Raw genomic sequence first — 115,343 nt, forward strand, 5'->3', positions numbered from 1 at the left:
CGAGGCCAGCAGCCTGTCGACCACCGTCTCGAAGGCGCGAGGACTCGTGTCGGCGAGGAAGGCCTCGATCTCGTCGAGCGTGGGCGGCAGACCCGTGAGATCCATCGAGACGCGCCGCAGCAGCGTCTCGCGCGAGGCTTCTGCAGACGGGGACAGACCCGTGTTGCGCAGGCCCGCACGGACGAACCTGTCGATCGGATTGGACAGCGCGGACACATCCTCGCCGTCAGGCAATGAAGGCTTCGTGGGCGCGACGAAGGCCCAGTGCGGCGTCCACGTCGCACCCTGTTCGATCCAGCGGACGAGGATCGCCTTCTCGACCTCACTGAGTACGAGGTGCGAGGCGGGGAGGGGCATCAGCACCGCGGGGTCGGTGCTGAGGATGCGCCGCACCAGTTCGCTCTTGCCCGTCCTGCCGGGCACCACCGCGCGATGACCGCTCGGGAGCATCGCGAACGCGCCTTCCTTCGTGTGCAGGCTCAGGCCGCCCTTGCGGGCGCGGTCGTCAGGCCCGTGGCAGGAGAAGCACTTGTCCGAGAGGATTGGGCGGACGTGGAAATTGAAGTCCACCTTCTCCGGGACTCCGGCGATGGTCGGCGCGGAGGGGCCGCACGCGGCCGCCCCGGCGAGCAGGACGACGAGCAGGATGGAGGGTGTGGAGATGTCGACTCCCGGAAACGGGTTCAGCGTACTACACTCCCCGGCACGACCATGTCTCTCACTCGACGTGCCTTCATCTCGGCTTCGGCCACGGCGGCCGTGGCCTCGACCCTCCCATCGACCTCGGTGTCGGCGGCGCCCATCACGCGGTCCGGGAAGAGCCAACTGCGTGTGGGGCTTGCGGCGTACTCGATGCGGCAGTACCTGACGGCAAAGCCCGGCACCAAAGGGGCGATGGATCTCCTCGGGTTCATCGACTGGGCGGCCACGCTCGGCGTGGATGCCGTGGAGCTCACGTCGTACTTCTTCCCGGCGACGTTCGACCGCGCGTATCTCAACGAGGTCAAGCGCCGGTGCCACATCAACGGGCTCGACATCTCGGGCGGCGCGATCCGGAACAACTACACGCTGCCCGACGGCGATCCGGAACTGGAGAAGTGGCTGGCCCACACAGACACGTGGCTCGGCCACTACGCGGTGCTCGGCGCGCCCGTGGTGCGCGTGTTCAGCGGCGTCCCGCCTAAGGGGATGAGCGAGGAACAGGGCATCGCCAACGGGATCAAGAACCTGCGCAAGGCGCTCGTCTTCGCCGAGAAACACGGCGTGATCCTCGGCCTCGAGAACCACGACTACCTGACGAAGATCGATCGCATGCTGCCCGCCCTGGCGCAGATCGACTCGCCGTGGTTCGGCGTGAACCTCGACTCGGGCAACGTGGACGACACCGACGTCTATCCGCAGCTGGCCAAGATCGTCCCGTACGCCGTGAACGTGCAGCTCAAGGTGGATACGGGCCCCGTGAAGCAGAAGGTGCCGACCGACGTGCCGCGCTTCGTGAAGCTGCTGAAGGACGCCAACTACCGGGGCTACGTCGTGCTCGAGTACGAGAGCGCGCCGGATCCCTACGAGGCGATCCCCGGACATCTCGCCGCGCTGCGCGACGCCATCGCGAAGGCCTGAGCCATGGATTTCATCACCGCGCTGTTCGTGTTCATGCTGGCGACGTTCATCGGCATGGACGTCATCAGGCGCGTGTCGCGCCTGTTGCACACGCCACTGATGTCGCTCACCAACGCGATCTCCGCGATCGCGATCGTCGGAGCCATCATCCTCGCCGGGCCGCAGCACGACACGATGAGCACCGTGCTCGGCGCCGTCGCCGTGTTCGCCTCCACGACCAACATCATCAGCGGCTTCCTCATCACCGATCGCATGCTGAAGATGTTCAAGAAGAAGGAGCCGTCGCGGTGAGTCCGCAGACGATCGACCTCGTCTATCTCGTCTCGGCCGCGCTGTTCATCTTCTCGCTCAAGTGGATGAGCGACCCGAAGACGGCCCGCAACGGCGTCTTCGCGGGCGTCGCCGCGATGGTGCTCGCGGTGGTCGGCACGCTGCTGCGGCCCGACATCTCGGGCTATACCTGGATCTTCATCGCCATCGTGCTCGGCACGATCGTCGGCGTGCCGCTCTCGTGGGTGCCGCTGACGGCGGTCCCGCAGCGCACCGCGCTCTCGCACGCCTTCGGCGGCCTGGCCGCGGGCCTGGTGGGCATCGGCAAGTACTACCTGTTCCTGCACGAAGGCGATCTCACGGCGTTCCGCACCGGCGCGATCGTGTTCGAGGTGGCGCTCGGCCTGATGACGTGTACGGGCAGCCTCGTGGCAGCGGGCAAGCTGCAGGAGATTCTGCCCACGCGTCCGGTCACCTACCCGGGCCAGAACATCGTCAATTTCGCGCTGATCGGCGCGGGCGTCCTGATCGGCGTGGCGCTGGTGGTGAACCCGCACCTGACGTTCCTGTTCCCCGTGCTCGTGGTGCTGGCGCTCATCTTCGGCGTGATGCTCGTGATGCCGATCGGCGGCGCCGACATGCCGACGGTGATCTCGCTGCTCAACTCGTACGCCGGCCTCGCGGCCGTCGCCATGGGCTTCGTGCTCGAGAACAAACTGCTCATCGTGGCCGGTGCGCTCGACGGATCGTCGGGCCTGATCCTGTCGATCATCATGTGCCGCGCGATGAACCGATCGTTCACCAACGTGCTGTTCGGTGCGTTCGGGCAGGTGAGCGCCGCGGCGACGCAGACAGAGCAACGGACGGTGAAGTCCGCGACGATCGAGGACGCTGCGCAGATCCTGGAGAACGCCGATCGCGTGGTGATCGTACCCGGCTACGGGATGGCCGTGGCGCAGGCGCAGCATCGCGTGCGCGACGTGTTCGAGCAGCTCACGAAGAAGGGCATCGACGTGCGCTTCGCGATCCATCCGGTGGCCGGACGCATGCCCGGCCACATGAACGTCCTGCTCGCCGAGGCCGAGATCCCGTACGACAGACTCGTCGAGATGGACGACATCAACCCCGAGATGGGGCAGGTGGACGTCTGCATCATCCTCGGCGCCAACGACGTGGTGAACCCCGCCGCGCGGCACGACAAGGGCAGCCCGATCTACGGCATGCCGATCATCGACGCCGACAAGGCGCGCACCGTGATCGCCAACAAGCGCTCGATGAACCCGGGCTTTGCCGGCATCGAGAACGAGCTGTACTACGGCGCCAACACGCTGATGCTGTTCGGCGACTCGAAGGCCGTGATGGGCGACCTCGCCAAGGAACTCAGCGGCGAGACGGGCATGCATTGAGGGTCGTTGTAACAGGGGCCGGCGCATTCGGCGGCTGGACGGCGCTCATGCTGCGCCGGGCCGGCGCGACGGTCACGCTCGTGGATGCCTGGGGACCGGGCCACGCACGGGCGAGTTCCAGCGGCGAGACACGCGTCATCCGCGGCACGTACGGCGCGCGCACCATCTACACGGCGATGGCGGCGCGGGCGATGCAGTTGTGGCGCGAGCACGACGCGCGGTCGCAACGGACGTTCTTCGTTCGCTCCGGTGCCATCTGGATCTTCAGCGGCGACGAGTCTTTCGGCCAGGCATCGCTGGAGCCGATGAAAGCGGCCGGACTGCCTGCCGAGTGGCTCGATCCCGCGCAGGCGAAAGCCCGCTGGCCGCACGTCTCCTTCGAAGGCGTTACGAACGTCCTGTGGGAGCCGGAGGCCGGCTACGCCCTCGCACGCCGCGCGTGTGAGCACGTGGTCGAGACGTTGGTGGCCGAGGGCGGGCAGTACGTGGTCGGTCAGGTAACCGACGTGCCGGTGGACGGTGGTCCCATGCGCGCGCTCACGCTCGACGATGGGCGCACGCTCGATGCCGATCGGTTCGTGTTTGCGTGTGGCCCCTGGCTGGGCACCCTGTTCCCTGACGTGATTGGCCCGCTGATCCGTCCGTCGCGGCAGGAGTCGTTCTATTTCGGCACGCCCGCCGGCGACGCGCGCTGGCTGCACATGCCGGTGTGGCTCGACTACCGCGCCTCCATGTACTACGGCATTCCCGGCAACGCCAACCGCGGCTTCAAGGTTGCCGACGACACGTACGGGCCGACGTTCGATCCGACGAAAGGCGACCGTACGCCGACGAGGGAGAAGCTGGCCGAGGCACGGGCCTTCCTGCGCCTGCGGTTCCCGGCCATCGCCGACGCGCCGCTGCTCGGGTCCGAGGTTTGCCAGTACGAGCTCACGCCCGACTCGCATTTCCTCATCGATCGCCATCCCGGCACACCGAATGCGTGGCTGGTCGGCGGCGGTTCGGGACACGGCTTCAAGATGGGGCCCGCCCTCGGCGAGTACGTCGCGCGGCGCGTACTCGACCAAAGCGAGGCCGACGACACTTTCGGGCTGGGGCATCGCTGAGGATGTGTCGATTCCTGTTCAGATGCCTGTAGCCACCACGCGAGCCGTCGTGCGGCCCCTGACGGCCGTCGTGCGTCTGCTGGCGCGTCCGGCTGCGGCGCGGGTCGCGCTGGGGGTGGCGCTCGGCATCAATGTCCTGCTCCTCGCATCGGCGATGGGGCTGTGGCGACGGGATCTGGCGTCTCCTCCGGTACCGACAGGGCTGGCGTTGGCCGGCGTCATCGCGGTGGTCGCGGCACTGCTGCTGGTGTGGTTCCACAGGCGTCTGAGCTGGGCGGCCGGCTGGCGTGGCGCGCAGCCGGGCACGCGCCCGGGGCGAGACGACGCCTTCCTCGCCGTTGCCGAAGCGGCCCGCGTGGCAATCGTCACCACGGATGCCGAAGGGCGTTTCACCTACCTCAACGCGGCTGCCGAACAGATGCTCGGCGTCTCGCGCGCCCATGTGAAAGGCGTGAGCTGCGCGCAGTACGTGTCGCCGTCGGAGCAGCAGCGGTTCCTGGAAGGACTCGGCAAGTTCCTCGCTGGTCAGGGGCGCCTCGCCGCAGGCGTGCCGGTGCCGTTGGTCGGCCGTCGTCACAACGGCGAGGAGTTCCAGGCGGAAGTGCTGCTCTCGTGGTACGAGAGCCCGCGCGGACGCTACGTCGCCGGCGTCATCGTCGACCTCTCCGAGCGCCTGCGCGCCGAAGCGGCGGCGCGGGCGGTGGAGGAACGCTGGAAGGCTGCCGTCGAGGGATCTGACGACGGTATCTGGGACTGGGACGTCACGGCTGACACGCTACACGGCTCGCGCCGGCTCTTCGCGATGCTGGGACACGACCAGATCACGGCCGTGCGCAGCGCCGAGTGGGACGCCTTCGTCCACGAAGAGGATCGCGGGCGCTTCCGCGACGACATCAAGGCGCACCTGGCTGGCGAGTCCGAGCAGTACGTCTCCGAGTACCGGGTGCGCTGCAGCGATGGGAGCTATCGCTGGGTTCTCGCCCGCGGTCGCGTTGTCGCGCGTGACGCGCAGGGTGTGGCCACGCGTGTGGTCGGCACCGTGAGCGATGTGACGGAACGGCGCGCGGCCGTCGAGACGCTGCAACTCGCACGCGAGCACGCGGAACGGGCTGCACGCAGCAAGAGCGACTTCCTGGCCGTGATGAGCCACGAGTTGCGCACGCCGCTCAACGGCGTGCTCGGGATGGCGACACTGCTGGGCGACACGCCGCTCACCGGTGAGCAGCGCGACTACCTCGATCTCATCACCAGGTCCGGACAGTCTCTGCTGCACCTCATCGACGATGTGCTCGACTTCTCGAAGATCGAGGCTGGCCGCGTGGTGCTGGAGCAGATCCCCACGGATGTCGGCGGGCTGGCTCGTGAAGTCGCGGCGATGCTGCGCGTGCCCGCGGCGGAGAAGGGCCTGAGTTTCGACATCGACGTGAGTGCTGGCACGCCATCCCCCGTCATCACCGATCCGGGCCGCGTGCGACAGGTGCTGTTCAACCTCGTGGGCAACGCCGTCAAGTTCACCGAGACGGGATCGGTGTGCGTGGCCGTCTCGTGTGACGGTGTCGACGCCGGACGGGCAACGTTGCGCCTCACCGTCACCGACACGGGTATCGGGATCCCGGAGGACAAGCAGCCGCTGCTGTTCGAGAAGTTCATGCAGGCCGATGCGTCCACCACGCGTCGCTTCGGCGGTACGGGACTCGGTCTGGCCATCTCGAAGGGGCTGGTCGACGGGCTCGGCGGAACCATTGGGGTGACGAGCGCCGTGGGCGAGGGCTCGTGCTTCTGGTTCACGATCGTCGCGCCCATCGCCGTTGCTCCGGCAGCGTCGCGCGACGTGTCGTGGTCGCTGGCGTCGTTGGCGATGCCGGCGCCTGCCGGACGGCCTGATGTCGCTGCGGTCGAGCCGTCGCGCCGCGTGCTCGTGGCCGAGGACAACCCGGTCAACCAGCGCGTGGCCGTGGCGATGCTGGAGAAACTCGGATACGCGGCCGACGTGGCGGGAGACGGCCACGAGGCCGTGAGGATGGCGCGGGCGACGCGCTACGCCGTCATCCTGATGGACTGCCACATGCCGGGCCTCGACGGTTACGAGGCCACACGACAGCTCGAACGCCTGCTGCCGGCCGGGAATCGGCCACCGGTCGTGGCCATGACGGCCGCCGGGATCGAGGGCGCCCGTGAGCGCTGCCTGTCCGCGGGGATGGCCGACTACCTGCTCAAGCCCGTCGAACTGCCGAAGCTCCGCGCGATGCTCGAGCGCTGGGTCGAGCAACCCGCCCTGCGCTGACGGCATCGGCCTGTCAACCTCTTGCCGCCGTTCGCGTAATACCCGGCATGATGACCCGGGCTTTCCTGCTCTCCTCGCGCCTGCGCCACGTCGTATTCGCGGCGGTGTGCCTGTCTGCGGCCCCCGCGCCTGTCTGCGCGCAGCGCGCGGCCGCCCAGCCGGCGACGCTGCCCCCGCAGCTTTTCGAGCGTGGCGCCGAACAGGCGCCGCTTCCTGCCTCCGATCAGCGCGCCGACGACACGCGCAACCAGCTCAGGGAGTTGCTCCAGCAGCACCCGCCCGCCGTGCGCGAGGTGCTCCAGCGCCAGCCCACGCTGCTGACCAACGCCGACTACCTTGCGCCGTATCCGCGGCTGGGCGCGTTCATCGCCGCGCACCCCGAGATCGTGCGGTCGCCGGGGTATTTCCTGGGCGAACCGCAGGGCGAGATGCCCGACGACAGCGGGCGTTGGATGTGGCGGGAGTTGTTGAGTGCGCTGTCGGCCGGCACCGTCATGCTCGGCGTCTGCCTCGCCTTCGGTTGGCTCGTACGGACGGCGCTCGATCACAGGCGTTGGCAGCGCGTGGCGAAAGTGCAGGTCGAGACGCATACCAAGCTGCTCGACAGGATGACGACGTCCGAGGATCTGCGCAGCTATATGGAGTCTGATGCCGGACGACAGTTCCTCGAATCGGCACCGATCAGGCTCGACGGCCGCCCCACGCCGCTTGCGGCTCCCGTCAGCCGTATCCTGTGGTCGGTGCAGGTAGGCGTCGTGGCGGTGTGCGCCGGTGTGGCGCTCCAGTTCGTGACGCGCAGCGCGATCGACGATGTGGCGCAGCCGCTCCGTGTGCTGGGCGTGCTCGTCACGGCCATCGGATGCGGGTTCGTGCTGTCGGCGGGGATTGCCTACGCCCTGTCGCGCAAGCTCGGATTGCTGCGCGAGACGGAGACGCCGGCCAGTGCGCCGTGGCCGCAGGCCTGACATGACCGACGCCCGCATCGACGCCCTCGCGCTCACTGCCGCAGCCACCAGCGACGACACGTTCGTGCTGCGCGAAGACGAGTTCAGGCTGCTGTACGACAGGACCTCTCGGCCGCTCTGGGTGTATCTGCACAGGCTGACGCGGGACGCGCACGCGGCTGACGACCTGCTCCAGGAGACGTACTTCCGCTTCCTGAGGACGCCGGGACGCTACCAGGACGATCGGCACGAGCGCAACGCGCTGTATCGCATCGCCACCAACCTCGCGCACGACAGTCGCCGCCGGTTCCGTCCGGCGACGGTGTCGATCGAAGAGCCCGCGGGCAGCGCGCTGCAGGGCCCGCCCGATGCCGTCCACAGCAGCGACGCTCGCGCCGACGTCCGCCGCGCGCTCGCGCGCCTGGCCGATCGCGATCAGCAGTTGCTCTGGCTCGCGTACGCGGAGGGCTCGTCCCACGAGGAGATCGCGGCGTCGCTCGGCCTGCGCACCAACAGCGTGAAGACGATGCTGTTCCGCGCGCGTCAGCGCCTCGCGGCATTGCTGCCGGGAGGCATGGCGCGGGGAGGAGGCCGGTGATGACGCACCCATGCACCAACGAAGAGGCAGTGCTGGCCGCGGCGCTGGCGCCACCTGATGTGCCCATCGCCGACGAGGCGACGGCACACATGGCGGAGTGTGATTCGTGTCGCGAGTTGTTCCTCCTCGCCACGACGCTGCGCGACGACAGGAGCGCGGCCATCGCCGACGCGCACGTGCCGTCGGCGGGGCAGACGTGGTGGCGTGCGGGGATTCGCGCACGTCAGGAGGCCGCCGCGGCCGCAGGCCGCCCCATCACCGTTGCGACGGGCCTGGCCGCGGCCTGTGTCGTCGGCCTGCTGTTGTCGGTGACGGGCGCGCTCGCGTGGTGGCTGCGCGCGGCGCTGGCGCCTGCCGCGCGTGTCCTGCTCGACGCGAATCCGTCGGCATGGGCGATGCCGACGGGCATGTGGCTGGTGGTCTGTGTGGTCGCGCTCGTCGCGATGCTGGCCGCTCCGGTGGTGCTCTACGTGGCCACCCGCGAGGACTGATCGAGCCGGACCGAGACGTGCGTGATTGAGGCAGGCTGGCCTTCGATGGCGATGGCCCCGAACACACGGGGGTGCTCCGGCGGTCTGATGTCGCGCACGAAGAGCGCTTCAGGATGCCCGTTCAGCGTGACGGCGCGCCAGCCGTCGCTGTCGGGCGGCGCGTCGACGCGCACGTCGAGTCCGCCGCGCAACCCCGTTCCCGTTGCCTTGAGCACGGCTTCCTTGCGCGTCCACCACTGGTGGAAGAGCGACATCCGTTCGTCGGCCCCGCATCGCGCCAGGGCCTCGTATTCCTCGGGCGCATAGAACCGCTTCGCGATCGCGAGGAGGTTCCGTCGCGCATCCACGCGCTCCACGTCGATGCCGATTGGACCGGCATCGCAGACCGCCACGGCTGCCAGGCCGCCGCCATGCGCGACGCTCATGTGGAGTGGCTGCGGTCGTCCGTCTCGATACGTCAGCGCTGGCTTTCCTGATGGCAGCGTGACCCATGCGAACTCCGACGGCTCCGATCCCGGCGTGGGTGTGTCAGTGGCCGGGATGATCCGTTGCGTGGCGAGCATCCGCACGCCGACGTGCGCGGCCAGGAACAGCGGTCGTCCGATGGCGTGGAGCGCGTGCCAGCGCGCCAGTTCGCCGGCATCCAGGACTTCCGGCACCCAGTCGGGTTCGCCTTCGATGCCTCGGACGAACGCGATGTCGATTCGAGGCGGCAGCGCGTGCACGGGGACAGGGTACTATGCGGGCGCGATGTCCACGCTGCATCTGCCGTGGGACGACAAGGTCCCGGCAGAGGAGCCCGCTGTCGCCGGGGGCCGCCCTGTCCTGACGGCCATACACGGTGCGAGTCATGTGCGCCTGGCCGCGGTACGGCGCCATGTGCTCGCGCATCTCGGCACCGGCTGCCGCGTGCTCGCCCCCACGCACGAGCAGGCGCACGACGTGGTGCGTCACGTGCTGGCCGGTGAGCCCGCCACGATCGGCGTCGAGCGGGCAGGGTGGGTCGGCTACACCGTGCGTCTGGCCACGCCGTCCCTCATCGCGAGCGGCCTCACGCCCGTCTCTTCTCTCGGCTTCGACGCGATCGTCGCCCGCGTCGTCGGGCGCGCATGCGAACGTGACGCGCTCGCGCACTTCGATCGGGCCAGCCGCCATCCGGGCTTCATCGCGGCGCTCGCCAAGACGATGAGCGACGCGCGCCTGGCCGCGCTCGTTCCCGCCAGCCTCGACGACGGGACGGCGAGGGGGAAGGATCTCGCGTGGCTGCTCGCCGCGATCGAGGACGCGCTGGCGGAGCTGGGACACGCGGACAGGGCAGGCGTGCTGACGCGCGCCGCCGCGGCGGTGCATCGCGGAGACGCTCCCGATCTCGACATCCCGCTCGCGCTCGTCGACATCGGGCTGGCGAGTCGTCTCGACGTGGCGCTGGCGTCGGCGCTCGTCGCGCGCAGTTCCGCCGCGTGCATCGCTGGACCCGATGGCGACACGTGGCTCGCGCGACTGCTGGCGGATCTGCCGGACGTGCGCGATGCGGTGCAGCCTGCCGACCACAGGGACACGCCGGACGCCCTGCGGCGCGTCCATCTCGGTCTGTTCGAGCCGTCGGATCCCGCGAGTGTGGAGCGCGCTGGTGACGCCTCGGTCGACTTCCTGTCCGCACCGGGGGAAGGGCGCGAGTGCGTCGAGGCCGTACGCATGGTTCTCGCGCACGCGGAGCAGGGGACGCCGTTCGACCGCATGGCGGTGGTCATGCGCGCACCGGAGCTCTACGCGAGTCATCTCGAAACGGCCCTGCGTCGCGCGGACATCCCCGCCGTCTTCGGACGTGGCACTCGTCGCCCCGATCCGGCGGGACGCGCGATGCTCGCGGTGCTCGCGTGCGCGTCCGAGGATCTGTCGGCGCGTCGTTTCGCGGAATACCTGTCGCTCGGGCAGGTACCAGTGGTGACAAGGGCGCCGACAGAGCCCGTGCCTGACGAGACGGAGACCTTGGGCATGCGCGAGATGGCCGGAGCGCCGGAGATCGACGCTGTCGAGCCGCTCGACGCGCCAGAGATGGGTGCGCGGCGTCGTCTCTCACCTTGGCGTTGGGAAGCCATCCTGAACGATGCGCAGGTGATCGGCGGTGCCGATCGCTGGCGTCGTCGGTTGGAGGGCCATCGCGAGCAGCTGAAGGTGCGCGCCGATGCCGCGTTGAAGGACGATCCGAGTTCGTCGCGCCACGCGTCGCTCATGCGACAAGTGGCGTGGACGGACGAACTGCTCGCGTTTGCCGGCTCGGTGATGGGCGAGATGGCCGCATGGCCGGACGTGGACGACTGGGGCGGCTGGATCGCGCGGTTGTCCGCGCTCGCGCCCCGCGTCGTTGCGCGGCCCGATCGCGTGCTGGCGGTGCTCGCAGAGCTCCAGCCGCTCGCCGGTGTCGCCGACGTGAGCCTCGACGAGGTGCGGGACGTGTTGCGCGACCGCCTGACGCAGCTTGCCGTGCCGCCGCCTGCGCCCAGGTACGGCAGTCTCTTCGTCGGCACACCCGATCAGGTACGCGGCCGGACGTTCGATGTCGTGTGCGTACTCGGCCTGTCCGAGCGTGTGTTCCCGCAGCGCAGCCGCCAGGATCCCCTGCTGCTCGATCGCGAGCGCGCGCAGGTGTCGCCCGACCTGCCGACAGACGATGCGCGCGTGGCAGCGGAACGTCTTCAGCTGCGTCTGGCGGCGGGAGCAGCGGCCCGCGCGCTGGTCGTGTCGTACGCGTCGATGGAGACAGCGCAGGCCCGTCCGCGTGTGCCGTCGTTCTACGCCATCGACGTGCAACGTGCCGTCACGGGGCGCGTGCCGGGCTACGAGTCGCTGATGCGTGAAGCGCAACAGCGGAGTGGTGCGCGGTTGTCGTGGCCCGCGCCGCAGGATCCCACATCGGCCATCGACGCGGCCGAGCATGACCTCAGCATGCTCCAGCGCTATCTGCACGGGCCGGGCACCGACATCGCCGGACGCGCCCGCTACCTCTTCGAGCTGAATCCGGCGCTGCGCCGATCGCTGCTCGCGCGACATCAGCGACTCGCGCGCGCGTGGTCGCCGCACGACGGACTCGTCGCGGCGCCCGAGGCGCTCGCGGCGCATCGGCTGCAGGCGCGCGCGTACTCGGCGTCTGCGTTGCAGCGCTTCGCGTCATGTCCGTATCAGTTCTATCTGTCGACGATCCTGCGGCTGCAGCCGCGTGAAGAGGCTGCGCCGCTCGTCACGCTCGATCCACTCACGCGCGGCTCGATGGTGCACGAGATGCTGGCCGAGATCATGCGCGAGCTGATCGCGCGTGACTGGGCGCCGCTTCCCGACGCGCATGTGATGGAGGCGCAGGCCGTTGCCGATCGGTTCGTCACGCGCATCGCCGGCGAGTATCAGGATCGCCTCAGTCCACCGATCGTGCGCGTGTGGGAAGACGCCGTTGCGGCAATTCGGCGCGACATCCACGAGTGGATTCGCCGCCTGCCGGCAGACGGTGCGCGATGGACACCCGCGCGCGTGGAGATTGGCGTCGGGTTCAGCGGTGGATTCGGTCGCGACGAGGCCAGCCATCGCGAGGACGTGATCCTGCCCGACGGCACTCGCCTGCACGGCGTGGTCGACCTGCTCGAACGCGGCGGCGACGCGGAGTGGCGCATCACCGACTACAAGACGGGGCGGCATCGGCTACCGGATTCCGCTGTGGTCAACGGTGGTCGCACGCTGCAGCCGATCCTCTACGCGATGGCTGTCGAAGCCGCGTTCGGCGGACACGTTGTGGCATCCCGTCTCTACTACTGCACCGAAGACGGCGGGTTCGAGGACCATCCGTGGGCGGTTGCCGGTGTCGTGGGTGAGCAGACGCGCCAGCAGGGGCTCGAGGTGCTGGCCATCATCGATCACGCCATCCAGGACGGCCGGCTGCCTGCGGCACCGGCCGACGAGGCGTGTACGTGGTGCGACTTCGCGACGGTCTGCGGCCCCGGGGCGCAGGGCGTGCCCGCACGCAAGGACGCGCGCGCGCTGACGGAGCTGCGACTCCTGCGGAGAATGAAGTGACGCGCGATCGACGCACGCTCGTCGACGATCCCGATCGGCAGCGTATTCGCAACGACCTCGACACGACGCTCGTCGTCGAAGCGGCTGCGGGCACCGGCAAGACAACGGAGCTCGTGGCGCGCATGGTGAACACGCTCGCGGAAGGCCGCGCGCGCATCGGCGAGATCGTGGCCGTGACGTTCACCGAGAAAGCCGCGGGCGAATTGAAGCTGCGCCTGCGTGAGGAGATCGAACTGGCACGCGAGCGCCGCGAGGGCGATGCGCGCACACGCCTCGAAGACGCGCTTGCGCACCTGGAGGACGCGCACGTCAGCACCATCCACGGATTCTGCGCCGATCTCCTTCGCGAGCGGCCCGTCGAGGCAGACGTCGATCCGCGCTTCGAAGTCCTGCTGGAGCCCGTGGCGGTGCAGCTGCTCGATGCCGTGGTCGACGAGTGGTTGCGCGAGAACCTCGAAGCGCCGACCGAAGGCGTGCGGCGCGTGCTCCGCCGTGCGCACCGCGACGAGGAGGGCGAAGCCGGTCCGCGAGCGGCCCTGCGAAAGGCCGCGCACGCGCTCGCCGAGTGGCGGGACTTCGACGCCGCGTGGCGGCGCGATCCGATAGATCGCCGCGCGCTCATCGTCTCGGCGCTCGACGCGATTCACGCATTCGCGGCCGTCACCGAGAAGGGCCCCAGAGGCGACAACTTCCGCATCGACACCGCACCCATTCGTCGATTCAGTCGACGGCACGCCGCGTCGATTCCCGAGGGGCCACCCGGCGAGGATGCGCTCGATGCCATCGAGGCGCTGCTCGATCCGCTGCTGCGCGACAAGGCGTTCACGCGTTGTCGAACGGGGTTCGGCAGCACGTTCGCCGAGGGCATGCCGCGCGCCGACGTGAAGGCGGCTCACGCGCAGTTGAAGGTGCTCCTCCAGGAGACGACGATGGCGCTCGGTGCCGACCTGGCGGCGTGTCTCCAGCGTGAGCTGCAGCCGTGCCTGCTGCGATACGAAGCAGCCAAGCAGGCGCGCGGCGCGCTCGACTTCACGGACCTGCTGACGCGCGCCCGCGACCTGCTGCGCGACAACGCCGGCGTGCGCGTCGATTTCCAGCAGCGCCACCGCCGCTTGTTCGTCGACGAGTTCCAGGACACCGACCCGATCCAGGCCGAGATCCTCCTGCTGCTCGCGGCAGACGATGTCGGCCAGTCCGACTGGACGCGTGTCACGCCCGTCCCCGGCAAGCTCTTCATCGTCGGCGACCCGAAGCAGGCGATCTACCGCTTCCGCCGCGCAGATGTCGATACGTACTGGCGCGTGAAGACGCAGTTGCTGGCCACGGGCGGGCACGCATGTCAGTTGCGCACGTGCTTCCGCAGCGTGCCGGCGCTGCAGCGAGCCGTGAATCACGTGTTCGCGCAGGTGATGCAGGGAGGTGTCGACGCCTCGCAGGCCGACTACGTGGCGCTCGAACCCGTTCGCGATGATGCCGTCGGGCAGCCGGCTCTCGTGGCGCTGCCGGTGCCGCGACCGTATGGCTCGAAGTACATCAGTCACGACGCGATCGAGGCATCACTGCCTGACGCGACGGGCGCGTTCATCGAGTGGCTGATCCAGGAGAGCGGTTGGACGGTGTCCGAACGCGCACCGGGCGGTGGAGAGCGGCGCGTACCGATTCAGGCGCGGCACATCGCGATCCTCTTCCGCCGCTTCACGAGTTGGGGCGTCGACGTCACGCGTCCGTACGTCGAGGCGCTGGAGTCGCGGCAGGTGCCGCACCTGCTCGTGGGCGGCCGCAGCTTCCACGAACGCGAAGAGGTGGACGCGCTGCAGGCGGCGCTCTGCGCGATCGAGTGGCCGGATGATGAGTTGTCGGTGTACGCGACGTTGCGCGGCGGCTTCTTCGCGTTCCCCGACCACGAACTGCTCGCCTATCGCGACGCGCATCACGGTCGCCTCGACCCGATGGCCCCGGCGACCGCTCTGCCTTCTGATTCCGATCCGTCCGAGTCCGGTAGGGGCGACGCATGCGTGGCCCCTGCGACGGGAGGAGACTCTGCTCGTTCGACGGAGGGCATCGATGATGCCCTGCGACTGCTGCGATCGCTGAACCGCGAGCGCAATCGCGTTCCCGTGCAGGACACGCTGCAGACGCTGCTGCGCGCGACGCGGGCGCAGGCAGGACTCGCGCTGAGACCGGGAGGAGAACAGGCGCTGGCGAACGTGCTGCACGTGGTCGAGCTCGCGCGGCAGTATGAAGCGAGGGAAGGCGCGTCGTTCCGCGGCTTCGTGCAGCAGTTGCTCGACAGGTCGTATACCGAGGCGGCCGAGACGCCGATCCTCGAAGAGGGCAGCGACGGCGTGCGGGTGATGACGGTGCACAAGGCCAAGGGCCTCGAATTCCCCGTCGTGATCCTGGCCGATATCACGTGCCGGCTGGCGTCCGATCGACCCACGCGCGCACTCGTGCCGTCGCGTGGAGCGTGCGTGCAGACCATCGCGGGCTGCACGCCCATCGAACTCGTGGAATTGCGCGACGTGGAAGTGGCGCGCGATCGCGCCGAAGGGCACAGGCTTGCGTACGTCGCGGCGACGCGCGCGCGCGACCTGCTGGTGATCCCCGGCGTGGGCGACCAACCGTACCCGAATCCGCGACAGGGCGAGAAGTGGATCGACGTGATGAATCGCGCGATCTATCCCGACATGCCCTGGCCGGCGCCGCAGGACGCGATCGGCTGTCCGCCGTTCGGGCGCGACACCGCGCTCGAACGATCCGACGATCCCATCGCGGCGCACGCCACGCCCATCAGGCCAGGCCGCTACACGCTCGGCGAGCCAGGCGCCACCTTCGACGTCACCTGGTGGGATCCGTCGCGTCTGCACCTCGACGCGGTGATGGCCTTCGGTGAGCGGCAGCGCACGCTCATCGACAAGGCCGCTCCGGACGAGCGCGTTCGGGAGGGGCTCGAGGCGGTGGACTACTGGACGCAATTGCACGAGCGTCGGCTCGAACACGGCCGGCAGCCGTCGATGCGCGTCGCACGCGTGACGCAGGCAGCGAAAGAGAGCGAGCCGTCCGACGTGGACGTCGACGTCGTGTCAGTGGGATCGACGGCCCCTCGCAGCGGCGGACGCCTGTTCGGCGCCCTCGTTCACGAAGTGCTCGCCATCGTCGCGCTCGATGCGTCGGAGGCGGACATCGGGGCGGCCGTCGCGTTCAAGGCCCGAGTGCTTGGTGCGCATGGCGTCAATCACGCCACCGTCGCCGCCGTGGTCCGCGACACGCTGCGTCATCCGCTCGTCGACGCCGCTGCTCGCGCGCACCGCGCCGGACGCTGCCGCCGCGAGTCGGCCGTCACGCTGCGGCTCGACGATGGGACGTGGGTGGAGGGGCAGTTCGACCTGGCGTTCGAAGACGAGACGGGCTGGACGGTGGTGGACTTCAAGACCGATGCAGACCTCGACGCGTCGTTCGATGTGTACCGTCGGCAGGTAGGTCTCTACGCGCGCGCGATTGCCACGGCCACGGGCCGCCCGGCCCGCGCCGTCCTGATGCGTGTGTGAGGGGGCCGGCTCGCCGAGCCCGGCCCACCCGGAGGTCACGGCCGGTCGCCGCGCAGTTCTTCGTCGATCAACGTGACGAACGCCTCGATCGGCTGCGCTCCGCGAATTTCTCGTCCGTTCACGAAGAACCCGGGCGTGCTGTTGAGGCCCAGCGCCTCACCCTGAGCGATGTCCGTCTGGATCGCCACGCGGGCTTCGGAGCCCGCAAGGCATGCCGCGAACGCCTGCGCGTCGAGGCGGGCGGCCGACGCGAAGCGGGTCAGCGCCGCTTCGCTCGAATCGTTGCTCGTGTCGGCGTACACCGCGTCGTGGAACTCCCAGAACTTGCCCTGCCGCGCGGCGCACCACGACGCTTCCGACACGCGCCGCGCCTGCGGGTGAAGGCCATCGAGCGGGAGGTGCTTGTAGATCAGGCGCACCTTCCCCGGGTACTTGTCGAGCAGCGCCATCAGCGTCGGCTGCACACGACGGCAGAACGGGCAGTGGAAGTCCGAGTACTCGACGATGGTGACGGGGGCGGTTGCGGTGCCGCGGATGGGCGCGTCGGTGACGTCCACGTCGACGCGATGGACGGGTGGGGGCGTGAGGTGTACTTCGACCTTCGCGCTCGTCCGCAGACCGTCCACGACGGCCGCGCGCTGGGTGCTGACCTTCTGTTCCTGGAGGAACTCGCGAATCTGCGGGCGAAGCTGCGTCACGTCGCCGCGAATGCGCGCGCGGTTGGCCTCGATGAACGCGTCGATTTCCGCGTCGGTGACGGCCGTCACCTTGCTGCGGATCTCCGTCTGTTCGAAGACCTCGAACGCCTGTCCGCGACGTGTGGCTTCCGCTTCGAGCAGCCGCCGCTCGATGAGCGCCTCCACCTGTTGCTTGCGCAGCTCGTAGACCTGCTCCTCGAGTCGCGAGATCTCGAGGCCGGCCGCCTTGCGGACGTCGTCCTCCGTGATCGGGGTGCCGTTGACGGTGGCCAGGACCGTCGGTGAGCCGGGGGTCGTGCGTGAGGTCGCAGGTTGCGCCTCCGACGAGGGCGCGGCGGTACAGCCGCCGAGCAGGAACACCGCCATCAACATCCACGTGGAACGCATGCGAGCTTTCTTCCTGTGTGCCGGACGGTCAGGGCCGTGCGCGGCGCGAATCGTATCCGCGGGCCTGCAGGAGCTGCGGAAGGTTGTCGGGGCCGACCAGGTGCAGGGCCCCGACGGCAACGAAGATGATCTCATGCGGCGACGCGGTGTGCAGCGCGTCGATCCGGTCGGCCATGCGCCTGTTGCGCTTGATCAGGATTTCCTGCTCGACCTTGCGCGAGAGCGCCGGATCGCCAACGCCCTGGCTCATCGCCGTCGCCAGCTTCTCGTCATCTCCGGCAAGGTACCACTCCACCAGCGTGGCTCCGGGGATGGCAAGACCGCTCGCGCCGCCTTCGCGCAGCGCGTCGTCCATGAGCGTGGTCTGCTCCTCGAGCGTGAAGGCCTCGAAGGCGCCTACCTGCTCCGCCACGGTCTCGAGACCGCCGGCCTTCTTGCCCGCGGCCACGGCGTCGGCGTAGAGCTGGGCGTCGAGCGCCAGCCGTCCGGCCATCAGGTCGGGCAGGTAGTCGAGCGTGGCGAGCTGTGCAAGCGCGGCCCACGGCTTGAGGCGGTCGAGCAAGCCGGCGACCAGCGGGGCGACCTGCGGGGCCACGGGCGTGAGCGCGGAGCGCACGCGCGCATCGAGCCGCGCGAACCGTTCCTCGCCGAGGATGGTGCGCAGCCGCTGGCCCTCGGGCAGCATGAGCGCGGCTGCGAGTTCGGCCTGCTGCACTGTGTCGAACGCCACTTCGGTGACCACGCGATCGGACGCGTCGAACGCCTCGCGTACGGCCGGTGGCAGGGCGAGGACGCGCGCGTCAGGGACGTGGATGGTGCCGAAGAGCCAGAGTTGCTGGCCGTCGATGCGGACGTCCCACAGCAGCGGCGCGCGCACCGGGGCCGTGCTGGCCGCGGGACTCTCGCCCCACACAAGCAGCGCCATGAGCGCCACCGCCAGCGCCGCACTCATCGTCTGTCGTCCGCGCATCGAGGTTCTCATCCTGACACAGGTGCCTGTGCGGCCTCGACCGCCAGTCTGGCCGCCGCTCGTCCGGCACACGTGCCACTCGCCCATGACCATTGGAAGTTGAAACCGCCGATCCGGCCGTCCACGTCGCAGAGCTCGCCGCAGACGAACACGCCGGCGTGGGTCCGTGCTTCGAGGTTCGCCGTAAGGGCCGACAAGGGGACGCCGCCTGCCGTGACTTCGGCGACCTCGAATCCGCGCGTGCCGGTAATCGGCAGGCGACTGGCAGTGGCCACGGTCACGAGCCGGCGACGCGCTTCGCGCGTCAGGGTCGCGCCCGACTGCTCGGGATCGACATCAGCCATCCCGCACAACGCCGCAGCCAGTCGATCGGGCAGCGCCGGCGCGAACACACGCCTCACCGGTCGATTCCCGTGCGCCTGCAGCCGCCTGTCGAAATCCTCCGGCGTGCTCGCCTTCCGTCCTTCGTCCTGGCCCGGCCCTTCAATCCCTCCCACCCAATCCACCAACAACCCTGCGTCCGGATCGTCCTCGAGCGCGGCCTGCCACACGCGGCTGACGTCGAGCACGGCCGGCCCCGAGATGCCCTGATGCGTGCAGAGCAGGGCGCCGCTCACGGTATGGAGGCGCCGGCCCGTCCCCGACACGACGGTGAGGCGCACGTCCGTCGCAAGCCCCGACAACGCGCGCAGCGGGTGGCCGTCTGGCAGCGTCAGCGGCACGAGCGCGGGGAAGGTCCGCGGCGTCAGCGGCAGGCCGAGGCTCCTGGCCAGCGCATACCCCGCGCCATCGGAGCCCGTCTTCGGCACGCTCCTGCCCCCCGTCGCCAGCACCACGGTGCGCACGGCGAGCGTGTCGTCGCCGTCGCGCGTGCGCGTCACCACATGGAAGCCACCAGCCCCATCGTTCCTGACGGCCGTCACGCGAGCCGGATGCCGGAGTTCCACGCCGGCCCGACGCGCGGCGCCCGTGAGCGCGTCGAGGACGTCGCTGGCCCGGTTCGATGCGGGAAACAGCTTGCCTGTCGATTCCCTGACGAGCGTGACGCCTTCGGCCTCGAAGAACGTGCGCGTGGCTTCGACGTCGAACGCGCGGAGGACGCGGCGGATGGCCGCCGGCGACGACCCATGGAAGTCGCGCTCGTTCACGGCGTGATGCGTGACGTTGCAGCGCCCGCCGCCGGCAATCAGGATTTTCGCGCCGAGACGGACGGCACCATCGAGCGCGATGACGCGAATACCGGGCGACTGACGGGCGGCGGCGATGGACGCCATGAGCCCCGCGGCACCGGCACCGACCACCGCGACAGCGGCATTTTTCATCCTTAACAATCTTTTTACCGGCACTTGACCACTGCCGGGCCTCGAGGATCGTCCAATGGTTTCGAGCCCAAGGGAAGGGGCGTTCGTGAAGGGACAGGGCAGACAGATGCAGAACACGATGATGCGGACCGCGGCGCTTGCCGCGTTGATGGGCGTGATGGGAGCGGGCAGCGTGCTGGCACAGGCGCCGGCAGCCGACCCCGCGGCGCAGCAGGCCGTGGCCACCAAGGGCGATCCGGAGAAGGCGCAGGCGGTGCTTGCCGCGGTCGCCAAGGCGATGGGCGGCGACAAGGTCACCAACCTCAAGTCGTTCACTGCCGAAGGCGAGTACCGCCGCGTGATGGGTGAGCGCGAGATGACGGGTGGTCTCGAGCTCGCGGGTCTCAACCCCGATGCGTTCCAGGTTGCCACCGACATCACGCTGCCCAACGGCATGGCCGGGCCGCGGATCACGCAGACCATCAAGGGTGCCGATGCGTTCCGCGAGTCCACGGGGGGCGGCGGGTTCATGATGCGCATGGGACCGGGTGGTCCAGGCGGTCCTGGCGGCGGTCCGGGTGGCCGGGGCAGACGTGGTGGCCCTGGCATGGGCATCGAGATGGGCGGACCGCGTCAGCAGGACCCGTCGGTGGGCATCAAGGCGGACCTGTATCGGACGCTGCTGGGGATCCTGCCGACCTCGCCGGTACTGTCGGAACTCACGTTCGCGCACGTGGCCGAAGCCGAGGCACCGAGCGGCGTGGCCGACGTCATCGACATCACCGGGCCCGACAACTTCCGCGCCCGGCTTTTCGTGGATCAGGCCGAGCATCGTCCGCTGATGCTCAGCTACATGATGCGGCAGCCCCGCATCCGCCAGATGGCGCCGCCCCCGCAGTTCAAGACCGACGAGGAGCGCCGCGCGTACTTCGAGGACATGCGGAAGAAGTTCGAGGCCGAGCCTCCGCCGCCGCTGGTCGAGGCCAACGTGTTCTTCAGCGACTACCGCAAGGTCGATGGCGTGCTGCTGCCCCACAAGATCACCCGTCAGGTCGAGGGCAAGGTGCAGGAGGAGTGGACCATCGAGAAGTACAAGCTCAACACAGCCGTGAAGGCCGATCGGTTCCAGAAGAAGGCGAGCAACTGAGATGAAGTTTCTTCGAGTTCTCCTGGCGGCCCTCGTGGTTGCCGGGAGTGCCGTGACGGCGTCCGCACAGGAGCGTCCCGGCACGCTGAGCATCACCGTGTACGACACGACGGGCGCGGCCATCGCCGCCGCCAGCGTCACCCTGACCCGGCCTGACGGCACGGTGACCGAACAGCTCGCCGACGAGAAGGGCGTGGCGACGTTCGCCGCGCTCGTGCCCGGTCGCTACGCTGTCGTTGCCGAGTTCCCCGGCTTCGATCCGTCCGCGGCGTCGGACCTCCAGGTGCGCGCCGGCCGCACGACGCGCCAGGACGTGACCCTGGAGATTGCCGGCTTCGTGGAGCAGGTGGACGTGGAGCAGGACACGACCGATCGCGTCCTGACCGAAGCGTTCTCCACGTCGTTGAGCGCGTCGCAGATCGAGGCGCTCGCCGACGATCCCGACGAGATGGCGCAGCAGCTCGAACAGCTCGCCGGGCCAGGCGCGCGCATCCGCGTCAACGGCTTCGAGGGTGGGCAGCTCCCGCCGAAGTCGCAGATCCGCGAGATCCGCTTCAGGTTCGATCCGTTCGCGGCCGAGAACCACGATGCCGGCTTCCCGCGCGTGGACATCGTCACGCGTCCGGGCAACGGCCCGATTCGCAACAACATGAACGTCGCGTTCCGCGACAACCAGCTCGATGCGCGCAACGCGCTCGCCGACGCCAAGGGCGAGGGTCGGACGTACAGGTACGGCTGGTCGATCGATGGACCCATCGTGAAGGGGCGCACGGGCTTCTCGCTGAACGTCCGAGGCAACAACGTGTACGACGTGCAGAACCGCGTCGCCACGACGCCCACGGGCCTCTTCAACGGACTCGTCACGCAGCCGTCAGACCGTTACAGCTTCGACTTCAACATCGAGCACGTCCTCACGAAGACCCACACGCTGCGCTTCTCGTTCGACCGCGACACCAACAGCGCGACGAACCTGGGTATCGGCGAGTACGACCTCGATTCGAGGGCCTACAGCCGTGACGGCTTCACGAACAGACTGCGCGTCTCCGACTCGGGGACGTTTGCCAACAAGTACCTGAACGAGATCCGCGTGCAGTATTCGTGGCAGGAGAGCTCGTCCACCTCGGTCAGCGACGCTGTCACGGTTCGCGTGCAGGATGCGTTCACCGATGGTGGTGCGCAGGTGCAGGGCGGCAGGCGGTTCTGGGAACTGCGCGTGGCCGACAACCTCGATATCCCCGTGGGCAAGAAGCACAGCATGCGCACGGGCTTCGAGCTCGAGACGGGCAACTACATCGGCGACGAACTGCGCAACTTCGCGGGCACGTTCACGTTCCCGTCGATGGACGCCTACTACGCGAATCAGCCCAACAACTACACGGTGCGCCTTGGTGACCCGTACGTCGAGTACCGCAACACGCAACTCGGGCTGTTCGTGCAGGACGACTATCGATTCCGCAAGAACCTCCTGCTGTCGTTCGGCGCGCGCTACGAAGTGCAGTCGCTCGTGGCAGACAAGCTCAACGTCGCGCCGCGCGCGGGCATGACGTGGTCGCCGTTCAAGAGCAACAAGACCACGATCCGCGCGGGGGCAGGGCTGTTCTACGACTGGTACGAGACGAGCGTGTACGAGAGCGCGCTGCGTCAGGACGGCACGCATCAGTACGACGAGATCGTGCGCAACCCGGGGTTCCCGAATCCGTACGACGGCGGAACGGCAGTGCCGGTGAACGCGAGCATCGTGCGGATGGCGCCGGACCTCGACATGCCGACGGTGCGCCGCTACTCCCTGGGCGTGGACCAGCAGCTCACGGGATGGCTGCGGCTGCGCGCCAACTACTTCAACCAGCACGGCTGGAACCAGTTCCGATCGCGCAACCTGAACGCGCCGGTTGACGGCGTGCGTCCGGACCCGACGCTCGGCAACATCACGTATCTCGAGTCGACGGGCGCCGCAGACAGCCAGGGCCTCGACCTGAACGTGAACTTCAACTATCAGCCGCGCCGGCTGTTCGGCAACATCGGCTACATGATTGGCGAGCGGAAGAACTACACCAACGGCGCGCTCACGCTGCCGGTGGACAGCAACAACCTCGAAGCCGAGTGGGGGCCTGCCGGCGACGACATCCGGCATCGAATCTTCGCGTTCGTCAACACGGACCTGTTCCTGGGCCTGCGGGCGACGATCAACTATCGGGCGATGTCAGGGCGTCCGTACACCATCACGACGGGCCTTGATACCAACCAGGATGGCGTGATCAACGAACGGCCCGAAGGCGTGGGACGCAACAGCGAACGCCTGCCGTGGCAGAGCAACACCGACCTGCGTCTCAGCTGGACGCGTGGCTTCGGCGCACGTCGCGGTGGAACCGGTGGAACCGGCGGCCCAGTGGTGATTGCGGGCGGACCGGGCGGCGGTGGACCTGGCGGCGGTCGTGGCGGCGGCGGGTTCGGTCCGATGGGCGGCAACGACCGTGCGATGCAGCTCGAGGTCTACCTGCAGGCGTTCAACGTGTTCAACCAGGTGAACTACGTCAACTACGTGTCCGTGCTCTCGTCGAACCGCTTCGGCGTCCCCACGGCCGCCATGGCGGCCCGCCGGTTCGAGACGGGCATGCGCATCAGGTTCTGACCGATCTCTCGACGAACACCTTCCCCTTCCCTTGTTCGTCGGAGTGCTGCGGGCGGGACCGGCTCACACCGGTCCCGCCTGTTGCGTCACTGCCCGCACATGACAGGTCAGCTCGGCGGGAGCGTTTCGAGCACGATCTCCACGGTCTTGGCGGCGTAGATCTTCCGCTTCACGTAGCGGAACATCACCACGATCTCGCCCTCCTCGCCCGGGTCGAGATCGCCGAGGTGATTGCTCTCGCTCGCGGCGATCACCGCACCCCTCTCGTCGTAGAGGACGATGGCGATGCCGAAGTCCAGAGCCTTGGTACCCGCGTTCTTCACGGCGAGGAAGGCCTGCGGGCCTTTGCCAGACTTGAACGGATTGAACTTGATCCCGCCTTCGAGGCTGAAGCGGATCGTGCTCACCTCCACACCCTGGACGACGAGCTTGACGGGCACCGTGTCGCTGCCGTCGAAGCGCACCTTCTTCGAGTCCGTCTCGGCATGAGCGCCGGGGACGGCGAGCACCAGCGTGAAAGCGGCGACGCACGCGCCAAGGGCAGCGCGAGCGGAAGCGAACGAAGCAGACGTGGACATGGTCATGGTGGATTCAGGCAGGACGTCGCCCGCATGGCCGACAGTACCAGACAACGCCGCCATCCGAACTCATCTGCGGCTGAACGCTTCGTACTGATCGGTGGCGATGAAGTCCACGCGGGCTTCGCGCGCGGCCTGCCACCGCAGCCTCGCGTTCGCCTCGCTGCCGAAGTTGTACGTCCGCGACCAGCCCTGGCGTGACGCCTCGTCGGCGGGGTGTCCGTTGAGCGTGTAGAAGCGGATGAACAGCCCCTGCCCGTGGGCACGCGTCACGAGCGCGTCGAGCCGCGTGCGATCGGCGGCCGTCCAGTCGCCGGCCTTCGTCGGGCCGCCTGACTCGACGACCAGCCACGGGAAGTTGACCCAGCGGCGATAGTTGGTGGCGCGCGCCGGCATCAGGACCTCCGGTGCCGTCGTGCCGAGCGCGAGCGTGCGCTGCTCGCTGGTGAGTTCGGGCGTGGCGGGCGCTTCATACGCGCCGAACAGCCTGATGCGATCGCCCGGAGCGATGGCATCGTGGAAGCTTCGCTGCTGGCCGTCGTTGCTGCCGGTGAGCACCAGCAACGGACCGACGGTGAACGGCTCGGGACGTTCGGGTGTGGCGGTGCGCGGCGCCGTCGTGAGCCACGCGTCGTGCGCGGTCAGGAGCTCGAGCACGCGGGCGTGGTGCGCGGGCTCGTTCGTCTTGAAATCGAGGTTCAGCACGATGAGCGGCCACGTCTCGCGCCGGTTCTCCTCGAGCGCCCACCGCATCAGCGGCGCGATGGTTTTGAAGAAGTACGCCTCGAACGTGGCCGCGTCGGCCACCTTGTCCTCGTCGTGGCCCACCACCGACTCGCCCTTGCCGTCGGACCCCACGCGCCAGATCAGGTCCTGTTCGATGGCCACCGGCAGCCCCGTGGCCAGGCCTCGCGTGATGCGGTCCGCGAACCGACCTTCATACGGATACGCGTTGTGCGCGTCGAGCAGGACGCGCGCGCCGGGTACCAGCGTGGGCGTCTGCGCGTGCGGCACTGCCAGCATCAGGCATCCGAGGGCGAGAACGATGCCGCGGGTGAGGCCGTGGAGGCGAGGTTGCATGGCGGAAAGTGTAGACCCGGACATGCCGCGATGCCGCGGATGCCGACAGCCATGCCCTCCAGTCCCGCCGCGTCGTGCCGATTGGGGACGTGAGATGGCTTCCGTTGCTCCCGCGCCCACGCCGATCGTCCAGGAACCCCCGATCAACCGCCTGTTCCGCCTGATGGTGCAGACAGGGGCCTCGGACCTGCACCTGAGTGTCAGCGTGCCGCCGATGGTGCGCAAGGACGGCAGGATGGCGCCCGTCGAGGAAAGCGCGCCGCGATTGACGGCCGACGACATCCGGCGTCTGCTCGGGCCCATCACGCCCGAGAAGAACCGCACCGAGTTCGAGCGGCGCCACGACACCGACTTCGCCTACGAGATCCAGGGGCTGGCGCGCTTCCGCGCCAACATCTTCATGGATCGCAAGGGCATGGGCGCGGTGTTCCGCGTCATCCCGAGCCAGATCCTCACCGCGGAGCAGCTCGGACTGTCGTCGCATCTGCTGCAGTTGTGCCACTTGAGCAAGGGGCTCGTCCTCGTGACGGGACCGACAGGTTCGGGCAAGTCGACCACGCTCTGCGCGATGGTCGACTACATCAACAGGACGCGCCAGGATCACGTCATCACGATCGAGGATCCGATCGAGTTCGTTCACGAGAACAAGCAGTGCCTCATCAACCAGCGTGAGGTCCACACGCACACGGACGGCTTCAAGGACGCGCTGCGCGCGGCGCTGCGCGAGGATCCCGACATCGTGCTCGTCGGCGAGATGCGCGACCTCGAGACGGTGGCTATCGCCATCGAGACGGCGGAGACCGGGCACCTCGTGTTCGGCACGCTGCATACGAGCACCGCGGCGTCGACGGTGGACCGCATCATCGACCAGTTCCCAGCCGACAGGCAGAGCCAGATCCGCGTGATGCTCAGCGAGTCGCTGAAGGGCGTCGTGGCGCAGACGCTCTGTCGCAAGGTCGGCGGCGGCCGGATCGCGGCCCTCGAGACGCTGATCGTCAACACCGCGATCAGCAACCTGATTCGCGAAGGCAAGACCTTCCAGATCCCGTCCATGATGCAGGTGGGCAAGGCCGTCGGCATGCAGACGCTGAACGACGCGCTCGCCGACCTCGTGAAGAACAAGCTCGTGGCGCCGGAAGAGGCCTACGTGAAGGCGGTCGACAAGACAGGCTTCGAGGCCATGCTGAAGCGCCTGGCGGTGGACACCAAGTTCATCACTCCGCAGGCACCCGCCGCGAAGTAGTCGCCGATCGGCCCGCGGCCGGGCCTGGATGGCTGGCCCTGCCGACGGATTCAGATGCAAGCCGCGGTTCGGCCGACATCTGTACACTCGTGGGCGTGATCCGCGTCACAGATCTCCATCACGCGTACGGTGGGACGCCCGCCGTGCAGGGGCTCACCTTCGAAGCGCACGGCGGCGAGGTGCTCGGACTGCTCGGCCCGAACGGCGCGGGAAAGTCGACCACCGTCAAGATCCTCACCGGCCTGCTCCCGCTGCAGCGCGGACGCGTGGAGGTGGCGGGCTTCGACATCGCCACGCACCCGATCGAGGTGAAGCGGCGCGTGGGGTACGTGCCCGAGACGGGCGCGCTCTACGACGCGCTCACGCCTGACGAATACTTCCGCTTCATCTCGCTGCTGTACGGCCTCGATGCCGGCGTGGTGGGATCGCGCATCGAGGAACTCCTGCGCATGTTCGACATGCAGGACGTTCGCGGATCCCGCATGGTGACGTTTTCCAAGGGCATGCGGCAGAAGGTGCTCATCGCGTCGGCGTTGCTGCACGCGCCTGACGTCATCATCTTCGACGAGCCCCTCAACGGCCTCGACGCCAACGCGATGCTCGTGTTCAAGGAGCTGCTGCGCGGGCTGGCGGCGCAGGGCCGTACCATCCTCTTCTGCTCGCATTTGCTCGATATCGTCGAACGGCTTTGTCCCCGCATCGTCATCGTCGACAAGGGGCGCGCGATCGCCGCGGGAACGCCGGAAGACATCGCGCGCGAGACGGGGAGTGAGTCGCTCGAGCACGCGTTCGCCGCGCTGACCGGAGCACGGAGTGCCGAGGACGCCACGGCTGGCGTGCTGTCGGCGCTCGAGGCGCGACGGTGACAGCCATCCTGGCGCGCGCGCTCGGCGTCGACCCCGTGCAATGGCGGGCGCTGGTGTGGGTGTCGGTGCTCAGCGACATCAGGCAGATGACGGGCACCGGGCTCCGTCTGTCGCGCGCGGCCATCGGCAGCTTCGGCGGCGCGCTGCTGTCGCAGTTCGTGTACGGCGGCTTCTGCGCGGCGCTCATCGTGGCACTGCCCAACGTCTTCGCCACGAGCACCATCTACTACTCGCTCCTGCTCGCGACGCTGGGTCTCGCGCTGCTCGTGGACTTCACCAGCATCGTGCTGTCGCCAGACGACCACGTGCAACTCGCGCCGCGTCCCGTCGACGGCCGGACGTTCTTCGTCGCGCGCCTCACGTCGGTGGTCGGATTCTCGCTGATGCTCACGGCGCCGTTCGCGCTCCTGCCGACGGTGGCCTACGTCTATCGTGACTTCGGCGGATCGATCGCCGCCGCACTCACGAGCCTCGCCGCCGCGATCCTGTGCGCGATCCTCGTGCCGCTGGCCGTGATCCTGCTGTTCCTGACGCTCGTGCAGGTCATTCCCGCTGGCCGGCTGCACCGCGCGCTGGGCTATCTGCAGTTCGCCCTCTCGTTCGTGTTCATCGGCGGCTTCTTCGTCCTGTCACGGTCCACGCGCGGACTCGACGCCCTGACGTTCGACAAGTCGTCGTGGGCGTACGTGAATCCGGCGGCCTGGTTCGCGGCATGGATCGAACTGGTCGAGGGACGCGGGACCGGGCTCGACGTCATCGCGGCCGTTGCGCCACTCGTGGCACTCGTCGGTGCCACGCTGCTGGTGCGCAGTCGGCTCACGCTCACGTACGCGGACCGCCTGTCGACGATGTTCGTGGACCGGCCGCGACGGGGCACGCTGCCGGCGTCGCGATGGTCGCCGTTCGGGCGCGCGCACCAGGCGATCGGACTGCTCGCCGCCGCCCAGTTCCGCACCGACCAGAAGTTCAGGCTCGGCGTGCTCGGCATCCTGCCGCTGACGGTCATCTACCTGTTTGCCGGGTTCAGCGATTCGGAGGGGCCCGAGGTGATGCAGCGGGAGCCGCTGCTGGTCTACTACGCGGTCCTGTTCTTCCCGGTGATGCTGCGGCAGTTCCTCGTCTACAGCGAATCGTGGCGGGCGGGCTGGGTGTTCCATGCGGCGCCAACGTCCCGGGAATCCATCGTCGTCGCGTTGAAGAACACCGTCGTCACGCGGTTCCTGCTGCCGTATCTGGTGCTCGTCCTGGCGATCCTCGGATGGCTGTATCCGCGCCCGCCGCTCGAACTGCTCGCGCACGGCGTTGTCGTCGGCCTCCTGTCGCACGCCCTGTTGACCGCCGATCTGCTGCTGAATCCGGCGCTCCCGTTCTCGCAGCCCACACGACAGGGCACGCGCTCGTTTGCCCTGCTGCTCCTCATGGCGCCGACGATGGTGATCATTTCGACGATTCCGTTCTGGCGGCCGTATCTCTACGCCAACGTCGTGCGTACACTTGTGGGCGTGGCCGGGTTGGCGGCGATCGACCTCCTCCTGCACCGATGCCTGCTCGCGCGCGTCCGCCGGCTGTCGCGCCACTGGGAATGCCCGAACTGAGAACGACATGTGGACCGGATCGCACGCTTCATCGCTGACGCCGTTCATCCCGCTCATCCAGCACCTGCCCGAGGCCGCGTGTCTCGAGGCGGTGGAAGGCGGCGCATGCGTCGTCAACGCGGCGTGGGTCGCGCTGTTCGGCGACACGGGGACCGCGCCGCTGAAGGAAGGTCCGTTACAGTCGGTGTGGGCGGCCGCGTCGGCCTCGTTCGACCAGAGCGTCGGGCTCGACGCGCGGCTGGCGGCGAGTCGCGAGCCGCATGCCGGGCCGGCGCAGGAGACGCTCACCGCGACAGACGGCCGCACGCTGGAATGGTCGTATTCGCCCATCGATCAGCGCGGCAGGACCATCGTCCACTTCTGGCGGTTCCGCGACGCGACGCATCAGCGCAAGCTCGAAGAGTCCGTACGGCAGGCCCAGCGCCTCAACACGGTGGGCCGCCTCGCCGGCGGCATCGCGCACGACTTCAACAACCTGCTGACGGCCGTGGTCGGGTACTGCGATCTGCTCGACACGCAGTTCGAGATCGGCGATCCCCGGCGCTTCGACCTGCACGAGATCCGCAACGCCGCGATTCGTGCGTCATCGCTGACGCGTCAGTTGCTGGCATTCAGCCGGCGTCAGCTCATGCAGCCCGAGATCGTCGACATCGGCGTGATGCTCGGCGACATGTCGAAGATGCTGTCGCGGCTCATGGGCGAGCAGGTCAGGGTCGAGATCCGTGTCCCCGACGAGCCCGTCGAAGTGTTCGCCGATCCGGGACAGATCGAGCAGACGATCTTCAGTCTCGCCGCCAACGCCAGGGACGCCATGCCCGATGGCGGGACCTTCTCGATCGAGATCTCGCTCGGCGTGCTGGACGATGAGCGGGCGCGGACGCTGGAGGTGCGCCGTGGGCCGGCGGTCACGCTGACGGTGGCCGACACCGGTTCGGGCATGTCGGAAGCGACGCGTGCCAGCGCTTTCGAACCCTTCTTCACCACGAGGCCGCTCGCGCAGGGACTCGGACTGCCGACCGTGTACGGCATCGTGCGCCAGACGGGTGGCGCGGTGGCGCTGGATAGCACGCCAGGCGTCGGCACCCGCGTCGAAATCGTGCTGCCGCGGTACTACGAAGAGCAGAAGGGGGCCGCGGTGCAGGCGCCCGTGGTGCCGCCACCCGTCGCGCGCATCGGGCCGCCCGTGGTGCTGGTGGTGGAGGACGAGGCGTCGGTGTTGCGCCTCGTGCGGCGCGTGCTCGAAGGAGAAGGACTCGTGGTGCTCTCGGCGCAGGACGCCGAGGAAGCGCTGCTGCTGTCGTCGCAGCACGCCGGTGCGATCGATCTGCTCCTGACCGACGTGGTGATGCCGGGCCTCAACGGCGTGGAACTGGCAAAGCGCGTGGGGGCCGAGCGCCCCCACGTCCATGTGCTGTTCATGTCCGGCTACGCCGATCACGCGCTCGTGCAGCGCGACATCATCGACGCAGGACGTCCGTTCCTGCAGAAGCCCTTCGCGCCCGATCGCCTCCTCGCGCGCGTGAGGGCCGTGGTGGCGTGAGGGCTACGCGTCGACGCGCTCGATCTTGATCGACTCGATGACCACGTCCTTCACGGGACGATCGCCGCGGCCGGTCGGCACATGGCCGATGCGAGAGACCACGTCCATTCCCGAGATCACTTCGCCGAACACCGAGTGCCGATCGTCGAGGTGCGGCGTGGGGCCGAGCGTGACGAAGAACTGACTGCCGTTGGTGCCGGGGCCGGCGTTGGCCATCGACAGGATGCCGGACTTGCCGTGACGACGCGACGGATGGAACTCGTCGCCGAACTTGTATCCCGGACCACCCATGCCGTTGCCCATCGGGCAGCCGCCCTGGATGACGAACCCATCGATCACGCGGTGGAAGATCAACCCGTCGTAGAACGGCCGCGTGATGGGCTGGCGCGTGACAGGGTCCTGCCACTCGATGGTGCCCTCGGCGAGGCCGGCGAAGTTGGCCACCGTCTTGGGCGCCTCGTCCTCGAACAGCCGGACGGTGAATGCGCCTTCGCTGGTGGTGAAGTGGGCATAGAGCCCCGCTGGTAAGGTCATGGCCCCACACCTTATCACCCGCGCCGTGTCGCCATCCCTTCGCCGGTTCATAATCCCGGCATGGACGGCGTTGCTCGGCGAGCCCTGACCGGCAGTGCGCTGCTGGCCGTGGCGCTGAGCGGTGCCTTCGTGCCTGTTCGCGGAAATGCCAGGTTTTTCGGCGGAAATCAGGGGCGCGCGGTGCTCTCCGGTTGTCCAACTCCGACTGTCGAGCCGCGACTGCTGCCAACGGTCCTGCTGCCTGACGCGCAGCTCACGCTGGCGCGCTGCGTGCAGCGCGACCTCGACGAGGGGCGCTGGCGCGACGCCGACGCGCGACTGACGGCAGCCCGCCGTGCCGGCCTTGTCCTCGATCCGGGCGATCGTGACGCATGGGACGCGCTCATCCTGCGCGGTGACGCCACGCGTCTGGTCGACGGGGCGCAGTGGTCCACGCTCGCGTCGGTGTCGCTGCCAGGAGAGCTGGCGATTCCCTGGGTCGGGCCGCTCGTGCGCGGCGTCGCGTCGGCACGTGCCTCCTGGGCCACGCAGGACGCCGGCCTGCAGGCGCAGGCGCGCGCCGAACTGGATCGGCTCACGCACATGGCTCGCACCGCAGGTCCGGTGAGCGAAGCGGAACGCGCGCGTCTCATCGTGCAGGGGACGATGGCCGGCGCGCAGTACGAACGTGACGAGATGCAGATGCTGCTCGACGCCGCACACGATCTCGAACGGCGATTGAACGCCGGCGAGGAACTGCTGGCGCCGGTGGTCCTGGCCCGGGAGGTCGAAGCGGATCTGCTGCTGACAACGGATCGCTACGCTGCGGCTGTCGAACGCTACAGGGACGTGATCGCCGAATGGCCCCGGCGCGTGCAACCCCGTCGCGGTCTTGCGGCGGCGTACCGGCACCTCGGGCACGCCCGCGAGGCGGAGGAGACGATCGCGCAGGCGCGCGCGTTGTGGGCCGATGCCGACCCTGACGCCGCGAGCACGCTTCAGCCGCGCCCATGAATGGCAGGCGCGAACGCGCCTCGACCGGCGCATACTAGGGCACCAACGACGTCACCCTCCGGCGCCATCACTCCGAGGATCGACACACATGGCTCTGACACGACGCGGATTCGTCCGCCGCATGGGACAGGTCACCGCGACGGTGAGCGGTGCAGCCCTCTCGGCCCGGGGCTTCGAGGCGATGACCGCCGCGCACGCCGCAGGACAGGACCGTCCGCAGATTCCGCCGGGCATGATTCGCCTCGGCAGCAATGAGAGTCCGTACGGTCCTGGCCCGCGCGTGGTCGCCGCCGTCGAACGCGCGCTGCTGGATGACGGGAACCGTTACTCGCGATCGCCGAGCCTCCTCACGGGACGCGTGGCGGCGATGCAGGGCATCTCCGCCGCGTCGGTACTCGTGGCGGCAGGATCGGGCGATCTCCTGAGGGCGTCGGTGTTCGCGTGGGTCACGGCCGAACGTCCGCTCGTGGCTGCGACGCCGACGTTCGAGACGCCCGTGCGTACGGCAGGCGCGCTGCGCATGCCCGTGCGCATGGTGCCGCTGACGCCGGCGCTCACGATCGATCTCGACCGCATGGCGGAACAGGGCCACGGTGCCGGGCTCGTCTACGTCTGCAACCCGGACAACCCCACGGGCACCTTTCATCCGAAGACCGCCATCGTCTCGTTCATCGAACGCATCGCGGCGGCATCGCCCGAGACGGTGGTGATGATCGATGAGGCGTACTTCGACTGCGCCGACGATCCGACGTACGGCTCGGTGGCGTCGCTCGCCGCCGAGCGACGCAACCTCGTCGTGCTGCGAACGTTCTCGAAGATCCACGGTCTGGCCGGCATGCGCATCGGGTACGCCATCGGTCATCCGGACACGCTCGAACGCCTTCGCCTGTGCGCCGGCAGCGGCACGCTCGCCTGCGCGTCCGTCGCGGCCGCCATCGCGTCGCTCGACGACACGGTGTACTTCGCGCGGCAGCAGGCGCTCAATCGCGAAGCGCGTGCGCGCCTCGTGAAGGCGTTCACGGAGATCGGCTACCCGCCCGTGCCGTCGCAGGCCAACTTCGTGATGGTCGACGTGCGCCGCGACGTCCGCGACTTCGGCGCCGCCTGCCGCGAGCGCGGCGTCCTCATCGGCCGCCCGTTCCCGCCACTGGCCACGCAGGCCCGCATCTCCTTCGGTACGCCCGACGAGATGACCACCGCCATCGCCGCCTTCAGAGCCATCCTGGTTTCCTGAGGTGTAGCCGCCGGATTTCATCCGGCTGACGGTGTCGCGCACCAGACGCGCATGACACGCTCGGCTGTTGAGGCGATCAGCGCCGACAGCTAGAGTGCCAGGAGACATCCCGAGTGGCCCGTGGACGACACGGGTCCGGCAACCTGCGACGACCACGCAAGGTGCCCGCGCGCTCACGCGCGGATGTGGCCGGTGGAGCCCGGCAACCAAATGGTTACCATTCGCGCACACGCGCGGCTGGCGGCGCTCGGCGTGTACGGGTTCGACACGTGCGAGCCCGTCATCATGGCCGCGCTCGTCACCGGGGATCCGCTCCTGCTCATCGGGCGATCCGGCACAGGCAAGACGTATCTCCTCAACACGCTCAGCGAGGCCCTCGGGCTCGAGCACCGCCACTACAACGCCAGCCTGATCGCGTTCGACGATCTCGTCGGGTTCCCGTATCCGGACGACGACCGTGCGGGCATCACGTTCCTGCAGACGCCCGCCACCGTGTGGGGCGCCGAGTCCGTCCTGATCGACGAGATCAGCCGGTGCAGGCCCGAACACCAGAACCGGCTCTTCTCGCTCATCCACGAGCGCCGCCTGCAGGGGATCGCCCTCCCGACGCTGCGCTATCGGTGGGCGGCGATGAATCCGTGCCCGAGCGATCGCGACACCCACGAGGACTACACGGGTTCCGAGCCGCTCGACCCCGCGCTTGCAGATCGCTTCGCGCTCTTCGTGCGCGCGGCGGAGTGGAGCGAACTGAACCCCGACGAACGCCTGCGCCTGGCCGATGCCGGTGGCGAAGGGCGCATCGCGCCGGCAGACGACGATCTGCGCGATCGAGTGACGGCATGGCGCGCGACGTTCGAACACACGCTTGCGCACGGCTCGTCGTTCGCGCAGGCGTACGCGTCGGCGGCGGCGACGGCGCTGAACGCGGGTCGTATCCGCGTCTCGCCGCGGCGCGTGCGGTTGCTCGCGCGAAGCCTCGTCGCCGCGTCCATCGTCGCCGGCGGGGGGACGAGTGACCTGTTCAAGCTGGTGCTCGGGTGCAGCCTGCCCCACGCGACGTGGGGAGAGGACCCGGATGGCGCGCGAGTGGCGGCCGCGCACCAGAGTGCGTGGGACGTCGCCCGGCAGTCGCGGCCCGCCTGGGTCCACGAGTTCATGGCGGCGGGCTCGATCGCCGAGAAGCTGCGCCTGCTGCTCGCGCATTGCACCGATCCCGACGAAGGGACGCAGGTGGTCTCCGAGTGGCTGGCCAACGCGACGACGCACCGCGCGGCGGCATTCGCCTTCGCTGTCTATCCGGCAGCCGTGGCCGGCCGCCTGCCGATCGGCGCGGACGCCGTCGAGGATCTCGGCCGGATCGCCGGGCGGATCCTCGCCGTCGACGCCGAACTGCACTGGCAGGAGCGTCTGTCGCAGTCGGGCACCACGCATCCGCAACTCGCGCGCCTCGGGAAGGTCCTCGCGACCCTGAAGGGCGCCCGCAGGGAGCGAGCGCACCAGTTCTTTTCCTGGTGCACCACGTCCGACACTGCAGTCGGATCGCCAGCGGCGCTGGAGGCCGACATCGACGCCTGCGTGCGCCAACTCGAAGGGATCCGCACGTCATGACGGTGTGGGCCAACACGGGCGGCCCGTGCAGCCGGACGCGCGTGGAGCACATTCGACGGACGCTGCTCAATCGCACCGACGGTCCGATCCGCATGCCGCGTGTGCTGCGCGTGGGCCTGGACCATCGAGCAAGCGACGATGTCGCCGACATCGTGTGGCGAACGCTTGCCGCTGCCGGCTTCGCGACGCCTGACCATCTGCGCGCGGCGTTCACCGTACCAGCGAAGCGACTCTTGTGCAGGCGGTTCGTGCCTCGCGCGCGGGAGTTGCCGTGCCTCGACGATGCCCCGCTGGCCGTGCTGGAGCAGGCGTTGCTGCTCGGCCTGTGTACCGCGCACCTCTTCGATCCGTCGCGTCCCGTCGTCTGGACGACGGCCAGCCTCTCGAGACAGCTCGAGCTCTTCGAGCCGGAAGGGTTCTACGTGTCATGACCGACGCACGCATTCGCGCCATCCTCCAGGAGCTCATCGACGAGAACCCGCTGGCGTGCCGCGCGATCCTGCGCGTGCTCCACGTCGAGTTCACGCGCGACGTGCCGACGCTTGCCGTGACGTGCGAGACGCTGCCGCGCCTGCGCATCAACGCCGCGTTCGTCGCCGCGCACTGCCGCACCGACGCGCACGTGAAAGCCGTGATCCTGCACGAGCTGCTGCACGTGCTGCTGCGGCACACGCAAACGCGGCTCGGTGTCACGCCCGCGCGGCATCTCGCGTGTGATGCCGTGATCAACGCCATCATCGCTCGGCAGTGCGGCGAGGCGTACTCGTCCATGATGTCGCGCTACTACGCGACTGAAACGGGGCTGGCGAGGCTGCTGCGCAGGAGGCGCGCGCGCGAGGTCCTGCGCACCGAGCGGCACGGAACACGCATCGACCTCACATCGCTGTGGGACGGGCTCTACGCGGGAACACTGGTGGCCGACGACATCGAGGCCCTGGCGCACGACATCGAGCCGCACGTGCCCGCCGTTGCGAGACGGCTGATTGGCAACCACGCGGAACTCGACGAGGCGCTGCCGTCGGTACTCGAGACAGCCGTGGACGCCGCATTCCGGCAGATGAACGGCGCGGGGATCTGGCGATCGCCGCGGGGGCGAGGCTCGTCGGCGATCGTCTTCGAGCAGGTGTTCGCGTCGAGCGACGCGCCGATCGAGCAGTGGCGGCGCGCCACGCTCGCCGTGTTCAGGCGGCACATCCAGCCGGACGCGCGCGGTGCCGGACGGGAGGCACGCGAGGCGGCGTACACGCTGCCCGTGCTGAGTCCGTCAGACAGGCGCGCCTTCCTGCGTGCACGGTGGTCGCCGTTGCTGCCCGACGCGTGCTGGGCGACCGAGCGCCCGCATCGCACCGGCAGCACGCAGGTGTACCTCGACGTCAGCGGGTCGATGTGGGCGGAGATGCCGGAGATCGTGGCGCTCATCGCGCGGCTGCGGCGATACGTGCGCCAGCCGCTGTGGGCGTTCAGCGACATCGTCGCACCCGCGATCGTCGAGCACGGACACCTGAAGGCCGAGACGTCGGGTGGCACGAGCCTGACGTGCGTGTTGCGGCACGTAGCGGACACGCGTCCAGCGGCTGCCGTGATTGTCACGGACGGGTACGTCGAGCCCCTCAACTCGAAGCTGGTGGCCGCCGCGAGTCGCTCGCGGCTCCACGTCATCGTGACGAGAGACGGCGATCCCGCTCTGGTGCGACGGGCCGGCCTGCCCTGGTCGCAACTCGATCGGATGCCGTCGTGATTCGCGTCTGCGAGGCCGTACTGCCCGGACATCCCGACAAGTTCTGCGATCAGATCGCCGATGCGATCGTCGCGGCCGCGTCGGCGGTCGAGCCCGATGCCTATTGCCAGACCGAGGTGTGTGCGTGGTCCAACGAAGTGTTCCTGACCGGTGGCATCGCCACGCGCGCACCATTCACTGCCGACCTCGGCGCGCTCGTGCGACGCGTCGCGCGCGAGGTGGGGTATTGCGGCGGCAACTGGATCGACGGCGACCGCTATCGTGTGACAGACACGATCTGCCGCGTCGTGGCCGATCCCACGCGCTGGACGCGGCACGTGAACGACCAGTCGATCGTCGTCGGGCATGCGTGGGGCGATGCGCGGACGCACTACCTGCCGCCGGAAACGTTTCTCGCGCACGCGTTCCGTCGCGCGCTCACCGACGCGTGTCGCGATGGCGAACTGCGGGGCGAGGGACCGGATGGCAAGCTCCTGGTGCGCATGCGTCTCGAGGGCGGGGATTCGCGCGCGCGATCCGCCGTTCGACTTCGTCTCGAACACGTGCTCGTCACCCTCCAGCATCGGGAAGAGACGGAGGTGCTCGACCTGGCGGAGCGCGTGGCGGCTTGCCTCGGTCTGGCGTACGCGCAACTGGCTGATGGCGACGGCCGCTGGTGCGAACCGTGGTCGACGGTGGACCTGGACGTGAACCCGAACGGCCCGCTGCTCAACGGCGGGAGCGACGGAGACAACGGCCAGACGGGACGAAAGCTGGTGATGGACTACTACGGCCCGCACGTCCCGATCGGCGGCGGGGCGCTGTCGGGCAAGCACCTCACGCACATCGACCGCCTGGGCGCCTGTGCGGCACGTCACGCCGCCGTGCGCGCGGTTGCCGGCGGGGCAGGCGAGTGCACCATCCGCGTCGCGTACGCACCGAACGTCGCGGTGCCGCTGGAGGTCACATGCGAAATGTCGCCGCGCGGCCCACGCGCTCCTCGCGAGTTCTTCGACTTCGACGCGATGGCGGATCGTTACGCATCGGCAGAGATCGACTCATCACTGGCCCGCGGCGACCACTTTTTCGACCTGTCGCGCCCCTGGAACCGTGACGAGCCGCAGCGTCTCGTCGTCACGCGGTCGCACTGCTCCGGTCAGTGAGCTACTTCTGGCTCGACGAATGCGTGAGGCGCGCTACCTCGTGCGCCTCGCTGCCACGCTCCCCCGACGCGGTAGATGTGCCACGACCCCGACAGCCGCCGATGGGCCCGCTGATGGGGCGCGCCGCTGCAGGCCTTGCGATGTCGCGGTGAAGCCTGCCGCCTCGAGATGCGGACGCACCTGGGAGTCGAGCGCCGGGCCGCCGTTGATCTCCGCGAGCACCACGGCCGCGGATCGTTCATCGGGATCCGTACCCGTCATGAGGAGGGCACTCGTCAGCGCCGTCGCGTGCCTGGTGCGATCGGGATCGTGCTCGGGCAGCCACACCAGCAACGACCGGAGACCGCGCGCGAGCCACGCGGCGAGATGGCCGTCCACGAGCACGACGCGCGCGCCGACACTGCGCGTGGGGCCGCGTCCACTCGCGCCGGGCGGCGGTTCGGGCCATTTCACGAGGGCACCGTACGGATTGGCGGGATCGGTCGCCGACAGCACCGCGACCTCCGGTTCCTCCGGCGGTGTCCTGAGCGCCCGCAGGGCGTCCACGGCCGCCGGCATCGCGAACTGCATGGCGCCCACGCCGTTCACGAAGTACCCGCGCCTGATACGCCCGCTCTCCTCCAGCGTGCGGAAGACGTCGTGGATCGCCGTGAATCCACCCGGCAGGCTCTCTGCCGATGCCGCCTCGCGCGTGACGATACCGTAACGGGTGAGGAGTTGCTGACCTGTCGCCGCGCTCCACGTCGTGGGTGTTGTCATCAGGTCGCGGCGTTCCGCCACCAGCGCCCATCGGCCCTCGGCGGCGGGCGGCGCGGACCGTCGCGAGCGGAACGTCCGCGGCGCTCGACTGCGGCGTTCCCTGACGGCAGCACCGACGTGCGCGCGCAGCGACTGCAGCGTGTCGTTGGTGATGAACCCGCGCCAGACCAGCGACCAGATCGCGTCGACGGTCTCCTGCGGGAATCCGCCGCCTGCCGCGTCGTGGAGTGCGCCGAAGAACTGCGCGCCGCGCGTACCGAGTGTCTCGAGAATCGCGTCCTCGCGCGGCGACAGGTCGGTGCGATCGGGCGGCTGGATGGCCCCGCGCCAGAGCGCCCCCATGTGATCGGCGAGGAACAGCGCGACGCGGCCGTCGCGCTCACCGAGCGGTTCGACGCCCGTCCACACGACCTCCCCCGCCGCGATCAGGGCGTCGAGGTCGGAGGGCTGGTAGCGCTGCAACCGCGCGGGCAGGATCTCGCGCTCGAGGATCGACGCCGCCAACGGCAGTCCCTGCAGCGATTCGACGATGTCGAGGAGGGCGTCGAGACCGCGTCGCCGATGCGTGACGCCCTGCCACTGTGCGAGCAGGCGACCGAGCACGGGCAGTTCGACGGGCTCGACGTCGGATCGCAGCTTCGCGAGCGACCGTCGTCGCAGCGACGTCAGTACGCCGCTGTCGCACCATTCGCGATGCTGCCCGCCGGGACGGAACGCGCCTTCGAGGAGGCGCCCTTCCGCGTGCAGAGACGAGAGCGCGAGTTCGGCGGTGGAGCGGCCCAGCCCGAATCGCGCCGCCACCTCGTCGGTGGTGAACGGCCCGTGCGTGCGCGCGAAGCGCGACACGAGATCGCGGAGCGCGTGCGGCTGTGGAGTCAGCAGCGACTCTGGGACGCCCGGTGGCAGTGGCACGCCGAGCGCGTCGCGATAGCGAGCCGCGTCCTCGATGGCCACGTAGCGCTGCTCGCCGGCGATCGACAGCACGAGCGCCCGTCGCGCCCGCACGAGCCGGTCCCCCGCCGACGTCGGATGCGCTCCTTCCGATGCCGTATGGAGCGAACGGGCTTCAGCCCGTTCGTCAGCGTTGCGCGCGTGCAGTTCGTCGGCGCTCAGATCGCCGATGCGCAGCAGCAGATCGTGCACGCCATCCAGCGATCGCGCGCGATAGTCGGGCGCCAGGCACTGCAACTGCGCTTCGAGCGCGGCAAGTGCGTCGGTGTCGAGCAGATCGCGCAGTTCCGCCGATCCCAGCAACGTCTGGAGCTGGACCTGATCGATCGTGAGCGCCTGCGCGCGACGCTCGGCCAGCGGCGCGTCGCCCTCGTAGAGGTAGTTCGCGACGTAACCGAACAGGAGCGACGCGGCGAACGGCGAGGGCGTCGGCGTGTCTGCGGTGGCCACGCGGATGCGCCGTGCCTGCACGGCCTGCAGCGTTTCGACGAGCGCCGGCATGTCGAACACGTCGCGCAGGCACTCGCGATACGCCTCGAGGATGATGGGGAAGGATCCGTAACGCGCGGCAACGGCCAGCAGATCCTGCGCGCGCTTGCGCTGTTGCCAGAGTGGGGCGCGACGGCCAGGACGCCTGCGCGGCAGGAGCAACGCACGCCCGGCGCACTCGCGGAAGCGCGCGGCGAAGAGCGACGTCGAGCCAAGCTGCCTCACGACGACGTCCTCGATCTCGTCTGGCGCAGGGATCAGCCACATCGGATCCGGAGGGTCGTCGGTCTCCGGAAAGCGCACAGCGAACCCATCGTCTGCCCACCACGTCTCGACGTCGAGCCCGAGCCTCTCGCGCAAGCGGGCGGTGACGGCCATCGCCCATGGCGCGAGCACGCGCGCGCCGAGTGGCGACAGCAGACAGAGCCGCCATTCGCCCATCTCGTCGCGGACGCGCTCGATCACGATCGTGCGATCGTCGGGCACCGCGCCCGTGGCCTCTTCCTGCTCCGCGAGGTATTGCAGCAGGTTGGCCGCCGCGAGCGCGTCGAGGTCGTGCCGCTCTTCGAGTCGCGTGCGCGCCGCGTCAGGCGTGTCGTGCCGCAACTGCCGGACGAGCGCACCGATCTCGCGGCCGAATTCGAGCGGCCGCCCGGGCGCATCGCCCTTCCAGAACGGCATCTTGCCGGGCTGTCCTGGCGCCGGCGACACCATGACGCGGTCGTGCGAGATGTCCTCGATGCGCCACGACGAGGCGCCGAGCAGGAACGTCTCGCCCACGCGGCTTTCGAACACCATCTCCTCGTCGAGTTCACCGACGCGAGCCGTGCCGGCCGCCGCGCCGGCGAGGAAGACGCCGTACAGGCCGCGGTCGGGAATCGTGCCGGCGTTGGCGATGGCGACGTGTTTGGCGCCCTGCCGTGTCGTGAGTTGATTGACCACGCGATCCCACGTGAGACGCGGACGAAGCTCCGCGAACTCGTCGGACGGGTAGCGTCCTGACAACATGTCGAGCACGCCGTCGAAGATCTGCCGAGGGAGCGACGCGAACGGCGCGGCGTGCATCACGCGCGCGTACAGGTCGTCGGCGTGCCAGTCGTCCATGGCCACCATCGCGACGATCTGCTGCGCGAGCACGTCGAGCGGGTTGCGCGGCATGAACGAGGCCTCGACGCGTCCGTCGTGCATCGCGCGCACGGCGGCGGCGCACGCCACGAGATCGCCGCGATACTTCGGGAAGATCAGCCCCGCGCTCGTCGCGCCCACCTGATGGCCGGCCCTCCCGATGCGCTGCAGGCCGCTCGCGACAGACGGCGGCGCTTCGATCTGCACCACGAGATCGACGGCCCCCATGTCGATGCCGAGCTCGAGCGACGATGTGCAGGCGAGTCCGCGGAGCCGCCCGGCCTTGAGGGCGTCCTCGATCTCGACGCGCTGCTCGCGCGCGAGCGATCCGTGATGCGCGCGGACCAGCGTTTCGCCAGCCAGCTCATTGATCGCGCCCGCAATCCGCTCGGCGAGACGACGGCTGTTGACGAACAGCAGCGTGGAGGTGTGCGCGCGGATCACGTCGAGGAGACGTGGATGGATGGCCGCCCAGATCGACGGTGCGAGTGGACCGGCTGCCGCGGGCCCGCTCGTGATCGCCTCCACCTGCGTCAGGCGCGCCATGTCTTCGACGGGCACTTCGATGTGCAGCGACAGGTGTCGCTTGCGTCCCGCGTCGACGATCTGCACCGGCCGCCACGCAGGATCTTCCTGCGGGGCCGGGTTCGGAAAACCGGCCCTACCAGAAGCGTTGGCGCTACCAGAAGCGTCGGCCCTACCCGGAATGTCGGCCTCACCTGGTATGGTCGGCTCTCCGAGCCCGACCGCACCGCTCCTGCGTGGCGCGCCGCCGAGGAAGCGTGCGACTTCGTCGAGAGGGCGCTGCGTGGCGGAGAGGCCGATGCGCTGCACCGGACCGCGTGCGCGTGCCTCGAGCCGTTCGAGCGTGAGCGCGAGATGCGCGCCGCGCTTGGTGGCGACCATCGCATGGATCTCGTCGACGATCACCGTATGGACGTCGCGCAGCACGTCGCGCGCGTTCGACGTCATCAGCAGGTACAGCGATTCGGGCGTGGTGATGAGGATGTCCGCCGGATGCCGCGTGAAGCGTGCGCGCTCGCCGGCGGGCGTGTCGCCCGTGCGAACCGCAACCTCCGGCATGTGGTGCGGCACGCCCTGCTCCAGCGCGAGGCGGCTGATGCCGGCCAGCGGCGCACGCAGGTTGCGCTCGACGTCAACGGCCAGCGCCTTCAGCGGCGAGATGTAGAGCACGCGGCAGCGTTCGCGTGCCGTCGCCGGCGGCTCGAACATCACCCGGTTGATGCACCAGAGAAAGCCCGTGAGGGTCTTGCCGCTGCCCGTGGGCGCGAGGAGCAGCGTGTGCGCGCCGCTCGCGATGACGGGCCAGCCCTGCACCTGCGGCGGGGTGGGTCTGGCGAACGCCGCCGAGAACCACTGCGCCACCACCGGGTGGAAGAGTTTGGGCACGTCCACGGTTTTTCGGTATCCTCTCATGTTGGACCGTGGGCAGGAGCCGCCACGGGGAGGACTGACCTGAATGAGTGATGCCGGAGAAGGGCTCGTCGACGCCGAAGCCCGATTGCAGGAACAACTTGACGCGCGGGAACACGAGAAGCGTCGCCGCGGCCTGGCCGCCGGCGTCGATCCCGAGAAGCTGCGTGCCCGCGAATCGCTTCGGCTAGCGAGGGCGGAACTGACGCGTCAGCTCGAGAACACCACCCACCCGGTCCGCAAGGTGCAGATCGAGGCGGCCGTGGCCGAACTCGATCGCCGTCTCGCCGCCGTTCAGTAGCGGGGCAGTGCCGAACCGGTTCGCGGCCTTCGGCGTACACGCCTTCACGGCGTCTGGGGCGCTGCTCGGCTGGCTCGCCCTGCGAAGCGCCTGGGGCCACGACATCCGCACCGCGTTCCTCTGGCTCGCGGTGGCCGTCGCCGTGGATGCCGTCGATGGCGTCATCGCACGGGCCGTCGACGTCAAGCGCCACGCGCCGTCGATCGACGGCGCGCGTCTCGACGACATCGTCGATTACTTCACGTACGTCATCGTCCCGCTGGCGATCCTGTGGGAAGGCCGGTGGCTGGGCGGCGCATCGGGGACGTGCGCCGTGGCCGCCGTGCTCATCGCGAGTGGCCTCGGGTTCTCCAACCTCTCGGCCAAGACCGCCGACCACTTCTTCACGGGCTGGCCGTCCTACTGGAACATCGTGGCGCTGTACATCGCGGCGTGGGGATGGTCGCAGACCACCGCCACCGTGCTGCTGGTGGTGCTGGCCGCGCTCGTGTTCGTCCCGATCAAGTACGTCTATCCCTCGCGCACGCCGATCCTCATGGGACTGACGGTGGCCCTCGGCATCATCTGGGCCGTGCAGATGCTGCTGACCATCTGGTGGCTGCCCGACGTGCCTGCCTGGCTGCGCTGGAGCGGACTGGTCTACCCCGCGTACTACACGGCGCTGTCGTTGTGGCTCAGTGGCTCGTCGCGAGCCATGCGGCCCGTGACGTGAGCTGTTCCGGCGTCGCTCCCGGGCGCGGGATCAGGCGCCATGCGTTGCCGGGTTCCTGCGCGAACGTCACGTCGAGTCGCACCAGCTGATCGCGGCGCGCCACGAGGAGCGAGGCGCGCGTCGTCGGCGGGTACTGGTCCATCCGCCGTTCCCACTGGTCGGCCCGTACGCGGATGTCGTCGATGGCGAGGATCTCATCGTCGACGTTGACACCGGCGGCCGCGGCAGGTGAGTCGCGCTGCACTTCGCTCACCACCAGACGTCCGCCGTCGATCCTCGTTCGCACGCCGAGCCAGCCCCGTGTCGCACGGCTGTCTGGCGGCAGGAACTGCAGGCCGTATGCGTCGAGCAGGGGCTCGTAGTCCAGCGGCTGCGTCGTGTCGAGCATGCGCGTCAGCATGTCGGCGATGCCGGCGCCGCCCAGCTCTACGACCACTGCGCGGAACTGCGCCTCCGTGTAGCCTTTCGCCCCGGAGTACCGTGCGTACGCGAGCCGCATCACATCGTCCAGTGACTTCTGCCCCTGCGTGGCAAGGCGGATGCGCGCGTCAAGCAGCGCGGCGATGACGAGCCCCTTCGTGTAGTAGCTGATCGTCGTGTTCGGCGAGTTCTCGTCAGGACGGTAGTACTTGATCCACGCATCGAACGACGCCTGCGTCACGGGCGTCACCAGTCGCCCAGCGGTGCGCTCGACGCCGCTGATGTCGCCCGACAAGCCGACGAAGTAGTCCGCGTCGGACGCGAGACCGGCGCGCCGCACCAGCAGATCGCCGTAGTACGACGTGAAGCCTTCGGCAACCCAGAGACTCGGCGTGTAGTTCTCCTGCTCGTAGTCGAACGGTCCGAGGGTGACAGGACGCAGGCGCTTGATGTTCCACACGTGGAAGAACTCGTGACCCACGAGGTTGAGCCAGCCCACGTACGCTTCGCGCGTGCCCATCGCCCAGCGCGACGCCATCAGCACCGACGAATTGGCGTGCTCGAGCCCGCCACCGGCCTCGGTGATCATGTTGATGAACACGTACTTGTCGTACGGCAGGCCGCCCCAGAACGCCTCATGCTCGGCGACGATGCGCTGGACGTCGGCAACGGCACGTTCCCCATTCCAGGAGCCGTTCTCGTTGACGTTGACCAGGGCGTGCGGCTTGCCGCCCTGCGTGAACGTGTAGACCTTCATGTCGCCGGCCACGATCGGGCTGTCCACGAGCGTGTCGTAGTCGGCGGCCACGAACGCGTTCGTCCGGCCGCTGGCCTCCGCGAGTCCGCTCATCGCGTTCAACCAGCCGTCGGGCAGCGTGAGCGCGACGTGATGCGGCCGCTGCAACCCGCCGACGAGCGTCAGGTACGTCGATGCGCCCTGCAGCAGCGCGAATCGCGACTCGATCCAGTTGGTGCGCACGCTCATCTCGCGACCGTAGACGCGATAGCGGATCGTGACGTGCGAGGCGCCACCCGTCTCGACGCTCCAGCGGTTCTTCCGCGTCTTGACCGGCGCCGAGACGCCAGCGGGTGCCACCACCTGGACGCCTTCGACGTGGCGTGCGTACTCGCGCACGAGGTACGAACCCGGCGTCCAGACCGCCATCATCAGCTCGATGCGCGGCTGCCCACTCGTCGGATAGGTGGCTTCGACGTCCACGTAGTGCCGCGTCGCGTCGGCGAAACTCAGCGCGTAGGTGATCGGGGCGTCGGCCTGCGCCCGCGAGGGCACCCTGGCGGCGGTCTGGGCGTCGGAAGTCATGGGCGACAGGCAGGCGAGTACAGCGAGAACGGTGAGGGTGTGGCGAATCATGGGTCTGGTACGCGCGGTCAGCGCAGCCGGGAGGCACACGCCGGACAAATCATAGGAGATTCCGTTCGCGCGCTCACGTTCGTCATACCATGACGCCATGCCCCGTCGTACCATCGGTGTCGCCCTCGGGCTCTGCCTCGCTGCGGCGGTGCCCAGCCAGGCTCAGCCACGCACCTCCGCACCGCCTGCGCACGCCGTCCCCGGGCTCGAACGACCGGTCACGGTCTCGATCGATGGGAGCGGCATCCCGCACATCCGTGCCGAGCGCCTGTACGACGTCTTCGTGGCCCAGGGCTACATGGCCGCCCGCGATCGCCTCTGGCAGATCGACATGTGGCGCAAGCGCGGGCTCGGGCAGATGGCGAAGGACTTCGGACCCGAGTACGTCGAGAGCGATCGCATGGCGCGCGCCGTGCTGTTCCGCGGCAACCTGTATCGCGAGTGGTTGGCGTACGCCTCGGATGCCAAGCGCATCGCCGAGGCGTTCGTCACCGGTGTCAATGCCTACGTGGCGCTCACCGAGCGTCAGCCGGAGCTGCTTCCGGAGGAGTTCCGGCTGCTCGGCTACACCCCCGCTCGCTGGGACGCCTCGGACATCGTCCGTATCCGTCACCACGGACTTACGCTCAACCTGACGGGCGAGATCGACAGGGCGGAGGTGTACTGCAAGGACGGGCAGGATGCCGCGAAGGCAGACTGGCTGCGGCGCGCACTCGTGCCGGAGATCGCGCCGACGCTCGCTGACGGTGTCGATCCGTGTGCGCTGCCGTTCGCGCGTTTGCGTGAGGTCTACGCGCTCGCGACGGCGCGACCTGTCTTTCGCGCGCCGACGGCGGCAGCCGGTGGTGTTGCCGGGCCATCGCTCGCGCTGCTGCCGGTGGCGGCCGACGATGCGGCGGCGCAGGGATCGAACAACTGGGCGGTGGCTCCGGCCAGGACGGCGACCCGGCGGCCGATTCTCGCCAGCGACCCGCATCGCGCGCATTCGGTGCCGAGTCTCCGCTACATCAGCCACCTCGTCGCACCGGGCCTCGACGCGATCGGCGCGGGCGAGCCGTTCCTGCCTGGCATCTCGATCGGTCACAACGACGCGATCGCATTCGGCCTCACGCGCTTCTACATGGATCAGGAGGATCTCTACGTCTACGAGACCAACCCCGATCGCCCCGACGAGTACAGGTACCAGGGCCGCTGGGAGCCGATGACCATCGTGACGGAGCGCATCGAAGTGCGGGGCGAGGCGCCGCGCGACGTGACGCTGGCGTTCACGCGGCACGGCCCGATCCTCGTGCGTGATGCGGCATCGCGTCGTGCGTTCGCGCTGCGTGCGGCGTGGCTTGACGAGGGGATGGCCCCGTACTTCGGATCGATCGAGTACATGCGCGCGCGCAACTGGGATCAGTTCACTGCCGCGATGAACCGATGGGGCGCGCCGGGCGAGAACCAGGTGTACGCGGACACGCAGGGAAACATCGGCTGGGTGCCAGGCGGCCTGACGGTGATCAGGCCGAACTGGGACGGTCTCACGCCCGTGCCCGGCGACGGTCGCTACGAGTGGGCCGGCTATCGCGACATGGACGAACTGCCGCGTGCGTTCAATCCGACGGCGGGCTACGTCATGACGGCGAACGAGGCCAACATTCCGCCGGATCATCCGGCGGCGGCCAAGGGCGTCGGCTACGAATGGAGCGACGCGTTCAGGGCCACGCGTCTGCACGAACTCCTCGGCGCGTCCGATCCGCATCGTCTCGACGACTCGCGTGCGTATCAACTCGACACGCTGTCGATCCCCGCGCGGCGCGTGACGGCCATGCTCGCGGGTCTCACCGACGATCGTCCTGGCGTGGCGCGCGCGCTCGACCTGCTGCGTGGATGGGATCACCACATGCGGCCGGACAGCACCGCGGCCGCGATCTTCGAGGTGTGGTACTCCGCGCACCTGCGGAAAGCCGTGGTGCAGGCGGTGCTGCCGGCAGGAGCGGCAGCGCGCGTGGGGAATGGCGATTCGACGCGCGTGCTGCAGGTGCTCGACGGGCACGAAGGATGGTTGACGCCGGAGCGTCGTGCGCGTGTGCTGGTCGACTCGTTGGCCGCCGCGCTGCACGACCTCTCGCGCACGCTGGGTTCCGACGAGTCGACGTGGCGATGGGGCGCGCTGCACCAGGCGATCTTCGAGCACCCGCTCGGCGCACGTGTGGATACGGAGGCGCGGCGCCGGCTCACCGTCGACGCGGGACCGATCGGCGGATCCGCCGTGACGCCGATGGCGACGAGCTACCGCGCGAGCGACTATCACCTGACGGCGGGCGCGTCCTTCCGCATGGTGGCCGACGTCGGCCGCTGGGATGCGTCGGTCGCGATCAACACGCCGGGCCAGTCAGGCGATCCCGCGAGCCCGCACTACCGCGATCTCGCACCCCTGTGGGCGCAGGGACAGTACATCCCGCTCCCGTATTCGAAGGCCGCCGTCGACAAGGCCACGCGCACGCGCCTCACGCTCGTCCCGGAATGAACGCCCTTTCCGGTTGCCGGCGTGCCCGTATGCCCCTTCCGGTTGCCCGTTGCCGATTGCCGGTTGCCGTTCAACCCGTCAAGCCCAGCGCTTTCTGCATCTGCTGGCGCACCAGCGTGAGACGCTCGAGTCCGCCGCCCTCGACTTCCGCCGACGCCCAGCCCGCGAAGCCGATGTCGGCGAGCGCGCGCCGCACCTGGTCCCACGGCACGTCGTCCTGCGCGTGCGTGATGTCCACCATCGTGCCTGCCGCGCGGCTGCGGCCCTTGATGTCGAGCTTCACACAGCGGTGGCCGAGCGTTCGGATCCACTCGCCTGGCCGCGCGAAGCGCCAGTGGTTCCCGATGTCGTAGTACATGCCGATCCACGGACTGGTGAAGCTGTCGATGAAGCGGATGAAGCGCTGCGGTCCCTGGTCGGCTCCGCCCTCGATGTCGTACATCATCCGGTTGCCGACGTTCTCGATGAGGATCATCTGTCCGAGCGACGCGGCGAGCGGCAGCACCTTCTTGATCTCCTGTCGCGCGCGCTCCTCGATCACCTCCGTCGGTCCGTCACTCGCCTGACCGACCACCAGCAGCACGCCGTTGCCTCCGGCCGCGTGCGACAGGCGCACGCAGTGTTCCAGGTTTGCCCGGCCCTGATTGCGCTCCGCCTCGTCTGCGCTCGTGAGCCGCAGCTTCCAGTGCGCGTGATTGATCGCGCCATGGACGAAGACGCCGGTTTCCTGCACCGCGGCGCGCGCCTGCTCCACGGTGAAGCTGCCAGCCTCGTCGAAGTCCACGCCGTCGAATCCTGCGGCGGTCGCCATCTTCAGTCGCTCGGCCAGCGACAGCACGCGCCCGCCGTCCTCTTTGGCAATCATGCTCAGCTTCGTCGCGATCAGCAGCGGCTTGCCCGCCGGCGGCACGACGATGGCGCCCGCGTCGCGCGGCTGTGTGCCCTGCGCATGCGCAGGCACCGTCGCAACGGTGGCACCGCCAGCCAGCGCCGCGGCGTGCGTGAGGAAGTGACGACGAGTGGGCGACGTGTGTTGGTGAGCCATGACAGTGGCCGAGTATATGCGCCCTCCCGCCGTTCCCTAGAACCGGTGCGGATCGAAGCCCTTCGTGTTCAGGATGCGCACGAGGCCCGTGCCGAGGCCGAACATCAGCAGGCCCTTGCGTTCGCCGGCGGTGATGAGGCTCGGGTCGATACGGAAACTCGCCAGCGCTCCCACCACGTCGCGCCCGTTGGCCTGAGGCAGATACTCGCGAATCTCCGCCAGGCCCTGCATGAAGTTGGGGATATCGTCCGGCCGCAGCGTGCTTTTCGTCTCGCACACGAGCACGAGATCGCTCGCGATGACGATGGAGTCGAACTCCCGCGTGCGCCCCGGATCGCGTCGATCCGCAACGGTCAGCCGCTCCAGCGTCAGCTCGATGCGCCGCCTGCCGAACATGCGCCGGAACACCCGACTGATGCCCGGCGACATGATGTCCTCGACCAGCCGTCCCTGCTTGTTGGCCAATGCCCCGAGTTGTCTGTCCAGTCGCTTCGACGACCGCTCGAGTTGCTCGTTCTCCGTCTGTATGCGCTCGTGGCGCGCCTCCATCCGCTCGTTGGCCGCGTTCAGCCGTACAAGGCTGGCCGCGACGTCCGCCAGGTGATCCTCGACCGTCGACATCCGCTCGATCATCGTGTGCATCTCGCTTCCTCCGGTGCAATTGACGACCGGAAACAGCGCACGGCGCGTGCCAAGTCGAAATCCGTGGAATTCGGCATTTCTGACGCGGATTGTGGCAGGACCTGCCAACCGGAGGTCCCCGATCCATTGCGGAATCTGCGCTGTCAGAGTGGCTCTCGACGACGATACCATCGTCTGGCCGCGGCGTACATGAGCGCGCCGGACGGCGATCCGAGTTCAGCGCAGCAGCTTCCAGGAGCGCAGCCAGTCGCCGAGCGCGTAGAGGTGGTCGACGTGGTCGGGCGCCGAGTTGCCGGCGAAGCCGAACACGCGGAAATCGCCTCGTTGTGCCTCGCTCAATTGCTGCATGCCGAGCGGACCCTGCTTCAGGACGGGACGTCGCGTGAGCGCCAGCGACGCGAGCAGGGCGTTCGCCGTCTCGGTGGTGCTGGCGTACGTGCCTGGATAGACCTCGGAGTGCGTCACCACGAAGCGCTTGCGCCCGGCTGCCGCATCAGCGGCGAATCGCGTGAAGACGTCGATGTCGGCGATCTTCACGTCCGGATCCTTCGTGCGCGCGGCGCGTACGTCACCGTCGAGAACGTACGACGCGTGCAGGCTGTCGAGCAGCACGATGGCGTCGACACGTGCGTAACCGCCTGATTGCGCGAGTGCGGCCCTGACGGCGCCGTAGCCGGCGCTGAAGGACGTGAGCACGACGCGTGACCAGGTCACGGGTCGCCCGAGCGCACGTGAGGTTTCGTCGGCGGCATGCTCGAGGAGTTGCGCGAAAGCGGCGGGATCGGCAAAGGGCGCCGCGTACCTGGCCGATCCGGCGCCGAGATTGATGGTCACGAGTGCCGCATGCGGTGCGCTCCGCGCCACGTGCTGTTCGATGAGCCACGACGCACCGTGGAAGTGCACGATGAGCGGCATAGATGCCCGCCGCGCATCGAGGGCCGCGCGAGACACGAACAGTTCGCCCATCGGGAGCGTCGCACGCGTACCCGCGGGACGCGCTTCGGTCAGACGCGGGTGCGGTCGCGTCGTATCCGACATCGGCGACGCGTTCTGGGCCGTCTGCGCGCGTGCGGGTGCCGACACGACACTCATGGCGATCGCGAGCGACGCGAACGCCGCACCGCATCGCCAGTGGACTGCCGGACGTGTCACCGCCGCCTGTCGCCGCTGAGGATACCGATCGCCGTCGCGATGCGGCGCGCCCGTGTCTCGGGCTTCTTCGCATCCTCGATCGCGCGCACGTGCTCCTTGCGGTGCGTATACGACAGCGCGTCGAAGGCGGCCCGTGTACCGGGGGCCTTCCGCATCGCCGCAGCGAAGTCCTTCGGCACTTCCACGGTGCGGTCGGCCGTGTCGAGCTCCAGCGTCACCCGCACGCGGTCGCCGCCGGCCACGCCGGCCTTCTCGCGATGCGCCGCCGCGAGCGCGATGAGGTACCGGCCGCCCATCACCGCGACAGTGCTGCGATAGCTGTAGCCGCGGATCGTGACGACCACCTTGGGTCGCTTGCCGCTGGACAGCTGCTCCACCACGTCGGCAGGCACCTCGATGCCCGTCGCACGCATGTCGTCGGCCTTCAGAATCGTCGTCGTGAATGTCTTGCGAGCCACGTCCGCATCATTGGCCCCCGCCCCGCGCCTGTCAACGCCCGCGGTTACGACGTCGCGCCAGAGCTGGTGAGGATCGCGTACAGGCGCGTGTTGATGTAGTAGTTCGATCGCCTGATCCTCCGCTTCTCGAGGATCCCGTCCGCCACGAGCGCGTCGAGATACTTCGCGGCAGTGAGGCGCGACACGCCCAGGTCCCGTTCGACGAATCCGATCTTCGTGTACGGGTGCAGGAACAGGTTGTTGATCAGATCCTGACTGTAGAACCTGTGCTTTGCACGGATACGGTGTTTGGTGTCGAGCAGGGCGTCCTTGATCGCCTGAATCGTGGCGATGCCTTCTTTCGCCGTGACCTCGACGGCGGTGAGCATGTACAGCACCCACTCCTCCCATGCGTCGGCGACGCGGACGGCCTGGAGCAGACGGTAGTACTCGGGCTTCGTCTTCACGATGTGACGACTCAGGTAGAGGACCGGCAGCGACAGCAGGCCCTGCTTCACGAGGTAGAGCACGGAGATGATGCGTCCCGTGCGGCCGTTGGCGTCGTAGAAGGGATGGATGCTCTCGAACTGGTGGTGGATGAGCGCCATCTTGATGAGCGGGTCGGCGTCGTAGGGCACATCCTCGTTGATGAAGCGTTCGAGGTGCGCCATCAAGGCGACGATCTCGTCAGGATCCTGCGGCGGTGTGTAGACGACGGCTCCCGTGCCGGACATGAGGACCGTGCCCGGCAGCTTGCGGAAGCCCGCGCGATTCTGCTCGAGCTGCGCCTGGATGGTGAGGATGTGCCGGTTGGTCAGCAGCCCCGAGTCGAGCACCTGGTCGAGACCGGTGACCAGCGCCTCCCGGTAGCGAGCCACCTCCTTGGCCGCGCCGGACACCGGGCCAGCTGAAGTGTCCTGGAAGAGCTCGTCGTGGGTCGTGACGATGTTCTCGATGGCCGAGCTGTCCTTGGCTTCCTGAAGCGCCAGCGTGTTGACGAGGATCGACTCGTTCGGGATCGACGATACAACCCCTTTCAATTCAGCAAGTTGCCTGCTCGAAGCATTGAGGCGAGCCATGATGGCTGGCGTGGTGAATCGTCCTGGAGGCAGCTCATCGAGGCGTGTCAGCACCGGGGCAGTCTAGCATTGCAGCACCAGACGTGTATAGAAAAGACGAAAATTTATACATATCTGGCGCGACATGTATAGAGAATCTGCGCTTCTGATCCATCACATCCCGAACACCGCGCCAGCGTGCGAGGATGGCGGGCATGTCGCGCATGCTGTCGCTTGCCTCGCTCCTGTCCGGCGCCGCCATCGCCGCGGTGCTCGTCGCTCTGCCGTTGCCTCTCCGTGCGCAGGCGGCTGTCTCCTGGCCTGGCGGGGCGCGCATGGCGCTCAGCCTCAGCTTCGACGATGGGCGGGGGAGCCAGGTGACCGAAGGACTGCCTGTCTTCGCGCGGCATGGCGCGAAGGCCACGTTCTACGTCGTGCCGTCTGCCGTCGAGCGCGACGTGGAGGGCTGGAAGCGAGTCGCGGCCGCCGGTCATGAGATCGGCAACCATTCGCTCACGCATTCGTGTACCGGCAACTTCCCGTTCTCGCGATCGAAGGCGCTCGAGGATCACTCGCTCGAACGGATGGCGCGGGAACTCGCGGAGGCCAACGCGCGTGTCACGACGCTGCTCGGCGTGACGCCGCGGACCTTCGCGTATCCGTGCGGTCAGAAGTTCGTCGGGCGTGGCCGTGACGCACGCAGCTACGTACCTGTCGTTGCGGAGCAGTTCCTGGCGGGGCGCGGCTGGCGCGACGAGGCCGCCAACGATCCGGCGTTCGTCGATTTCGCGCAGACGCTCGGCGTCGAGATGGACGGCATGGACTTCGACCAGATCCTGCCGCTGCTCGACGATGCCAGAACCCGTGGTGCGTGGCTCGTACTCGCGGGACATGAGATCGGCGCCGGCGGCCGGCAAACCACACGCGTGGCGATGCTCGACGCGCTGCTCGCGTACGTGAAGGACCCTGCCAACGGGATCTGGCTGGCTACCGTCGCCGAGGCGGCGGAACGGATCGCGGCGACCCGCTGACGCGCGCTGACGAACGGGTTGAAACCCGTTCGCTCCTTATGGGTGGATGGAGGGTCGGGCGTGGGTGGCGCCGCGCCGGGCGCATATAATCCGCGCGATGACGCCAGCCGATCTGACGCGTCGCCAGTTCCTTGCCTCGAGTGGCGTTCTCGTCGCCAGTGCGGCCGTGCCCGCATGGGGCGAGATCTTCCAGACGGGTCCCACCGCCGACGCGCAGCGGGCCGAAGCCGCGGACGAGGCGCTGGCCGCAGCGGCCAGGCTCGGTGCGTCCTACGCCGACATCCGTGTCAACCGCTATCGCCGCGAGTCGATCGCCACTCGCGAGAAGCAGGTGCAGAACGTCTCGCGTTCGGCCAGCTACGGCATGGGCCTGCGCGTGCTCGTCGACGGCGCCTGGGGTTTCGCGGCCAGCAACAGGGTCGACGCCGCGACGGCGCGAACGATCGCGACGCAGGCTGTGGCCATCGCGCGGGCGCACGCCGCGCTCGGCACGCGAAAAGTCGAGCTCGCGCCCGTGGAGGTCGTGAAGACGTCGTGGACGAGCGCGTTCAGGCGCGATCCCTTCGAGGTGCCGATCGACACCAAACTGTCGTTCCTCATGAAGCTGAACGAGACGGCGCTCGCGGTTCCCGGCGTGTCGTTCGTCAGTTCGCAGTTGCTGTTCGTTGACGAGCAGAAGTACTTCGCGTCGAGCGAGGGTTCGCGCATCACGCAGCGGCTCGTGCGCACGTATCCGCAGTTCACCACCACGGCTGCCGACCGCACGAAGGGCGACTTCCAGTCGCGCCCCGTCGTCGATCGTGCGCAACTGGTGGGTTACGAATACGTGGATGACTACCCCTGGCTGCGTGATGCCGAGAAGGCCGGCCACGACGTGGTCGAGAAGCTGAAGGCGCAGACCGTCAGTCCCGGCCGCTACGACATCGTTGTCGATCCGTCGCAGTTGTTCCTGTGCATCCACGAGTCCGTCGGCCACTCGACCGAACTCGATCGCGCGCTCGGCTACGAAGCCAACATGGCGGGCACGAGCTTCCTGAAGCCGGCAAACGCGGGTTCGCTGCGCTTCGGCGCGTCGATCGTCAATCTGGTCGCCGATCGCACGCAGCCGGCGGGCCTCGCAACGACGGGATTCGATGATGAGGGTGTGCCGTCGGAGCGCTGGCACATCGTGCGCGACGGCGTGTTCGTGGACTGGCAGACCACGCGTGAGCTCGCGCCGCTGGTGGGGCAGCGCCGGTCGCACGGGTGCCTGCACAGCGACAGCTGGGCGAGCGTGCCGTTCCCGCGGATGCCGAACGTGTCGCTCCAGCCCGCCGCGACGGAGGTCACGCTCGACGACCTGTTCAGCGGCATCAAACACGGATTGTTCATCGAGGGCCGTGGCGTGTCGTCGATCGATCAGCAGCGCTACAACTTCCAGTTCGGCGGTGGCGTGATTCGCGAGATCCGCAACGGCAGGCTCGGCGCGATGGTCAAGGACGCCGCGTACCAGTCGCGTACGCCCGACTTCTGGGGTGCGTGTGACGGCGTGGGCGGCCCCGCGTCGTATCGCCTGTGGGGCACGTCGGCAGACGGCAAGGGCGAACCGGGCCAGATCAACGCCGTGAGCCACGGTTGTCCACCAGCGCGATTCCGCGACATCACGGTGCTCAACACGGCGGCCTCGTCATGACAGGAGACGCGCAGTGCTGAGTCGTTCGGAATCGCTGTTGCTCTGCGAGACCGTGCTGGCGCACGCGAAGGCCGCTGGTGCGGAAGACGTCGTCGTGTCCGTCGAGAGCACGATCGCGGCGCACGCGAGGCTTGCCGACAGCCGTTTCACGACGAGCGGACGTGCCGAGGACCTGTCAATCACCGTAACCGTGTGGATCGAGCGCCGGCGTGGCGCGGCAAGCGGCAACGACGCGAGCGCACCGGCCCTGGAGCAGCTCGCGCGCGAGGCCGTGCAGATCGCGCGGATCTCGCCGGTGCATCGCGAGTACGTGCCGACGCTCGGACCACTCGAGTATCAGGAGTCGAAAGGCTTCTCCGACGCGACGGCCGACGTGGACGTCGCCGCGCGTGCGAAGGCGCTGCGCGCCGTGCTCGACGCATGCGGCACTGCCGGCGTGAGCGGTGCGGGCGTCCACACGGCCAACGCGTCGGCGATCGCGGTGGCGACGGCCAACGGCAATCGCCGCTATTTCCGTTCGAGCGAAGGGACGTTCAGCCTCACGGCGCGCAGCGCGGACGGGACGGGCTCCGGCTACTGCGCGGGCGATCACTTCGACGTGCGCCGCGTCGATCCCGCGCGCATCGCGACGGTTGCCGTCGACAAGGCCGTGACCTCGCAGGCCGCGCGCCCGATCGAGCCCGGTACGTACGCGGTCGTGCTCGAAGCGCAAGCCGTGGCGGACCTGATGGGATTTGTCGTCGGCGCGCTCGACGCGCGCACGGCCGACGAGGGCCGCAGCGCCTTCTCCGCCGCCGACGGCAAGACACGCGTGGGCGAGGCGCTGTTCCATCCGTCGCTGAGCATCCACAGCGATCCCATGCACCCGGAGATGCCGGCGGTACCGGCAGCGGACGAGGGCATTCCCGCGGAGCGCATCACGCTCGTGAAGGACGGCGTTCTCGAACGTCTGGCCTACAACAGGTACTGGGCTACAGAACGTAAGCAGACACCAACGCCTGGTCCCGTCAACTTCATCGTCGAATCGGCAAAGCCGACGCCGATGGAAGGCCTGATCGGCGGTCTCGAGCGCGGTCTCCTCATCTCGCGCTTCTGGTACGTCAGGCTCGTGGACCCTCGCACGATCGTGCTCACCGGTCTCACGCGCGACGGCGTGTGGTGGGTGGAGGACGGTCGCGTGAAGCACCCGGTCCGCAATCTCCGATTCAATCAGGGCATGCTCGCGATGCTCGCACCGTGGAATGTGCAGGCGATCGGCGCGTCGGTCCGCCGGTCGCCGTTCATGGTGCCGCCGCTGCGGCTCGCGGGTTTCACCTTCACCTCGATCTCCGACGCGATCTGATCGATGAACACCTTCACACGTCTCACACGCCTGTTGTCCGGTCGCGCGTCACGTCGTCAGATGCTGCAGGGCGGCGGCGCGCTCGCGGCCACGATGCTCACCTCGTCCGCCGGCAACGCCACGGCGGTTGTCGCCGACGCTGCCGCGCGGCGCGCGACGGCTTCCGGTGCGCAGGCCGCAACGCCATCGATCTACGCGAGCGTGGGCGTGCGGCCGCTCGTCAACGCGCGAGGCACCGTGACGATCGTCGGCGCGTCGCGCACGCTGCCGGAAGTGAAGCGCGCGATGGACGCCGCGGCGCGCGACTACGTGCAGATCGACGAGCTCATGGACGGCGTGGGCCAGCGCCTTGCCACGCTCACCGGCGCGGAGTGGGGCATCGTGACGTCCGGCGCGTCGGCGGCGCTCACCGTGGCGACAGCCGCGTGCATCACCGGCGGCGACCCCGATCGCATGGTGCAGTTGCCGAACCTCGCGGGGCTGCCTGACGAGATCGTGACGCCGCGTTACTCGCGCTCGGCGTACGACCATGCGCTGAAGGCCGTTGGCGCGAAGGTCGTCGAGGTGGCGACGTTCGAGGAGTTCGTCGCGGCACTCGGGCCTCGCACGGCCATGGTGATGCTGCTGGCCGGGCGTGGATCCGAAGAAGGACCGCTATCGCTGCGACGGATCGCCGATGTTGCGGGGCCTCGACGCATTCCGATCCTCGTCGACGCGGCGGCCGAGACGCTCGACGTCCCCAACCCGCACCTGGCAGAGGGCGCCGATCTCGTCGCCTACAGCGGTGGCAAGTGTCTGCGTGGACCGCAGTGCGCAGGCCTGTTGCTCGGGCGCAAGGCGCTGGTGCAGGCGGCGTGGATCAACAGCGCACCGCATCACGGTCTCGGTCGCGGCCTGAAGGTTGGTCGCGAGGAGATCATGGGCATGCTCGCGGCGGTCGAGGCGTGGAAGACGCGCGATCACGACGCCGAGGCGCGGCAGTGGACGACCTGGCTCGAGACGATCGCCGCGCGCGTGGCGCAGGTGCCAGGTGTGACGACGGAGATCAGGCAGCCGAGGGGCCGATCGAATCGCACGCCGTCGCTCGCCGTGACGTGGGACGAGGCGCGCATCGCGCTCACGGGACACGAGGTCGAGATGCGGCTGTACGACGGCGAGCCGCGCATTGCCGTCAGCGGTGCGGGATCGTTCCTCCCGTTCCCGCCGAACCTGCGGCCGAGCATCGACATCACGCCGTATCAGCTCGAAGCGGGTGAGGAGCAGATCATCGCCGAGCGCGTGTACGCCGTGCTCGCCGGCGCACCGGCGACGCGGTCGGCACCACCGTCAGCGGCGTTCGATCTTGCCGGCCGCTGGGACGTCGACGTGGACTTCGCGGCCCGGCGGTCGCCGCACGTCTTCGTGCTCGCGCAGGATGGATCGGCGCTGAGCGGCACGCTCCACGCGAGCTTCGCGCCGCGTCCGATCGCCGGCACGATCCACGGCCGCGACGTCGTCCTCCGCGCGTCGTACACGTCGAACGGCGTGAGGCTGAACTTCACCTACACGGGTACGGCAACCGACGCGCGCACGATGAGTGGCGACGTGAGCCTGGGAGAATACGGCACCGCCAGGTGGACCGCCCGCCGCGCGTGAGTCGCGCTTCGAAGACAGCGACACGACCACGGGCTGACAGGTGCGTGTCTGCGTCCTGCCGCGTCTACCAGCCCGGATAGCGGTCCGACAATCGTTCGGCCAACCCATCGTCATCGGCCCCATTCACGATCGCTGTGAGGTCACGCGAGAGGGTTTCGATCACGTCGCGCAGCTCCACCTGCTCGGTCCCCTCCGTGGGGAGGGAATGCACGCCGCCGATCGCGCCGACGATGTTCCCGGTGATGGCTCCGGTGGAGTCCGAATCGCCGCTGTGGTTGACCGCCGCGATGATGGCCTCGCGCGCGTCTTCGGCGGCCAGCGCGCAGAGCACCGAGATGGCAAGAGCTTCCTCCGCGACCCAGCCCTGGCCAAGTTCCGGTAGACGCCTGCGCCAGTCCGGCACGCGACTCAGTTCGACTGCCCGCCGGAGAGCATCGCGAACCTCGCCGGCCTCGGCGCGATCCTGCAACGTCGCCAGTGCATGGCCGGCGGCATCAGCCAGCGACTCGCCCCGCACGATGTGCGCGATGATCACCGCCAGCGCACCGGACGAGAACCACGCCGACGGATGCCCGTGCGTGGTCTGCGCGGTCTCGACCGCCCACTCGAACGCGATTGAGGGGTCGTCGAACCGGAACAGCCCGATCGGCGCATCCCGCATGACCGTGCCGCACCCCTTGCTGTTGTTGGTGGCCTTGCCGCCGAACTCGCGCGACCCTCGAGCCGCGCGAAGCGCGGACAAGCAAGTCCTCCCTGGCGCTCGAGCCGCCCACAGCCGCTTGTCACGGATCAACCACCCATCGATCTGCCCGGCGATCCGTTCATTCGCAGCGAACGCTTCGAACCGCTCGTCCTGAGTGACCAGCCATCGCAGGTACGCGTGATGGACGATGGTCGGAGGGTGGCAGCTGCCCTCGAGTGTGCTGCGCACGTAGGCACGGATCAGCCCTTCGACGGTGAACAGCGTCATCTGCGTGTCGTCGGTGACGAGACCGAACCCGCCGTACGCCTTGTCGAACCGCGTGATGCCTGCCGCGCCATAGCGCGCCACGATCGCCTCGTGAGACACGAACTCCACCGGCGCACCCAGCGCGTCGCCGCAGGCGCCACCGAGGAGGCAGCCGTGGATCTTGTCGTAGAGGGTCAGTTCAGTCATCGATCACCTGTAGGATGCACATCATGACCGACACGAAGCGCGAGCATCATGAACCAACCCCAGTTCCTGAACGCGAGGTGCCGGTGAATGCACCTCCCGTGCCGCCGTCACCAACGTCTGTCGACCCGCCGCCGATCAACATCGACGCCGGGCGCAACGGAAACTGGCTGGCCGAGCTCCGCCGCCGAATCCGCGACGGTGAAGACATCTAGGGACCCGACCGGTCCTTCCAGGGTTCCGCCGCGTCGACCCGTGCTCTGTTGATCACCGTCGTCTCGTCAACCGGCCATCCCATCGTCCAGTACTTGAACTCGTCCACGACCCAGTAGAGGTGGCGAATCCGGTAGTAGAAGTCGGCGTGGCCGAATCGACGAATGAGAGCAACGAACTGCTCGAAGTCGACGTTACCGGCCTCGTCGGGCACCCACTTGCGAACCGTGTACTCGTGCGGAGCCGTGTCGCGATAGGTGACGGCCTCCTGCCACCGACGATGCCGAATGAAGTCCCGGGTCCACGCCCAGTCGTCGCCGGATGGCATTTCGAGCAACTCGGGCAGATCGAGTTTGCCGTCCTTCAGATAGTCGCCGTGAATGCCGTAACGGTGAGCCATGAGGTGCCAGGAAAGGAAGACGCACGGCTTCCGGGCGACCTGACACTTGGGCGGGCCGGCGGGGGCCTGGTGTGTCGCAGGATGAGAGGGTCGTGGCTACCGCAACGCGGTCAACGGCGGCTTGGATCCGAGGAGATGAGCTGCTCTGCCGTCAGCCCGATGTCCTTCGCGATCTTGCGCAGCAGCGTCGGTGAGATGTCGCGCCCCGCGTGGAACGGAACGGTCGTCCCGCGGCCGTCCGCGTGCCGAAGCTGCTTGTGGGAGCCCTTCTGCCGGACTTCGCTGAAGCCCAGTCCTTCCAGGAAGGCGACGACCTCACGTGGCTTGAGGGTGGGCAGGTTGCCCACTACGCCACCTTGATGGTCTGGACCGCGACGAACTCGGACTCGAGCTTCGGCTCGCCGTCCTCGAGGAGCATGCTCACGACTTCCTGCAGGTTGACCTGCAGTTCGTCGAGCGTGTCGCCCTGGCTATGTGCGCCTGGCCACCCCGGGACATGACCGACGAAGAGGCCGGTGTCAGGGTCACGTTCGATGACGACGTTGAACGTACGCATGCTTCAGAATACTCCTCCGTCCTGCTGTCCTGCACGTCCTTCGCAGATGGTCGACACAGCGCTACCGTGGTGGCGACGGGGCGACGAGGACAGGTGGGAACGAGGCGGCGCCGAATGCACCTGGCGAGCGGAGGCGTTGTACTTGATCGCGATCGGCGTTGAGCGGGATCGAGAGGCCACCCGTGTCAGCGAGGATCGCGAACATCCTGTCGCTCATCTCGGCGGCGCGCGCGGCGTGCTCGGGTTTGTCGATGAGGTTCTCCATCTCCAGCGGGTCGTGCTCGAGATCGAAGAGTTCGTCGACGTCCCAGATGCCGTGGTAGCGGATGAACTTGTATGTGTCGCCACGCAGCGCGAATACCGTGGGTGTCTGCGGGAAGTTGCGCTCCCAGTAGTACTCGTAGAGCAGTTCGCTGCGCCACGGTACTGACTCGCCCCGCGCGATCGGCAGCAGGCTGGCGCCCACCATGTCCGCCGGCTGACGCAGGCCTGCGGCCGCAAGAATCGTCGGCGCGATGTCGAGGTTCGCCGCCATCGCCTCGATCGTGCGTCCGCCGCCGAAGAGTGCCGGGCATTGCATGACCATCGGCACGCGCATCGACTCCTCGTACGCCGTGCGCTTGTCGATGAGGCCGTGCTCGCCGAACGCGAAGCCGTTGTCGCCCATGTAGATGACGAGCGTCGACTCGGCCAGGCCTTCGGATTCGAGGAGGTCGAGCACGCGGCCGAGGCTGTCGTCCACGCCGAGCAGCGTCTCGGCATAGCGCTTGAAGTACTCGCCGACGTCGAGTGTGCCGTGGTACGGATACTCCACGCCGTGCCAGCTGTTGCGCTGATCGCGAACCCAGCGCGGTCGACGCTCCTCCAGTTCCGCCGGGAACGACTGACTGCGCGGCGGCGTGAACGTGCGCGAGGCGAGTCGTCCGGCGTGGCGTTCGGCGGGAGTGAAGTTGGCGTGGACGCCCTTGTGTGAGAGATACAGGAAGAACGGCCGGTTCTTGTCGCGCGCGCGCAGCCAGTCGATCGCGTAGTCGGTCAGCTCGTCGCTGATGTAGCCCTTCTGCGGCACGCGCGTGCCGTCCACGTTCAGGCCGTTCTTCGACGGCAGGTACGAGCCTTGACCGCGGAAGCTCACCCAGCGATCGAAGCCGGGCTGCGGGTCGTCGCCCTCGCCGCCCATATGCCACTTGCCGATGAACGCCGTCTGGTAACCAGCACGTTGCAGATACTGCGGGAAGAAGGTCGTGCCGGGCGGCACCGGGTTGTTGTTGTCGACGACGCGGTGCTGGTGCGCGTAGCGTCCGGTGAGGAGGGTGGCCCGGCTCGGCGAGCAGAGGGCCGTCGTCACGAACGCGTTCTTCATGTGGACGCCGTTGCGCGCCACGCGGTCCATGTTGGGCGTTTCGACGATCGGATGGCCCATGAAGCTCATCGCGTCGTAGCGATGATCGTCGGCCAGGACGAACACCACGTTGCGGGGCTGCGCGCCGGCGATGCGCTCGAGCGCGGGAAGGGCGGCGTCCTGCCGCGCGTCAGGCGAGGGTGTCTCGCCGCGTAGCGTTCCGGTACATGCCGCGTTCGACGCCGCGGCGATGACGGCCACGGCTGCGATCGCGATCAGCCGCGTCAGTGCGAGCCTGCGCATCCTTCGTTCTCCTGTCGCGCCGGTGTGACCCGCCGCGGTATTCGTTCAGTCCGACGTACGATACGCCGCTTCGTCATCGCGTCGCCAGGGGTTGAAACCCCTGGCCCCGTTCGTCTGTGGTACTAACAGACGCATGGAATGGCGTGGGCGTGCTGCAGGGATGTGCCTGGCGGTCGTGTGTGTCACGCTGGCGGGTGTTGCGGCGGCACCCGACGCGCGCAGACAGGAGCAGAGGATGACCACGGCGAGAGGGGAGTTCGACGTCAAACTGAGCCCGCAGGAGGACGAGGCTCGGTTCGCGTCTGGCCGGATGACGATCGACAAGACGTTTCGGGGCGATCTGACAGGGACCAGCACAGGGCAGATGCTGTCGTTCCTGAACGCGGCGCGCGACTCCGGCGGTTATGTGGCCATCGAGCGCGTGACGGGCACGCTGCACGGTAAGGCGGGCTCGTTCGCGTTCCAGCACGGCAGCACCATGGCGCGCGGCGCCCAGCACCAGTCGGTCATCGTCGTGCCCGGATCGGGTGAGGGGGAACTGGCGGGCCTGACGGGTACCCTGACCATCGAGATCAAGGACAAGCAGCACTTCTACGTGTTCGAGTACCACCTCGAGCCGTAGCCCGTGGCGAAGCGCTCTTCCAGGAGATACGCATGAACGTGTGGATGTGCCGTGCGACGGTGATGCTTGCGGGACTCGTGTTGGCGTCGGCCACGCAGGCCCAGCCGGCACGCGTGGAGTATCGCGTGCTGGCCACCAACAAGACGTCGACCATGCAGAAGGAGCTGAGCGAAGCGGCAGCCGCCGGTTTCCGCTTCGGCGCCGTGATGGGCGGCGAAACGTCGTTCGGCGGGGCGGAGGCGGTGGTCGTCATGCAGCGCGTGCCGGGTGCGACGCGCGCGGAGTACAGGCTGCTGGCGACGAGCAAGACGTCGACGATGCAGAAGGAGTTGCAGGAGGCGAGCGACGCGGGCTTCGAGTATGTCGGCCAGACGGTGTTCAGGTCGACCTTCGGCGGCGCTGAAGTGGCGTGCATCCTCGAGCGCGCTGTCGGTGACGCACCGGCCCAGCGATACCAGTACCGCCTGCTGGCAACCAAGCGCACGTCGACGCTCGAGAAGGAACTCCAGGACGCCGGCGGCGAGGGGTTCGAGATCGTCGGCATGACCGTGGGACAAACGGCGATGGGCGGCAACGAGCTCGTGGCGATCACGAGGCGCAAGGTGTCCACGTCGAGGTGACCCATGCCTCTCACACCAGACGACGTCACCGCTCACCTGCGTACCCGCCCGGGCTGGCAGCTGCAGGGTGATGCGCTCACGAAGACGTTCGCCCTTCCGTCGTTCGCCGACGCCATCGCCTTCGTGACGCGCCTGGCGTTCGACGCCGAGGCGAACGACCACCACCCCGATCTGCAGATCAGCTATCGAAAGGTGCGTGTCTCGTGGTCGACGCACAGCGAGGGTGGCGTGACGGCGAAGGACATCGCCGGCATCGATCAGACGGAACACGCGGCGTCGCGCCTGCAGTAGGCGACAATGCCCCCATGTCTACTCCTCGTGCCCCTCGTGCCCCTCGTGTCGCGGTTCGGTCGCGGCGTGCGGCGATGACGGCCGGACTCGCCGCGCTCGCGGGTTCGGCGACCGCCGCATCCGCCGCGCCATCGTCGTCGGCAGCAACCCAGGCATCCGTCGGTGTGTGGACGCCGAAGAAGGTCGCCATCAACAGGCGCGACAGGCAGGCACCGAATCCGCTGCTGTCGCATTGCATCAGGTCCGGCCATCTCCTGTTCCTCGCGGGCATCGGCGGCTGGTACGCGGAGGACAGGAAGGAACCCGGTGACGCGAAGGTGCAGACAGACAGCGCGCTGAAGGCGATGCGCATGCTCCTGGAGCAGGCGGGGTCGTCGATGGCCAACGTGCTCAAGGTGCACATGACGGTCGCCGAGCCGAACCGGAACCTCACGCTCGTCAACGCGGGCTACGCGGGCCACTTCCCGGACCCGCCGCCGGCGCGGTCGTTCAGCGGCTGCGGCGTGGACCAGATGGGCCGCGACGGCGTGCTCGTCCAGATCGACTGCATCGCGTACGTCGACTGATCCACCATCGTGCTGGGCGGGCCGGACAAGTCCGGCCCCTACACCGTGGGCGAAGTCAGCGCGAGACGACAGCCGCCAGATCGACGGCGGTGACGATGTCTTCGTCACTCGCCTCGTTGCCGGCATCGCCGCGAAGGTAGTCGCCCGGACGACACGTGAAGACGATTACCTGATGGTCGTGCGCCCGCACCGATGCGCGCACGCGATCGTTGAACCACGCGAGGCGCGCGCTGTCGCTGTGCACCAGCTGATCGTCCAGGACCACGGCGGTGCGCAGGTAACCGGCGATGGCCAGCCGGAGCAGCGTGGCGAGCTGTTCGCGAGCGCCAACCGAAAGACGCTCCAGCGAACGATCACCACCCTGGGCCTCGACGTGTTCCGTGCGCAGCCCCGGCGTCACGCGAATCGCGCTGTAGCGTCCGCCCGTCAGTTCGTGGAAGGCCTCCGTGACGGGACCAGCCATCGCGCGTCCGAGGTGCGCGGCGCGCTCGGCCTCGACAGCCTCGAGCTCGCGCAGCAGCCGCAGCGCGGCGCGCTCGGATCGCTCGCGTTCGCGGACTTCGTCGCGCGCCACGCGCACCACGTCCTCCTGTTGTGCGAGCCGCTCGGAACCGACGTGTCCGGCCACGAGGTGGAGTTGTCCCTTCGCGTGGTTCAGGTCGTTCGTACACCGCTCCAGCCGTGCCTGCACGGCTTCGAGCGCTTCGCGCGCCTCGGTCAGATCGAACGGCAGCGTGTCTGGGACCTGGTCCCGATGTTCGTCCGGTGTCGACAGCGGCGTCTCGTGCGCATCTCGCAGCATCTGCTCGGCGACTGCGATGTTCCGCGCGCACTCGTCGTACGCCCGCCGGGCTCGGTCTCGTGCGTGCGCGGCAGCTTCGCGCGCCTCGACCGCTTCCGCTCGATCGCGAGTGCGCGCGACGCGCGCGGCCACGGTGTGCGGGTCGACTCCTGGTGCCTCACGTTCGAGACGCGCAAGTGCGTCCCGACACGACGCCAGTCGCGCGGCGTCGCGCGCCGCTTCACTCGCGTTCCGATCCGCAAGGTCCGCCTCATCGCGCAGGCGTCGTACGTCACTCCTTCTGCGTTCGACGTCGGCTACGGCACGCTCGTAGTCGGCCAGCGTGGTCAGGCTCGCGGCGCGCAGTGACGGCTCTACCTCCTGCGTCCATCTGTCACGTCGTCTGACTCGCAAGTCGTAGTCCGCCAGCCGCGCGCGCACCGCACGTTCGCTCACGGCCCACGCCACACCGCCTGCCACACCACCGACGATGACGCCGGCGAGTGCTGCGGCAACCGGTGTCAGCACGCCGGAGAGGTACGCGATGGCTGCCGAGATGATGAACGTGCCAATGAATATGAGGACGGCTGGCAGTATGGCTGACGCGGGCGCGGATGCCGGCACGGGATGCGCTCTCAGGTCCGCGTCGAGTGCCCGCCATGCATCGACGCGCTCACGCGTCGGCAGTGTGCGATCCGTTACCTGTCGTTCGATCGCCGACGCCTCGGTGCGCATCGCTTCGGCACGCGCACGAAGATCCCGCGCACGATCGGCATCCTCTTCCAGCGCTCGCACCATGGCGCGCTGTTCCTCGATCGCGAGATGGGAATCCACTGCCTGAAGGAGGAGAAGCTCCGCGTCCGCCGCGTCGAGCGTGTCGCGCTCTGCCTGCTGTCGCTGGCGGGCGTCATCGAGCTGCGCAGTTGCCTTGGCGATGTTCTGCGCTCTCAGTCGATCGACCTCGGCGTCAAGTGCCGCCCTGGCTCGCACGCGTTCGGCGTGCGCCGCGGCCGCATCGGCCACGGACTTCGCGGCGTCGACGTCGGCACGCAGACGCTGCTGCTCGTCCTGAAGCCGCACGACCGTCTGGCGGATCGTCGCTCCCGCCTCCTCGTCGCTCCGCAACGTCTGGAGCAGGCGTTCCTGCGCTCGTAGGTGCTGTTGCAGCTTGACGAGCGGCGAATCGGCGGCGGTCTTGAACTCGCCCTGAGACGTGAAGATGCTCTCGACACGCGTGGTGAGCCGATCGATAATGCGCCGCACCAATGGATCCCCGTCGAGCGCGCCCATCGCGCGCGTGACCAGCGACTTACCCGTCTCGTCGCGGTCATCGTCCAGGCTGGCGTCGAGAATCGCCTGGACCTCGCCCTGTTTACCGAGCAGCGCCGTGAGCAGGAAGCTCTCGGCCTTCGGCGAGGCCCCCCTCGCAGCCGGCGCCGCGATACCCCACGCAAGCAGTTCGCGCAGCCGGCCTTCCACGCCCCTGCCCGCGACAACCTCCCTGAACCGCGGTGGCTCGACATCCTCGCTCGACTCGAGTGCCGCTGCCGCCCTCGGCCCGAATCGCTTCGACACGCGCCACAGCACGCCTTCATGCTCGAACGTCAGCGTGACGCACGCCGGCTTCGCGCCGCCCCACGTCACGAAGTCGTGTCCCGCCTGAGACGAGTACTGCACGAACAACGCTGCGCGAATCGCCTCGACGAGCGTGGACTTGCCGAGCTCGTTCGGTCCATGGAGCACGGTGAGTCCGCGTCCGAAGATGACGGACGCCTGGCGAATCCCGCGGAAGTCCGCGACGTCGAGGTGCCGCAGCCTCACGCCCGCTCCTCGCTCACGAGACGATGCAGCTCCTGGAGCGCGCGTCTCGCGTCATCGTCTGTCTCTGCCGCGGCCGCGAGCCTCCTGGCAACGACAGACAGCGTCTCCGGCACATCGTCCATGACGTTGTCGGCAACGCCGACGTCGATGCGAAGCCCGCTCCTGTCGATGAGCAGCGCGCCCGCGCGGCCCGTGTTGGCGTCGTCGCCATGCAGTTGCCGCGTCAGACGATCGACGATGGTCTCGTCGGCTGTGGGGACCGTCATGTCGAGCCGCACGCGAAGGGCCGTGGTCGAGAGATCCTCGCTCGCCAGGCGATGCAATGCTTCGAGGCTGGTGATGGTCTCCTGACGCCACGCCCATCGGCCTACCTTGTGCGCTGTCACCATCGGCTTCGCACCGGCGCGCATCAGCGTGACGAGTGCCACATGACCGGCGTCCGACTCGCCGAAACGGGTCTGCTCGGGAGCACCCGGGTACACGATGGGCGCGACGCCGCCGTCCGTCAGGATGCGGAAGCCGTGCGTGTCGCCCACGGCCAGGTAGTCGAGGCCACGCCGCGCAGGCGCATCGCGCGCGACGGGGAAGTTGGTCTGATGTCCTTCGATGTCGAACGTGGAGCCATGGACCATCCCGATGCGGATGCGCGTATCGCCCTCGGCGCGCGCTGGAAGCGACAGCGCGAGGTCCTCGGCGCCGGCCGTCGATCGGCATGGCGCGGCCAACAGCACGGCGTCCGGTGTGAGCGGCAGCGCGAAGGCGTCCGAATCCACCACGTGTACCCACGGTGGCAGGAGTGCGCGAAACGGGTGCGTCGCGTGGTAGACGGAGCCAGGCTTGAGTGGGTCGTGATTGCCTGGCAGCAGCACGACGGGCCGGCTCCAGCCGTCGCGGCTCGTGAGCACGTTCGCGAATCCGCGCCACCAGTCCTCGCCGGGCTCGGGCGTGTCGAAGATGTCGCCGGCCCAGAGCACGGCATCGACGGCGTACTGCTCGGCCACCGACAGGATCGTGCGCGCCACGTCGAGCCGCGCCCGCGCGAGCCGGCGACGAGCGTCGGCGTCGAACTGTGCCGATTCCAGCCCCAGGTGCAGATCGGCGGTGTGCAGCAGCTTCAGCATGCGCCGTCCACCACGTCGAACCGTACGTCGAGCACGCGCGTCACGTCGGGCCTGGCGTATCGCCGCGCGAACAGCCGATCGCGCCACTCGCGATACTCGTCGTCGCCGCCGTCTTCGAGGTGTGCGATCTGTCGCGCCACGAGATCGCGTTCCTTCGAGACCTGCGCGGCGCGCGTGTCCGTTGCATCGCCCGCGTCGACGCCGAGCGTGCGCTGGCGTCGCTCGCGCAGTTCGGCGATCTGCGCGGTCAGCCGCGACTCCCGGCGGCGCATCACGAGCACCTGATCGGCCAGGTAGTGATCGAGCTGGCGGAGCATCTGGTCGAAGCGCGCCTCGTCGCGTGCCGCCGTCGCCGCCTGATCGCTGAAGAGCGCCGCGTCGATCGCATCCTGCAATGGCTGGTTCGCGGTGTGGTCGCCGATGGCCTGGCACTTGCGCACCGGCAGCGCGAGCAGGCCCTCGACGACAGTCGCCGCGAGCGGGTCGTCATCGCCATCAACGACCGCAGTGAACATCAGGTTGTCAACGCGCTCGATGCCCCTGTACGCCGCGCGCGTGACCACCAGCCTGCCGCGGCGTCCCACGAGCGCGCGCACATCGTCTGCCGGGCCAGTATCTGCTTCGAACACCACGTGCAGCGGTGAGTCAGTGGCACGCCGCGCGGCGTCGATCGCCGCCTGCACGACGGGATGCCCGACGTGCAGCGCTTCGCCCTCGCTGATGGCGCGCGCGTCGCCGACGATCGCGACGAAGCCATCGCGATAGCCGTCGGGCAGTGCAGCGTGGGACTGCACACGGTAGCCGACGCGACCGGGTTGTTCGTCGCGCTCGTATGCCACACCCTCATCGTCCAGCCAGGTGCGTACGACCAGATCGACGTCTCGATCGAGGCCTTCGAGTTCGGCCGGCAGCGCGCCCTGATAGCGCGCAAGCACCTGCCGTACCGCCTCGTCGAGCCGGGTCTCGATGAGATCCGACGCGCGATCCTGCACCTCGTCGAATGCGCGCTTCCGGCTCTCCATCGTGTCGCGCAGATGGCGCAGGTCTGCCGCCACATCGTCGATCGAACGCGCGCGGCCGTAGATCGTGCGCAGTTCCGCTTCGAAGTCCACGCTCACGCTGGCCACGAGCGACTCGGGCGCCGTGCGCGACGGCTCGTAGAGCACCGCGTCCGATGCGTCGAGCACCTTGCCGAACAAATCGAGCTTCTGCGTGAGGATGTCGAGCGTGAGCCGCTGCGCCACGTTGCCCGCCGCCAGGAAGCTGATGACCGTGACGCCGCGTTGCTGACCGTAGCGGTGCACGCGCCCGATGCGCTGCTCGATGCGCTGCGGATTCCACGGCAGGTCGTAGTTGACGATCGTGTCGCAGAACTGGAGATTCAGCCCCTTGGCCCCCGCCTCTGTCGAGATGAAGACCTTCGAGCGATGCCTGAACTCGTGGACGAGCGCGAGACGGATGGCCACGTCGCGGCTCGGACGATGGGCAGGAGCGATGGCGTGTCCCTCGTCGGCCTCCCACCGCTCGAGTGCGCGCTCTGCCTCCGGTCCTTCGTTGTCGCCACGGAACACCGTGATGTCGCCTGGCTCGTGGCCATGCTCCAAGAGCAACGCGCGCAAGTAGTCCTGCGTCGTCAGAGACTCGGTGAAGATGACGGCCTTGCCGGAGCCGGTGCCTTCGACGCCACGCGTACGGACGAGCGCGAGCGCGTCGAGCAGGCGATGAGCCTTGCTGTCGTGGCCGAGAGTTCGCGCGCGCACGGCGAACGCCGCCACGGTTTCGAGTTCCTCGCGGAGGCTTTCATCGAGTTCGGAGATGGCATCCCGCGCATCGAGGGCCTCGTCTGCCTCGTCGCCATCCGGACCGCCTTGCGCCGAGAGGCTCTCGTCGTCTTCGAGATCCGCTGCCATCTCGCGCAGGAACTGCGTCCCATCGTCAGAGACCGCGTGGCCGCGCCGCGCAAGTCGATCGCGGAGGCGCTGCGCCACGCGCTGGAGACTCTCGGCCAACGCCGCCAGTGACGATCCCATGCGCCGATGGAAGCCGATGAGCAGCAGGTGACGCTGCGTGCCCCGGAATGCGTGCAGGCGTTCGCGCATCAGCCACGCGGTGACGTCCGTGTACAGCGCCTGCTCCTCCGGGCTCATCGCGTACTCGAACACGCGTGAGTGCCGCTCGACGAACGGCACCTGCAGGAACTCCTGCGCCTGACGCCTGAGCGTGCGCTGCAGCACCGTCTGCAGTCGACGTCTGAGCTCGCGCGCCTGATCGGGCAGCACCGTCCGATCGCCCGCCTCGCAGAATCGCTCCCGGAACGTGGGCAGCCGTCCGAGGAGCGTGCCCGTCGGCTCGACGTACTGCACGAGCCCCCACAATTCTGCGAGCGAGTTCTGGATCGGCGTGGCCGTGAGCAGCACGACGGGCGTGCGTCCACGCCTGATCACTTCGCGCAGGCGTCCCGCCGTCTGCGCGTGCGTGGAGTCCTGGTCGTACGCGCCGTCCTTGCCGTAGCGCTTGTAGATCCCGGAGAAGATCTCGTGCGCTTCGTCCACCACCACGAGATCGAAGGGGTCGACGGCCTTGAGCACCGAGGCTCCCTTCGGACCACCCGCGAGCTCGCGATGCGCGAGGAAGACGCCCGTGCCGCCGAACGACTCCGGGTCGAGACGGCCTTCGCGCGCCTCGATGCCGAAGAGCGCGTACAACTCCGTCTGCCATTGGCCGAGCAGGGCCTTGGGCACCACGAGCAACACGCGACGCATGCCCTCGGCCATCAACTGCGAGATGATCAGACCCGCTTCGATGGTCTTGCCGAGGCCGACCTCGTCGGCGAGGATGCAGCCGCCTTCGGGGATGCGGCGCAGGGCGAACACGACGGCGTCGATCTGGTGCGGGTTCGGATCGACACGACCCTGACGCTGACACGTGGCGTATCGCCGCTGCTCGTCAGGCCGCCGGATGCGGACGAGGTCTTCGGCCAGCAGTCGGCGCTGGATGGGGCTGAGTCTGCGTGTCATGAAGGTAGGGTCGGCCCTCCCGGCCCGACCGCCGAACGAAGTCCTGCGATTCTAGCGCTGTCGCCATTCGGATTCGGACATCGTTGACCTGATGTCCGTTGTCGGCCGAAGATCCGCGTCATGCGAGTTGGCGTAGGGACCTGCCTCCTGTGTGCCGCGCTGGCGTTCGGCCTGCCGGTGCGTGCGGCGTATTCACAGACCGAGACGAAGCGCCCGATGGAGCCCGTCGACATCCTCGACTGGAAGACCATCGGATCCGCGGAGCTCTCGCCCGACGGCAAGTGGCTGGCCTACAGGTACAGTCCCGTCCAGGGCGACAGCGAGGTCATCGTGCGCGCGACGTCGGGCGACACGGAACGCCGCTACGCCATCGGCGAGATTCCTCCCGCGCAGCCGCCGCGTCCCGGGGGGCCGCCAACGCCGCCACCCGGCGCCGGCCCCTCTGGGTTTGCGTTCTCCGAGGACGGCAAGTGGTTCGCGTACACCACGTACCCGAAGCGCGCCGAAGCCGAGAAGCTGCGCGCCCAGCGCAAGGCGATCCAGACGGGTGCCACGCTCGTGAACCTGGAAACAGGCACCAGCACCGACTACCCGAAGGTGCGCCAGTACGCCTTCTCCGGCGATTCGAGCCTCGCGATCGCGTTGCATCGGTATGGTCCGGAGGGCGGCGGACGCGACAAGCCGCGCGGCGCCGACCTCATCGTGAGAGACCTTGCGGCCGGCACGGATCTGACAGTGGGTGGCGTGGCCGAGTACGCCTTCGACAAGACGGGCACGCGCCTGGCCTGGGCCGTCGACGCCGAGGGCCAGATCGGCAATGGTCTCATCGTCCGTCACTTGCGCACGGGTGCCGTGACGACAGCCGACAGCGGAAAGGCCAGCTACGAGAAACCGGCCTGGAACGACGCCGGTACGCATCTCGCGTTCCTGAAAGGCGTCGAGGACAAGGCGTACGAGGAGAAGCGATACACGGTGATCGGCGTGGATTGGTCATCGGACACGCCCGCGACGGTGCGCTTCGATCCCGCCGGCGATGCGTCATTCCCCGCTGACATGTTCATCAGCGCCAACCGCACGCCTGCATGGACCTCCGACGGCAAGGCGCTGCTCTTCGGTCTCGCGCCAGCCACGAAGAAGAAGGATGGCGAGGCCGCGAAGGGGGAGTCGACTGACGCGCCGCCCGCGCGCGGCGACACGCCGGACCTGATCCTGTGGCACTGGAAGGACGGACGCCTGCAGTCGCAGCAGCAGGTGCAGGAGCAGCGCGACAAGCGCTTCACGTACCTTGCGACGTGGCGCGTGGCGGACAAGCGGTTCATCCGCCTCGCCGACGACACGCTGCGCGACGTCGCGCCGCCGAAGGACGGACGATGGGCCGTTGGCGTGCAGCGCGAACCGTACGAACTGACGGCGTCGCTGGAGGGGCGTGTCTACCAGGACGTGACGCTCGTGGACATGGAGACCGGCACGCGCGGCGCCACGGCGACGAAGGTGCGCTGGGTGTACGGCCAGTCGCCAGACAGCACGAAGATCCTGTACTTCGAGGGCGGGCACTACCACGTGCTCGACGCGGCTGCCGGAACGTCTAGGCCGATCACGCGCGGACTGCCTGTGTCATTCGTCAACGTGGAGGACGATCACAACGTGGTGCAGCCGCCGGTGCCACCCGAGGGCTGGTCGGCAGACAGCCGCAGCGTGTTGCTCACCGATCGCTGGGATCTCTGGCAGGTGCCTGTCGATGGGGGTGCCGCCGTGAACCTCACCGTCAACGGCGTCCGCGACAGGATTCGCTACGACCGTCTCGTGCTCGATCCGGAAGAGAAGGGCATCGACTTCACGAAGCCACAGTACGCGGCGATGCTCGGTGAGTGGACCAAGAAGACGGGCGTCGCGCGGATCGCACCTGGCACCTCCGGCGTGGACGTCCTCGCGTTCGACGCGGCGGGCTACTCCCGCCTCATGAAGGCGACGCACGCCGAGACGTATGCGTACGCGTACGACACGCCGTCGACGTACCCAGACCTGCACGTGGCCGACGCGTCGCTGAAGGGCGCGCGGAAGGTGACCGACGGTCAGGCGCAACTGTCAGCGTACGCATGGTCGGCGGGGGCCAGGCTCGTCGACTACACGAGCGACGCGCCGAAGGGGCGCAAGGGCAAGAAGCTGCAGGGCAGCCTGTTCCTGCCCGCCGGGTATGAACCGGGCAGGCGGTATCCGACCATCGTGTACATCTACGAGCGGTTGTCCGACGCGACCAACAGGTTCGTCCATCCGACGGCGTACGGCTTCAACAGGTCGGTCTACACCAGTCAGGGATACGCGGTGCTGATGCCCGACATCACCTACACGGTGAACGATCCAGGCATGTCGGCGGTGTGGAGCGTGCTGCCGGCACTGAAGGCGGCGATCGCGACGGGCGTCGTGGATGCGGCGCGGGTCGGTCTGCAGGGGCACTCGTGGGGCGGGTACCAGACATCGTTCCTCATCACGCAGACCAACGCGTTCAAGGCGGCGATTGCCGGCGCGCCGCTGACCAACATGGTCAGCATGTACAGCCTCGTCTACAGGAACAGCGGCGGCGGCAACATGGCGATCTTCGAGAGCAGCCAGGGCCGCTTCACGGGCGGGTACTGGGACAACTGGGACGCCTACGTGCGCAACTCGCCGATCGCGCACGCCACGAGAGTGCGCACGCCGCTCGTGCTGATGCACAACGACCAGGACGGCGCCGTCGACTTCACGCAGGGCGTCGAGTACTACAACACGCTCCGCCGGCTCGGCAAGCCCGTGGTGATGCTGGAGTACGTCGGCGAGAACCACAACCTCGTGCGCGCGCCGAACCGCTTGGACTACACCGTGCGCATGCGGGAGTTCTTCGACCACTTCCTGCGCGATGCGCCGGCGCCCGCGTGGTGGACCGACGGCGTGCCGTTGCTCCGCATGGACAAGCACCTCGACGAGCGGAAGATCGCGCCGAAGAAGGCAGCGCCTGCATCGCCCGCTCCCACGCAAACGTCGGCCACGAGGCCCGCGGCATGATCGGCCTGCGGTTCTGACGCGGCACGCCGGCTCCTTTCGTGCCGAAGTCTCCATCCACCCGTCCCGGGCAGGCGCGCACGGATCATGCCCTCGCACGCGGCGGCGACTGGACGATGGTTGCTGGCCTGGTGGCAGCGCTGGTGCTCCAACTGGCGCTCGCGCTGACGCTGGCCGATCATCCGCTGCTGCAGCCCGTCGGCGATCTCGACGCGGGCGAGTACTGGCGCCTCGCGCAGCGTGTCGCAGCCGGCGACGTGCTGCTGCGCGGCACGCCGTTCTACGTGTCGCCGCTGTACATCTACTGGCTCGCGTTCGCGCAGGTGGTGACGGACGCGAGCGTGACGGGCGTGCTCGTCCTGCAGGCGGTGCTCGGGACGATCGCCGTCTGGCTCGTCGCACTCACCGCACGCGACTGGGTGCCTTCGGCTCGACGTCGTGTTGCGGGCCTCGCGGCCGGTGGCGCGCTCGCGCTCACAGGCATCGTCTCGCTGCAGAACGCGCTGATCCTGCAGTCGGCGCTCGACGCCGTGCTCATGGCGGCGTTCGCGTACGCGTTCACGCGGGCCGTGCAGGTGACGTCGCCGCCCGCGTGGCTGGCGTGCGGCGCGGCGCTGGCGCTGCTGGCCACCAACAGGCCGAACGCGTGGGTGATGGGCGTCGCGCTTGTCGCGGCGGTCTGGTCTGATGCTGACGCGTCACAGCGCGACGAGACCCACGTCCGCGCTGGCGCGCCACGGCGCGGCAAGTCGTGGCGTGGCGCCATCGCCCGGGCTGGCGTACTGGCCGCGGGGGCGCTGATCGTCCTCGCCCCGTTCACGCTGCGTACGGTCGTCGCGACAGGTGAGTGGCAGCTGCTCCCCGGGCACGGCGGTCTGAATCTCTACATCGGCAATCACGCGGGCGCCACGGGCACGTACTCGGTGATCGATGGCATCAGGCCGTCGATGGAAGGCCAGCGTGAGGATGCCAGGCGTGTGGCCGAAGGTGGCGTGGGACACGCGCTGACCGACAGCGGCGTGTCGTCGCACTTCGCGGGGCGCGCGCTGGCGTGGTGGCGCGACGCTCCCGTCGACGCCCTGCGACTCTTCGCGTACAAGGCATGGCTCTCGACGCACGCGTGGGAACTGCCCGTCAACGTGAGCTACGCGTGGTTCCGCGCGCACGTCACGCTGCTCGGACTGTTGCCCATCGGGGCATGGGTACTCGTGCCGCTCGGACTGGCTGTCGTCGTCTGCGGGCATCGCCTCGTTTCTGACGACATGCAGCATGCATGGTCGTCGTTCCGTCTGCTGCTGCCGGCGTACCTGCTGAGTGTCGCGGTGTTCTTCGTGGTGGATCGGTACCGTGCGCCGGCACTCGTGCTCGCCGCGATCGGTGTCGGCGTGCTCGCGTCGGCACGTCGCGCAACGTGGACAGGTATCGTGCGTTCGCCCTCGGTCATTGCCGCCGCGCTCGTCGCGATCGTGACAATGAGCGCCGGTTTCGTGCGACTGCCGTTCCACCTCGGAGAGGCCGACGCAGACACCAACATGGCGCTGCACGCGATCGAAGCGGGACGAGACGATGAGGCGCGCGGATGGTTGTCGCGCGCGGCGGCGCACCATCCGACGCCGGGAGTCGCGTGGCTGCGCGCGGGGCTGGCGTGGCAGTCGTCCAACAGGATGATCGACGCCGAGCGCGCGCTGCGCGAGGCGTACCGGCTCGATCCCGATGTCGGCGACGTCGCGTTCGCGCTGGGCGAGGTGCTTCTCGCGCAAGGCAAGGGGGGCGAGGCCGTGCCGTTGCTGGAGCAGGCGGAAGCCGCCGGCGTACGTCGCGATCGTGCGCGGCTTGATCTGGCACTGGCGCTTTGGCAGGCGGGTCAGCAGGACCGCGCGCGTGCGGCGCTCGACGAGCGTGTGCCTGTCGAGGGCTTGCCATTGCTGCGCGCGCGAGCGCTGGCGTCCGTCGAAGCGAGACAGACGGACCTTGCGGAGTGGTTGCTCGCCGAGTATCGACGAGCGGCGCCGGAAGACGCGGAGGTGGCCGAGAAGCTGGGCCTGATGCACGCGCGGCGCGGAGATCTCGCAGGTGCGGCGCTGTTGCTGGAGAATGCCGCGCGCCTCGAACCGTCCCGCGCCACAGCGCGCTTCAATCTCGCGGTCGTGAGGGTGCGACAGCAGCGTCGCGATGAGGCCATCGCCCTCCTGCGCGACGCCCTGCGCATCGATCCGTCATACGCCCAGGCGGCTGGCGCGCTACAGGAACTCGGAGTGCACTGACCGCCGGATGAAATCCGGCGATCAGCGCATTCCAACGTGAATCAGAAGTCGATCCTTGCCGTCAGCAGCAGCCGGCGCGGCGGCGCGTAGCTGGTTGGCGTACCGAAGCGCGAATTCGGCTGGTTGGTGTTGATCACCAGCGCGCGCGTGTAGCTCGCGGGATCACCGGGCACCTGCGTGCCGTTGAGTACGCGGGTGCGCGGATCGAGGAACGCGCGGTTGTCGCGGCTCAGCGCGGTCTGCGTGTCGAACAGGTTCAGCACGCGGGCTTCGAGCCTCGTCGTCACGCGCCCGCCCATGCGGAAGTTGTAAGCGACGAGGAAGTCGGCGTTGGTCCACGTGTCGTTGCGCGACGTGCCCAGCGGCTCGATCAGCAGACGATAGCCGCCGTACCAGTCCTGCACGCGACGCTCGTACGGCGTGCCGCTCTGCACGCGCAGATAGCCGCCGAGCGAGAGCGCGTCGGTGACCATGTACGTGCCGAACACCTTCAGCACGTGCGGGCGATCCTCGCCGAGCGGCCCGTACCTGTAGTCGTCCTCGACGAACACGCCGGGGCCATCCTGCAGGATCGACGACGTGTTGAACACGGCACCGGCCGCGTAGTCGAGGTCGAAGTTGCCCTTCAACTGGCTCCACGCGTAGCTGATCGTCGTGCTCCACCGATCCGCCATGCGCCTGTTGATCTCGAGGGTGAACGCCTTGTAGTCGCGGCGCGCGTTGGCCAGGTTGTCCACGACGAACGTGGAGGCCGGAAGGACGCTCGGCTGGTCTTCGATGAAGTCCTTTGCCGTGCGATCCATGTAGAAGGCGTCGAGGCCCCAGTTGCCGCCGAGCGGCGTCGCGTACCCGACCAGCCATTCGTCCGTGTACGTGGGCTGCAGCCCTGGCCTGATGACGCGGTTCGTCGTGTTCGCGCTCGTCGTGTCGCTTATGAGCGCACCCGTCGTCGCGTTGAAGAACGGCGTGTTCTGCACCAGACGCAGGGGCGCGTGCGCGCGCGCGCTGCTCTTCTGGTCGCTGCCGTAGTAGCGGCCGTAGTTGGCGTAGACCTTGTCTCCGGCGCCCTTACGAAGCTGGTAGTTCACGCCGAGGCGCGGCTGTACCTGATCGCCGTAGTCGAACGTGAGGAACGTGTTGCGCGCGTCGCCGATCTGCTGCGCGAACTCGTCCTTGTTGACGAGCACGCCGGCATTGAGCACCAGACGGGACCCGATCTGGATGTTGTCCTGCACGAAGAAGCTGTACGTGCGCGACTTGGAGAGCTGCGGATTCTGCGTGGGGTAGTACTGCCCCTGCCACCGCGTGCCGGACTCGACCAGCGTGATGGTGCCCCACCCGTTCGCGATGCGCGTGAGGTCTTCGAGCGTGTCTTCGTACATGAAGCCCGCGCGGAGATCGTGCGACGACTTGCCGATGTTGAACACGGTGCCCGAGTTGACGCGGAATTCGTTGCGCGCGTAGTTCTGCCGGTTGAGGAGCAGGGCCGCACCGCCATACCTGAAGCCCGTGGTCGGATCGACCCAGTAGCCCATCCGGCGCAGGTTGTTCAGGTCGAATGTCGGGCGGTAGCCGAGGTCGGTACGCGCGACCGCCTCGCCTTCTTCATCGAGGCGGAGGTACTTGGCCTCGACGTAGTTGCGCTGCCCGAAGAACATGTTCCAGTTCGCCGTGGCCACGCGGTTGGTGCCCTCACTGTCTGTGGCGACCTCTGGCGAATCGTTCACGCCGACACCCGCGTACGCCGACGTGGATGGACGCACGCGATAGCCGGCGTTGATGAACTGCGACGCCGCGGGGGCGTACGTCACCTTCCCGAAGAACTCCTTCGTCGTCGTCTCGCTGTCGGGCACCGGACCGAGGTTGTTCACGCGACCCGACGTGTCGGAGCGCAGCAGCATGCCCGACGTGTAGAAGAACAGTCTGTCGCGCAGGATCGGGCCGCCGATCGCGTACGACGGGATCCACCTGTCGGTCGTGTTCCTGATGTTGGTGGCCTTGTTCTTCGCGTTCCACGCGGCAGGGATTGCCTCGAAGCGCACGCCGCCCTTGAACTGGTTGGTGCCCGAGCGCGTGACGGCGTTGGCCACGAAGCCGGACGACCGCCCGAACTCCGCCGTGATGGCGCCGCGCTTGACGTTGAACTCGGCGATGTCGAACTCGTTGACCTCGGTGCTCAGGTAGCCGAAGCCCGGGTTGGTGATGTTCACGCCGTCGAGCATGAACGTGTTGTCCTGCCGGCTGCCGCCGCCGGCCACCATGCCCTGGATCGGCGGGTTGTTGTCGGCCACGCCCGGCACCAGCTGGATCAGGCCCGCGTACGTGCGCTGCAGCGGCAGTTCCTTGATGAGTTGCTCACCGTAGTTGAAGTTGACCTCGGTGCTCTTGAGGTCCACCACGGGGGCCGCGGCACTCACCTCGATCGTCTCGTCGAGGTTCAGGCCGAGCACGATGTCGACCTGCGTGTCCATGTCGACAGACACGGTGACGGCGCGCTTCGCGTCGCCCCCGCCGGCCTTGGTGACCTCGAGCGTGTAGGCGCCGGGCAGGAGCAGGGGGAACCGATAGGACCCGTTGGCATCGCTCGTCGCGACGCGCTCGCCGGGAAGCGGCGTGCCGGTGAGGCGAATGCTCGCACCGTCGACGAGTTGGCCGCCCTGGTCGAACACGACACCGGAGATCGAACCCGTGGTCTGTGCGCGGACAACGGCGGGAACCGCCAGCGCGAACAGGGTGAGGACGCACGCAACCGAGCGCGTGATGGACATGACGACGACTCCTGCAAGGCGACGAGAGTGGAGGTGCCGGCGGCACACCGGTCTGTCGTCGCAGATGGGTGAACCGCTGTGATGCTACAGACGGACGGGCGGACGCGCAACAACGGCCGGCAACCGGCAATCGGCAACGGGCAACCGGAACGCGCTCCCGCGTGTAGCGGCCGGATTCATCCGGCGCCCGACGTGGCCAAACCGGTTGCCTGTTGCCGATTGCCGGTTGCCGTTCTTCTTCACCCTGCCAGCGTCGCCGCGTAGACCGCCGCGCCGAGGAGGCCCGTCTGTCGATTGAGGACGAGCGAGACGGGCATGCGTTCGACGAGCGGGGTCATCGGGGGCTTGTTGCGGAACGCGTCGAGGAAGTAGGGCTGCTCGAACGCGCGCAGGATGCGTGTGGGAATGCCGCCGCCGAGATAGACGCCGCCCGTTGCCACGCATTGCAGGCCGAGATCCGCCGCGGCGCTGCCGTAGATCGAGACGAAGAGCTGCAGCGCTTCGACGCACTGCGGATCGGATCGGTCGAGGCCGCGACTGCTGATCGCGGCGGGCAGCGCCTCGTCGGCAACGCTGCCGAACAGGGGCGAGCGATTGTCGCTGGTGAAGCGCAGGAGATTGACGAGTCCTGGACCCGAGATGATGTGCTCGTACGTGGCTCGACCGTAGCGCGCGGTGAGGAATTCGAGCAGCGCCACTTCGCGCGGACCGTGTGGACCGAAGTTGCCGTGACCACCCTCCGACGGCGAGGGCACGAGTCGTCCGTGCTGGCGGACGAGGATGGCCTGGCCGAGTCCGGTGCCCGCCGCCATGAGACACGCGTTGCCGTCGGCGTCGAACTCACCGGCCTGCAGCACGAACAGTTCGTCCTGTCGCAGCGCCGGCACGCCGTACGCCATGGCTACCAGATCGTTCAGGAGCCAGACGTGCGCGATGCCCGTCGCGGCCATCACCTCGCGTCCGTCGATGGCCCATGGCACGTTGGTGAGGCGCGCGACCTGTTTGATGATCGGCCCCGCCACGCCGACGCACGCGACCTCCACTTCCTGCGGGCGCACGCCGACACTCTCGAGAAACGTCGTGACCATCGCGGGCAGGCCCGGGAAGTCGAGCGTCACGTATTCGCGGACGTCGAGCAGTTCCGGCCGTCCCTTCGTGGCGCGAAACAGGCCGAGTTGCGTCTTGGTCCCGCCGAGATCCCCCGCCAGCAGCATGCGGGGGAGGATAGCGGAAGAATCGGAAACGGCGGGAGTGCTACGCTCGGGCGATGAGTGACGCGCGGGTGCCGTCGCGGGTGGTGCGGGCGCGGTTTCCGGCGCTGCGGGACGACCATCTGCGGTCGCTGGCGCAATGGCGGCTCGTGCAGCCGTCGCGCGAGCAGGGCGAGACGTCGTACTCGTTTGCCGACCTCGCCGTGCTGCGCGACGTCAACGAGGCGATCGCCAACGGCTCGCCACTCAAGGCCATCGTCAGGCAGTTGCTGGCCGAGAGACAGGGGCAGTTGGCGCTGTTCGATGGCGGTTCGTCGTCCGACGACTCGCCCCGCACGCGCGTGGTGACCCTGGCGCCGCGTCAGTCACGCGCCGACGAGTCGGTGCCGAGCGCGGGCGTCGACACCACGCGGGCCGAAGCCGCGTTCGAGGTCGCCACGGCACTCGAGACCGCCGGCGGACATCCGCGCGGCGTGGTGATGCGTGCGTATCGCGAGGCGCTCGCTTTCGACCCCACGCTGGTCCCGGCCCTCATCAACCTCGGGAACCTGCACTACGCCGACGGCCACCTGCCCGAAGCGGCGGCGCTCTATCACCAGGCGCTGCTGCACGCGCCCGATGCGTTCGAAGGCTGGTTCAACATGGGCCACACGCACCACGACGCGGCGCGCTTCGCCGAGGCGGTGCGCTGCTACACGCGGGCGCTCGACCTCGACGGCGAGTCGGCCGAGGCGTGCTTCTACCTCGCCGTGGCCTACGAGAAGCTCGGTCGATCCCAGGACGCGCGACCGCTGTGGCAGCGGTACCAGCGCGTGGCGCCCGATGGGGAGTGGATCGCGCTCGCGCGCGAATTCGGCGAGTAAGGGACTAGCGGACGCGGAAGGTGATGATGCCGCGGACCGGGTCGTAGGGCGAGACGCCAACGGTGACACGGTCGCCGGGGACCACCTTGATGCGGAACCGGCGCATGCGACCGCTGAGCTGCGCGAGCACTTCCTGGCCCGAATCGCATTGCACGCGGTACAGTCCGCCGCTGTGGACGGCAGTCACGGTCCCCTGGACGTCAATCAGATCATCTTTGCTCAATCAGTTCGTCTCCAACACGGCATTGTCCCACACTTCACTCCAGCGCCCTGACGGCCGCTTCCACCTGCCGGGCCAGCGCCGGATAGTCGTCGCCCTCGAGGCGGAGCGGTGCCCCGAAGCGGACGATGACGCGGCCGGGTGTGGGAAAACGGGCTTTCTGGTGCAGCACGCGGTCGACGCCGACCAGCCGCACGGGGACGACAGGCACGCCCAGCCTCGCTCCGATCATCCCGATGCCCGCCCGGAACTCGTTGATCTCGCCACCCATCGTCCGTTTGCCCTCCGGGAAGATGAGTAGTGACTGCCCTTCTTCGAGGAGCTGCCCGATGTAGCGCAGCGTGTGACGGGTTCCGGCCTCGCGCTGCGGGATCGGGAAAGCGTTGAAGAACAGCGACGCCAGGCAGTAGTTGAGCCCGTTGGTGACGCGCTGCGAGAGCGGCCGCCCCGCCGGATGGAAGTGCGCGTCGAAGAACTCCTTGGCCATCGCCACGGCCGTGGCGTACCGCCATCGACGAGGCAGCGCCATCAGGACGACGGGGGTGTCCATGTGGCTCTGATGCGTCGAGGCGAACACCACGGGACCCTCGAGTCCCGACAGGTGTTCCAGTCCTTCCACACGCACGCGCGCGAACACGCGTCCGAGCGGCAGGATCCACGTCGGCAGGCTCAGGCGGCGCAGCCAGCGGGCCGGCCATGTCCGGTTCCAGCGAGGGAAGTCGAACGGCGTGCGGTCGTCGGCGCGAGTGGTGTCGATCCCATGTGGTGATGGCGTTGGCACGCGCGATGCGATGTCGCGCGGTTCCGTGTCGCCAGGCTCCGTCGTGTCGGTCCGAGGGACAGGGTGTTGGCCGACGAGCGCACGCAGATCGCCGACGGTCACTGCCGCCGCGAACGCCCCCTCGTCGACGATGGTCTGGAACTGCTGCTCGAGCGCCATCAACAACTCGACGCGTTCGAGCGAGCTGAGGGCCAGCGCGCCGAGCGCCGTGTCGTCGTCGATCTCGCGTCCTCTCGCGAAGCGCGAGACGGCGTGCAGCAGCCGATCCCCTCCCGTTGCGAGCATGGCGGCAGGCTGTTCGCCCGACTCCACCCACGCGCGCAACGCCGTGCGTTTCAGCTTGCGCGTCCCCTCCGTACGCGGCAGTTCGCTCGACGTCCAGATCGATGCGCCACGGACCTTCTGATGCGCGTCGAGACGCGTGTTGGCCTCGTCAACGACCCGCGACATCTGCGCCGGATCGTCGAGCACGAGCACGGCGTGCACGCGTTCCTCACCCTCCTCGCGCCGCCCGACCACCGCCACGTCGCGCACGCCGGGCACTGCCGCCAGCACGCGCTCGATATCGTCAGGAAAGACGTTCAGCCCGTCGGCCGTGACGATCATCTCCTTCTTGCGCCCGAGGATGTAGAGCCGCCCCTGCTCGTCGAGCCCACCGATGTCGCCGGTATGGAGCCAACCGTCCTCGGTGGGCCTTGGGCCCTCCAGCTGGCCGGTTGCCGGTTGCCGGTTGCCGGTTGCCGGCGTGGCGCTCTGTCCGGTGCCCGGTGCCGTCACATACCCCCGCGACACGTTGTCGCCCCGCACAAGGATCTCGCCATCGTCGGCGATGCGGACTTCGACGCCGTGGATCGGCTTGCCCACGCTGCCCTTGCGTGCGTTCAGCGGGTGGTTGAGCGTGACGATCGGGGCGGTTTCCGTGAGCCCGTATCCCTGCACCACGAGGAAGCCGAGGCCGCCCCAGAACTCCTCGAGCGCCGGATCGAGCGGCGCGGCACCAACCACCGCCGCCCAGAACTTGTAGCCGAACGCTCGATGGACCCGGCGGAAGCGCCACCAGCGCCGATACCACTTCTCCTTCGGCAGCGGCGTGATGCCGCTGTCGGGCGCCGGCTGCACCGCCTGCGTATCGGGAAAGCGATGCCTGACGTGTTCGCGCAGCACGTCGAGGATCTTCGGCACCGACACGAGCACGGAGACCCGCCGCGCGCGGATCTGGCGCACGATGTCGCCCGGCGCGAGGCTGCGCATGAACACGACGGTGCCGCCGAGCATCGGCGGCACGAACGTCGCCATCGCCTGCCCGAACATGTGACTGAGCGGCAGCAGGTTCAGGAAGCGGATCGGCGAGAACGGACGGATGTAGCGCCGATACTTCGCCATCTCCCGCTCGATCGGGACGATGTTGGCGAGCACGTTTCGGTGCGTGATGATGACGCCCTTCGGCTCGGCTGTCGCACCTGACGTGAAGATGATCTCCGCCGTGTCGTCTGCGGTGATCGACACGGGCGGCGCGTCCGCGGGCGCCGTGTCGTCCTCGCGCAGGCACGAGGCCAGCGTCCATTGCGGGAAGGCGTCCGACACCGCCTGCTGTTCGACATCGTCGCCGACGATCAACAGGCGGGCGGACACGACGGCACCGATGCGATCCACCAGGGCCGGCGCGGACCGGTAGTCGATCGGGACGACGATGATGCCGCGCAACAGGCAGGCCCAGAGCGCGACGATCCACTCCGGACGATTCTCGCCCCAGAGCAGTACGGCCTCGCCCTTGCCGATACCCGCTGCGTGGAGCCGCGCGGCGAGGCGCCCCGCCGCCGCGCCGATCTCGTCGTAGCGAAACGTCCGCGTGCGATAGCCATCGTCGTGCACGAGGAACGGGTCCGTGCGTCGTGTGGCGTCGACGAAGAAGTCGATCAGCGTGGCGCGGGCCGGAGGCTGGCCCGATCCGGCCTGAGACGTCCCGCGGGAACCGGAGACCATGGGCCGCATATCATAGTGGACGCTCATGTCGGTTCCGCCGGTCTTCGCGGCAAGCGCGCTCTACGACAGCCTGCTTCAGAGCGCGCTCCAGCGCTTCCTGGCGCGTGCGACGCTCGAACTCGAGGCCTCGCTCACCGAGTCGTTCGCTGGTGCGCTGTCGATGGAGCCCACCGACGATCCGTGCGAGGTGGTGCTGCGATGGTTCGGCACGCGGCACATCCTCCACGTGCCGCGGTCGCAGCCGTTCACGGCGCACGAGGTGCGCGTGGCGCGCGCGATCGGCGAGGTGCTTTCGGCGCGCTATACGGCGCTGTTCGACCCGGCGGTGCTGGCCGCGCGCGCGGACCTGTTCCAGGGACTGATCGAGGACCGCTACGTGGCCGCGTTCCTGGACCGGCGGCCGTACAAGGCGGGCGCCGAGCGCAACCGCGCCGATCGTCTCGCACACTGTATCGAGGTGCTGCGCGTGGCGGCGCTCTCCAGCTACGAGAGCGCGGCGATCTCCTCGGGCCTGCTGGCCCTCGGCGACGCGGAGCCGCATGGCAGGCAGCCGTCCGCGCGCGTGTACGGGCAGTCGCTGACGGCCATCAAGAGTTTCTATCGCCTGTGCGACGGCGTGCGCACCGTCTTCCTCGTCGGCGAAGACGGGCTGCTGCTCGACATCATCGACATCACGCAACGGGCCCGGCAGATCCACCCGATGCTGGCCATCACCGCGCCCTGCCCATCCGCGTATCGCCAGCACGCCGCGGCCACGCTCGGCACGCGCGACACCTGCATCGTGTTGAGCCCCACCCACGAGATCAAGGTCTTCGCCGAAGGCGCGCTCGTGTTCACGTTCCGCAACGCGGACTGGCACCTGCTCGACATCGAGGCGAAGTACGTGCAGTGGCTGCAAGCCGTCGGGTCGCGGCCGATTGCCGAGAAGCTGTTCCAGTGCGCGCTCGACATGGCCGACGCGCGGCAGGGCGCGCTGCTCGTGGTGCTGCGCGACGCCGAGGCGGCCGGCATGCTCGTGGCACCGATCGATCGCCTCGACAGACCAGAGCTGCCGTCGACAGACGGCCTGAGTCAGCGCCGTCCGCTGCACTACCTCCTGCGCGGCAGGACGCTCGACGATGTGGAAGACAGCGTGCTCATGGCGCTGGCGAGCCTCGACGGGGCCACGGTGGTGGACACGCAGGGACGACTGATCGCCGCAGGTGCGATCCTGATGCATCCGCATGACGAAGGGGGAGACGCCTGGGTGTCGGAGGGCGCGCGGACGACGGCGGCGCAGACAGCGGGGCGGTTCGGGCCGGTATTGAAGGTGAGTACCGACGGGATGATCACGTGTTACGACGGCGGGCGCTTGTGGGAAATCTGACCGCCTCGCTCACGAACGGGCTCCGGGCTAGAATGGCCTCCCCGGCGGGCATGGCCGGCCGGGGACGAGGAAGGCGACAGCACTGATGCGAGTGTTCGTGACCGGGGCTACCGGCTACATCGGGTCGGCGGTGGTCGATGCCCTGCAGCGCGCGTCCCACGAGGTCGTCGCGCTGGTACGGCACCAGGCAAAGGCTCGGCGTCTGGCCGACCGCGGCGTGGAGTCGGCCGTCGGCACGCTGGGCAACCCGTCCACGTGGCGTCAGCAGGCGTCCACGTGCACGGGTTTCGTGCACGCGGCGTTCGAGCAGTCGCCCAAGGGCGTCGAGATCGATCGGATTGCGCTCGACACGCTCGTCGACCTGGCCCGCGCGGCGGGAGAGCGTGGACCGGCGTCCTTCATCTATACGTCGGGCATCTGGGTGCTCGGATCCTCGCCGGAACCCGTCGACGAGACGGCCCCCCTGCATCCGACTGACCTGGTCGCGTGGCGACCGGCTCACGAGCAACTCGTCCTCGATACGGCGTCAGACACATTGCGCGCGGCGGTCATCCGTCCCGGCATCGTGTACGGCGGCGCGCACGGTATCGTCTCCGACCTGCTGGCGTCTGCCGAGAACGGCCTCATGCGTATCGTCGGCTCCGGCGAGAACCACTGGCCGCTCGTGTACGACCGCGACCTGGCGGATCTCTACGCACGGGTGCTCGTGAGTGACGAGGGGCGTGGCGTCTTCCACGCCACTGACGGTGCGGACGAGCAGGTGCGCACGATTGCCGAGGCGATCGTCGAACATCGGCCGCATCCGCCCGACATCAGGTTCGTGCCGCTGGCCGAAGCGCGCGCGAAGATGGGACCGTACGCCGACGCGCTGGCGCTCGATCAGCGCATTCGCAGCCCTCGTGCGCATGCGCTCGGATGGAATCCGTCGCTCCGTTCCGTATCGGGGAACATCCCGCGCCTGTTCGAGGAATTGCGCCGGGGACGGGCGAGACAACAACAGGAACAGCAGGATTCGTAGGCAGGGGCGCCCCTGGTGGGTGCCCGTAAGGAGCCGTGGCCATGAAACTGACAGCCGGTGTCGGGCTGCTCACCGCAGCCCTCGTTTTTCCCGCGCAGGATGCGTCGGCGCAGACCGCATTCTCGGCCACGCATGCCGCCGCCACGGATCCGCACGCGGAGCACGCCATGGAGGCCGCGAGCCACGCAGGGCATCAGGCCGCGCCTGCGGCCGCGAACCTGCCGCCGGGCGAGGACGGCGCGAAGGCGCGCCTGAATTCGTCCCCGCGCCACGGAGAGTACGCCGACATCGCCCTCGCCGGCGGCAGTCCGCTGCGTGCGTGGGTGTCGTATCCGGAGCGCAAGGACAAGGCGCCCGTCGTCATTGTGATCCACGAGATTTTCGGGTTGTCCGACTGGATCCGATCGGTGGCCGATCAGCTCGCGGCAGACGGCTACATCGCGATCGCGCCGGATCTCCTCACGGGCAAGGGGCCCAACGGCGGTGGCACCGAGGCCTTCGCGTCGCGCGACGACGTGGTGGCGGGCGTGCGTGGGCTGACGCCAGACGAGGTCGTGGCCAGGCTGAATGCGGTGCGTGACTACGGCGTGAAGCTGCCTGCCGCGAATGGGAAGTCGGCGACGGTCGGCTACTGCTGGGGCGGGTCCACCAGCTTCATGTACGCCACCAGGCAGCCCGGCCTCGACGCTGCCGTCGTGTTCTACGGCGGGTCGCCGTCGGACCTCGGCACGCTCGCGTCAACGAAAGCTGCCGTGCTCGGCCTCTACGGCGAGAACGACGCGCGCGTGAATGCGACGATCGATCCGGCGAAGGCCGAGATGGGGCGCCTGAAGAAGGTGTTCGACACGCACATCTACGCGGGCGCCGGCCACGGCTTCCTGCGCGCGCAGTCGGGCCAGAATGGCGCCAACCTGAAGGCCACGCAGGAGGCGTGGCCGACGATGCTGGCGTTCTTCAAGAAGTATCTGTAACGGTGGCTACTTGAAGCTGAGGCCGGCGCTGAGGACGAACATCGTCACGACGGGGTTGCCGATGTAGTCGCCTTCGAGCGGCTGGGCACCGATGCGGTAATAGCGGCCGTCGAACGTGAAGGCGACGTGCTCGCCGATGAACCAGCGGGCACCACCGCCGACGTTGAGCGTCAGCGTCTGCGGGCCGTACGTCAGCGCGGATTCGGCGCGCCCTGCCCTGATCTGCGAGAGCCCCACGCCGCCGCCAAGGTAGCTCCATCCGCGGCTGCTGCCGAAGTTCAGCGATACCTGCGGCACGATGCCGCGCACGCGGTATTCGCCTTCCGTTGTCGTGACGACGGTCGACGCGTCGGCGCCAGGCGCCTGCGTGCCACCGATCATCAGCAGCGATGCGCCCACCCCCAGCGTCACCTTCCCGCGCACGGGATAGACGTGCGCGCCGGCGTCGAAGCCGAGCACGCGCTTGGGAAGCTCCTCCGCGAGGAGGCCGCGCGGTGCCGCCAGTTCCTCCGAGCGGCCGACGCTGGTGAACGCCCCGCGCACGTCGATTGCGAACGGCCCCGGCGGTTCGGGCGCCTGGGCCCACGCCCCGACGGGCGAAGCCAGTAAGCAGACGCTGACGAGTAACAGCGAGCGGGTCACGGAGCGCATCGCAAGCAGTATAGGCGGGAGAGGCGGGGAGTGGCCGTGCGCCCGGGTACAATCTGCCGCATGTCCAGTTCCCAGCGTGCGTTCGCGTCGCGCTCCGCTCGTGCCCTGCTCGTCACCGCCGCCGTGTCGATGGCCGCGTGCTCGACGCCGACGTCGCACGTGGCACCGCCGGGGCCCGACCTCGAATCGATCGACGCCGCGCGTCTCGAAGCACACGCCGCGTTCCTCGCCGACGATCTGCTGGAAGGGCGCGCGCCGGGTGCGCGCGGCGGCGATCTCGCGGCGCGCTACGTGGCCACGCAGTTCGCGCTGCTCGGTCTCGAGCCAGGCGCGGCCGACGGCACGTTCTACCAACCCGTCCCCATCGTCGAGGCGACAGTTTCGCGCGAGCGTACGACGATGAGCGCGCGTGGTTCGAAGGGACGGCGCGCGTTCACGATGGGCAGGGACCTGTCGCTCATCGCGTCCGTCGACGCGCCATCGGTCGCGCTCGATGCGGAGGTGGTCTTCGTGGGCCACGGCATCGTCGCGCCCGAGTACGACTGGAACGACTACGACGGTGCGGACGTGACGGGGAAGGTCGTCATGGCGATGGTCAACGATCCGCCCGCGACCAACGCGGAACCAGACCTGTTCGCCGGCAAGGCGCTCACGTACTACGGGCGCTGGACGTACAAGTTCGAGGAAGCGCTGCGGCAGGGCGCGGCCGGCGTGATCCTCATCCACACGGAGGCCTCGGCCACGTATCCCTTCGGCGTGGTGCTCTCGACGACGATCGGCGAGCAGGTGTTCCTGCCCACTGCCGACGGCGAGCCCGTGCTGCGGCTGAAGTCATGGCTCACCAACGACGCGGCCGTCGATCTGGCCGCGCTCGGTGGACAGGACCTCGATGCGCTGCGGGAGCGCGCACTCACGCGCGGCGCGAAGGCCACGCCGCTTGGCGTCACCGTCTCCTTGCGCGTGACGCAGGCCACCACGCGCAAGACGTCGCCCAACGTCGTTGCGAAGCTGCCGGGGCGCAACGCCGAGGAGGCCATCGTGTTCTCGTCGCACTACGACCACATGGGCCGGCGCGAGACCACCGATGGGTCGGACGGCATCTGGAACGGCGCGCGCGACAACGCGTCTGGCGTCGGCGCGCTGCTCGAACTCGCGCGCGCGTACGCCACGTCGCCGTACGCACCGGGCCGCACCGTCTATTTCCTCGCCACGACGGCAGAGGAGCGTGGCCTGCTCGGATCCGAGTACTTCGTGCAGCACTCGCCGTTTCCCGTGGATCGCATCGCCGCCAACCTGAACATGGACAGCATGAACGTGTACGGGTCGTCGGCCTCGTTCGTGATGCTCGGCGCGGACAGGACGGACGCCGCGGAACTGGTGGAGGAAGTGGCGCGCGCGCAGAACCGCACGCCCGGCACCGACGAGCATCCCGAGCGCGGCTACTTCTTCAGGTCCGATCACTTCCCGTTCGTGAAGGCGGGCGTGCCGGCGTTCTCGCTGACGCTTGGCGATGCGTCGGGCTTCCGTGGCCCGCGCGCCGAGCAGGCGCGCGCCATGTCCGACGCGTACAACGCGACGCACTACCACCAGCCCTCCGACGAAATCTCGCCGGACTGGGACTGGACCGGTGCCGTCGAAGACACGCGTCTGATGGCGGAGCTCGGGTGGCGCATCGCCGCACTGCCCGTGATGCCGGCGTACAAGAGCGGCGACCAGTTCGCACGCATCCGCGCGAAGGACGGGAAGTAGCCCATGCTCGCCACACTCGCGGGGATTCGCGCCGCCGCGGTACGCATCGACCGCATCGCGCGACGGACGCCTGTCGTCGATCTCGCGCCGATCGTCGAGGGCCTGCACGTGAAGTGCGAACAGATGCAGCCCATCGGCGCATTCAAGATTCGCGGCGCATACAACTATCTCGCGCAGCTCGACGCTGACGCGCGCGCGGCCGGCGTCATCACGTACTCGTCGGGCAATCACGGCCAGGCCGTGGCGTACGCGGCGCAGCGATTCGGCATCCCGGCGGTGATCGTGATGCCCGAGACGGCACCGGCCGTGAAGGTGGACGGCGCGCGCCGCTGGGGCGCCGAGGTGGTGTTCGCGGGCACGACGACAGTCCACAGGCAGGAGCGCGCTGAAGCGCTGGCGGCAGAGCGCGGCCTGCTCGTGGTGCCGCCGTTCGACAGCCTGCCGATCGTCGAAGGTCAGGGAACGGCCGGACTCGAGTTGCTCGAACAGGTGCCGGCCGTGCGGACCGTTGTGGTGCCCGTCGGTGGCGGCGGGCTCATCTCCGGCGTCGCGGCGGCCATCAAGTTGTCGGATCCGTCGATTCGCGTGATCGGCGTCGAGCCCGAAGGCGCGCCGAAGATGTCGCAGTCGCTCGCGGCAGGCGTGCCCGTGACGTTGGCATCGGTGAAGAGCGTGGCCGACGGATTGATGGCGGTCAGGCCCGGCACGATCAACTTCGCGCACGTGCAGGCGTTGGTCGACGATGTGGTGACCGTGTCCGACGATGCGATCGTCGATGCGGCGCGCGTGTTGTGGGAGAGCGCGCGCATCGCGATCGAGCCGAGCGGCGCGGCGTCGGTCGCGGGTGCGTTGCCGCGCCTCGACGCCTGGCGCGCCGACGGTCCCGTGGTCGCCGTGCTCAGCGGCGGCAACGTCGGTCTCGCGGAACTCGCGACCCTGATTGCGTCGAGTGCCAGGGGCTGAAACCCCTGGCCTCCATCTGAAAACCGACCGGTTGCCGGTTGCCCACTGCCGGTTGCCGGACTAGGTAGCAAGCGGCGGGCCCTGCGGGACGCGGATGCGCATGCGTGGCGCGGTGTATGCGTGGCGCCTTGCGGTGAACGTGGCGGTGAGGTACTCGCCCATGTGCACGTTGCCAGACATCGTGTCGCCGGTGGCCTTGCCCGAGAACGTGAACGTCACGGAGCTCCCCGGCCGACGCTCGACGCTCCGGACCACGACCTCGTCGCCCTCGACCATGCCCGCGATGTCGCGCGTGCTGAACTCGCCCTGATGCGTGCCCTGCAGCCAGCCGTCCTTCTGCTCCAACGAGAGCGTGTGGCGACCCTGGCTGCTGGCAAACGCAACCTCCACGTCCCAGCGTCCGCTCACGTCGATCGACGGCGCTGCCATTGCCGTCGATCGGGGCGGACGCGTGGCAGACAGCAGTGCATGGATGCGATCGGCCACGATCTTGTCGTCGCCCGGCTGCATCATCCACGCCGCCACGGAGATCGACGTTGTCCCGGCTGCCGCGGCGCCCCGACCGCCTCCGCCCGCACCGACGGCAATCCTGGGCTTGTTCTTCGAGAGATAGTCGGCGGCATCCTCGCCCGTGATGTTGAGAGCGTCGGGGTTCCACGAGATGACGAGCGACGGCGTGCGATTGGACAGTCCCTGCGGCTCGCGCACGGTGGTCGTGACGCCGGGCACCGTGCCCACACGCTTCGCGATCGTGTCGAGCCAGCCGAGCCACGTCTTCCACTCGGCGGCGTGATCGCGCGTGACCCACGCCTCGACGGCGGCCAGCATGCCGAGCGTCTCCTCGCGGCCCACCTTGTTGTCGCGCCCAGGACCATGGTGCGGGGCGCTCGCCTGCCACGCCGACTGCAGCAGCGCCTTGTCGCCGAGCAGCAGACCCGCGCACTGCGGTCCGCGCAGCGCCTTGCCGCCGCTGTAGGCGACGATTGTCGCGCCCTGCTGGAGGTGCACGTTGGGGAAGGTGAGGCCTTCGGCCGCGGCGTCGATCAGGATGGGTACCTTCTTCGGCTTCGCGACCTTCGCGATGTTCTCGAGCGAGAACGGACCAGACATGGTCTCGTTCCCCGCGAGCAGGTAGATCATCGCGGTCCGCGGACCGAGCGCGCGTTCGAGCTCCTCGAGCGAATCGACGGTGATCATCGTCACGCCGACGTTGCGCACGGCGGCGTCGTACACGTTGCGCGAGTAGCGCGGGCAGACGACTTCCGTCTTGTCGAAGCCCGTGAGGTCGGGAATGCGCACGAGGCGTTCGGGGTTGCCGCCGGTGACGCACGCGGCGGTGACATGCTTGAGACCCGCCGCGCAGCCAGACGACACCATGCCCCACTCTGCGCCCGTGAGCTCGGCGAGCCGCTGTCCGACGGCGGCGGCCAGTTCGTCGATCTGCGCGTAGTAGCGCGTCGCGGCATCCATCGCGGCGCGCACTTCGGGCAGTTCGACGGAGCCGCCGATGATCGTGAACGTGCCGCGACAGTTGATGACCGGCTCGACGCCGATCGACTGATAGATCTCCGGCCCTGGCTTCAGCGGCCCTGCGGCCGCAGCGGCGGCGTGCGTGGCGGCGGCGCCGAGCATCGTCGGCATCGCCAGCGCGGGAGCGAGGCGGAACAGATCGCGCCGCGTGACACCCTCCTGCGGCAGGTCGGGAAGGAGATCGTCATGCATGGTGGCCCTATGCTACTGCACTGCATCCGGACATGCGCGTCCGGTGACCCAGTCAGCGCTGAATCAATGCCCGCGCCGCGACGATCGCCTCGTCGAGCGTGGTGACCGCACCATCGAGCTGCTGGTCGTACACGGCGCGCAGCACGTCACCCATCGACGGTCCAGGCGGGACGCCGAGCGCCATCAGGTGCCGACCGAGGAGCAGCGGTGGTGGGGCCGAATGCTCGACACCGAGCGCCGAGACGCGATCGAGGAACCACTGCCCGAACGAGCAGTCGAACGTGCCGCCGCGGCCGTTGCAGTCCGCGTCGGAGAGGCGCGCCAGCAACACCATGTCGACCTTGCGGGCCAGGCGACGGAACGCCCCATCGGAGACAGGCGCGGCGGCCTTCCACCACGACCCGGGCAGCATGTGCCACGCGACGAGCGCGAGCACCTGATTGCGCACCGGGTAGCCGTCGAGCGTGTGGACCTGCAGCGCATCCAGGATGGCCGTGGCGAGCGGTACGCCGGCGCCCTCGTGGCCGGGCGACTTGATGCGGCCGTCAACTTCGGCGGTGACGAGCGGCTTGCCGATGTCGTGCAGGAGCGCGCCGAGCATCAGCGCCACCTGCTCCGGATACGTAAAGTCGCGCTTCCGCGTTGCCGCCTCGTCCACCACCATCGTGGTGTGCGTCCACACGTCGCCTTCGGGATGCCACTCGGCATCCTGCGGGCACGCCGCCAGCGCGTCGAGCGTGGGCCACAGGCGCGCCACGACGCCGAGATCGCGTCCGAGGTGCAGGCCGATGGACGGGCGATGGGCGCGAAGCAGCAGTTTCTCCACCTCGCCCCAGATGCGCTCGGCGGGCAGGTCGTCGAGCGGCGTCTCGCGGCAGACGCGCGCCGTCGCCTCGTCGAGCCGGCAGGCGAAGCGCGCGGCGAACTGCAGCGCACGCAGCACGCGGAGGCTGTCGTCGCCGAACGTCCGTGCGTCGACCATGCGGAGCAGGCGAGCGTCGAGATCGGCGCGGCCGCCGTGCGGGTCGAGGTACGCGTCGGTGAGCGGATCCCAGCCGATCGCGTTCATCGTGAAGTCACGGCGGCTGGCGGCCTCGTCAAACGACAGCCACGGATCGCCGAACACGGCGAAACCCTTGTGCCCGCGACCCACCTTCGACTCACGGCGGGGCAACGACACGTCGAGCCCCTGCACCTTGAAGACCGTGAAGCTCTCGCCGACGGTATTCACCGGCCCCCACTGCGCGAGCAGCGCGCGCAGGTCGTCGGCGGGAATGCCGAACACCTCGATGTCGATGTCCTTGCTCGGGTGTCCCAGCAGCGCGTCCCTGACGTAGCCACCGACGACGAGCGCGCGTCCGCCGCGTGCGCGCACGGCCGTGGCGATCGCATGGACGAGCGCGAGATCCTGCCCCGGCGTGGCGCTGGTCATCGCGGCGTCCGGCTGAACCTGGCCGACACCCAGTCGGCAAGGCCCGGCAACAGTGCCGACGCCGCGGGGATGAGCCGCGTCAGCGCCATCGGATACACGTCGGCCCTTGGGCGTCGCAACGCACGCACCATCGTTGTCGCGACGTGTTCAGGTGATTGGCGAGGGCCGGAGCCCGAGACATCCATGCCCCATTCCTGTGCGATGGCGCTGCGGAACTCCGTTTCGGTGCTGATCGGATACACGAGCGTGACGTGGATGCCGGTCCCCGCGAGTTCGGCGCGCACGGATTCGCCGAGGCCCGCCTGCGCGAACTTCGTCGCGGCGTAGGCACCCATGCGCGGCACGCCCTTGCGGCCGACGATCGACGACACGATGAAGATGTGGCCGTGACGCTGCAAGCGGAAGTGACGACAGGCGGCGCGCGCAGCGTGGAAGGTGCCGAAGTAGTTGACGTCCATCAACCGGCGCATGGCGTCGGCGTCCGTCTCGTCGAGCCGCCCGTTGTAGCCGAGCCCCGCGTTGCACACCATGACGTCGATCCGTCCCGTCGCGGCGATGGCGGTGTCCATCGCGCGATCGACCTGTGCGGGGTCGGTGACGTCACAGGCTACTGGCGTTGCCGCGCCGCCCGCGCCGACGATCGTCGCCGCGACATGTTCGAGCCTGTCGAGCCGGCGTGCGGCCAGCACGACGTGCAGGCCCTCGCGCGCGAACGCTTCGGCGCACGCCTGGCCGATGCCAGACGAGGCTCCCGTGATGACGGCCGTTCGCCGATCGCCCATCCCGGCATCGTAGCAGCGCGGGTGCTATCCTCGGCACCCATGACAGCCGGACGCATGCCCGCGGCCGCCGCGCGAGAGGTGCGCTGACATGGAACGCACGCAGCGGTTGCTCCGCGATCTGGTCGCCATCAACTCGATCAATCCCCTGCTCGTGCCGGGCGCGCCGGGTGAGGCCGACGCCGCGGAGTGTCTGGCAACCTGCCTGCGCGAGAGTGGTCTCGACGTCACGGTGAGCGAGGTGGTGCCTGGCCGCCCCAACGTCGTCGGCGTACTCGACGGCACGCAGCCGGGGCCGACGCTGCTGCTGTGCGGGCACCTCGATACCGTTGGTGTCGAAGGCATGGACGATCCGTTCACGCCCGTCGAACGCGACGGCCGTCTCTACGGACGCGGCACGCAGGACATGAAGGGCGGGCTGGCCGCCTGCGTGGGCGCGGCGCGTCTGCTTGCCGCCGAAGGCCTGGCGAAGGGCCGGGTGCTCGTCGCCGGCGTGGTGGACGAGGAGTTCGCGAGTCTCGGCGCGGAGGCCCTGGTGCGCGACTGGCGCGCTGACGCCGCGGTGATCACCGAGCCGACGGATCTCACGGTGGCGACCGCGCACAAGGGCTTCGCGTGGCTCGAGATCGTGACGCATGGCAAGGCCGCGCACGGCAGCCGGCCCGAAGACGGGCGCGATGCGATTCTCGCGATGGGGCGCGTGCTCGGCGTCCTTGAGCGGTTCGATCAGGAACTGCGCGCGCGTCCGACGCATCCGCTGCTCGGCAGCGGATCGCTGCACGCGTCGACGATCGCCGGCGGCACCGAAGCGAGCGTGTATCCGGCCGAGTGTCGTCTGTCGATGGAACGGCGCACGCTGCCGGGCGAAGACGGTGCGCGTGCGCTGCACGAAGTGGAGCAGATGCTTGCCGTGCTGCGCCGCAACGACGCCGCGTTCCGCGCCGACGCGCGTCTCGTCGTGGATCGGCCGGCGTACGACCTCGACCCGTCGGCGGAACTGCCGCAGCAACTCGTGGTGGCGGCGCGTGCGCGCGGCCTCGAAGCACGCCTCACCGGCATGAGCTACTGGACCGACGCGGCGATTCTTGGCAATGCGGGCATTCCGACAGTGATCTTCGGTCCGCGCGGCGCGGGACTCCACAGTGCGGTGGAGTACGTCGACCTGTCGAGCGTCGACGAGTGCGCGTACACGCTTGCCGCCCTCGCCAGGCAGTTCCTCGGGTGAGCGGTCGCTGACGTATCAGCGCAGGCGGTGCCGGCGTGGATCACCCGCGCAGGTGCGCTGGTAGGCGCGGCCGCCCGTGTCCCATCCCGGCGAATCGTGCCGGCACGACACGCAGCGCAGCGTGACGCGCGACCCTTCGACGTGCAGATAGCGGTCGTGTCCCTGCATGCCACAGATGGCCTGCTGCAGCCACTCGCCGATGCGTGCCAGTTGTTCGGCGAACGGTCGTTGTCGGGCCTGTAGAGCCGGGAATGTGGTGGTGAACGCCGTGGGATGGAATCCACTGGCCATGAGTGCGTCTCCTCCCTGACGCCCCGCACATCAGTGCAGTGCGCCCCTCGTGTATGTCAACGGCCGGGAGCGAGATGGCGAACAGCTACTGCAATTCAGGAACTCGGCGCCGTGGGCTTCGGCTCGAGCAGGTGCTTCAGCTGCCGGCCGTAGTAGCGCAGCACGAAACGATCGCGCACGCGCACCACGGTCCCCTCCTGCTGCAGCACGCCGCGCTCCTCGAGCAGCGCGAGTCCCTGCGTGACAGCCAGGCGTGCATCCGTCGTCTCGAGGTTGGCACCGTCGGCGCCGAGGCGATCGATGAGGGCGGCGACAGCGGAGACCAGGTCGGTGCGCGGCATGGACGGCCGCATCGCGGCGGCCACCAGGGCCGTCGGCAGCACCTTGTGCAGGCGGCCGATGGAGCCGAGCACCTGCTGTGCGAGCCCCATCACGTCGCGGCGCGATCGCGTTTCGCCACGCGCCAGCGTCACGGGCGTGCCGAACGTCACGAACGCGCGCGACTGGTATCCCACCGCCGTGCCGACCATCTCCGCGAGTTCGCGCGTGAACGGGCGCTGGCGGCCCTTGGTGAGCTGCGGCGCGAGGATCCGGTCTTCGAGCACCAGGTCGTACGCGATCGCCACCGGCACGATGCTGAGTACCGGCACTTCCGCCAGCACGACGGCGTTGAACAGGCCCGTCTTGGCGCTCTTCAACTCGCCGCTGTAGCTGCGCCCGCCCTCCGGATAGAAGAACAGGTCCTGTGTTTCGAGGAGTTCGGCGACGAAGGCCTTCAACGTCACCAGGTACGCGGCGTCGCGCGCGCCACGGCGGATCGGGATCGCGCCGGTGACGTGCTTGTGCAGCAGCCCGAGCGCACCGCCGAACAGGTTGATGCCCGCCGCGATGATCGGCGGCCGGATCTGATGGTCTTCGAGGATGAGCGGCTCGATGAGGTAGTCGAGGTGGCTCTTGTGGTTCGACACGTAGACGACGCGGCCCTTGTCGAGCGCGCCGTAGACGTTGGACAGGCCCTCCGGCTTGCGCTCGACCTTGCGCAGGATCGGATAGAGCGGGTGCTTGAGGGCGCGGTAGATCGAGTGCCGCTGCCTCGCGCGCAGCTCTTCCAGGTAGCCCTCGATGCGTGCCAGGGCCGCGGGATCGCCATCGGGCGGCTGATACAGCCGCCGCACGTCCTCACGCGCCAGTACGGCTTGCCGCAGATCGTCGCCAATCACGACACAGGAGTGTAGCAGGGGGAGGTACCGGCAACCGGCAACGGGTCACAAGGAGATATCAAGAGGTCCGCCGGGCGCGGGTGGGGCTGTCCGGGGACAGGACCCGCACCTTCAGGCGTTTCGTGTGCTCTGAATCTCGCGAATCACGGCGTCGGTGAACGCCGTCGTCGACGCGGTGCCGCCGAGGTCGCCTGTCAGCGTGGTGCCTGCGGCGAGAACGCGGCTCACGGCGCCGAAGATCACGTCGGCCGACGACCGCTCGCCGATGTGGCGCAACAACATCAGCCCCGACAGCAACAGCGCTGTCGGATTCGCCTTGTCCTGACCGGCGATGTCGGGTGCACTGCCGTGCACGGCTTCGAACACCGCGGCGTGCTTGCCGAGGTTCGCACCCGGCACCACACCCAGGCCGCCGACAAGGCCAGCCGCCAGGTCGGACACGATGTCGCCGTACAGATTCGGCAGCAGCAGGATGTCGAACTGTTCGGGCCGCATCACGAGCTGCATGCAGGCGTTGTCGACGATCTTCTCGTCGTACTGCACGCCCGGAAACTCCTTGGCCACCGCGCGTGCCGACCGCAGGAACAGGCCGTCGGCCTGCTTCATGATGTTGGCCTTGTGGATCGACGTCACCTTGCGGCGGCCGTTCTGCCCCGCGTACTCGAACGCGAACCGCGCGATGCGCTCGCTCGCCGTCGCGGTGATCACCTTCAACCCCGCCACCACGCCCGGCACGATCTCGTTCTCGAGGCCGGCGTACAGGTCTTCCGTGTTCTCGCGGACGATGACCATGTCCACACCCTGGAAGCGTGACGGGACGCCGGGGAGGTTGGTCACGGGCCTGAGGTTGGCGTAGAGATCGAGGGCCTTCCGCAGGCCGACGTTCACGCTCGTGAAGCCTTCGCCGACCGGCGTCGTCACGGGGCCCTTCAACGCGACCTTGTTGGCGATCACCGAGTCGAGGAGCGACTGCGGCAGCGTGCTGCCCGTTTGCGCCACGGCCGTCACACCGGCGTGGTGCTCCTCCCATTCGATGTCGACGCCTGCCGCCGCGATGATGCGCACGACAGCCGCGCTGACCTCTGGGCCGATACCGTCTCCGGGAATGAGCGTGACGCGATGAGCCATGCGGAGGTCATTATAGAACCGTGCCCGACGTGGACTGGCACCCGTGGCACACAGCCGCCTTCCTCGACGCACAGCGCCGCCGGAGGCCCGTCCTGCTGCTCCTCGAGACAGCCTGGTCGCCTGCCTGCGCTCGCGTCAGAGCCGATGTGCTGTCGCACCACGAGGTCGTGCAGGCGGTCGCCGACACCATGGTGGCCGTGCGCGTGGACGCCGATCGCCGGCCAGACATCGCCGACAGGTACGGCCTCGGCCACTGGCCGTCGCTCCTGATCCTCACGCCGGACGGCCACATCCTCACGGGAGGTACGCACCCCGACGCGTCGCTTGCCGCGCGCATCAGGGCCGTCGCCGACTCCTTCGCGCGCACGCCTCACGCACGCGAGACGGCACCGGCGCTCATCGACGAGATCCTGCCGATCGACGACGTGGCGTTGACTGCCCGCATCGCGGAGGCCGTGGCTGCCGGCGACGAGACGCGGACCGTCGAGCCGACACCTGGCAGTGCGCCGTTGGCAGGCGTCGCGCTCTTCGCGCTCGCGCGCGCGGCCGTCGCGCAGGACGATGCGTGGGCGCGTCGTTCAGCGGCGGCGATCGACGCGCTCGACGACGTGCGGTCGGGCCCGGAGGGTCGACCCTACCCGCACACGCGCGGTGTGCTCGCGTGCGTGCCCGCCGACGGCGACTGGCCGGCAGTTGCGCGACTGGAGGATCAGGCCGAGTGGACGCGCGTGCTTGCGCGCGCCGTGCGGATGCACCCCGTGCAGGAGTGGATCGATGGCCTGGAATCGCTCGTGCGAGGCCTTCGTGCCTTCCGCCGCGACGATGGGCACTGGCAGCCGTGGCTCGGTGCGAACGGTCCGGTGTTGGTCGACGCATCGGCGCGCGCCTGTCGTGCGCTCATCGCCGCCGGTGAAGTCCTCGAACGCCACGAGTTGGTTCGCGAGGCCATCGACTCGGTCGACGTGCTCGCCTCGGCCGCGTACGCGCGCGCGGCAGGCGTGGCGCACGTGCTCGAAGGCGGGCGGGCGCGCGGCCCGATGCTGCTGGATGATGCGATGCTGCTCGGGCATGCGCTGCTCGACGGCGACGCGTGGCGCGACAACGACGTGTATCGCGATCTCGCGGAGGAGATCGCACGCACGACGCTGGTGCGTCTGCAGGGGACGTCGGGCGCACTCGTGGACCGCGTGGCGGCGCTGGCGGGTGCCGGGCAGGTCGGCCGTCTCGCCGAGCCGCACCATCCACTGACGGGCAACGCCGAGGCCGCACGCCTCCTTCTGCGACTGTTCCCTGACGATGACCAGGCACGGGCGGATGCGCGTCGCCTCCTGCGTGGCGTGAGCGCCGACGCGGCGTTGGCGGGCGTGTTCGGCGCGCCTGTCGGGCTTGCGTGGGAAGCCCTGGCACCGGCCGGCGCCATCACTGCCGCGTGGTAGACTACGCGACCCGGAGGTCCTTGTGTCACCGTCAGTTGCACCCGCCACAGCCGCCCTGCACAACGTCGCCACTCGCCTGCGGATCGACTCCGTGCGGAGCACCACGAAGGCCGGCAGCGGTCACCCCAGTACGTGCTGCTCCGCCGCTGACATCGTTGCCGTTCTTTTCTGCGGCGAGATGCGCTACGACCCCGCCGACGCCGCGCGTCCCGACAACGATCGCTTCGTCCTGTCGAAGGGCCACGCCGCCCCGGTGTTGTACGCCGCGTGGGCTGAAGTCGGCATCGTGCCGCGTGCGTCGACGCTGACGCTGCGCGAACTGACCAGCGACCTCGAAGGGCACCCCACGCCTCGACTGCCGTGGGTGGATCTGGCGACCGGCTCGCTCGGGCAGGGCCTCGCGGCGGGTGTCGGCTCCGCGCTCAACGCGCGCCGGATCGGCAGCGACTATCGCACGTACGTGATGCTCGGCGATGGCGAGATGGCGGAGGGGTCGGTGTGGGAAGCCGCGCAGAGCGGGCAGTTCCACGCCGTGGATTCACTCTGCGCCATCATCGACCTCAACGGACTCGGCCAGAGTCGGGGGACGCAGTTCGGCCACGACGCCGAGAACGTCGCCGCGCGGTGGCGCGCCTTCGGCTGGCACGCCATCATCGTCGACGGACACGACATCGCGGCGATTCAGGCGGCGTTTGCCGAGGCCCGACGCACGAGCGGCAAGCCGACGGTGCTCGTGGCGGTCACGCTCAAAGGCAAGGGCGTGTCGATCATGGAGGGCAAGGACGGCTGGCACGGCAAGGCACTGAAGCCGGCGGAAGCCGACGCCGCTGTCGCCGAACTCGAAGCCCAGTTGGCGCCGGAGTCCGGCGCCGATCCCGTCGTCATCCCGAAGCCGTCCGGCGTCATCACCAGGCCCGATCCGGCATCGTCAGGGCCGATCGCGCCACCGGCCTACGCCATGGGCGATCTGGTGGCGACGCGCGAGGCGTTCGGCACCGCGCTCGCGAAACTCGGCGCGGCCGATGCGCGCATCGTGGCGCTCGACGCAGACGTGAAGAACTCCACGTTCAGCGACCGCTTCGAGAAGGCGTTCCCCGAGCGCTTCTATCAGTCGTTCATCGCCGAGCAGGTGATGGTAGGCATGGCGATGGGTCTGGCGGCACGCGGGGCGATTCCGTTCGCCGCGACGTTCGCGGCGTTCCTCACGCGTGCCTCCGACTTCATCCGCATGGCCGGTGTGAGCCAGGTGCCGGCCAAGTTCGCCGGCAGCCACTGCGGCGTGTCGATCGGTGAGGACGGCCCGTCGCAGATGGCGCTCGAGGATCTCGCGATGTTCCGAGGCGTGCCCGGCTGCGCGGTGCTCTATCCGTGCGACGCGGTGAGCACCGAGCGTCTGATGGCGGCCGCCGCCGCGCATCCCGGCATGGCGTACCTGCGCACCAGCCGCCCGAAGACGCCGGTCATCTACGGCAACGACGACGTGTTCGCGGTGGGTGGATCGAAGGTGCTGCTGTCGTCGGCGTCCGACGTCATCACGATCGCCACCGCTGGCGTCACGGTGTTCGAGGCCCTGCGTGCCGCAGAGACGCTGGCCGGTGAGGGCATCGGCGTGCGCGTGATCGACCTGTACTCGGTCAAGCCCGTCGACGCCGAGACGGTGCTCGCCGCGGGACGCGAGACGGGCCTCATCCTCACCGTCGAGGATCACTACTCGGCAGGCGGCATCGGCGACGCGGTGTGCGAGGTGGTTGCGCCGCATGGCATCCGCGTGGATCGCGTGGCGGTACCCGGAGTGCCGCGCAGCGGGACGCCAGAGGAGCTCATGGACATCAACGGCCTGTCGGCGCGCGCGCTGACGGAAACCGTCCGCCGATTGGTCAGCGCGCGCTGACGCACGGGCGGCGGTCGATCGATGCACGCGGGTTCTCGCCTCGTTCGTCTCGTCGCGCTCGCCGTCGCCGGCGCGGGCGGGCTGCACCTTGTAGTGCTCGCGCAGGAGCAGGGCCACGTTGTCGCACGAGCTGAAGCCCGTGCGCTCCATCAGGAGGCGGCGCAGCCGCTGCGCGCGGTTCAGGATCCGGCGTGGGTGCCCGACGGTACCCGCATCACCGTCTCCGTACTCGATCAGATCTGGACGATGACGCCGGATGGCCGCGACCCTCGGCCGTTCGTGGCGTGGCCGCACGGCACGCCGCCGGCTGTCGAGCGCGATCCCGCGTGGGCACCCGACGGTCGACGGCTCGCGTTCGCGGCAGACATCGGCGGCGGCTTCGACCTCTACGTGGCCACCGAGGGTGGGGCGCCGCGCCGTCTCACGATCGCCCCCGGCGACGAACGCCAGCCGTCATGGACGCCCGACGGTCGCCTCGTGTTCGCGCAGCGCGCGCGCGACCAGTGGGGACTGATGGTGATCAACGTCGACGGCACGTCGCCGGACGTACCACCGCGCATCGAGGTGCTCGTCGACACGCAGGCCGACGAGCGTGATCCTGCCGTGTCGCCTGATGGACGTCGTCTGGCGTACGTGAGCAGCGACGCCGACGACAACGGTTCCGACGACGTGTGGGTGCGTGCGCTGCCGGGGCTCTCCGTGCTGCCCGACGGCGGTGAGCCGGTGCCGACGACTGTCGACGAACGCCCGTGGCGCGTCACGGCCACACGTGCGCGCGAGTCGAATCCCGCGTGGGATCCGTCCGGCCAGCGGCTGGCGTATGCGGCCGACGACGATGGGGACGGGGCGGTGTGGGTGACGGCCGTGCCGTCCGGGCCTGCGGCGACGGGCCGCCGACCGCGCGGCGCGGGCGACGGCGCGATTCTCGTGTCGCGCATGCGGTCGCGCCCGGTCTGGTCGCCGGATGGCCGCACGCTGCTCCTGGCGGACCTGCCAGCCGACTGGCCGCGTTACAACGGCAATCCCGCGCGCGTGCCAGCCGACCCACCCCCGGTGTTCGGTCGCGGCGCGGGCTTCGGACTGCGCACGATTCCCGCGCCGCTGCCGCCAGACGCCGGCGCGCAGCCCGTACAGAGCGCCGTCGAACCCGACGCCGTGCGGTGGACGCTCGCCTTCGATCGCACATGGCTGCTGCTGCGCGATCTCTACTACCGGTCTGGGCCGCAGGCGGCGGCGTGGGACGCGCTCCGGGCTCAACTGCGGCCCCGCGCAACGGCCGCGCACACTGGCGCGGAACTCGCCGTCGTCGTCGACGACCTGGTGGCGCGGCAACCGCTCGTACGCGAGCCAGTGACGTCGCAGGACGCGATGGTCGTGTCAGGTCATCGCCTCGCGAGCGAGGCAGGCGCGCGCATTCTCCAACAGGGCGGCAACATCGTCGATGCGGCAATCGCCGTGTCGTTCGCGCTCGGTGTCGTCGAACCCGACGCGTCGGGCATCGGGGGCGATGGGATGGCGCTGCTGTTCCTGAACGGCATGCGCGAGCCCGTGGTGATCGACTACAAGGACCAGTCGCCCATCCACGCCACGCTCACCAACCCGGCGATCTTCCGCGACGGCCGTATCGTCGGCGACGGCCCTGCTGCAGCGAACATTCCCGGTGTCGTCGCGGGGATGGATCACCTGTACCGCCGATACGGATCGGGCCGTTTCGCGTGGTCGCAACTCATTGCTCCGGCGATTGCGCTGGCCGCTGAAGGGTACGAGCTCGACGAGGCCCTGCCGACGACGCTGCGCGAGGGACGGCCGCAGCTGGAGCGATGGCCGGAAGCCGCGCGTGTGTATCTCCCGAACGGGCGCGTGCCGCGCGCAGGTGAGCGCTTCGTCAACGCCGACTACGCCTCCACGCTGACGGCAATTGCGTCAGAAGGTGCTGACGCGTTCTATCGGGGCAGCCTCGCCAAGCGCATCGCGGCCGACATGGAGGCCAACGGCGGCATCATCGGCGTGGAGGATCTGGCGCAGTACCAGGTCATCGAACGCACGCCTGTCAGCGGCCGCTATCGCGGGCTCCAGGTGTTCGGCACGCCGCCGCCCGTGTCGACGGGCACGGCGCTCATCGAGACCCTGCAGATTCTCGACAGGTACCAGCCGCCGCGCGGTGCGCGGATCACCGAGTCGCCCGACTACCTGCACTACGCCATCGAAGCGTGGAAGGTGCGCGATCCGCTGCGGCGCGTGGCCGATCCCGCGCTGTGGCCCGTCGATGTGACGTCGCACCTCGAGCCGGAGCACGCCGCGTCACTCTTCGGCCGGATCGATCCGCTGCGCGCGCAGCCGTTCGCAGCCGAAGGCGATGGTGGTACGCAGGGACAGGGCGAACGGATCGGGCGTGGCACCACGGCGTTCGCGATCGGCGATGCCGCGGGCAACACGATCGTCGTCACGCAGACGCTGTCGACGTGGGGTGGTGCGTTCTACGTGTCGAAGGGACTCGGCTTCCTCTACAACAATCACCTGCGCGGCTATCGCACCGTGCGCGGTGCATACGGGCAACTGTTGCCGCTCATGCGGTCCTCGTCGACGAGTGCGCCGACGCTGGTGTGCGAAGAGGTCAATGGCGTGCTGCGCCCGCGCCTGGCCGTCGGTGCCGCGGGTAACGCGTGGATCACGTCATCGGTCTACGGCATCGTCCTGGCGCACGTGGACGGCGGGCTCGGCGCGCAGGCGGCCATCGAGGCGCCGCGGCTGCTCGTGGGCCGCGATCCGATCGACGCCGCCGGACTCGTCGCGCGAGTGCAGATCGAGGACCGCATTCCCGGCCGCGTGCTCGACGCGCTCGCTGCGAAGGGCCATCGCTTCCAGACGATCGGCCGCAAGGGCGAGATGCGCTACGGATATGCGGCCGTGATGCAGTTCGACGCGGCAACGGGCCGGATCGAGGCAGGCGCGGAGCCCCGTCGATCCCACCACGCGATTGCAGTACAACGATAGACGCGGGCGTCACACGCGCCCGCCGAGGCCACCATGGCGACCACGCGCACGTCTTTCCTGATCGACGAACTCCACAGGGCCTACGACGGCGATCCGTGGCACGGATCGTCAGTCGCCACGCTGCTGTCAGGGCTCACCGCCGCGGAGGCGATGGCGCGCCCGATCGACGGCGCGCATACCATCGCGGAACTGGTGGCGCACATGACGGTGTGGGTGAACGAGGTCACGCGCCGCGTGTGCGGTCATCCGGCCGCCGATCCGATCGAAGGCGACTGGCCGTTGCCGCGCGCCGTCGACCAGGCTGGCTGGGCCGCGATGCACCTCGCGTTCGCCAATGCGATGGCGCGCCTCATCGAGGCCGTCGCGGGGTTCCCCGAGTCCCGCTGGGACGACATCGTCGGCGACGCGCGCAACCCCGCCCTCGGCACGGGCCTCTCCTACGCACAGACGGTCTCGGGACTGGTGCAGCATCTGGCCTATCACGGGGGACAGGTGGGGATGATGAGGAAGAGCCTGTCAAAGGGAAAAAGGTAAGAGAGCGTAGACTCTGAACGTGGACTCCAGGTCCGAACGTCGCAGCCGCATGACGGCGCGGGTGTACCGGTCCAACGCCGAACACGATCGCGATGACCCGGCGTACTGGGCCGCGCTGCCGATCGATGTGCGTGTTACCGAAGTCTGGCGCCTCAGTGTCGAGCAATGGCAGATGCGCGGGGGCTTCCCTGATGAACCAGGACTTTGTCGATCTGTTGTGCGCATTCATCGACCATGAGGTGCGCTTCCTGGTGGTCGGTGCATACGCCCTTGGTGTCCACGGTCGCCCACGCGCTACGGGTGACCTCGATGTGTGGGTCGAGGCGACTCCGGAGAATGCGGTTCGCGTGATGCGGGCCCTTGCCGGGTTCGGGGCGCCACTCGAGCAGGTCACGACAGACGATTTCGCTCGTCCTGGCATCGTCTTCCAGATGGGAGTACCGCCACGCCGCATCGACATCCTCACGGCGCTCAGCGGCATCACGTTCGCCGACGCCTGGCCGTTTCGCCTGCGCGCTCCGTTCGGCCCCATCTCGGTCGACGTCCTCGGGCGCGACGACTTCATCGCGAACAAGCGTGCGGCCGGACGGGCGAAGGATCTGGCCGACATCGAGGCGCTGGGCTCACCCGATTGATCGGTACGTCACGCGCATTCCGATTGCGATCTTCCAGTTGGCCACAGCACAATCCACGTCAGCAACCGTCATACCGCTGGTGAGAGGGAAGGGCTGAGTGCTGTACACCACGACGCTCGTGTTGACGTCGATCCTGCTTGCCGCTGGTGGCGCCGTGCAGAGTGGAGACGTCTGGCAGACGCTGCACGGCAGTTGGAGCGGTAGCGGGCAGGTGCGCGGGATGTCGGCGGAAGTGGAGCTCACGTTCGCGCCGGCGCTGGGTGACGATGGGCGGGCGCATCGGCTGGAGTTCGTCAATCGCATGCAACTGCCGGATGGCAAGCCGTGGATGTTTCGTGCGCAGGCGATCTACCAGTGCGGTGCGGACGGGCATTGTCGTGGGCACTGGTACGACAACCGCGGCCAGAGCATGCCCGTCGACGCGCGCATCGAAGGCCGCGCGCTGATCGTGGACTGGGGCGACGCGGGCACGCCGGAGCGTGGGCGTACCGAGTACCGCGTGCAGTCCGACGGCGCGATGGAGATCGTCGACCATGTCCTCGGCAAGGACGGCGCCTGGAAGCAGTTCGGCCTGGTGAAAGCCGTCCGCGCGCAGCGCTCTCGCTGATGTACAGCCTCCTGATACCGGCAGCGCTTCTCACGACGGTCGGCATCGCTGCCTGGTACGTCAGCGGTCGCGGCGGGGGGCGGACGTTGGCCCATCGCGCCTGGCGACTGGCCCTCGTCACCCTGGCGGTCTCCGGACTCGCGGTGGCGACGTACCAGAAGCCGCAATCGTTCTACACGAACTTCGCGATGCTGCCGTCGCTCTTCTGGTGGGTGAGTGCCGTGATGCTCGGCCTCCTCGCGGTTGTCGTGAGCCTGACCGCTGTCGTCAGGGGTGAAGGCTACCGGTCGGTTGCAGCCGCGGCTGGCCTGGCCGTGACAAGTCCCGTTGTGGCGATTGCCGTGATCGCCTGGCGCGCCACGTGACGAAGAGGGCCGAGCCTCGACGAGTCCGCTATTGCGCCGGCGACACGCCCGATACGGTCGTCAAGGCGAAGCGCTGATCGTCGCCAGGGAAAGTGGAAAGACTGGCAGGAGACAAAGAAAGGCGCCACCCGCGGGTGGCGCCTTTCTTTCACTGCACGAGGTCGCGGGCGTCAGGCGACGCGGCGGCGGGCTGCTGCGAGCCCTGCCAGGGCAAGGCCCAGGAGCGTCAGCGAGGCGGGCTCCGGCGTCGGAACGGGCGTGCCGGTAATCTTGTTGTAGAAACCGACGGTGTGGTTGTCGGACTCATGGCGCGAGGCCGACGGCTTGGGCCGCCGCTGCGTCAAGTCGTCCAAAGGGATGAGTTTTGGCGCCGGGAGGAAGTACCGAGAGGCCTCAGTTCTCTCCTGCTGCTGGAACAGTGACCGTCGTCAAGGCATCGGCCCCCATCACCGTCGTCCACTCGCGCACGTGCCAGCGTGCGGCGAGGCCGTTGACCACGTAGGGATCCTCGCGGGCGAAGTCTTCGACGATCGCGCGATCGGCGGCCTTGAAGAGGAGCACGCCAATCGGCGCGCCGTCATCGGTACACGCGCCGGCGAGCACCAGATCGCCTCGCGCGTTGGCGGCGCGGGCGTGCGCGAAGTGCGCAGGCCGCAGCGCGGTCCGACGCGCGAGGTAGTCGGGCACGTAGTCGTAGAACAGCAAGAAGTGTTTCATTGCGTTGTCTGCAAGCCCGGCGCTAGTCCCGATCCGGCTCTCCGAGCCAGCGATACGCGACACCCGCCAGCGCGGCGCCGACGATCGGGGCGATCCAGAACAGCCAGAGCTGCGAGAGCGCCCATCCACCGACGAAGAGGGCCGGCCCCGTGCTGCGCGCCGGGTTCACCGACGTGTTGGTCACGGGAATCGAGATCAGGTGGATGAGGGTGAGGCCCAGGCCGATCGCGATTGGCGCGAATCCCGCCGGCGCGCGCTTGTCCGTGGCGCCGAGGATGATCACCAGGAACATGAACGTCATCACGATCTCGGTGACCAGGGCCGATCCGAGCGCGTAGCCGCCCGGTGAGTGCACGCCGTAGCCGTTGGACGCGAAGCCACTCGCGAGGCTGAAGCCCGTCTGCCCACTGGCGATGACGTACAGGACGGCTGCACCCGCTATCGCACCCGCCACCTGCGCCACGACGTATCCGGGCAGATCCGACGCCTTGAAGCGGCCGCCCACCACCAGGCCGACGGTGACCGCGGGATTGAGATGGCAGCCCGAGATGTGCCCGATCGCGAACGCCATCGTCAGCACCGTGAGGCCGAACGCGAACGCCACGCCGAGCAGCCCGATGCCGACGTCGGGGAATGCCGCGGCGAGCACCGCGCTGCCACAGCCGCCCAGCACGAGCCAGAACGTGCCGAGGAACTCCGCTCCAAGTCGCTTGCCCATCTCTCACCTCCCGAAGTGGTCGAACGACGAACTGTCGGTGTCAGCGCGCGAGTATACAGCCCACGACTCACGTGGCCCTGGCAACGCCCTGAGCGACGACCTGGATCCAGCGCCGGAGTCGAAGCCCGGAGGGTGACTATTCCTCTCGCTCGTGAATGGTCCGGGATAGAGTTGCGTATGCCGGACGCTTCTTCACCGCTCGGCGGCAGTCCCATGGACCGCCGCGCGTTCCTTCATGCGACAGCTGCGGCAGGGGTTGCGCCGATCTTCGGTGATGTCGGGGCGGGTTCCGCGCGCACGATGAGCCACGTGTCAGCCGCAGATGCGGCGCAGGCGGCCGCCGCCTCGCCTCCCGCGTCCGATGTGGGATCACTGTTCCCGTTCATCGAGAGCCAGGTCGTTGGACCCGACTTCCCCCTCTCGTTCCTGCAGCCGCGGTTCGACACACTCGCGACCTGGACGCCGACGGCCCGCGCGACGGTGCTCGACCTGCTGCACTACGTGCCGGCGCCGTGCGAGCCCGCGGCCGAGACACTCGAGCGCGTGGACTGCGGCGACTACGTTCGCGAACGCGTGGCCTTCAACACCACGCCCGACGTGCGCGTTCCCGCGTTCGTGCTGGTCCCAAGTCGCTCACCGCTCCCGCGCCCGCCATCGTCGCGCTGCACGATCACGGCGGGTTCTATCTGTGGGGGAAGGAGAAGCTCGTCGCCATCGATGGCGAACACGCGGTGTTCACGAGCTTCCGCCAGCGGTACTACGGCGGCCGCGCGATTGCCATCGATCTGGTGCGACAGGGCTACGTCGTCATCGTCATCGACATGTTCTACTGGGGCGATCGCCGGATGTTGCTCGCCGACGACCCGACCGACTGGCGCGAGCGCCAGGCGAGCCTGCCGCAGACACGCATCGACGCGTTCAACACGCGCGCCAGCCAGAACGAGCAGCTCGTGGGACGGACGATCTTCGCCGCGGGATTCACCTGGCCCGGCGTGATGTGCTGGGACGACATCAGGACCGTCGACTACCTGCGCACACGGCCGGACGTGGACCCGGCGCGTATCGGATGCGTCGGCTTGTCGGTGGGTGCGGTACGGGCCGCGTACCTCGCGGCCCTCGACGAGCGGATTCGTGCGTCAGTCGTCGTCTGCTGGATGACGTCGTTCCCGGCCCAGCTCCGCACGCATGTGCGCAACACCATCGGCCACACGAAGGTGATCCCGGGCGTGCACCGGCACCTGGACTATCCCGACATCGCCTCGATCGCGATGCCGCGGCCGATGCTCGTCTTCAGCGGCACGAAAGACGGACTCTTCGACCTCGATGGCGTGAAGGCCAGCCACGCGAAGCTGCGCGCCTGCTACGCGAAGGCAGGCGTGCCCGACCACTGCCGCACACGCCTGCACGACACGCCGCACGAGTTCAACCTCGAGATGCAGACCGAGGCGTGGGCGTGGCTGAAGCGGTTCGTCTGATGCATGGAACCGTGCGCAGGTCCTTACATGTCCATGTACGGCATCGGCGGCACCAGGCCCGCGAGGCGCGTGTAGACCGTGAGCGCACCGCGGTGGTGGGCGGTGTGATCGGTGATGGCGCCGATCATGCCGATCCGTGGTTCGCCACCCATGATCGGACCTTCGGCCATAAGCGTCAGCAGGTCGGCGTCGCTGAGCGGCTCGATGCGAGCGATGGCAGCAGCGAATGCGCGGTCGAACCACGCTCGCGCCGCGGCCATCGACGACACGGCGTTGATGGCTGCCGTATGCTTGTCGAAATCCAGATCGAAGCCTTCGGGACGGAAGGCGCCCTCGAGGAACCAGTCGATGGTGTGCGCCGCGTGCGCAATCTGTTGCACGGTGGTCATCATCCCCGGCGCCGGCGTGAGATTGGCGTGTTCTTCGGTGAGCAGTTGGCTGGAACGGGTGAAGTACTCGTGGGCGCCCTTGATTTCGGAGACGGCGTGGCTGGCGAGCGACATTGACATCCTCCTGTCAGAAGAAGGCCCGAGTTTCGCTTTTTGTTCGGCATGTGTCAAGGGGTCCACAGCGCCCGCCCGATGAAAGCAACTTACGCGAAGTTCGCTTGTACGAGCGGAGGACGAACGACCATGCGACGACTGATTGGCTGTGCCGCCGCGGTGTGTCTGGCCACGGTGATTCCCTGTGTCGCACCTGCCGGGGCACAGGACTACGACTTGCGTGGCAAGGTCACGCTCGACGGCAAGAGCGTGACGCTCGCGCCCGCCGTGGCGCTCGTGAAGGTGCGCCCCGCGCTGGAGGTACGGCTCGCTTTCTACGGCACGCCCCTCTCGGGGCAGGCCGAAGCCGCCGCGCGCGCGGCGGGCGCGTGGCCGAAGCCGGCGTCGGGCCCCGCTGTGCTCATCGACTTCGTCTTCAAGGACGAGGTCAGAATGGCGACGGGAGATGCCCTGGCCTCGTGTTCGGTCACCTTCCACAATTTCTCGCGCCCGCTCGTCCTGAAGGGGGCCGCGAGCGACTGCCACGCCGCCTCCATCGGCGGCGCCGTGCTGCCGAACGGGACGTTCACCTTCAACGGGATCGTGTACGGCGAAGGGAAGGGATATTCGCTGATGCTGCCCTCCCTGGTCGAGGCCAACCTGCGCGAACTCCATGGACTCACCTCCCCGACGACGACCACGTCGGCGGCACCGGCAGCACCGGCGATCCCGCCCAACACGGTTTCGGGGACCATGACCCACGACGGACAGGCGCTGAAGCCGACACACGGGGTCGCCTTGTACAAGGCGGAGACCGATGACGACTCGGTGAACGTGGCGTTCTTCGACAAGGCGCCTGGGCCGACCGCTCTCGACGACCTCCGGAAGGGCTCATGGGGTGAGGGGCGGCCGATCGTGACGATGACGATCTACTTCAAGCGAGGCGCGCCGATGGGACTCGACGCGGTGACCTACTGTGCCATCACGGGCTGGTTCGACAAGGGCGGCCCGATGACCTTCAACTTCAACAGCGCGGCGAGCTGCGGGCTGTCGGTGGTGAGCGGTGCCGCGAAGGCCGGCGGCAGCGTGGCCGTCCGGGCGAAGGGCCAGGGAGACTTCCCCGAGCGGAAGCCGTACACGTGGGACCTGACCTTCAACCTGCCTGTGGCGAAGTAGCGGAGGCCTTGCCGGGATACCGTCTACCGGTTGAGACACTGGAGGCTCCACGAGCCGTCACACCGCGACTTCTCTCGCTGTTTCCGTTGGCACGGTGTTTGGTATGGCTGTGATGGCACAGGCGCTTGTGCCCACGGTCGTCGTGGTGCCGGGGCGTCGCGACGGGCGCGACGAAGACGTCGCGCCGGAGAGCGGAGAGGGCGTCGATCATGAGTCACAGAGCTGCGGTCGGACTGGTGGGCCTGGTGTTGCTGGTCGGGGGCGTGACCCCGGCGAGCGCGCAGCGCCGCGGACAGGTGCAGCCTCGCGACGGTGCGTGCTTCTACCGCGACGCGGACTATCGTGGCGACTCCATCTGCATCGCCATCGGGGATGCCGCCGCGACGCTGCCCGCAGACCTGGACGATCAGATCTCCTCGGTCCGTGTCTTCGGCGGCGCCGAGGTCATCGTCTTTCACAACAGGCGCTTCGGTGGAGACTCCAACGTCATCACCTCCGACATCCGCAACCTGAGGAGTGAAGGGCTGAACGACCGGATCTCGTCGATCCAGGTCGAGGGCAGACGCTACGGCAATCGTGGTGGCGGAGGTGGCGGCCGATACCGCTCGAACCGGCCCGACCCCGACGGCATCGTCAGGAGTGCGTACCGTGACCTGCTCGGCCGCGAGCCCGATGACGCCGGACTACGGGAATATCGTCGCCGCGTGCTCCAGGACGACTGGACCGAGCAGGACGTGCGCGACGACATTCGCAAGAGCCCGGAGTATCGCGAGCGTACGACGATGACGCCGGCCAAAGCGGAGGAGATCGTGCGCCAGGCCTATCGGAGCGTGCTCGGTCGCGAGCCCGATGAGGCCGGCGCACGCGGCTACATCCAGCACGTGCTCCACAACGGGTGGACCCAGCGCGAGGTCGAACGCGAACTGCGCAACAGCCCCGAATACCGGAATCGCCGACGGTAGCCGACGCGCCTTGTCATGCTCGCCGACCGGCGCATGCCGGCGTACAATCGGCGCATGCGCGAGACGATCCCGGTTGCCGCAGATGCCCGTGAAGAGCCGGTGGTCGATCCCGTTGTCGAAGTGTACAAACAACACGTGGATCGCACGTTGATCCGCGAGCAGTTGCGGCGGTCGATCGACGAGCGGATCGATCGCATGACTGCCGCGCTCCGGCTGGCAGAGGAGTTGCGCGCCGCGGCCCGGCGCGCCTGACGTGACCGACTTCCGTACGTTGCTGGAGCGGTTGGTCGATGCCGAGGTGCGGTTCGTCCTCGTCGGCGGATTCGCGGGCACCGTGCTCGGTTCTCCCCGTATCACCATCGATCTGGACGTCGTGTACGACCGCGATCGGACCAATCTCGCGCGCCTGGCCTCGGCGCTCGCACCGCTCTCGCCGTATCTCCGCGGTGCTCCTCCCGGGCTTCCGTTTGTCCTCGATGTCGACACCCTGACGCGGGGTCTGAACTTCACGCTCACGACCACGGCCGGCGACCTCGACCTGTTGGGCGAGATTGCCGGCGGTGGGAGCTACCGGCAGTTGGTCGAGCAGACGCGGACGCTGCGCGTCTTCGACCGCGACGTGGACGTTGTCACGCTCGCGCAGTTGATCCACCTCAAGCGAGCCGCCGGACGCCCGAAGGATCTCGAGGCCCTCGCGGAGCTCGAGCTCCTGCGCGCCGAAGCGAAGCCGAACCTGTAGACGCGGCCGCTGGCGCGTGCGTGCGCTACACTGCGCCTCGTTCAGGAGGCGTACACATGATTCAGCGCAGGCTCGTACTCGCCGTGGCCACGTGTGCCGTGGCGGCATGGATTGGTCAGCTCGACGCACAGCCGCGGCCCTCGTCGGCGCAGCCGTTCAACGGCATCACGACGGGGGTTGGCGACCTGCACCGGCTGTCGAAGGCGAAGACCCGGTCGATCAGTCCCGAGAACTTCACCGGCGAGAAGGGCAGGGGCGGGATGGCCACCGAGGGCACCGGCAAGAACGCCGCGCGCGATCTCGGACTGGGCTGGAAGGTCTCCCCGTCGGTCCGCATCGAGCCGGGGCAGGTCTTCGAGCTGGCGAAGATCGACGGCTCGGGCGTGATTCAACACATCTGGATGACGCCCACCGGCAACTGGCGCTTCTCGATCCTGCGCTTCTACTGGGACGGCGAGACGACGCCGTCGATCGAAGTGCCCGTCGGTGACTTCTTCGCGTCCGGGTGGGGCAAGTACGCCCAGATCAACTCCCTTGCCGTCAACGTCAACCCGGGCAGCGCCTTCAACAGCTACTGGACGATGCCCTTCCGCAAGTCGGCGCGGATCACGATGGAGAACATCGCGCCGGAGGCGATGACGCTCTATTACCAGGTCACCTACGCGCTGACCGAGATCGAGCCGGATGCCGCGTACCTGCACGCGCAGTTCCGGCGCACCAACCCCGTGCCCTACAAGCAGGTGTACACGCTGCTCGACGGCGTGAAGGGGCAGGGCCACTACGTGGGCACGCACATGTCGTGGGGCGTCAACAACAACGGCTGGTGGGGCGAGGGCGAGATCAAGTTCTTCATGGACGGCGATGGCGATTTCGCAACCATCGTCGGGACGGGGACCGAAGACTACTTCTGCGGCTCGTACAACTTCGAGAACCGCGACACGAAGCAGTACCAGCCGTTCTCCACGCCGTACGCGGGCATGCCGCTCGTCATCAAGCCCGATGGCGTGTACCAGTCACAGCAGCGCTTCTCACTCTATCGTTGGCACATCACCGATCCGATCCGCTTCGATCAGGATCTGAAGGTCACGATCCAGGCGCTCGGCTGGCGCAGCGGCGGACGCTATCTGCCGCTGCAGGACGATGTGTCGTCCGTGGCGTTCTGGTATCAGACCGAGCCGCACGCGCCGTTCCCGACGCTGCCCTCGAAGGATTACCTGGAGATTCAGTAGGCAGCCCGGAGTCGGATCCGGGCCAATGACTGACGTGACCGCGACGCCCGCGCGCTAGTACGCGATGGCGTAGCAGTCGCGTCGCGGGTCGCCGGCGGCCAGGCGGCTCTTCGTCTCGGGATCGACGATCACGGTCGTGGCGCAGCCCGACATGCCGAAGATGCGAAGACGGCTCACGTCGTGGCCGCGCGCCTTCAGCTCGTCGAACACCTCGTCAGGGATCGCCGACTCGAGATTGAGCTTGTTGAAGCCGGCATCGTGCGGCCAGAACGAGCCGTGGAAGTGCAGCGTCTGGAAGCGCGGCCACTCGAGCGCGGCGTGCGGGTTGGGATACCAGCGGTCCCGGAACTCCACCAGGTTGAGGAACGCCTGGAGGATGGTCTGATCCTGGTTGTCGCCGCCCGGCGTGCCCAGCGCCATCAGCGGCTGCCCATCCTTGAAGACGAGGCTCGGCGTGAGCGTGTAGCGCGGTCTGGCGCGCGGCCGGATCTGGTTCGCGCGTGTCGTGTCGAGCCAGAACTGCTCGCCGCGCACGCTCATGCCGATGCCGGTGTCGCCGAGAATCACGGCGCCCGGGATCCAGCCGCCGCTCGGCGTCGCGTCGAAGACGTTGCCGGCGGCATCGATGATGGCCATGTGCGTGGTGTCCTTGGACACGCCGGCCGAGTCGAGCCCGCGCGACAGGGCATCGCGATCGTCAGCTTCCATCATCGCGATCGACGACACGTCTCCGGCTGGCGCGACGACGCGCGACGCCGTCCCGTCGGCGATGTCGTACTTCGCGTAGGGCCATGTCTTCACGCGGGTGTCGTGCTTCAGCGGATCGCCGGCGATGAACGCCTTCGACGCGCGGCGCGGATCGATGAGCGACGCGCGCTCCCTGGCATACGCCTTCGAGAGCAGGCCCTCGGCGGGCACCTGCACGAACGCCGTGTCCGCGTAGTAGGTGTCGCGATCGGCGTAGGCCAGCTTCATCGCTTCCGTCACGGTGTGCACGTAGTCGGCACTGTCGTGGCCCATCGCCGCGAGATCGAAGGTCTCGAGGATGTTGAGCGTCTGGAGCAGCACGGGCCCCTGGCTCGAGAAGCCGTGCTTGTAGACGGTGTACCCGCGGTACGTCGTCGACGCGGGCGCTTCGATGCGCGCGAAGTACTCCGCGAAGTCGCTGATGTCGAACGGCGCCTCGTGCTTCCGGAGGAACGCCACCATCTCCTTCGCGATGTCGCCCTTGTAGA

At 68.6% G+C, this 115,343-nt stretch carries 95 protein-coding genes and 1 riboswitch (2 of these 96 running past the window's edge); of the genes, 56 read left to right on the forward strand and 39 right to left on the reverse strand.

Translation table 11 applies throughout. The annotated features are described in order from the left end of the window. Positions 1-942 carry the 5' portion of a DUF1553 domain-containing protein gene (locus tag IT182_02995; protein ID MCC6162295.1) on the reverse strand. Its footprint begins 2,562 nt before the window's first position, so the window shows 942 of its 3,504 coding nt (coding positions 1-942); the start codon lies at positions 940-942; the stop codon falls past the left edge of the window. 3 nt (positions 943-945) lie between these two features. Between IT182_02995 and IT182_03000 the strand changes: the two genes are divergently transcribed. From IT182_03000 to IT182_03035, 8 genes are read left to right on the forward strand one after another with little or no spacing between them, the layout of a single operon-like run. After that, the gene (locus tag IT182_03000) at positions 946-1,620 is read left to right on the forward strand and encodes a sugar phosphate isomerase/epimerase (GenBank protein MCC6162296.1); all 675 of its coding nucleotides are present in this window, start codon (positions 946-948) and stop codon (positions 1,618-1,620) included. Positions 1,621-1,623: 3 nt separating this feature from the next. Further along, positions 1,624-1,911 (forward strand): NAD(P) transhydrogenase subunit alpha, encoded by a 288-nt coding sequence (locus IT182_03005; protein ID MCC6162297.1) that lies wholly within the window; start codon positions 1,624-1,626, stop codon positions 1,909-1,911. Continuing rightward, complete coding sequence (locus IT182_03010; protein MCC6162298.1) at positions 1,908-3,296, forward strand: NAD(P)(+) transhydrogenase (Re/Si-specific) subunit beta; 1,389 nt, start codon at positions 1,908-1,910, stop codon at positions 3,294-3,296. Before IT182_03005 ends, IT182_03010 begins: the two co-directional genes overlap by 4 nt. Continuing rightward, the gene (locus tag IT182_03015) at positions 3,293-4,402 is read left to right on the forward strand and encodes an FAD-dependent oxidoreductase (GenBank protein MCC6162299.1); all 1,110 of its coding nucleotides are present in this window, start codon (positions 3,293-3,295) and stop codon (positions 4,400-4,402) included. The genes IT182_03010 and IT182_03015 overlap by 4 nt, the downstream gene beginning before the upstream one ends. Positions 4,403-4,424: 22 nt before the next feature. Then, complete coding sequence (locus IT182_03020) at positions 4,425-6,686, forward strand: PAS domain S-box protein (GenBank protein MCC6162300.1); 2,262 nt, start codon at positions 4,425-4,427, stop codon at positions 6,684-6,686. Positions 6,687-6,736: 50 nt separating this feature from the next. After that, positions 6,737-7,651: a hypothetical protein gene (locus IT182_03025; protein MCC6162301.1), complete on the forward strand. Its 915-nt coding sequence runs from the start codon at positions 6,737-6,739 to the stop codon at positions 7,649-7,651. A 1-nt stretch (position 7,652) separates the two neighbouring features. Further along, entirely contained in the window at positions 7,653-8,228 is a 576-nt protein-coding gene (locus tag IT182_03030; GenBank protein ID MCC6162302.1) for a sigma-70 family RNA polymerase sigma factor, read from the forward strand. Then, the gene (locus tag IT182_03035) at positions 8,228-8,719 is read left to right on the forward strand and encodes a hypothetical protein (protein ID MCC6162303.1); all 492 of its coding nucleotides are present in this window, start codon (positions 8,228-8,230) and stop codon (positions 8,717-8,719) included. Before IT182_03030 ends, IT182_03035 begins: the two co-directional genes overlap by 1 nt. On the opposite strand, the gene IT182_03040 is transcribed toward IT182_03035, so the two are convergent. After that, positions 8,695-9,444, reverse strand: coding sequence for a 4'-phosphopantetheinyl transferase superfamily protein (locus tag IT182_03040; protein MCC6162304.1), 750 nt, complete (start codon positions 9,442-9,444; stop codon positions 8,695-8,697). The genes IT182_03035 and IT182_03040 overlap by 25 nt on opposite strands. 25 nt (positions 9,445-9,469) lie before the next feature. Between IT182_03040 and IT182_03045 the strand changes: the two genes are divergently transcribed. Both IT182_03045 and IT182_03050 read left to right on the forward strand, forming a co-directional pair. Further along, positions 9,470-12,781: an exodeoxyribonuclease V subunit gamma gene (locus IT182_03045; protein MCC6162305.1), complete on the forward strand. Its 3,312-nt coding sequence runs from the start codon at positions 9,470-9,472 to the stop codon at positions 12,779-12,781. Next, on the forward strand, positions 12,778-16,329 hold the full coding sequence (locus IT182_03050) for a UvrD-helicase domain-containing protein (GenBank protein MCC6162306.1): 3,552 nt from the start codon (positions 12,778-12,780) through the stop codon (positions 16,327-16,329). The genes IT182_03045 and IT182_03050 overlap by 4 nt, the downstream gene beginning before the upstream one ends. A 35-nt stretch (positions 16,330-16,364) precedes the next feature. Here the strand turns inward: IT182_03050 and IT182_03055 are convergent, their stop codons facing one another. Genes IT182_03055 through IT182_03065 form a run of 3 tightly spaced genes read right to left on the reverse strand, consistent with a single transcriptional unit; the run spans position 16,365 to position 19,706 of the window. Continuing rightward, positions 16,365-17,414 carry a thioredoxin domain-containing protein gene (locus tag IT182_03055; protein MCC6162307.1) on the reverse strand — a complete coding sequence of 350 codons (1,050 nt, stop codon included), beginning with the start codon at positions 17,412-17,414 and terminating at the stop codon, positions 16,365-16,367. A 28-nt stretch (positions 17,415-17,442) separates the two neighbouring features. Beyond that, positions 17,443-18,384, reverse strand: a complete 942-nt coding sequence (locus tag IT182_03060; protein ID MCC6162308.1) for a TraB/GumN family protein — start codon at positions 18,382-18,384, stop codon at positions 17,443-17,445. 8 nt (positions 18,385-18,392) lie between these two features. Beyond that, on the reverse strand, positions 18,393-19,706 hold the full coding sequence (locus IT182_03065) for an aminoacetone oxidase family FAD-binding enzyme (GenBank protein ID MCC6162309.1): 1,314 nt from the start codon (positions 19,704-19,706) through the stop codon (positions 18,393-18,395). 55 nt (positions 19,707-19,761) lie between these two features. Here IT182_03065 and IT182_03070 point away from each other — a divergent pair, with 55 nt between their 5' ends. Both IT182_03070 and IT182_03075 read left to right on the forward strand, forming a co-directional pair. Then, positions 19,762-20,832, forward strand: coding sequence for a hypothetical protein (locus IT182_03070; GenBank protein MCC6162310.1), 1,071 nt, complete (start codon positions 19,762-19,764; stop codon positions 20,830-20,832). A 1-nt stretch (position 20,833) separates the two neighbouring features. After that, the gene (locus IT182_03075; GenBank protein ID MCC6162311.1) at positions 20,834-23,461 is read left to right on the forward strand and encodes a TonB-dependent receptor; all 2,628 of its coding nucleotides are present in this window, start codon (positions 20,834-20,836) and stop codon (positions 23,459-23,461) included. 107 nt (positions 23,462-23,568) lie between these two features. Here IT182_03075 and IT182_03080 read toward each other — a convergent pair whose 3' ends face one another. Both IT182_03080 and IT182_03085 read right to left on the reverse strand, forming a co-directional pair. Continuing rightward, complete coding sequence (locus tag IT182_03080; GenBank protein ID MCC6162312.1) at positions 23,569-24,039, reverse strand: hypothetical protein; 471 nt, start codon at positions 24,037-24,039, stop codon at positions 23,569-23,571. Positions 24,040-24,108: 69 nt separating this feature from the next. Continuing rightward, on the reverse strand, positions 24,109-25,062 hold the full coding sequence (locus IT182_03085; protein ID MCC6162313.1) for a hypothetical protein: 954 nt from the start codon (positions 25,060-25,062) through the stop codon (positions 24,109-24,111). 151 nt (positions 25,063-25,213) lie between these two features. On the opposite strand from IT182_03085, the gene IT182_03090 reads away from it, so the two are divergent. From IT182_03090 to IT182_03105, 4 genes are all read left to right on the forward strand, one after another. After that, positions 25,214-26,362 carry a type IV pilus twitching motility protein PilT gene (locus IT182_03090; protein MCC6162314.1) on the forward strand — a complete coding sequence of 383 codons (1,149 nt, stop codon included), beginning with the start codon at positions 25,214-25,216 and terminating at the stop codon, positions 26,360-26,362. Between the two features lie 89 nt (positions 26,363-26,451). Beyond that, entirely contained in the window at positions 26,452-27,228 is a 777-nt protein-coding gene (locus IT182_03095) for an ABC transporter ATP-binding protein (GenBank protein ID MCC6162315.1), read from the forward strand. Then, positions 27,225-28,823 (forward strand): hypothetical protein, encoded by a 1,599-nt coding sequence (locus tag IT182_03100; GenBank protein ID MCC6162316.1) that lies wholly within the window; start codon positions 27,225-27,227, stop codon positions 28,821-28,823. Before IT182_03095 ends, IT182_03100 begins: the two co-directional genes overlap by 4 nt. Before the next feature lie 7 nt (positions 28,824-28,830). Further along, positions 28,831-30,363: a response regulator gene (locus IT182_03105; GenBank protein MCC6162317.1), complete on the forward strand. Its 1,533-nt coding sequence runs from the start codon at positions 28,831-28,833 to the stop codon at positions 30,361-30,363. Between the two features lie 3 nt (positions 30,364-30,366). On the opposite strand, the gene IT182_03110 is transcribed toward IT182_03105, so the two are convergent. Continuing rightward, positions 30,367-30,897 carry a peptidylprolyl isomerase gene (locus IT182_03110; GenBank protein MCC6162318.1) on the reverse strand — a complete coding sequence of 177 codons (531 nt, stop codon included), beginning with the start codon at positions 30,895-30,897 and terminating at the stop codon, positions 30,367-30,369. Between the two features lie 60 nt (positions 30,898-30,957). Between IT182_03110 and IT182_03115 the strand changes: the two genes are divergently transcribed. From IT182_03115 to IT182_03140, 6 genes are all read left to right on the forward strand, one after another. After that, positions 30,958-31,890 (forward strand): hypothetical protein, encoded by a 933-nt coding sequence (locus IT182_03115; GenBank protein ID MCC6162319.1) that lies wholly within the window; start codon positions 30,958-30,960, stop codon positions 31,888-31,890. A gap of 88 nt (positions 31,891-31,978) precedes the next feature. Next, on the forward strand, positions 31,979-33,124 hold the full coding sequence (locus tag IT182_03120; protein ID MCC6162320.1) for an aminotransferase class I/II-fold pyridoxal phosphate-dependent enzyme: 1,146 nt from the start codon (positions 31,979-31,981) through the stop codon (positions 33,122-33,124). A gap of 99 nt (positions 33,125-33,223) precedes the next feature. Next, a riboswitch (SAM riboswitch) is annotated at positions 33,224-33,344 on the forward strand. Then, positions 33,335-34,732, forward strand: a complete 1,398-nt coding sequence (locus IT182_03125; GenBank protein ID MCC6162321.1) for an AAA family ATPase — start codon at positions 33,335-33,337, stop codon at positions 34,730-34,732. (Overlaps the previous riboswitch by 10 nt.) Next, positions 34,729-35,163, forward strand: a complete 435-nt coding sequence (locus IT182_03130; GenBank protein ID MCC6162322.1) for a hypothetical protein — start codon at positions 34,729-34,731, stop codon at positions 35,161-35,163. Before IT182_03125 ends, IT182_03130 begins: the two co-directional genes overlap by 4 nt. After that, positions 35,160-36,470, forward strand: coding sequence for a hypothetical protein (locus tag IT182_03135; protein ID MCC6162323.1), 1,311 nt, complete (start codon positions 35,160-35,162; stop codon positions 36,468-36,470). Before IT182_03130 ends, IT182_03135 begins: the two co-directional genes overlap by 4 nt. Further along, entirely contained in the window at positions 36,467-37,612 is a 1,146-nt protein-coding gene (locus IT182_03140) for a methionine adenosyltransferase domain-containing protein (GenBank protein MCC6162324.1), read from the forward strand. The genes IT182_03135 and IT182_03140 overlap by 4 nt, the downstream gene beginning before the upstream one ends. Before the next feature lie 33 nt (positions 37,613-37,645). Here the strand turns inward: IT182_03140 and IT182_03145 are convergent, their stop codons facing one another. Continuing rightward, positions 37,646-42,373 (reverse strand): DEAD/DEAH box helicase, encoded by a 4,728-nt coding sequence (locus tag IT182_03145; protein MCC6162325.1) that lies wholly within the window; start codon positions 42,371-42,373, stop codon positions 37,646-37,648. Between the two features lie 43 nt (positions 42,374-42,416). Between IT182_03145 and IT182_03150 the strand changes: the two genes are divergently transcribed. Together IT182_03150 and IT182_03155 are read left to right on the forward strand one after the other, a co-directional pair. Continuing rightward, positions 42,417-42,671, forward strand: a complete 255-nt coding sequence (locus tag IT182_03150) for a hypothetical protein (GenBank protein MCC6162326.1) — start codon at positions 42,417-42,419, stop codon at positions 42,669-42,671. Between the two features lie 7 nt (positions 42,672-42,678). Next, positions 42,679-43,383 carry a CDP-diacylglycerol O-phosphatidyltransferase gene (locus IT182_03155; GenBank protein MCC6162327.1) on the forward strand — a complete coding sequence of 235 codons (705 nt, stop codon included), beginning with the start codon at positions 42,679-42,681 and terminating at the stop codon, positions 43,381-43,383. On the opposite strand, the gene IT182_03160 is transcribed toward IT182_03155, so the two are convergent. Further along, positions 43,346-45,175: a M61 family metallopeptidase gene (locus IT182_03160; GenBank protein ID MCC6162328.1), complete on the reverse strand. Its 1,830-nt coding sequence runs from the start codon at positions 45,173-45,175 to the stop codon at positions 43,346-43,348. The two genes, IT182_03155 and IT182_03160, sit on opposite strands and share 38 nt — an antisense overlap. A gap of 97 nt (positions 45,176-45,272) precedes the next feature. Between IT182_03160 and IT182_03165 the strand changes: the two genes are divergently transcribed. Then, a complete protein-coding gene (locus IT182_03165; protein ID MCC6162329.1) occupies positions 45,273-47,687 on the forward strand; it encodes a penicillin acylase family protein in 2,415 nt (804 codons plus the stop codon). A gap of 70 nt (positions 47,688-47,757) precedes the next feature. Here IT182_03165 and IT182_03170 read toward each other — a convergent pair whose 3' ends face one another. The 5 genes from IT182_03170 to IT182_03190 all read right to left on the reverse strand — a co-directional run bounded on the left by IT182_03170 (position 47,758) and on the right by IT182_03190 (position 52,042). Continuing rightward, the gene (locus tag IT182_03170; protein ID MCC6162330.1) at positions 47,758-48,732 is read right to left on the reverse strand and encodes a sugar phosphate isomerase/epimerase; all 975 of its coding nucleotides are present in this window, start codon (positions 48,730-48,732) and stop codon (positions 47,758-47,760) included. 36 nt (positions 48,733-48,768) lie between these two features. Then, entirely contained in the window at positions 48,769-49,374 is a 606-nt protein-coding gene (locus IT182_03175) for a hypothetical protein (GenBank protein MCC6162331.1), read from the reverse strand. 216 nt (positions 49,375-49,590) lie between these two features. After that, on the reverse strand, positions 49,591-50,526 hold the full coding sequence (locus IT182_03180) for a hypothetical protein (protein ID MCC6162332.1): 936 nt from the start codon (positions 50,524-50,526) through the stop codon (positions 49,591-49,593). Beyond that, positions 50,523-50,939 carry a DUF1905 domain-containing protein gene (locus IT182_03185; GenBank protein ID MCC6162333.1) on the reverse strand — a complete coding sequence of 139 codons (417 nt, stop codon included), beginning with the start codon at positions 50,937-50,939 and terminating at the stop codon, positions 50,523-50,525. The genes IT182_03180 and IT182_03185 overlap by 4 nt, the downstream gene beginning before the upstream one ends. A gap of 89 nt (positions 50,940-51,028) precedes the next feature. Continuing rightward, positions 51,029-52,042, reverse strand: coding sequence for a Fic family protein (locus IT182_03190; protein ID MCC6162334.1), 1,014 nt, complete (start codon positions 52,040-52,042; stop codon positions 51,029-51,031). A 185-nt stretch (positions 52,043-52,227) separates the two neighbouring features. Here IT182_03190 and IT182_03195 point away from each other — a divergent pair, with 185 nt between their 5' ends. The 4 genes from IT182_03195 (at position 52,228) to IT182_03210 (ending at position 57,701) form a co-directional block, all read left to right on the forward strand. Next, positions 52,228-53,052, forward strand: coding sequence for a polysaccharide deacetylase family protein (locus IT182_03195; GenBank protein ID MCC6162335.1), 825 nt, complete (start codon positions 52,228-52,230; stop codon positions 53,050-53,052). Between the two features lie 112 nt (positions 53,053-53,164). After that, positions 53,165-54,724: a TldD/PmbA family protein gene (locus tag IT182_03200; GenBank protein MCC6162336.1), complete on the forward strand. Its 1,560-nt coding sequence runs from the start codon at positions 53,165-53,167 to the stop codon at positions 54,722-54,724. Between the two features lie 13 nt (positions 54,725-54,737). Then, positions 54,738-56,066, forward strand: a complete 1,329-nt coding sequence (locus IT182_03205; GenBank protein ID MCC6162337.1) for a TldD/PmbA family protein — start codon at positions 54,738-54,740, stop codon at positions 56,064-56,066. 3 nt (positions 56,067-56,069) lie between these two features. Then, the gene (locus IT182_03210; GenBank protein ID MCC6162338.1) at positions 56,070-57,701 is read left to right on the forward strand and encodes a hypothetical protein; all 1,632 of its coding nucleotides are present in this window, start codon (positions 56,070-56,072) and stop codon (positions 57,699-57,701) included. A 64-nt stretch (positions 57,702-57,765) separates the two neighbouring features. On the opposite strand, the gene IT182_03215 is transcribed toward IT182_03210, so the two are convergent. Then, on the reverse strand, positions 57,766-58,857 hold the full coding sequence (locus tag IT182_03215; GenBank protein MCC6162339.1) for an ADP-ribosylglycohydrolase family protein: 1,092 nt from the start codon (positions 58,855-58,857) through the stop codon (positions 57,766-57,768). 23 nt (positions 58,858-58,880) lie between these two features. Here IT182_03215 and IT182_03220 point away from each other — a divergent pair, with 23 nt between their 5' ends. Next, positions 58,881-59,069 (forward strand): hypothetical protein, encoded by a 189-nt coding sequence (locus IT182_03220; GenBank protein ID MCC6162340.1) that lies wholly within the window; start codon positions 58,881-58,883, stop codon positions 59,067-59,069. Here IT182_03220 and IT182_03225 read toward each other — a convergent pair. From IT182_03225 to IT182_03240, 4 genes are all read right to left on the reverse strand, one after another. Beyond that, on the reverse strand, positions 59,066-59,467 hold the full coding sequence (locus IT182_03225; GenBank protein ID MCC6162341.1) for a hypothetical protein: 402 nt from the start codon (positions 59,465-59,467) through the stop codon (positions 59,066-59,068). The two genes, IT182_03220 and IT182_03225, sit on opposite strands and share 4 nt — an antisense overlap. A 110-nt stretch (positions 59,468-59,577) precedes the next feature. Beyond that, positions 59,578-59,814, reverse strand: a complete 237-nt coding sequence (locus IT182_03230; protein ID MCC6162342.1) for a type II toxin-antitoxin system HicA family toxin — start codon at positions 59,812-59,814, stop codon at positions 59,578-59,580. Continuing rightward, complete coding sequence (locus tag IT182_03235; GenBank protein ID MCC6162343.1) at positions 59,814-60,023, reverse strand: type II toxin-antitoxin system HicB family antitoxin; 210 nt, start codon at positions 60,021-60,023, stop codon at positions 59,814-59,816. The genes IT182_03230 and IT182_03235 overlap by 1 nt, the downstream gene beginning before the upstream one ends. Before the next feature lie 61 nt (positions 60,024-60,084). Then, entirely contained in the window at positions 60,085-61,668 is a 1,584-nt protein-coding gene (locus tag IT182_03240) for a sulfatase (protein ID MCC6162344.1), read from the reverse strand. Positions 61,669-61,903: 235 nt separating this feature from the next. Here IT182_03240 and IT182_03245 point away from each other — a divergent pair, with 235 nt between their 5' ends. From IT182_03245 to IT182_03260, 4 genes are read left to right on the forward strand one after another with little or no spacing between them, the layout of a single operon-like run. Continuing rightward, positions 61,904-62,290 carry a DUF3224 domain-containing protein gene (locus IT182_03245; protein MCC6162345.1) on the forward strand — a complete coding sequence of 129 codons (387 nt, stop codon included), beginning with the start codon at positions 61,904-61,906 and terminating at the stop codon, positions 62,288-62,290. A 32-nt stretch (positions 62,291-62,322) separates the two neighbouring features. Continuing rightward, the gene (locus IT182_03250; protein ID MCC6162346.1) at positions 62,323-62,910 is read left to right on the forward strand and encodes a hypothetical protein; all 588 of its coding nucleotides are present in this window, start codon (positions 62,323-62,325) and stop codon (positions 62,908-62,910) included. Between the two features lie 3 nt (positions 62,911-62,913). Then, positions 62,914-63,201, forward strand: coding sequence for a 4a-hydroxytetrahydrobiopterin dehydratase (locus tag IT182_03255; GenBank protein ID MCC6162347.1), 288 nt, complete (start codon positions 62,914-62,916; stop codon positions 63,199-63,201). A gap of 14 nt (positions 63,202-63,215) precedes the next feature. Next, positions 63,216-63,767, forward strand: coding sequence for a RidA family protein (locus tag IT182_03260; GenBank protein ID MCC6162348.1), 552 nt, complete (start codon positions 63,216-63,218; stop codon positions 63,765-63,767). Between the two features lie 55 nt (positions 63,768-63,822). Here IT182_03260 and IT182_03265 read toward each other — a convergent pair whose 3' ends face one another. From IT182_03265 to IT182_03275, 3 genes are read right to left on the reverse strand one after another with little or no spacing between them, the layout of a single operon-like run. Then, positions 63,823-66,369, reverse strand: a complete 2,547-nt coding sequence (locus tag IT182_03265) for an AAA family ATPase (protein MCC6162349.1) — start codon at positions 66,367-66,369, stop codon at positions 63,823-63,825. Continuing rightward, entirely contained in the window at positions 66,366-67,490 is a 1,125-nt protein-coding gene (locus IT182_03270) for a metallophosphoesterase family protein (GenBank protein MCC6162350.1), read from the reverse strand. The genes IT182_03265 and IT182_03270 overlap by 4 nt, the downstream gene beginning before the upstream one ends. Then, positions 67,484-70,507 carry a DEAD/DEAH box helicase gene (locus IT182_03275; GenBank protein MCC6162351.1) on the reverse strand — a complete coding sequence of 1,008 codons (3,024 nt, stop codon included), beginning with the start codon at positions 70,505-70,507 and terminating at the stop codon, positions 67,484-67,486. The genes IT182_03270 and IT182_03275 overlap by 7 nt, the downstream gene beginning before the upstream one ends. A 120-nt stretch (positions 70,508-70,627) precedes the next feature. Here IT182_03275 and IT182_03280 point away from each other — a divergent pair, with 120 nt between their 5' ends. Next, positions 70,628-73,546 (forward strand): S9 family peptidase, encoded by a 2,919-nt coding sequence (locus IT182_03280; GenBank protein ID MCC6162352.1) that lies wholly within the window; start codon positions 70,628-70,630, stop codon positions 73,544-73,546. Positions 73,547-73,584: 38 nt separating this feature from the next. Beyond that, entirely contained in the window at positions 73,585-75,807 is a 2,223-nt protein-coding gene (locus IT182_03285) for a tetratricopeptide repeat protein (GenBank protein ID MCC6162353.1), read from the forward strand. A gap of 41 nt (positions 75,808-75,848) precedes the next feature. Here IT182_03285 and IT182_03290 read toward each other — a convergent pair whose 3' ends face one another. Then, positions 75,849-78,575 (reverse strand): TonB-dependent receptor, encoded by a 2,727-nt coding sequence (locus tag IT182_03290; protein ID MCC6162354.1) that lies wholly within the window; start codon positions 78,573-78,575, stop codon positions 75,849-75,851. 239 nt (positions 78,576-78,814) lie between these two features. Beyond that, positions 78,815-79,789 carry a glucokinase gene (gene glk / locus IT182_03295; GenBank protein MCC6162355.1) on the reverse strand — a complete coding sequence of 325 codons (975 nt, stop codon included), beginning with the start codon at positions 79,787-79,789 and terminating at the stop codon, positions 78,815-78,817. A gap of 53 nt (positions 79,790-79,842) precedes the next feature. Here glk and IT182_03300 point away from each other — a divergent pair, with 53 nt between their 5' ends. Next, complete coding sequence (locus IT182_03300; protein ID MCC6162356.1) at positions 79,843-80,649, forward strand: tetratricopeptide repeat protein; 807 nt, start codon at positions 79,843-79,845, stop codon at positions 80,647-80,649. A gap of 4 nt (positions 80,650-80,653) precedes the next feature. Here IT182_03300 and infA read toward each other — a convergent pair whose 3' ends face one another. Next, positions 80,654-80,872 carry a translation initiation factor IF-1 gene (gene infA, locus IT182_03305; GenBank protein ID MCC6162357.1) on the reverse strand — a complete coding sequence of 73 codons (219 nt, stop codon included), beginning with the start codon at positions 80,870-80,872 and terminating at the stop codon, positions 80,654-80,656. Between the two features lie 34 nt (positions 80,873-80,906). Next, a complete protein-coding gene (locus IT182_03310; protein MCC6162358.1) occupies positions 80,907-83,633 on the reverse strand; it encodes an AMP-binding protein in 2,727 nt (908 codons plus the stop codon). Positions 83,634-83,658: 25 nt separating this feature from the next. On the opposite strand from IT182_03310, the gene IT182_03315 reads away from it, so the two are divergent. The 3 genes from IT182_03315 (at position 83,659) to IT182_03325 (ending at position 86,988) form a co-directional block, all read left to right on the forward strand. Then, positions 83,659-84,999 carry a hypothetical protein gene (locus tag IT182_03315; protein ID MCC6162359.1) on the forward strand — a complete coding sequence of 447 codons (1,341 nt, stop codon included), beginning with the start codon at positions 83,659-83,661 and terminating at the stop codon, positions 84,997-84,999. A gap of 85 nt (positions 85,000-85,084) precedes the next feature. Beyond that, the gene (locus IT182_03320) at positions 85,085-86,017 is read left to right on the forward strand and encodes an NAD-dependent epimerase/dehydratase family protein (GenBank protein ID MCC6162360.1); all 933 of its coding nucleotides are present in this window, start codon (positions 85,085-85,087) and stop codon (positions 86,015-86,017) included. 41 nt (positions 86,018-86,058) lie between these two features. Continuing rightward, entirely contained in the window at positions 86,059-86,988 is a 930-nt protein-coding gene (locus IT182_03325) for a dienelactone hydrolase family protein (GenBank protein ID MCC6162361.1), read from the forward strand. Between the two features lie 6 nt (positions 86,989-86,994). On the opposite strand, the gene IT182_03330 is transcribed toward IT182_03325, so the two are convergent. Next, positions 86,995-87,639 (reverse strand): hypothetical protein, encoded by a 645-nt coding sequence (locus IT182_03330; protein MCC6162362.1) that lies wholly within the window; start codon positions 87,637-87,639, stop codon positions 86,995-86,997. Between the two features lie 60 nt (positions 87,640-87,699). On the opposite strand from IT182_03330, the gene IT182_03335 reads away from it, so the two are divergent. Together IT182_03335 and IT182_03340 are read left to right on the forward strand one after the other, a co-directional pair. After that, positions 87,700-89,388 carry a M20/M25/M40 family metallo-hydrolase gene (locus tag IT182_03335; GenBank protein MCC6162363.1) on the forward strand — a complete coding sequence of 563 codons (1,689 nt, stop codon included), beginning with the start codon at positions 87,700-87,702 and terminating at the stop codon, positions 89,386-89,388. 3 nt (positions 89,389-89,391) lie between these two features. Further along, a complete protein-coding gene (locus IT182_03340; protein ID MCC6162364.1) occupies positions 89,392-90,351 on the forward strand; it encodes a threonine/serine dehydratase in 960 nt (319 codons plus the stop codon). Positions 90,352-90,411: 60 nt separating this feature from the next. On the opposite strand, the gene IT182_03345 is transcribed toward IT182_03340, so the two are convergent. The 3 genes from IT182_03345 to IT182_03355 form a co-directional block, all read right to left on the reverse strand. Next, entirely contained in the window at positions 90,412-91,992 is a 1,581-nt protein-coding gene (locus IT182_03345; protein ID MCC6162365.1) for an aminotransferase class V-fold PLP-dependent enzyme, read from the reverse strand. A gap of 133 nt (positions 91,993-92,125) precedes the next feature. Continuing rightward, the gene (locus IT182_03350; GenBank protein ID MCC6162366.1) at positions 92,126-93,505 is read right to left on the reverse strand and encodes an HD domain-containing protein; all 1,380 of its coding nucleotides are present in this window, start codon (positions 93,503-93,505) and stop codon (positions 92,126-92,128) included. Then, the gene (locus tag IT182_03355; GenBank protein ID MCC6162367.1) at positions 93,502-94,287 is read right to left on the reverse strand and encodes an SDR family NAD(P)-dependent oxidoreductase; all 786 of its coding nucleotides are present in this window, start codon (positions 94,285-94,287) and stop codon (positions 93,502-93,504) included. Before IT182_03355 ends, IT182_03350 begins: the two co-directional genes overlap by 4 nt. 88 nt (positions 94,288-94,375) lie before the next feature. On the opposite strand from IT182_03355, the gene IT182_03360 reads away from it, so the two are divergent. Then, positions 94,376-95,509, forward strand: coding sequence for an ArgE/DapE family deacylase (locus IT182_03360; protein MCC6162368.1), 1,134 nt, complete (start codon positions 94,376-94,378; stop codon positions 95,507-95,509). A 15-nt stretch (positions 95,510-95,524) separates the two neighbouring features. On the opposite strand, the gene IT182_03365 is transcribed toward IT182_03360, so the two are convergent. From IT182_03365 to IT182_03375, 3 genes are all read right to left on the reverse strand, one after another. Continuing rightward, a complete protein-coding gene (locus IT182_03365; protein MCC6162369.1) occupies positions 95,525-95,800 on the reverse strand; it encodes a hypothetical protein in 276 nt (91 codons plus the stop codon). A 95-nt stretch (positions 95,801-95,895) separates the two neighbouring features. After that, the gene (locus IT182_03370; GenBank protein ID MCC6162370.1) at positions 95,896-97,020 is read right to left on the reverse strand and encodes a 1-acyl-sn-glycerol-3-phosphate acyltransferase; all 1,125 of its coding nucleotides are present in this window, start codon (positions 97,018-97,020) and stop codon (positions 95,896-95,898) included. A 111-nt stretch (positions 97,021-97,131) separates the two neighbouring features. Beyond that, positions 97,132-98,148 carry an NAD-dependent isocitrate dehydrogenase gene (locus IT182_03375; GenBank protein ID MCC6162371.1) on the reverse strand — a complete coding sequence of 339 codons (1,017 nt, stop codon included), beginning with the start codon at positions 98,146-98,148 and terminating at the stop codon, positions 97,132-97,134. A gap of 20 nt (positions 98,149-98,168) precedes the next feature. Here IT182_03375 and IT182_03380 point away from each other — a divergent pair, with 20 nt between their 5' ends. The 7 genes from IT182_03380 (at position 98,169) to IT182_03410 (ending at position 106,610) form a co-directional block, all read left to right on the forward strand. After that, positions 98,169-99,584 (forward strand): DUF255 domain-containing protein, encoded by a 1,416-nt coding sequence (locus IT182_03380; protein ID MCC6162372.1) that lies wholly within the window; start codon positions 98,169-98,171, stop codon positions 99,582-99,584. Positions 99,585-99,639: 55 nt separating this feature from the next. Next, positions 99,640-101,475: a transketolase gene (locus IT182_03385; protein ID MCC6162373.1), complete on the forward strand. Its 1,836-nt coding sequence runs from the start codon at positions 99,640-99,642 to the stop codon at positions 101,473-101,475. 21 nt (positions 101,476-101,496) lie between these two features. Continuing rightward, positions 101,497-104,469 carry a gamma-glutamyltransferase gene (locus tag IT182_03390; protein ID MCC6162374.1) on the forward strand — a complete coding sequence of 991 codons (2,973 nt, stop codon included), beginning with the start codon at positions 101,497-101,499 and terminating at the stop codon, positions 104,467-104,469. 33 nt (positions 104,470-104,502) lie between these two features. Then, complete coding sequence (locus IT182_03395; protein ID MCC6162375.1) at positions 104,503-105,003, forward strand: DinB family protein; 501 nt, start codon at positions 104,503-104,505, stop codon at positions 105,001-105,003. A gap of 191 nt (positions 105,004-105,194) precedes the next feature. Beyond that, positions 105,195-105,638, forward strand: a complete 444-nt coding sequence (locus tag IT182_03400; protein MCC6162376.1) for a hypothetical protein — start codon at positions 105,195-105,197, stop codon at positions 105,636-105,638. 97 nt (positions 105,639-105,735) lie between these two features. Next, on the forward strand, positions 105,736-106,245 hold the full coding sequence (locus IT182_03405; GenBank protein MCC6162377.1) for a hypothetical protein: 510 nt from the start codon (positions 105,736-105,738) through the stop codon (positions 106,243-106,245). Continuing rightward, positions 106,245-106,610: a hypothetical protein gene (locus IT182_03410; GenBank protein ID MCC6162378.1), complete on the forward strand. Its 366-nt coding sequence runs from the start codon at positions 106,245-106,247 to the stop codon at positions 106,608-106,610. Before IT182_03405 ends, IT182_03410 begins: the two co-directional genes overlap by 1 nt. A gap of 170 nt (positions 106,611-106,780) precedes the next feature. Here IT182_03410 and IT182_03415 read toward each other — a convergent pair whose 3' ends face one another. The 3 genes from IT182_03415 to aqpZ are packed head-to-tail and all read right to left on the reverse strand — an operon-like array spanning position 106,781 to position 108,045. Then, complete coding sequence (locus IT182_03415) at positions 106,781-107,029, reverse strand: PEP-CTERM sorting domain-containing protein (protein ID MCC6162379.1); 249 nt, start codon at positions 107,027-107,029, stop codon at positions 106,781-106,783. Further along, positions 107,004-107,327: a hypothetical protein gene (locus IT182_03420; GenBank protein ID MCC6162380.1), complete on the reverse strand. Its 324-nt coding sequence runs from the start codon at positions 107,325-107,327 to the stop codon at positions 107,004-107,006. Before IT182_03420 ends, IT182_03415 begins: the two co-directional genes overlap by 26 nt. A gap of 22 nt (positions 107,328-107,349) precedes the next feature. Beyond that, positions 107,350-108,045 (reverse strand): aquaporin Z, encoded by a 696-nt coding sequence (gene aqpZ, locus IT182_03425; protein ID MCC6162381.1) that lies wholly within the window; start codon positions 108,043-108,045, stop codon positions 107,350-107,352. 512 nt (positions 108,046-108,557) lie between these two features. On the opposite strand from aqpZ, the gene IT182_03430 reads away from it, so the two are divergent. Then, positions 108,558-109,520: a dienelactone hydrolase family protein gene (locus tag IT182_03430; GenBank protein MCC6162382.1), complete on the forward strand. Its 963-nt coding sequence runs from the start codon at positions 108,558-108,560 to the stop codon at positions 109,518-109,520. A gap of 23 nt (positions 109,521-109,543) precedes the next feature. On the opposite strand, the gene IT182_03435 is transcribed toward IT182_03430, so the two are convergent. Beyond that, entirely contained in the window at positions 109,544-110,023 is a 480-nt protein-coding gene (locus IT182_03435) for a DinB family protein (GenBank protein ID MCC6162383.1), read from the reverse strand. Between the two features lie 129 nt (positions 110,024-110,152). Between IT182_03435 and IT182_03440 the strand changes: the two genes are divergently transcribed. From IT182_03440 to IT182_03460, 5 genes are all read left to right on the forward strand, one after another. Beyond that, positions 110,153-111,178, forward strand: coding sequence for a hypothetical protein (locus IT182_03440; protein ID MCC6162384.1), 1,026 nt, complete (start codon positions 110,153-110,155; stop codon positions 111,176-111,178). A gap of 209 nt (positions 111,179-111,387) precedes the next feature. Beyond that, positions 111,388-112,140 carry a DUF4214 domain-containing protein gene (locus IT182_03445; GenBank protein MCC6162385.1) on the forward strand — a complete coding sequence of 251 codons (753 nt, stop codon included), beginning with the start codon at positions 111,388-111,390 and terminating at the stop codon, positions 112,138-112,140. A gap of 54 nt (positions 112,141-112,194) precedes the next feature. Further along, a complete protein-coding gene (locus IT182_03450; protein ID MCC6162386.1) occupies positions 112,195-112,392 on the forward strand; it encodes a hypothetical protein in 198 nt (65 codons plus the stop codon). 1 nt (position 112,393) lies between these two features. Then, positions 112,394-112,879 carry a hypothetical protein gene (locus IT182_03455; GenBank protein MCC6162387.1) on the forward strand — a complete coding sequence of 162 codons (486 nt, stop codon included), beginning with the start codon at positions 112,394-112,396 and terminating at the stop codon, positions 112,877-112,879. A gap of 56 nt (positions 112,880-112,935) precedes the next feature. Beyond that, positions 112,936-114,108, forward strand: coding sequence for a DUF2961 domain-containing protein (locus IT182_03460; GenBank protein MCC6162388.1), 1,173 nt, complete (start codon positions 112,936-112,938; stop codon positions 114,106-114,108). A gap of 54 nt (positions 114,109-114,162) precedes the next feature. On the opposite strand, the gene IT182_03465 is transcribed toward IT182_03460, so the two are convergent. Then, a protein-coding gene (locus IT182_03465) for a gamma-glutamyltransferase family protein (GenBank protein ID MCC6162389.1) crosses the window boundary here: on the reverse strand, positions 114,163-115,343 show its 3' portion. 775 nt of this gene lie beyond the right edge of the window; only the last 1,181 of its 1,956 coding nucleotides appear in the window; its start codon lies beyond the right edge, outside the window; its stop codon occupies positions 114,163-114,165.

Source organism: Acidobacteriota bacterium (genome assembly GCA_020845575.1).
In the GTDB taxonomy this organism is placed as follows: Bacteria; Acidobacteriota; Vicinamibacteria; order Vicinamibacterales; family Vicinamibacteraceae; genus Luteitalea.

Bases quoted from the DNA above. Each gene is read 5' to 3' on its own strand.
- IT182_03105 (MCC6162317.1), top strand. From the start codon at position 28,831: ATGTGGACCGGATCGCACGCTTCATCGCTGACGCCGTTCATCCCGCTC.
- IT182_03035 (MCC6162303.1), top strand. From the start codon at position 8,228: ATGACGCACCCATGCACCAACGAAGAGGCAGTGCTGGCCGCGGCGCTG.
- IT182_03330 (MCC6162362.1), bottom strand. From the start codon at position 87,639: ATGCGCTCCGTGACCCGCTCGCTGTTACTCGTCAGCGTCTGCTTACTG.
- IT182_03240 (MCC6162344.1), bottom strand. From the start codon at position 61,668: ATGCGCAGGCTCGCACTGACGCGGCTGATCGCGATCGCAGCCGTGGCC.
- IT182_03165 (MCC6162329.1), top strand. From the start codon at position 45,273: ATGCCCCGTCGTACCATCGGTGTCGCCCTCGGGCTCTGCCTCGCTGCG.
- IT182_03345 (MCC6162365.1), bottom strand. From the start codon at position 91,992: ATGCCGACGATGCTCGGCGCCGCCGCCACGCACGCCGCCGCTGCGGCC.
- IT182_03395 (MCC6162375.1), top strand. From the start codon at position 104,503: ATGGCGACCACGCGCACGTCTTTCCTGATCGACGAACTCCACAGGGCC.
- IT182_03090 (MCC6162314.1), top strand. From the start codon at position 25,214: ATGGCTTCCGTTGCTCCCGCGCCCACGCCGATCGTCCAGGAACCCCCG.
- IT182_03355 (MCC6162367.1), bottom strand. From the start codon at position 94,287: ATGGGCGATCGGCGAACGGCCGTCATCACGGGAGCCTCGTCTGGCATC.
- IT182_03315 (MCC6162359.1), top strand. From the start codon at position 83,659: ATGTCGGTTCCGCCGGTCTTCGCGGCAAGCGCGCTCTACGACAGCCTG.
- IT182_03340 (MCC6162364.1), top strand. From the start codon at position 89,392: ATGCTCGCCACACTCGCGGGGATTCGCGCCGCCGCGGTACGCATCGAC.
- IT182_03400 (MCC6162376.1), top strand. From the start codon at position 105,195: ATGAACCAGGACTTTGTCGATCTGTTGTGCGCATTCATCGACCATGAG.
- IT182_03080 (MCC6162312.1), bottom strand. From the start codon at position 24,039: ATGTCCACGTCTGCTTCGTTCGCTTCCGCTCGCGCTGCCCTTGGCGCG.
- IT182_03005 (MCC6162297.1), top strand. From the start codon at position 1,624: ATGGATTTCATCACCGCGCTGTTCGTGTTCATGCTGGCGACGTTCATC.
- IT182_03075 (MCC6162311.1), top strand. From the start codon at position 20,834: ATGAAGTTTCTTCGAGTTCTCCTGGCGGCCCTCGTGGTTGCCGGGAGT.
- IT182_03420 (MCC6162380.1), bottom strand. From the start codon at position 107,327: ATGAAACACTTCTTGCTGTTCTACGACTACGTGCCCGACTACCTCGCG.
- aqpZ (MCC6162381.1), bottom strand. From the start codon at position 108,045: ATGGGCAAGCGACTTGGAGCGGAGTTCCTCGGCACGTTCTGGCTCGTG.
- IT182_03360 (MCC6162368.1), top strand. From the start codon at position 94,376: ATGGAACGCACGCAGCGGTTGCTCCGCGATCTGGTCGCCATCAACTCG.
- IT182_03185 (MCC6162333.1), bottom strand. From the start codon at position 50,939: ATGCGTGCGACGGGCATCGAGGTGCCTGCCGACGTGGTGGAGCAGCTG.
- IT182_03190 (MCC6162334.1), bottom strand. From the start codon at position 52,042: ATGGCTCGCCTCAATGCTTCGAGCAGGCAACTTGCTGAATTGAAAGGG.
- IT182_03325 (MCC6162361.1), top strand. From the start codon at position 86,059: ATGAAACTGACAGCCGGTGTCGGGCTGCTCACCGCAGCCCTCGTTTTT.
- IT182_03440 (MCC6162384.1), top strand. From the start codon at position 110,153: ATGCGACGACTGATTGGCTGTGCCGCCGCGGTGTGTCTGGCCACGGTG.
- IT182_03450 (MCC6162386.1), top strand. From the start codon at position 112,195: ATGCGCGAGACGATCCCGGTTGCCGCAGATGCCCGTGAAGAGCCGGTG.
- IT182_03125 (MCC6162321.1), top strand. From the start codon at position 33,335: ATGGTTACCATTCGCGCACACGCGCGGCTGGCGGCGCTCGGCGTGTAC.
- IT182_03250 (MCC6162346.1), top strand. From the start codon at position 62,323: ATGAACGTGTGGATGTGCCGTGCGACGGTGATGCTTGCGGGACTCGTG.
- IT182_03290 (MCC6162354.1), bottom strand. From the start codon at position 78,575: ATGTCCATCACGCGCTCGGTTGCGTGCGTCCTCACCCTGTTCGCGCTG.
- IT182_03210 (MCC6162338.1), top strand. From the start codon at position 56,070: ATGAACACCTTCACACGTCTCACACGCCTGTTGTCCGGTCGCGCGTCA.
- IT182_03030 (MCC6162302.1), top strand. From the start codon at position 7,653: ATGACCGACGCCCGCATCGACGCCCTCGCGCTCACTGCCGCAGCCACC.
- IT182_03145 (MCC6162325.1), bottom strand. From the start codon at position 42,373: ATGAGAGGATACCGAAAAACCGTGGACGTGCCCAAACTCTTCCACCCG.
- IT182_03225 (MCC6162341.1), bottom strand. From the start codon at position 59,467: ATGGCTCACCGTTACGGCATTCACGGCGACTATCTGAAGGACGGCAAA.
- IT182_03020 (MCC6162300.1), top strand. From the start codon at position 4,425: ATGCCTGTAGCCACCACGCGAGCCGTCGTGCGGCCCCTGACGGCCGTC.
- IT182_03275 (MCC6162351.1), bottom strand. From the start codon at position 70,507: ATGACACGCAGACTCAGCCCCATCCAGCGCCGACTGCTGGCCGAAGAC.
- IT182_03175 (MCC6162331.1), bottom strand. From the start codon at position 49,374: ATGCACACGATGATCGAGCGGATGTCGACGGTCGAGGATCACCTGGCG.
- IT182_03115 (MCC6162319.1), top strand. From the start codon at position 30,958: ATGGACGGCGTTGCTCGGCGAGCCCTGACCGGCAGTGCGCTGCTGGCC.
- IT182_03435 (MCC6162383.1), bottom strand. From the start codon at position 110,023: ATGTCGCTCGCCAGCCACGCCGTCTCCGAAATCAAGGGCGCCCACGAG.
- IT182_03300 (MCC6162356.1), top strand. From the start codon at position 79,843: ATGAGTGACGCGCGGGTGCCGTCGCGGGTGGTGCGGGCGCGGTTTCCG.
- IT182_03065 (MCC6162309.1), bottom strand. From the start codon at position 19,706: ATGAAAAATGCCGCTGTCGCGGTGGTCGGTGCCGGTGCCGCGGGGCTC.
- IT182_03335 (MCC6162363.1), top strand. From the start codon at position 87,700: ATGTCCAGTTCCCAGCGTGCGTTCGCGTCGCGCTCCGCTCGTGCCCTG.
- IT182_03350 (MCC6162366.1), bottom strand. From the start codon at position 93,505: ATGACCAGCGCCACGCCGGGGCAGGATCTCGCGCTCGTCCATGCGATC.
- IT182_03085 (MCC6162313.1), bottom strand. From the start codon at position 25,062: ATGCTGGCAGTGCCGCACGCGCAGACGCCCACGCTGGTACCCGGCGCG.
- IT182_03410 (MCC6162378.1), top strand. From the start codon at position 106,245: ATGTACAGCCTCCTGATACCGGCAGCGCTTCTCACGACGGTCGGCATC.
- IT182_03130 (MCC6162322.1), top strand. From the start codon at position 34,729: ATGACGGTGTGGGCCAACACGGGCGGCCCGTGCAGCCGGACGCGCGTG.
- IT182_03220 (MCC6162340.1), top strand. From the start codon at position 58,881: ATGACCGACACGAAGCGCGAGCATCATGAACCAACCCCAGTTCCTGAA.
- IT182_03120 (MCC6162320.1), top strand. From the start codon at position 31,979: ATGGCTCTGACACGACGCGGATTCGTCCGCCGCATGGGACAGGTCACC.
- IT182_03055 (MCC6162307.1), bottom strand. From the start codon at position 17,414: ATGCGTTCCACGTGGATGTTGATGGCGGTGTTCCTGCTCGGCGGCTGT.
- IT182_03160 (MCC6162328.1), bottom strand. From the start codon at position 45,175: ATGATTCGCCACACCCTCACCGTTCTCGCTGTACTCGCCTGCCTGTCG.
- IT182_03310 (MCC6162358.1), bottom strand. From the start codon at position 83,633: ATGGTCTCCGGTTCCCGCGGGACGTCTCAGGCCGGATCGGGCCAGCCT.
- IT182_03255 (MCC6162347.1), top strand. From the start codon at position 62,914: ATGCCTCTCACACCAGACGACGTCACCGCTCACCTGCGTACCCGCCCG.
- IT182_03110 (MCC6162318.1), bottom strand. From the start codon at position 30,897: ATGACCTTACCAGCGGGGCTCTATGCCCACTTCACCACCAGCGAAGGC.
- IT182_03045 (MCC6162305.1), top strand. From the start codon at position 9,470: ATGTCCACGCTGCATCTGCCGTGGGACGACAAGGTCCCGGCAGAGGAG.
- IT182_03245 (MCC6162345.1), top strand. From the start codon at position 61,904: ATGACCACGGCGAGAGGGGAGTTCGACGTCAAACTGAGCCCGCAGGAG.
- IT182_03460 (MCC6162388.1), top strand. From the start codon at position 112,936: ATGATTCAGCGCAGGCTCGTACTCGCCGTGGCCACGTGTGCCGTGGCG.
- IT182_03260 (MCC6162348.1), top strand. From the start codon at position 63,216: ATGTCTACTCCTCGTGCCCCTCGTGCCCCTCGTGTCGCGGTTCGGTCG.
- glk (MCC6162355.1), bottom strand. From the start codon at position 79,789: ATGCTGCTGGCGGGGGATCTCGGCGGGACCAAGACGCAACTCGGCCTG.
- IT182_03445 (MCC6162385.1), top strand. From the start codon at position 111,388: ATGAGTCACAGAGCTGCGGTCGGACTGGTGGGCCTGGTGTTGCTGGTC.
- IT182_03390 (MCC6162374.1), top strand. From the start codon at position 101,497: ATGCACGCGGGTTCTCGCCTCGTTCGTCTCGTCGCGCTCGCCGTCGCC.
- IT182_03280 (MCC6162352.1), top strand. From the start codon at position 70,628: ATGCGAGTTGGCGTAGGGACCTGCCTCCTGTGTGCCGCGCTGGCGTTC.
- IT182_03235 (MCC6162343.1), bottom strand. From the start codon at position 60,023: ATGCGTACGTTCAACGTCGTCATCGAACGTGACCCTGACACCGGCCTC.
- IT182_03365 (MCC6162369.1), bottom strand. From the start codon at position 95,800: ATGGCCAGTGGATTCCATCCCACGGCGTTCACCACCACATTCCCGGCT.
- IT182_03215 (MCC6162339.1), bottom strand. From the start codon at position 58,857: ATGACTGAACTGACCCTCTACGACAAGATCCACGGCTGCCTCCTCGGT.
- IT182_03150 (MCC6162326.1), top strand. From the start codon at position 42,417: ATGAGTGATGCCGGAGAAGGGCTCGTCGACGCCGAAGCCCGATTGCAG.
- IT182_03270 (MCC6162350.1), bottom strand. From the start codon at position 67,490: ATGCTGAAGCTGCTGCACACCGCCGATCTGCACCTGGGGCTGGAATCG.
- IT182_03025 (MCC6162301.1), top strand. From the start codon at position 6,737: ATGACCCGGGCTTTCCTGCTCTCCTCGCGCCTGCGCCACGTCGTATTC.
- IT182_03320 (MCC6162360.1), top strand. From the start codon at position 85,085: ATGCGAGTGTTCGTGACCGGGGCTACCGGCTACATCGGGTCGGCGGTG.
- IT182_03135 (MCC6162323.1), top strand. From the start codon at position 35,160: ATGACCGACGCACGCATTCGCGCCATCCTCCAGGAGCTCATCGACGAG.
- IT182_03375 (MCC6162371.1), bottom strand. From the start codon at position 98,148: ATGGCTCATCGCGTCACGCTCATTCCCGGAGACGGTATCGGCCCAGAG.
- IT182_03060 (MCC6162308.1), bottom strand. From the start codon at position 18,384: ATGCGCGGACGACAGACGATGAGTGCGGCGCTGGCGGTGGCGCTCATG.
- IT182_03195 (MCC6162335.1), top strand. From the start codon at position 52,228: ATGGCGGGCATGTCGCGCATGCTGTCGCTTGCCTCGCTCCTGTCCGGC.
- IT182_03170 (MCC6162330.1), bottom strand. From the start codon at position 48,732: ATGGCTCACCAACACACGTCGCCCACTCGTCGTCACTTCCTCACGCAC.
- IT182_03070 (MCC6162310.1), top strand. From the start codon at position 19,762: ATGGTTTCGAGCCCAAGGGAAGGGGCGTTCGTGAAGGGACAGGGCAGA.